A 115,343-nucleotide genomic window follows, 5' to 3' on the forward strand; every position below is an offset into this window, starting at 1 on the left:
CCGAGGGGCCAAATCCGATCAATGCTTCGGCGCGGTCGGTGGTGTAACCCTGAAAATTACGGTGCAAAAGGCCGCTTTTCTGTGCGATGGCCATGGCGTCGTCATCACGGGCGAAATGGTCAAGGCCGATGGCGCTGTAACCATGCGAGGTCAGCTGGGTCTGGATGGCTTCGTACTGGGCCCAGCGGGCTGCGGTGTCAGGCAGGGCTTCGGTCGGGATCAGGTTCTGATGCTTTTTCATCCATGGCACATGGGCATAACCGAATACCGACAGGCGGTCGGGATTGAGCTTGACCGTCTGATCAACGGTTTCGATGATGCTGTCGACCGTCTGGAACGGCAGGCCATACATCAGATCGACATTGATGCCCGAAATCCTGTGCGCGCGCAGGCGGGCAATGACATCTTCGACCAGCTCAAACGATTGCACGCGGTTGACCGCACGCTGGACAAACGGGTTGAAATCCTGAATGCCGATGCTGGCGCGGGTAAAACCGCAATCGGCCATGGCATCGATAAATTCCGGGGTTGCGGTGCGCGGATCCATTTCAAGGGCGACTTCGGCATCGTCAAGAATATCGATGCGGTCCGTCAGGTCGGCCATGATCGCGCGCAGGTCTTCGGGTTTCAGTGCCGTCGGGCTGCCGCCGCCAAAATGAATGTGCGACACCTTGAAACGATGGGCGGGGTCAAGTTTTGACAGCAGGCTTGCGATTTCAGCCCGAAGGGCGACAACAAAATTGCCGACCGGGTCATATTGCTTGGTGATTTTGGTATTGCAGCCGCAGAACCAGCACATTTCCCGGCACCACGGAATATGCAGATAAAGCGATAAGGGTTGTGCTGGATCGAGGTCACCCAGCCAGCTTTCGAAAACCCTGCCATTCACCGACGCGCTGAAATGCGGTGCGGTCGGATAGCTGGTATAGCGCGGCAGACGCAGGTCGTATTTTTCGTAAAGGGCGAGTTGCATGACGGACATCCCGAAAATTCGTTCTGTCCGTCTTTTGCATTATTCCAAATTCATCTTCCTTGATATGCGTCAAGGAGCGGCAAAGCGGGAAATTACAGATGCTTGAAAGCCGAAATCAGATCAGCCCGCAGGATCGCCAGACGTTCATTGCCGGTTTCCTCGTCATACGGTTCGGCCTTGCCGACACCCCAGATCGGGCCGGGCCATGCGGCATCATTTTTGAACCGGGCGACGACGTGGCAATGCAGTTGCGGAACCATGTTGCCCAGCATCGCCACATTGGTTTTATCGGCCTTGAAACGACGCTTGAGGGTTGCTGAAGCAATCGCGCATTCATCGCCCAGCAATTTGCGTTCATCCGCGCTCAGATCGTCATAATCGACCAGATTGGCGCGTTTCGGCACAAGGATCAGCCACGGATAGCGGGCGTCGTTCATCAGCAGCACGTGAGACAGTGGGCCATCGGTGACAAGATCGGTGTCGGCGGCAAGTTGCGGATGAAGGGCGAAGTCGTCGATCATGGTGGGCCTCTTTTGGGGCGTGGGTCGGATGGATGCAAAATCTTATAATCGGAACGCATCAGCTTGTCGCGCGTTCCAGCAAAGGGGGACAAAATTGTCCATCCAATTGTTCTTTTTGAATAACTTGCAATGATCGCCGTTCCTGCCTAGCTAGAGCCGGGGTCGGACAAATGCGATACAGGAGCATGACCGGCATGACGGACAGAAAGCGGGTGGTAATTGTTGGCGCGGGTTTCGGGGGCATGAGTGCCGCCAAGAAACTTGCGGGCAAGGATGATGTTGACGTCGTCCTGATCGACAAGCGCAATCATCATCTGTTCCAGCCACTGCTGTATCAGGTGGCGACCGCCGATCTGTCACCGGCCGAAATCGCCTGGCCGATCCGCAGTATTTTCAGCCGTTATCCCAATGTTTCCGTCTTCATGGGCGAGGTCACAGGCCTTGATTTGCCGGGGCGGCGGATCATCGCGGGGGATCGCGACCTTTCATACGATTATCTGGTGATCGCGACCGGGGCGGTGACATCCTATTTCGGGAATGATCACTGGGCTATGGTCGCACCGGGCCTTAAAAACATTACCGAGGCGACCGATATCCGCAAAAGCCTGCTTCTGGCGTTTGAGCGCGCGGAAAACAGCGAAGATGCCGAAGAACGGCGTCGGTTGCTGAACTTTATCGTGGTTGGCGGCGGGCCGACCGGGGTCGAGATGGCCGGCGCGATTGCCGAACTTGCCAAGCAGGCATTATCCCATGATTTTCGGCGGATCGATCCGCGTGATGCACGCATCATCCTTGCCGAAGGGGGCCCCAGATTGCTGGGCGCATTCCCGGAGGATTTATCGGAATATACCCGTAAATCGCTTGAAAAAATCGGGGTCGAGGTCCGCACCAATCAACAGGTTTCCGACATTACCGCGATGGGTGCGCAGATTGGCGATGAGTTTATTCCCAGTGCCAATGTGATCTGGGGGGCGGGTGTTCGGGTTGATCACCTGGCCGACTGGACCGGGCGGGAATGTGATCGGGGGGGCCGGGTGATGGTCAATACCGATCTGTCGGTGCCGGGCTATGAGGATGTTTTTGTCATCGGTGATGCGGCGCATGTGCCGTGGCGCGATGGCATGACGGTACCGGGGATTGCACCGGCAGCCAAGCAGCAGGGCAAATATGTTGGCGGGCGTATCCTTGATCATATGAGAAGCCGCGAAACGCCGCCATTTGCCTATCGTCATGCCGGAAATCTGGCGACGATTGGCCGTCATCGGGCGGTGATTGACCTGAACGGATTGAAGCTGCGCGGCTGGCTGGCGTGGTGGTTCTGGGGGCTTGCGCATATCTATTTCCTGATCGGTTTGCGTGCGCCCGCCCTTGTCATGGTGCAGTGGGTGTGGAGTTATCTGTTCCGCAAAAAGGGCGCGCGCCTGATCACCGGGCAGATGGCGGGCGAGGTATCGGAACAAATAAGTCCAGCGCAAAAACCGGCACAAAAACCGGCAAAAACACCACCGGGAGAATGAGGGGCGATCCATTCCCCGGTGATGGTACCGTCATGTTGTTCAGGCCGTCATGGCGATATCTGAATCCTGCGTGTGACGTGCCTGCAATTGCGTGACGATATCTTTGACCTTTGCCTCGGCATCGGCGATGGATTTTTTGGTGCGTTCGTCGCCGAATTCGTCATATTCGATGGCGGCACTATGTTGATCGGTGATGCCGATATATTCCAGCGGGGCAAAGACGCCGCCTTCGACATGGTTAAGATGGGCCACACGTCCACCCGGATCATATCCGAAATCGCCGCGCGAGGATAAAACCACCAGTGATTTTCCCCCGGTCAGCATTGGCCAGTAGGGGACGCCATCACGGGCGCGGTCAAAGCCGAAGGTGACGCCGACACGGACGATGTTTTCGATCCATGCCTTCATCTGGGCGGGCATGCCGAAATTATACATCGGCACCCCGGCAACAATCACATCGGCACGCAGCAATTCGGCAAGCAGTTCGTCGCTTTCAGCCAGAACCTGATGCATCCAGTCTTCGCGCTGTTCGGGTTTGGTGAAGGCGGCGTGAACCCAGTCGCCGGTTACCGGGCTGGGCGGATTGGCACCGACATCGCGATAGATGATTTCGTCATCCGGGCGGGTGGTGCGCCATTGTTCGATGAATTTGGCGGTAAGGCGGCGGGAGTGGGAGCCATGGGCGCGGGTGTCGGATCGGCCGGGGCGCGCACTGCTGTCGATATGAAGGATGGTTGTCATGGGGCACCTTTGATCGTTAATGATGATCTGTGATAATCTGTGTTCATCTGTTTTCGATTTGCGTTGCCCCATATTTGACTTGGATATAGGCTTTGATCAAAATCGAATATCTCAGCCAATAGATGAATTGAGTTCATCCATATGTCCTTGCCCCCGCTTGCGACCCTGCGTGCTTTTGAGGCCGCCGCCCGACACCTTAGTTTCAAGCGGGCGGCGTCCGAACTTGCCGTGACGCCAACCGCGATCAGCCATCAGGTGCGATTGCTTGAAGAAACCCTTGGTGTGCGGTTGTTTGATCGCAAGCCAAGGCAGGTGACACTGACCGCCGCCGGGCAGGAACTTTATCCGACGTTGCGCGACGGCTTTGCCGGTTTTGCCGTGGCGATTGACCGGGTCAAGGCGCGCAAACCCCAACGCGGGCTGACGGTATCGGTGCTGGCATCGTTTGCCGCCAAATGGCTGTTGCCGCGCCTTGGCGGTTTTCAGACAGCACATCCCGATATTCATTTGCGGCTGCATACATCGGCTGAGACGGTTGACCTTCATTCGGGGATGGCCGATGCGGCGGTGCGATATGGCAGGGGGCCATTTCCGGGGATGGTGGTGCAGACCCTGTTTGCCGACCGGTTCGCGCCGGTTTGCAGCCCGATGTTAAACATCCGACAGCCCAACGACCTGCGCGGGCAGACCTTTTTGCATCTGGAATGGTTGCGCCCGGACGAGGCAACGCCGACCTGGGCGCGGTGGTGCAAGCGGGCCGGGTTGGATGATGTCGATTTATCAAGCGGGCTTAGTTTCAGTGACGATACCCATGCCATTCAGGCCGCGATTGCGGGGCAGGGTGTTGTTCTGGCCAGTTCGGAAATGGTGCGCTCGGAAATCGCCGCAGGGCTTCTGGTGCAGCCATTCGGCCCGGTGATGGAAGGGCATCATTATCACCTGATCCATACCGGCAGGAGTGCGAACATCAAGGAAATCGAGGCATTCGGTGCGTGGCTGGCGGACGAAATTGCCAAAGATGGTGCCGTGTGATGAAGGTGTCCGGGGTGCCGTCCTGCTTTGGCATTGACGCGGCGGCGGCGATGCGAAACCATGACATTCCGAAATCATCCCCCAAGCAGGTGCCCGATGCCCCGTTTTAGTGCCAATCTTTCATTCCTGTTTGCCGATCTGCCGTTTGAAAAACGGTTTGCCGCGGCGGCGGCGGCCGGGTTTGGCGGGGTCGAATATGTCGGCGCCTATGACATGCCGATGGCCAGCGTCAAATCGCTGCTGAGCGATAATGGCCTTGAACAGGTTTTGTTCAACATGCCGACCGGCGATTGGGAAAAGGGCGAACGCGGGCTTGCCTGCCGGCCGGGGCGCGAGGATGCGTTTCGCGATTCCGTGGTCAAGGCGCTTGATTACGCAGCCGCGACCGGATGCAGGATGGTGCATTGCATGGCGGGTGTGATGGGCAAGGGCGAGGACGCGGGGGAACTGGCGCGGCTTTATTGCGACAATCTGCTTTATGCCGCCGATCTGGCCGAACAGGCCGGGGTCAAAATCCTGATCGAGCCGATCAATCCGCTTGATATGCCGGGTTATCTGCTTAATTCCGTCGAACAGGCCGCCGTGATCCTTGATCAGCTTGATCATCCAAATCTGGCGCTGCAATTCGATATTTATCATGCGCAAATTGTCGGCGGGAATATTGCCGCGCGTCTGGACAGGCATCTGGACAAAACCGCCCATATCCAGATTGCCGGTGTGCCGGGCCGCCGTGAACCCGATAGTGGCGAACTTAATTATCCGTTCCTGTTCTATATGCTGGATCGGGTCGGGTATGACGGCTGGATCGGCTGCGAATACAAGCCGCATGGCGATACTGTTGCGGGGCTTGAGTGGATCCGCCCGTGGATGCCTGCGGCTAAGTGAGGGGGATGGAATGTTCAGTTTTTGGATGGGAAGAAAATTTGCAAATAGCATTGCTTCATATTTGGATATAAACGCCTCGCTTCTGAGTTCTGCATTGTTAGAAGTAGGAATAACTTGGTATCAGCTGAAGTTAATGAAAAAGTCTGGAATGACTATCCGCGAGGCAGCGGAGAAGCTTCTTCCTGCTATTACTTCCGGAATTGACGTGATCGAAAGGAAGTTTGGACAGCAGGGGCTAATTGTTGATGCCAGAAAAAAGCTTAACGATTTTGAAGTTCTTATTTCTAAGGGAGAGATGCGAGAAAATACGCAAAATCGTTACGTTCTTAGATTTTATGTTGAAGATGATTTCCAGAGAATCAGAGGTAAACCAGTTTTGACCCAGTTGGGTGATGATATCTTTGGAGATGATTTGCAGGCATTAACTTTGTTTGCAACTCCCCCCTTTGATTTTAAGGGGAAGCGTATTTGTCAAATTCGAGAGATTGAGAGTAATCAAATAGTTTTCTCTACTCCGAATGAATAAAAATTTTATTCGATCAGGATGGCGCGGAAGTCGTTTACGTTGGTAAGCGTCGGGCCGGTGATCAGGAGATCGTCGATTTTGGCGAATGCGCTATAGGCGTCGTTATTGGCCAGATATTCCCGCAGATCGATCCCGGCCGAAATTGCCTTTTGCCAGCTTGTCGGGTCGATGATGGCACCGGCGTTATCTTCGCTGCCATCAATGCCGTCGGTATCGATGGCAAGCGCGCTGAACCCGGCGTGGTCGCGGAACTGTATCAGGAGGGAGAGCAGAAATTCGCTGTTGCGGCCACCACGCCCCCCCTTGGCGCGGACCGTGACGGTTGTTTCACCGCCTGATAGCAACACACAGGGCTTGGCGGCGGGTTGGCCGTGATTGGCGACCTGATGGGCGATCCCGGCATGGACGATGGCGACCTCGCGCGCTTCGCCTTCGATGGCGTCGCCCAGAATGACCGGATTGATGCCAAGGTCGCGGGCGACTTTGGCCGCGGCCTCCAGACTGTCCTGCGGGCGTGACAGCATGATCACTTCATGCCCGTCAAAGCATTTGTCGCCCGGTTTGACGGTTTCATGGATGTCGTTGTTTAAAAGTTCGGTCGCGGCAAGCGGGATTTCGATCCGGTAACGGCGGATGATATCAAGCGCGTCCTGCCCGGTTGTCGGATCGGCAACCGTGGGGCCCGATGCAATGATCGCCGGATCGTCGCCCGGCACATCGGACACCAGATAGGTGACCATGCGCGCGGGGGCACAGGCGGCGGCCAGCCTGCCGCCCTTGATCGCAGACAGATGTTTGCGCACACAGTTCATTTCGGAAATGGTTGCACCACTATGAAGCAGGGCCTTGCTGATCGACTGTTTGTCTTCGAGTGTCAGACCCGGACCGGGCAGGGCCAGCAGGGCCGATCCGCCGCCGGAAATCATGCAGACCACCAGATCATCGGGACCGGCCGATTTGACGATATCAAGAATACGCTGGGCAGCCTTTTGCCCGGCGGCATCGGGGACCGGGTGGGAGGCTTCGACAATTTCGATTTTCTCGCACGGGACGGCATGACCATAGCGGGTGACGACCAGACCGGTCATATCGCCATCCCATGCCTGCTCGAAAGCGCGCGCCATATTGGCCGATGCCTTGCCCGCACCGATGACGATGGTTTTGCCCTTGGGCTTTGTCGGCAGGTTGCGCGGAATCTGGACCGCAGGATCGGCGGCCTTAAGGGCGGCATCCATCAACTGCAAAAGCGTGTCGCGCGAGGGTGTCATGTCTGGTTTCCCTGATTGGTCGTATTTTTATCGTTCTTATGATTTTATTTGCGGCTCAGTTCGGTTTGTTCACCGCGGCCAGTTTGAAATATTCGATGACCGCCTGCAAATGTTCCGACATGGCTTTTTCCGAGGCGTCCGGGTCACGGGCGGCGATGGCTTCGACAATCGCATAATGATGTTCCTGCACCATCCGGTCAAAGGATGGGCCGGACAGATTGTTAAAGCGGATTTCGGTCAGGGCGGCCTGCAGGACATCGTGAAGCATTTTCATGACGTGATAATAGATGATCGATCCGCTGGCGCGGCCGATCATCATATGCAGGCGATGGTCGTCATCGGCACGGTATTTGGGCGCGCGACGCGGATCGTGGGCCTGCCGGTAGGCGATGCGCAGCAGTTCGATATCCTCGTCACTGGCATTGATGGCGGCCCGCCGTGCCGCCCACGTTTCCAGCGTGCAGCGGATTTCCTGAAGGTCGCGCAGATTGTTAAGCGAGTCCCGGACAAGATCGGTCATCGCTGTGTCCATTTCGACCCCGGTGGATGACAGGACTTCGGTGCCGCCGCCCTGAACCGCGCGCAGGTAACCACGGGTTTTAAGCTTTTGCAGGGCCGCACGGACCGAAACGCGGCTGACTTTCATGTCCTCGGCCAACTGTCGTTCACCCGGCAGGCGATCACCGGGCAGGAACATGCCCGCAGTGATCATGTCGAGAAGCTTGTCGGCAACCTGATCGGCAATCCTTTTGGGCCGGTTGGCATCAACCGTGTCGGAAGATTGTGCAGGTTTGACAGGCGGCATGTTTTGAACACTCCAGCAGCGACCGAGACCAGCCGACAATGCGTTTCGTTTTATTGGTCATACCACTTTACGGGATGTTTGGCGTTGCTGCAAAGTGTCCGTTGAACTGTTGTAAAGGGGGCGTGCGGGCGCGCTTGTCAGTCCTGCAATAAATTGATAGTTCAACAGGGTCCGATGTGCCGGTCCGTGCCGGTTTTGGACCCGAAAATTTTCAAGCTGCCCCAATTTCAGGAGAATTCGCGTGAGCCACCATACCGGGTCGCTGCTGGGTCATGATGATCCAGCACCGTTTGAGGTTTTGAACGAGAACGGCAAGGGGCATTCGCTTTTTGTCTGTGACCATGCTTCGCGCGAAATCCCCAAAAGCCTTGGTACGCTGGGCCTGCCGGAAGAAGAACGCAAACGCCATATCGGGTGGGATATCGGGGCACGCAAGGTGACCGAAATTCTGGTGGAGCGGTTTGATTGCCCGGCGGTTCTGGGCGGGTTTTCGCGGCTGGTGATCGATTGCAACCGGCAGCTTTGGGACCCGACCGGGATGCCCGAAATCGCCGATCAGACGGTGGTGCCGGGCAATAAAAACGTTTCCCCTTCTGATCATATGAAACGCATCCGCGAGATTTTCCTGCCCTATCACGGGGCGATTGAAGAACGGATTGCCAATTTCCATGCCCATAAAATCGTCCCGGCCCTGATCGCCATTCATAGCTTTACCCCCGTGTTCCAAGGGTTTGAACGCCCGTGGGAGATCGGCGTGCTTTGGGATCAGGATGGTCGTATTCCGGTGCCGTTGCTGGCAAAGCTTCGCGAACAGAATCCCGATCTGACGATTGGTGATAACGAACCCTATTCCGGGCAGCATATGGCCGATTACACCATTGATCATCACGGCGAGGCCGGTGGGTTGCCCTGTGTGTCGATTGAAATCCGCCAGGATCTGATTGATACTGATGCGGGATGTGAGAAGTGGGCCAAAATCCTTGGCGATGCCTTTGTCGACATCCTGGCCGACCCGAACCTTTATAAAATCAGGAGAGACTGATTTGACGGTGTCCCATTCGCGCGAACCGGGCTTTTCCATCGGGATCGAGGAAGAATTCTGGCTGGTGGACCGCGAAAGTCGCGATCTGGCGACGGACCCGGCAGCGGATTTTCTGAAAGACTGCAAGGCCGAACTGGGCGATCAGGTATCAAGCGAGTTCATGCGATGCCAGGTCGAAACCGGCACCAAGGTTTGCAACAGTGCGGCCGAGGCGCGTGACCAGTTAACGCATATGCGCAGCACGGTTGCCGATATTGCCGCACGTTATGACATGGCATTGCTGGCGGCATCGACCCATCCGTTTGCGCAATGGGACAGCCAGAAACACACCGAGGGCGAACGTTACAGCACGATTGCGCGCGACCTTCGCACGGTTGTCGACCGGCTTCTGATTTGCGGGATGCATGTGCATGTCGGGATCGAGGATGATGATCTGCGGATCGAACTGATGGCGCAGGCGAGCTATTTTCTGCCGCATCTTCTGGCACTCACGACCAGTTCGCCATTCTGGCGGGGGCGTGATACCGGGCTTCAGACCTTCCGTCTTTCGGTATTTGATAATTTGCCGCGTACCGGATTGCCCGAAGTGTTCGGATCGTGGGCGGAATATCGCCGCCATGTCGATATGCTGATCCAGGCCGGGGTGATCGAGGATGGCACCAAGCTTTGGTGGGATTTGCGCCCCAGTGATCGTTGGCCGACGCTTGAAATGCGGATTGCCGATGTCTGTACCGATCTGGAAGATGCGATCTGTGTGGCGTCGATCACGCGATGCCTTATGCGGATGCTGTATCGCCTGCGGCGCAATAACCAGCGGTGGCGGATTTATTCGAACATGCTGGTGCGTGAAAACCGTTGGCGGGCGTGCCGGTATGGCAGCGACGCCGGGGACAAGACCGGCCTGATTGATTTTGGCCGGGCGGAGATCGTGCCCTATGCCGATCTGCTTGAGGAAATCATCGAACTGATCCGCCCGGATGCCGAACATTTTGGCTGTGTCGCCGAGGTCGAGCATGCGCGCACCATTATTGCACGCGGCACAAGCGCACGCCGCCAGCGCGAGATTTATACCGATGCGGTGGAAAAGGGGGCAAGCCCGCGCGATGCGTTGCTTGCGGTGGCCGATCACCTGATTGCACATACGGTGCCCGGCGAAAAATCGGCGGTCTGACAGCCGTTTGGAAGCCGTTTGGAAGTTGCGGGGTTAACGGGTCTTGTCATGGCAAAGCGCATTGAGTATCGTCGCGCCGCATTAAAATTCAGCGCACCGGTTTCCGCTGCGCAATCATGATCGGAGAATATCAGGAATGACCGAAGTCGGTGGAATCGCAGCCGATCAGCTTGCGAGCTATGTCGAACGTATCGAACGCCTTGAAGAAGAAAAGGCCAACCTGATGGCCGATATCAAGGAAGTTTACGGTGAAGCCAAGGCGCTTGGTTATGACGTGAAAATCCTGCGCCAGATTATCCGTCTGCGCAAAATGGAAGACCACGAACGCACCGAACAGGAAGAAATCCTTGAGGTTTACAAACGTGCGCTTGGCATGAGCTGATCAGCTTTGTCAGGAGTGTCGCGCCAAGTTGCAAAGCCCGCTTTCGAGCGGGCTTTGGTTTTTGTATCCTGTGGCGATGAATGACCGGACCCGCCCCAAAATCACCAATGAAGTCACAGAAGGCGTTTGCCGTCTTTTGTATCATCATCGCATGGCCTGCCTGACCGAGATCAGGCTTGGTAACGGACGCAGGCTTGATGTGCTCGCCCTTGGGGAGAAGGGCGATCTTTGGGCGGTCGAGGTCAAATCGTCGGTCGAGGATTTTCGCGTTGATCAGAAGTGGGAAAGCTATCTTGATTATTGCGACCGGTTTTTCTTTGCCGTGCCGATGGAATTTTCGCGCGACCTGATCCCGGTTGATGTCGGATTGATCGTTGCCGACAGGTTTGAAGCAGCCATTGTGCGCGCGGCACCTGAGCCGGACCGGAAACTGTCAGCAGCGCGCAGAAAGAAATTACTGATTTCATTCGGAAGGACGGCAGCAGGCCGGATGACTCCGGAAGCGGATAGTGAAATCTTTGTTCTGTAAGTTATGGAAAACTAAATTAGAGAATAGTATAAATCTGTGAATGTATAAGTCTTTGCTATGTAATACTTATACGATACCCCGATAGGAAACGGATACCTTAGGGTAGTACTTCTTGTCTCATTTTTGAACTAATATCCTAACAAACATGTCACTTGGTTGCGCTAGTGGTCGCTGACTACACTCTGCCGCGCGGTCAGGTGATAGAAGAAAATATCCCTGGAAACGATCAAGATCGGTTCATGCCGCGGAAACCTGTATGACGGGGTGCATTTTTGCGCGCCTGTCGGATCGTGGGGGTACGATGGCGGGGATGGGACGTGCTGCGAGAGCGGTAGCAGGCCACAGGCTTGTATCGGGGGACGGCATCGGGACGCGGGGGCGTCATATCCGATATGCGGGTCCGAACTTTATCCGGTGCGGAACTGCGCACCTGCTTGTGGCCATCCACGCCCGGCATGTCTTCAGATTTTCAATAAAAACAAACGGTCGGCATTTGCCGCGCACGTATTTCGCAGCCTGCGAAATGGTGCGGGCGGATGATCGCTGTGTCGCCAATGACGTGGTTAAGGGACATCGCAAAAACAAGGGTGACGCCATAGTCACCACCTTCCGGGAAACTGTTGGGGCAGTTGCCTGATATCCTTGTAGTTACAATTGGTTAGAACGTTACAGAATGAAAACTTTCGTCAATCTGAATATCGGTACCAAGTTGGCGGTTCTGCCGCTGATCGGGGTTATCGCCATTGCCATTGTGGGCGTCATCGGGGGACGCGCGATTGTATCACTTAGCAACGGTCTGGAATTTGCCGTTTCGGAGGCCTATCCGGAGGTCCGCGACATCAGCAATATCGACCGCAATGTCACCAAGGTTCATCAGACGGTCTATCGTCTGCTGTCATGGTCGGCCGCAGGCGTTGACGAAGACCGCATGAGCAGCGTGAATGCGGAATTGCAGTCGCAGATTACGGCGGCCCGCGATGCGTTTACCCAGATGCTGGGTGATCGGAACATGCAGGGGCCGGAACGCGAAATCGCGGAAGGCGCGGCCAAGCTTTACGAGGATTACCTTGCCAAGATCGACCAGGTTCTGGGGATGCTTGATATCGAGTATACCGGGGCGCTGAGTTTTTCGTGGTCGGCACAGTCGGATTACGAAAGCCTGATGGCAACCTTGGCCGAGCTTCGTGAAACGGCGGAAAGCCGCATGGATGTTGCCAGTTCGGATGCGATGGCAGCCGGCATGGCAGCCCAGAATCAGACAATCATTGCATCGGTTGTCGCCGTCCTTGCGATGGTGCTGATCAGTTTTGCCATCACACGCGTGATTGGTGTGCCTGTCAAGCGGTTGACGGCGGTGATGCGCGAACTTGCCGATGGTCGGGCGGATATCGATGTGCCCTTTACCGGGCGGACCGATGAAATGGGCAGCATGGCAGGGGCGGTTGAAGTGTTCCGCCAGAATGCCGAAAGTTTGCAGGAAGCCGAGCGCAAACGCATAGAGGACGAAGCCAAGGCGGCCGAGGAAAAACGCCGGATCATGCAGGAACTTGCCGCCGAGATCGAAACATCGGTCAAGGGTACGGCAACCGCAGTCAGTGCTGCGATCGAGGAAATCGGTGCATCGGCCAGTGCGATGCTGACCAATGCCGAACGCACCGATCAGCAAAGCGAGAATGCCTATGATGCGTCGGGCAAATCCAGCCGCAATATGGGCGAGATTTCAGAGGCCGCCAACAGCCTTGCGGCCGCCATTTCCCAGATCAGCAACGAAATCCAGGAAAGCAGCCGACGCGCACAGGCCGCAAGCGAGCAGGCACTGGATGCGGATGCCAAAATCCGCAAGCTTGAAGAAGCCAGTGTCCGGATCGAGGATGTTGCGGCATTGATCGGCAATATTGCCGAACAGACCAACCTTTTAGCGCTTAACGCGACGATTGAATCGGCCCGTGCCGGGGATGCCGGAAAGGGCTTTGCGGTTGTCGCCAACGAGGTCAAGAACCTTGCCAGCCAGACGGCACGTTCGACCGAGGAGATTGCAACGGAAATCGCCAATGTCCGCACGGAAACCGTTCTTGCGGTCGAGGCGATCCAGACGATTGTTGCCAGTGTCAATGACGTCAACGCTATCCTCAAAGCCATCGCCGATGCGGTGCTGGAGCAGGGGACGGCCACCGGCCAGATCAGCAACAGCATTTCGGAAGCCGCCGGGTATGCCGAAACCGTATCAGGCGGGATTGGCGATGTGCGTGAAATTGCCCGTGCCACACGCGATTCAGCGGATTCCGTCGGGCAGGCAACCGGCGAGCTTGGCCGCCAGATGACCGGTTTGAGTTCATCTGTGGACGGGCTTGTCGCCCGTTTGCGGGCGGTCTGATCCATTTTCCATTTTACTTCCAACAGGTTCATCAAAGGGGATTACCTGATGACAACATTTATGCGTCTTTTTGTTTCTGCCATGACCGCACTTTGCCTGACCACCGGCCTTGCACAGGCCCAGGACAAGGCGGCAACCGCACAGGAACTGGTCGATAAGGCCATCGCACTTTACGATCAGGTCGGACAGGACAAGTCCTTTGCCACCTTCAACGACAAGGACGGTGAATATGTTTTTGACGAATTTTATGTGATTGTCGCCGATGGTGAAAAGGGCACGTTCCTGACGCATGCGATCAATCCGAAGCTGATCAACAATCCGAAAATCTGGGATCTTCAGGATGTGAACAGCAATTTCATCATTCGCGACATGGTGGAAACCGGCAAGACGAACCCGGATGGCGGCTGGTCCAACTATACCTGGACCCACCCGGAAACCAAGAAACTTGCCGAAAAGAAAACCTGGGTAAAACCCCATGACGGCAAAATCTTTATGGTCGGTTATTACGAATAACGGATTGCCGAATCGTGGAATTACAGAAGGTCGCCCAAGTGGCGGCCTTCTTTATTTATGAGATTGGCGATCATGGAAGTATATTTCTGCCTGTGACGACCATCACATCAATAGTGAAATAAAAGTTACGAAGCATTTTACTGGTATAGGCATTTGCGATTTCACACTATTCGATAGTCTATATTTGTTCCAAACTTTCATAAGATTGATGTCGAATGGTAAATTATCTTAAATATTGAATAGGTTATAATCGTTCTTAGCTTCATAGGCCCGCGCAAGACGGGCCGATATCTCCTGGGTGGAAGCGCTGGCAACTGCGGCGTTATTCCAACGCAGCGTTCGGGTGTTCAGCCGTTTAACGGCAAATGAGTGGGAGATAGCTGTGAGAAAAGTCAAACGGGCAATCTTTTTGTCCGGCGGTGGACCTGCCGTCGGGCTCAGTATCGGGGTTCTGAAACGACTTCAGCAGGAACCCGATATCACGTTCGATATCTGGTCTTCTGCCTGCATCGGTGCGTGGTTATCTGTGGCCTGGCATCAGGCGGACGAGGGACAGGAACTTGATCAGACCATCGGGTTTTTCCGCAAGATATTCCGCCCGGCAAGCGTTTATGACCGCTTTCCGATTGCATCGGCCTTTGCGCCGGATTTCTTTTCCGATTTCGCCAACCGGCTTTCCTATTTCTTTAACCCGGACAGTTATCAGGGGCTGATCGTGCCAGAAGCGATGGCCGAAGCCGCCGAGCATGTCCGCCATTTCATGGGCAATCCGAAATACTGGACGCCCCATAACCTTAACGATGTGCTGTTGAATGGTATTCTGGCGGTCAATCCGCTGTCGCGCTTTATGGTGGGCGCGATGTACCAGACCAAAACCAAGGGATTGGCGAAAATCTATTCGCCAGACAGCATGTTCCTGGATCGGCTTGATTTTGACCGGTTGTATCAGCCCGATAAACCAGCCCTTTTCCATAATGCCTATAACCTGACACAGCAGCGGCTGGAGCTGTTCACCAACAAGCCGGACCATTACAATCTGCCGCAAATGAATGCGCAGACGCTGTGTGCCTGTTCGGCCCTGCCGTTTATCGAGGAACCGGTTGAAATAAACGGCGATACCTATTGCGAGGGGGCGACGGTTGATACGGTCAATTTCTTTGATTTCCTGCATCATCATCCCGATGTCGAGGAAGTCTGGGTCAGCCGTATTCTGGACCTTAAGCAGGTGCGTCAGCCGGAAAACCTTTATGACGCGCTGAATAACCTGATCATGCTGTTTGCCGCATCGGCAAGCGAGGATGCCGTCAAGGCCTTCAAGCGTGAAGTCGCCGAAAGCGGGCGGAAGATCGACATCATCGAAATCCCGGTTTCACCCCATATCAATTACGACTGGACGTGGGAGAACCTTGATCGCGGGATTGACGATGGCTATCAGGCGACCGATGACATGATTGCAAGTTACCGCAGCCGGCAGCTTCGCGAACATCCGGTGCGTGATCTGCGCCGTCGCGCGGCACGGGTTCTGCCCGATCTGCATTTCCCGTTTGGCGGGCCACGGCCAAGACTGGCGTAAGTAACATCATCAAACAAAGGGGCCGCTGATCTGATCATGCGGCCCCTTTGATTTTGGAAGGCCGATTATTCGGCGGCTTTCAGATGTTCCGGCGGGTTGCGGAACTGTTCAAGCAGTTCGGCCTTGCGGGTTTTGACCTTGTCGATATTGCGATCCTTTATATGGCCGTAACCACGGATCTGTTCGGGCAGGGCCAGAAGGGCGTTGGCAATGCGGGCATTGTCATGGTTAAGACCGTTGATGACCTCGTCCACCAGTGCCTCGTAATCGGCAATCAATTGACGTTCCATTTTGCGTTCATGGGTACGACCGAACGGGTCGATTGCCGTGCCGCGCAGGAATTTGAATTTGGCAAGAATGCCAAAGGCGCTCATCATCCAGGGGCCAAAGGCCTGCTTTTTCAGATGGCCGGTTTCCGGGTCCTTGTCGGCGAATGCCGGTGGGGCGAGATGGAAACGTATTTTGTAATCGCCGGTGAAGTTTTTGGCGAGTTTGGCCCTGAAAGCCGGATCGGTATAAAGGCGGGCGACTTCATATTCGTCCTTATAGGCGAGCAGTTTGAAGTAATATTTCGCCACCGTCCGGGCCAGATCATCGCCATCATCAAGGCGTTTTTCAGCCGCCGCAACCCTGTCGACCAGTGCGACAAACCGGTTGGCATAGGTCGCGTTCTGATAATCGGTCAGGAAGGCCTTGCGTTTGGCAACCATGTCGGAAAGCGTGGTGGCAATCGGATGTGCCTCTGCCTCGTTCGGGCCGATGACATCAAGCACGCGTTTCGGATCATGGGCAAACAGGCGGCCCCAATAGAAGGACTGCTTGTTCATATCAATCGCGACACCGTTAAGGTCTATGGCCTGCATCAGGGCTTCTTCGGTGATCGGGATCAGGCCGCGCTGCCACGCGACACCGAGCATGAACAGGTTGGTGGCAATCGAATTGCCCATCAGGCGGGTAGCGATATCGCTGCCTTCGACGAAGTTCACCGCATCAGCACCGCACGCATCGGAAATGACCTTCATATGCTCGTTCGATTTCAACTGGAAATCGGGGTTGCGGGTGAAGGCACCGGTGACGGTTTCGTGGGTGTTGATCACTGCCTGGGTAAAGTTGCGACGCATCTTGGCAAGGCCTTCGAAGCTTGCCGCGACCAGAAGATCACACCCCAGCACCACATTGGCTTCGCCCGCCGGGATGCGTGCGGCATGGAGTTTTTCCTGCGTATCGGCAAAGCGGATATGGCTTACGACGGCACCGCCTTTTTGCGCCAACCCCGCCATATCAAGGCCGACAATACCCTTGCCCTCGATATGGGCGGCCATGCCAAGCAACGCACCGATGGTGACGACACCCGTGCCGCCAACACCCGTGATCAGAACCGACCATGGATCGGTGATATCGGGCAGGGTCGGGCGCGGCAGGCTGGCGAATACAGCATCGCCCGCATTACCGCTTTTGGCGGCGGCTTCGGGTTTGCGCAAAGCGCCACCTTCGATGGTGACAAAGCTTGGGCAGAAGCCGTTCAGGCAGGAGAAATCCTTGTTACAGGCGGATTGGTCAATGGCGCGTTTGCGGCCAAATTCGGTTTCGACCGGAACAACCGCAAGACAGTTGGATTTTTCACCGCAATCGCCGCAGCCCTCGCACACCAGATCGTTGATGAAGACCCGTTTGGGCGGATCGACCATCAGTTTGCGTTTGCGGCGGCGGCGTTTTTCGGCCGCACAGGTCTGATCAAAGATCAGGATGGTGACACCTTCGATTTCGCGCAGTTCTTTCTGGGTATTGTCCAGTTCGTCGCGGTGGCGGATATCAACACCATCGGCGAAATGCGACGGAACCGGGTATTTATCGGGCTCGTCGGAAAGAACGATGATGCGTTTCACGCCTTCATCGGCCATCTGGCGGGTGATTTGCGGCACGGTCAGCGGGCCGTCAACCGGCTGGCCGCCGGTCATGGCGACCGCATCGTTAAACAGGATTTTATAGGTGATGTTGACACCGGCCGCGACGGCGGCACGTACCGCAAGCGACCCGGAATGGTAATAGGTGCCATCGCCCAGATTCTGGAAGACGTGCTTGGTATTGGTAAAGGGGGCCTGCCCGATCCAGGTGACACCTTCGCCGCCCATATGGGTAAAGGTTTCGGTCGAACGGTCCATCCAGTTGACCATGTAATGGCACCCGATCCCGGCCATGGCACGGCTGCCTTCGGGGACCTTGGTCGAGCTGTTATGCGGGCAACCCGGGCAGAACCACGGAATGCGCGCGACATCCGGGCGCGGTTCGGCGATTTCGCGTTCTTTTTGTTCCAGCCAGTCGATGCGTTCGTGGATTTTCGGACTGTCATAGAAACGCTTGATGCGCTGTGCGAGGACAACCGCAATGCGCGCCGGGGTCAGTTCATCCATCGAGGGCAGAATCCATTCGCCCTTTTCATCGAATTTGCCGATCACGGTCGGGCGGACATCTTCGCGCCAGTTATAAAGCTGTTCCTTGACCTGATTTTCCATCACCGCGCGTTTTTCTTCGACGACGATGATTTCCTCAAGGCCCATGGCAAATTCGCGCACATCGTCGCGGTTGAGCGGCCAGCTCATGCCGACTTTCAGCACGCGAATGCCGATTTTTGCGGCATCGGCTTCGGATATGCCAAGGTCATCGAATGCCTGCATGACATCAAGATAGGCCTTGCCGGTCGTGATGATGCCAAGCCGTGCATTCGGGCTGTCGATGACGGTTTTGTTCAGCTTGTTGGCGCGCGCATAGGCAAGGGCGGCATAGAGTTTATATTTCATCAGGCGGTGTTCCTGATCCTTTGGCGTGTCGGGCCAACGGATATGAAGCCCGCCTTCGGGCATGTCGAAATTATCGGGGATGATCGGCGTGATGCGATCCGGCGCGACATCGACCGCGGCCGAACTTTCAACCGTTTCGGCGATGGTTTTCATCGCGACCCAGCAACCGGAATAGCGGCTCATGGCCCAGCCGTGAATACCGAAATCAAGGATATCCTGCACGCCAGACGGGTTCAGAACCGGGATTTGCGCATCGATAAAGGCGTATTCGGTCTGATGGGGCAGGGTGGATGATTTGCAGGAATGGTCATCACCGGCCAGAACCAGAACACCGCCATGTTTGGATGTACCGGCATAATTGGCATGTTTGAAAACATCGCCCGACCGGTCAACGCCCGGCCCCTTGCCGTACCACATGCCAAAGACGCCATCATATTTGGCGTCCTTGTACATATTGACCTGCTGGCTGCCCCAGACGACGGTGGCGGCGAGGTCTTCGTTTACGCCAGCCTGAAATTCGATCTGCTGTCTGGTCAGGAATTTTTTGGCGCGCCAAAGCTGCTGATCAAGGCCCCCCAGTGGTGACCCGCGATAACCGGAAATACATCCGGCAGTGTTCAGTCCTGCGCGCGCGTCAAGCTGGCGCTGCATCAGGGGCAATCGAACCAACGCCTGGATACCGGTCAAATAGACCCGGCCTTCTTCAAGCGTATATTTGTCATCAAGGCTAATTGCCGCCAATTGTGCCATGACCAGTCTCCCTCGGGATCTCTCTCTGATTGCGGGGTCGTGCGGGCCAGTTGCGCTGCTTTTATTGATATAAGTTTACGCGCAGCTTTTTGGTATGGCCCGTAAAATTCTCTTTTGCGTCATTGGCGTTCCGGCTTTGGCGTTTGGTCGGGACGGATCGCTGTCTGACGGAATAATGGTAATGAATGCTGACCTTTTTTCAAATCAACTCGCATTGCAATGTGCAAAACGCCTGATTGCACTGGTTGACGTTGGGTTAACTTGATATTTACTTATTCCGGTACCGATTTGCGCGCAATTTTATTGCGAACATGCTGCGACGCGAAATTTCGGCTGTGGCCGAGTCCGGGCTCGGCAATCTGAAAACAGGGTGTTAGTCTCGTGTCGGGTTTGGGTGCTTTAGGGGTTTGACCCTGAGAGCAGGAGCATGAAATGGATCAACGTGTATCGCTGATTACACTTGGCGTGGCCGACCTTGACCGGTCGCGGCGTTTTTACGAGGACGGACTTGGTTGGAAAGTCAGCGAGATGGTCGAGGGACAGGTGGTTTTCTATCAATTGTCCAACGGGCTGGCACTTGGCCTGTTTGGCCGTGAAGATTTGATCAAGGACGGGCAGTTTGAGGATGATACCGGTGCCCGTTTTGCCGGTCTGACGATTGCCTATAACACCCGTGACGAGGCCGAAGTTGATGCGGTGATGGCAGAGGCAAAGAAAGCCGGTGCGGTCATTCAGAAACCGGCGGAAAAGGTGTTCTGGGGCGGGTATTCGGGATATTTCCGCGATCCCGACGGCCATGCCTGGGAAGTGGCGTATAACCCGTTCTGGGAACTGGATGCCAAGGGTAATCTGACGATCCCGAAGCCGGATTGATTTTAACTGCGGCACTAAAAAAGGCCCTGCCGGTTATCCGCAGGGCCTCAGACCGCTGACAAACCCCGTCATATTTTGGCGGGGTTTTTCTTTTAGAGGTGTTTGAAAGCTGGCTTGAGTGTGCCGAGGGGATTATCCCTCAGCGATTGGCCCCTTGGGGCCCAAAGCCAGGGCTATTTTCTTGATGTTTTGGGCGGCGGCGGCCAGCAGACATTGGCATTTGACATTGATCAGTCCCCGGAACCTTGCATATCGATTACCGTGAAGCTGTTTGGCATCTGCAAAAGAGCGTTCGACCGTCTCTTTTCGGCGCTTGTAAACCCGCTTGCCCCACTCTGTCAGACGATAGGCGTCAGCCCGGTCTCTGGCGTCTTGCCAGACATGGCGCGTGACAGTTTTTCGGTGGTGGGCATTGGCGGTACAGGAAGCCAGCACAGGACAGGTGCGGCATTTTTCCGGGTCGCTGTGATAATGGCGGTATCCATTTCGGTCGGTTGTCGCATAAGACAGAAGCTGACCTTCGGGGCAGCGATAAGCATCACGTTCAGGGTCATAAACGTATTTGCGTTTGGGGATGTAGCCTTCCCGAAGGTTCGGGCGGCGATAACCCGTCACGCCAAGGATGTCGCGATCTTCAAGGCCTTTGGCAATCGCGGCGGTCGCATAGCCCGCATCCAGTCCGACGGCGATAACATCAAGGTCAAAACGCTGCCTTTGTCGGTCAAGACGGTCGAGATAGGGAATACTGTCATGCAGATTGGCCGGGGTGGCGTAACTGTCGGTAATGATCCCAAGCTTGCCATCGACCGTGCGGTGATCGAGATAGAAAAAGCCCTTGGGCTTGCCGTCGCGCACCATATATCCGCTGTCGGGATCGGTTCGGCTGATCTTGGTTTCTTTCTCAACCGGCTGGCGTTCCTTGGCTTTGAGCGGCTTTTTCGCATGAGCCGCCCGGTCTTCCTCAATCGCCAGATCCAGATCATCCCAATAGGCCGCGCGCGATTTGGCAACCACTTCGCGGTCCCATTTGTTCTTGTTGGCATCGGCCTTCAAATGCGTGCTGTCGGTATAGAGAACCTTACCATCCACCAGCCCGTGCCTGATCGCCTGCTCGACGATCTCGTCAAAAATATCCTGCGCAACACTGGCATCATGATATCGACGCCGCCGGTTCTGCGACAGGGTCGAGGCATCAAAGACCTTGTCGGTCAGCTTGAGTTGCAAAAACCAGCGATAGGCGACATTGACCTCAATCTCGCGCACAAGCTGGCGCTCCGAGCGCACGCCAAACAGATAGCCAATGAACAGCGCCTTAAACATCATCACCGGATCAAGGGCGGGACGGCCATTGTTCGCGCAGTACAAATCGGCCACGCGCGCATGGATAAAACTGAAATCGATCACGGCATCGATCTTACGAAGCAAATGATCGCTGGGGACCAAACTGTCGAGTGTCACCATCTCAAGTTCGGTTTGATGTGGGCTGGGTTTCTTAAGCATTCCCCATTGAATCAAAAATCCCCGCCAATGGCGAGGACTTTGTCAGCAGTCTGAGGCCCTGCCGGTTATCCGCAGGGCCTTTTGTATTTAACTGGCTTTATCTTTGCGCAGATGGGGCAGGAAATAGATCAGCCCACCGGCCAGCAATCCCCAGAACGCCCCGGCAACCCCGAAAAAGGATAGACCGGCGGCGGTGACAAGGAAGGTTACGGCGGCGGCTTCGCGGGCGTCATCATCCTTGAACGCGGCAACCACAGACCCGGAAAATGCCCCGATCAGGGCGAGGCCTGCGACCGCTTCGATCAGGATCGAGGGGGCGAGACTGACAAAGGCGGTGACAAGCCCGGCCAGCAATCCGAACAGGATGTAAAACACCCCGCCAAAGGCCGCCGCCCAATACCGTTTTTTCGGATCTGGATGGGCGTCTTCGCCCGCACACAGGGCGGCGATGATCGCGGCAAGGTTGACGGCGTGCCCGCCAAAGGGGGCGGCCAGCAACGAGAAAAAGCCGGTGGTGGCAAAAAGCGGACCGGGCGGGGTATCGTAGTTATTGGCGCGCAAAACTGCCGTGCCGGGAATGTTTTGTGATGCCATGGTGACGATAAACAAAGGCAGGGCAATGCCGACCAGACCGGCCAATGTGAATTCCGGTATGACGAATTCGACCGGCGGCACGATGGCACCGCCAAGACTGCCAAGCGTGTTTTCGGGGAAGTCCACGCCGACCACCATGACAATGATGAAGGCCAGCAAGGCGGCAGGCACGGCAAACAGGCGATTGATCCGCCCGACCACCAGCCAGGCAATGACAATCGGCAGGCCCAGAAGCGGATTGAACGCAACCGCCTTGATCGGTGCCAGACACAGGCCCAGCAAAACACCGGCCAGCATGGCATTGGCAAGCGGGGCGGGAATGGCGGCAACCGCACGGCCCAACGGCTTCCAGATGCCGCAGATGATGATCAGAACTGCGCAGATGATAAATGCCCCGACGGCCACGGCAAAACCACCGTCAATCGCGCCCGATGTTGCCAGCAATGCCGCACCGGGGGTGGACCATGCGATGCTGATCGGCATGCGGGTGCGCAGTGACAGATAGATCGAACACAGCCCCATCGCGACCGATAGCGCCATCAGGCCCGATGCTGCCTGATCGGGCGTTGCACCAACGGCACCAAGCCCCTGAAGGACGACAGCAAAGGAACTGGCCGAGCCGACAAAGGCGGCAAGAATGCCCATGAACAGATTTTGGGGCGAGATATCGCGCAGCATGGTGGCTCCGTCAAACAGGTAAAACGGATGGATGGGAAATGCGGTGGCAGAGCGGGTGAATTTAGTGGGATCGTGCGATACAGACCAGAAAAAAAGAAAGCCCCACAGGCCTTTGCCGGGGGCTTCTTTTGTCGACGGTTATTCGGGGCAGGTGGTCACAGCATATCGCGCTTGGTGTGCGGGTTTGCCACCTCGTGGGTGCCGATCAGTTTGGCCTGATGGCGGGCAAGGATATCTTTGGCGCGGTTTTCCGTTGTGTCGTCGGGTGTCTGAACCCATAGCAACAACCCGTTGTCATCAAGCTCGTCCTGCAATTCGCCGGAATATTTTTTGCCGATCATGGCGGCGACCACACCGCCCGCCGCAGCACCGATGCCACCGGCACCGACGATGGCGGCAATGGTTGGTGCAATCGGGCCACCCGCGGCGATCATGACGCCTGCGGCACCAAAGGCGGCGGCATACATGGGGGCACCGACCAAGACGCCCTCCGCATTGCCAATCGGGGTGGGGGCGGTATAGGCAAGCGGGGGCATGTCGGGATCGTTATCGATATCTTCGACCTTGCGATAGATATGGCCGAGTTTGTCTTCGATGGTGCGTTCGGTCGCAAGCAGGCTTAAAGCGTTTTGTGTTTAATCTGCTCCATTATGTTTGTTTTTGGCGTGCTGTTTGGCAAGGCACAGCGTGCAGAGCGATGCGGCGCATCGGTCAAACGGTGTAACGCCGCGAAACGCCGCCAAAAACAAACCCTTTGGGCCGGGATAACCTTCCGCCCCACAGCGTCAAGACCCTAGAACGTAGCCCCGGCTACGTCCTGCGGCTCTTTCCTCGTTGGACAGAAGGTTCTCTCCGGCAAAATGGTGCAGATTAAACACAAAACGCTTTAGGTCGGAATGTTTGAAACCGGCTTCTTCCAGATCCTCTGCGGTTTTTTGCAGGGCCGGAAGGTCATGAAAAACGCCAACGGTTTCGTTTCGGGTCCTGAGGATGGACATTGTGGCCTCCTTTTACTGAAAGGCTCCCTGTCTAAGCAACGTGCCGATGCGCCGATTGGTTCCGCAAATTTTTCAATATGTTGGAATGATGCCAAAACAAAAACGGCACCCGCATGGGGTGCCGTTGGTGATCTTTATGGTGCCGGTCTTACCGTTCGGTAATCTTGAATTCGATACGGCGGTTGCGGCGATAGGCGATTTCGTCGTCGCGGTTATCAAGCGGCTGATATTCGCCAAAGCCCGCAGCAACCAACCGGTTTGGCGGCACACCGCGTTCGATCAGGAATTTGACCACCGAAATGGCACGCGCCGCCGACAGTTCCCAGTTTGACGCGAATTTCAGGTTACGGATCGGAACTTTATCCGTGTGACCATCAACGCGCATGACCCAATCGATATCGTCGGGGATTTCGGCCGAAATGGTTTTCAGGGTATCGCCAAGTTTTGCCAGTTGTTCCTGACCGTCTTCGCCCAGATCGGCGGAGCCGGATGTGAACAGGACTTCGGACTGGAAGACAAAGCGGTCACCCACCACGCGGATATCCTGACGGTCGCCCAGAACTTCGCGCAGGCGGCCAAAGAATTCCGAACGATAACGCTGCAATTCGGCGACCTTGGTGGCAAGGGCGGCATTCAGGCGCTGCCCGAGATTGACGATCTGGGCCTGGGCTTCTTCGTTCTCGCGCTCGGACGCTTCGAGGGCGGCTTCGATGCGGGCAAGCTGCTGACGCAGGGCCAGCATTTGCTGGTTCAGGGCGGCGACCTGTGCCTGTGCCTCGGTGCTGAGCTTTTTCTCGTCTTCGAGTTCGGCCGCGCGCGAGGCCAGCAGGGCGGAAAGTTCGTCGATGCGGGTTTCCTGATCGGCAAGCTGTTCGTCGGCTTTTTCGCGTGCGGTGCTGAGCTCGGCCTCTTTTTCCTCAAGATTGGCAAGCGCTGCCAGAAGTTTCTTTTCCATCTCGTCAGCGGACAGTTCGGCGGCGGAAAGCTGGCTTGCGAGGGCGGCGGCACGGTCGCGCAAATCGTCGCGCTGGTCGCTGGTGTTGGAAAGCTCGGTCGTGAGCTGTGTCAGTTCGAGTTCCATGCGCTGATTGTTGGTGCGTTCGAGCGACAAAAGATTGGTTAGCTCGTTCACCTGTGCGGTCAGGTCATTCAATGCCTGATCACGTCCCGAAAGGGCAGCACCCAGATAGACCTGGGCGACGACGAAAATCATCAGCAGGAAAATGATCACCATCAACAGGGTGGCCAAGGCATCAACAAAGCCAGGCCAGGTGTTGACGTCGCGATTTCGGCGGCGTGACAACCCGGTCATGCGATCAGCCCTCCTCGGCGATCGCGGCGATGGTGCGGGCCAGAAGCTTGATCTCGCTTCTGATTTCCTGGGTCGATTGCTGACGGCCCATGGTCAGTTCCTCGCCAACGCGGGCAAGGGTGTTATCGAGGGAACGGATATGGGCGCGTGTGTTGTCATCGATGCCGAAGCTGCCGATTTTCATGGAATCGGAAAGCTGATCAAGCACGGGTTTCAGATGCATCTGGTTTTCCGCCAGCTTGACCATAAGCTGCTGTTCGGCCTTCATCTGATCGGTCAGGGTCGAAAGTTTGTCGGCCAGATCGATCAGGGTGTTATGTGACTTGATCTGTGAGCTTTCGGACCGCTGGATCGAGTTTTGCAACCCTTCCATATTATCGGCCATCTGTTCGATCAGGGCCGAAAGATAGGCCGGAACCGACTGTTCCCCGTCCGAAACCGGACCGCCCGAAGACAGGCGGGTAAAGCCCGAAAGCCATTCTTCAAGTTCGTTAAAGAAGCGGTTCTGGGCTTGGCCGGCCTGCATGTCGATCAGACCAAGGGCGAGCGAACCGGCCAGACCGAAGAGCGAGGACGAGAACGCCGTTCCCATGCCGCCAAGCGGCTCGGCAAGGCCCTGTTTCAGTTCGTTGAACCACAGATCGATATTCTGGCCCGAACCAACATTGACATCACCGATGACATTGGCAACCGAGTTGACGGTCTGAAGCAGGCCCCAGAAGGTGCCAAGCAGGCCAAGGAAGACCAGAAGGCCGACAACATAGCGCGACAGTTCGCGGCTTTCATCCAGACGCGAACGGATCGAGTCCAGAATGGTGCGGGTCGCCATGGTCGAAAGTTGCGGACGGTCGCGGCGCTGTTCGGCCATCATGCGTGCCATTGGCAACAGCAGTTTTGGCGGAACCTGCGATGTCAGGCCCGGACGGTTGCGACGGAAATCTTCGATCCAGGTGACTTCGGCCGACAGGCCAGCAACCATGCGGAAGGTATAGATCACACCGACAACAAACACGCCAAGGATCAGTCCGTTCAGAACGGCGTTGGCCATGAACGCATCGGAAAGTGCCGGAAACAGCAAGGCACCGACGGCGGCGATAATGGCGATGAAAATCCCCATCCGCGTCAGGTAGCTTCCCGGTTTGGTCACGACAGGAAGGGTTGCCATGCCGTTGGCCGAATTATTGCTCATGACGGATCAATCCTAGCGTTGAACGGTTTTGATATCGACACGATCAGCCGGACCGGACGGCACATTGGCGCCCAGCGCACGGACATCGATGCGCGTGGACCGCACACCTTTGTCGATCAGGTAGGAACGGACCTGCAGGGCACGCGAAAGCGACAGACGGCGTGCCTTGCTGGCGTTGTTGGAATCACCTTCGGCATAGGCCTGAAGCTGGATACGCATGTTTTCATCGCTGCCCATGTTCTTGACGATGCTGTCAAGCTGGGCGCGGGCGGCGTTGTTCAGCTCGAAACTGCCGGAACCGAAGGCAAGGCTGTATTCACCGGCACCAGATGGTGCGGATGCAACCGGGTCCTTGGCCGCAGGCGGAACAGCCGCAGTTTCCGCGGCCGGTTTCGGTGCGGGTGCAGGTTCAGGTGTGCTCGGCGCGGTTGCAACCGGTGCCGGTGCAGCGGGTGCCGACGGTTGGCTGTCGGAACGCTGTTCCAGCATTTCCTGCGGCGAGGTCGTGGTGTCAGGTGCCGGGCTTGGGGCGTCTGGCACGTTTGATTTGTTCGGTACAACCGGCTCAGGTGCGGGCGGCGGTGGTGCCTGTTTGGTGTCCTCGGCCGGAAGCGGCGGGGCTTTGGGTGGTTCGACCTCGGCCGGTTTTGTTTCGACTTTCGGGGCCGGTTCGGCCTTGGGGGCCTCGGCCATTTCCGCAGCTGGCGCGGGGGCCGGTTTTGGGGCCGGGGTCGGTTTGCTTAGCGGGACCGGTGCGCTGCCGCTGGCTGCCTGTGCGGCGGCCGGGCTGGCCGGTTTGGCGCGCGGTGCGGCGGTGGGTTCGGGCCGGTTAAGGGCGATCACCTGATTTGCGCCATCATCGTAGGACGGGCTGGTGGTGACACCGGGAACGCCGTAAAACTGCGATTGTGTCGGAACGTCGTTGCTGCCCGAACCGTCGATGACAACGGTTTCAAATCCGTCGCCATAGGTTGCTCCACCGGTATCCTGCGCAAAGCGGTCGGCGGCAAGGAATTCTGAATGCGGGCGGGTTTCAGGATAGATCAGGTCGCTGCCGGCAATCGAAATATGGTCACGCGGAACCGAGGGTGAAAGATAGTTCGGTACGGTCGGTTGTCCGCCAAACCCGTCGGCAACATCCCAGTTTACCTGTACGTTGCTGTCAACGGATACGGGGGTGTATTGCTGTGCGGATGCGCCGCCACTGACAACCACGTTACCGCCCAGTGCGGCCATGAATGCCAGCACCGAAATCTTGGAATACCCCATCATCAAATCGCAGGCCCCTTGTTACCCTGTGTTTGAACACGTTTTTTTATAACGCACAGTTTTGTGTCGATCTTTTGGCACATCGTTTTGTTTGGCGTGCCACCCCGGTCTGCTCACGCGGATAAATCCATGATCAGACGGCAAGTACCATAGCTTAGAGCTTGATGATGAACAACCGCTTTGACCGGCACATGCACGTGAATGCAAAAAGGGCATCCGTGCGAAAGCAGGGATGCCCTTTCAAAAAACGGTAATAAAAGCTGATACTTATTCGGTAACGGCTTTTTTAAGCGTCTTGGCCAGCACGGGCTGGATATAGTCGTTGGCGGCAACGACGCTGCCGGTGCCAAGCATGTTGGTGCCACCTTTGGCATCGCGGACATAGCCGCCTGCTTCGGTGATCATCAGAAGGCCTGCGGCGATATCCCACGCGTTAAGATGAGATTCCCAGTAACCGTCAAAGCGACCGGCGGCGACATAGGCCAGATCAAGCGATGCGGCACCCATGCGGCGCACACCGGCACAACGATCCATGACCGAATGCAGCTGCTTTTCAAACGCGGCGTGATCGCCATGCCCGATATGGGGAACGCCACATGCCAGAACGCATTCGTTCAGACGACGGCGGCCCGAAACACGCAGGCGACGGTTATCAAGATAGGCGCCAACGCCTTTTTCGGCCCAGAAGAATTCATCCTTGGCGACATCGTAGATGATGCCAGCGATGATTTCGTCACCCTTTTGCAGGGCCACGGAAATCGCAAAATGCGGAATGCCGTGCAGGAAGTTGGTGGTGCCATCAAGCGGATCGATGATCCAGCGGTGCTCCGGATCGGAGCCCTTGATTTCGCCGCCTTCTTCCATAAGGAAACCATAGCCCGGACGGGAACGTTCAAGTTCTTCGCGCAGACGTTTTTCGGCACGGTGATCGGCCGCAGAGACGAAATCTGCCGGGCCCTTCATCGATACCTGAAGGTTTTCGACTTCACCGAAGTCGCGTTTAAGTCCATAGGCCGCCTTTTCGACGGCCTTGAACATGACATTGATATTAGCTGAACGACGGGCGGCGCCACGCACGGCTCATCTCCCGGTGTTTGAAAGTAAAAAAGGAAGGCCCAAGGACGAATGTCCTTAGTCTTTTGCACGTTCGAGATAGGTGCATTCGGTCGTGTTCACGACAACGCGCGTACCCGATTCAATATGCGGCGGAACGAGAATGCGAACGCCATTATCAAGAACGGCCGGCTTGAAGGAAGAAGACTGGGTCTGCCCTTTGACAACCGCGTCGGCTTCGACGATCTGGCAGACAACATGTTCGGGCAGGGTCACGGCAAGCGGTTCGCCTTCAAAGGATTCGATGGTGACAACCATCCCGTCCTTAAGGAAAACAGCAGGCTCGCCGATCAGGTCGGAATTGACTGTGATCTGTTCGAAAGTTTCGCTGTCCATGAAGGTGATCATGTCACCATCGGCAAACAGATAGGTATATTCATTCTGTTCCAGACGAACACGTTCGACGGTTTCCGACGCACGGAAACGTTCGTTCAGCTTGGTGCCGGTACGAATGTCTTTGAGTTCAACCTGGTTAAACGCACCGCCTTTACCCGGCTTCACAGCCTGGCATTTTACCGCACGCCACAGGGCACCTTTATGTTCGATAAGGTTACCCGGACGGATTTCGTTGCCGTTGATTTTCATGGCACCAACCGTTCTTTCAGATCACAGATTCACGATGTAAGCGGGACACCCGTCCCATTAAAGTCGGGCTTAACTACCAGTTTGGCGAATTTGCTGCAAGCAGATTGATCAGGGTTTGCGTGCATGGCAAACCGTCATTCGCGCATGGCTGGCGCCAAATCCCTGCGGTAAAAAGGGGATAAACCGGGCTGGATTTCAGTCCGAAGCTGCGGCAATCGCGGCCTTTATTGCCTTCGCCCCGGCCTCGGCGCCGTCCGGATGGTTCCAGACTCCGCCCGTGACGGCAATGAAATCGGCACCGGCTTCGACAATCGGGCCAAGGTTATCGGCCGTGATGCCGCCAATCGCGACACAGGGCACCGTGGTAAAGGTCGTCCAGATTTCGATGATTTCGGGGGTGACGCTGGTTTTGGCTTCTTTGGTCTGGGTCGGATAGAACGCGCCAAACGCCACGTAATCAGCCCCTTTTTCGCCAAGCTCCATGGCGCGATGGCGGCTGTCATAGCAGGACACGCCGACAATGTGTTCTTCGCCCATGATGGCACGCGCTTCGTCGTAGCTGGCGTCTTCTTCGCCGACATGCACACCGTCAGCGCCCGATTTTTTGGCAATATCAGGGCGGTCATTGAGGATCAAGGGAATGTCGCGGTCCGCACACAGCGGCAGGATCGCATCAATTGCCTTGCGGATTTCATCATCGGAAACGTCTTTGAGACGCAGCTGCAAACAATCAATCGCACCGGTATCAAGCACGGATTTCAGGCGGTCCGGAAATACGGCCAGATCGATTTTGGGGGGTGTCAGAAGATAAAGGCCGGTTTGGTCGTCTGCGTTCACAATGGTCATTCCTGATCAAAAACTGCGTATCATGTAACGTTTCATCACCCTTTTGGCAATCACCCAGCCAAAAACGCCGCAAGCCGACGGTCAAGTTCCGCATCGGGCAGATGATCGTCACCGGTTTCGTAAATCCGGTCCGGGTCGGGCAGGGTGGTGCGTATCTGGCATCCTGATTTCGAGCCGAGATTTTCAAGCCGGGTTTTCAAGTCATCGGGCAGATCGTCATCAAGCAGGACCGCATCAATTCCGGCCTCCATCGCGGCCAAGGCCGATGCGCGACGTCCGCGACAATCAAGGATGCCGTGGATGAGGGCATCGGGAAAGTCGGTTCGTAATCTGGCGATCAGGGTGGCAAACCATTGTGCACCAAGCGACGCCCCTGCATTTTCCGGCGACAGCAGATTGATCCGCGCACGCCCTGCAACGCGGCAGGCCGATTGCCCGCCTGCCATGCCATGAATGCGAATGAAAAGGTTTGTGGTGTCTTTCATCGGGGCAAAATATCACCGGGTCGGGATTTGCCAAACAGAAAGGGCGACCCGAAGGCCGCCCTGATCCGGATAGATACCTTCAAGTTCCGATTAAAGGAACTTTGCCATTGCAACGGCGGTATCGGACATACGGTTCGAGAAGCCCCATTCGTTGTCGTACCAGGACAGGATACGGACGAAGTTGCCGCCGATAACCTGGGTCTGGGTGACGTCAAAGGTCGAGCTGTTCGGGTTGTGGTTGAAGTCAATCGAGACCAGCGGAGCTTCGCAAACGCCAAGAACGCCCTTGAGCGGGCCGTTTGCGGCGTCCTTGATCGCGGCATTGATTTCATCAGCCGTGGTGTCGCGACCGGCAACGAAGGTCAGGTCAACCATCGAAACGTTCGGGGTCGGGACACGGATGGCGGTGCCGTCAAGCTTGCCTTTGAGTTCCGGCAGAACCAGACCGACGGCCTTGGCCGCACCGGTCGAGGTCGGGATCATCGAAAGCGATGCGGCACGGGCGCGGCGCAGATCCTTGTGCAGGCTGTCGACGGTGTTCTGGTCGCCGGTGAAGGCGTGAACGGTGGTCATGAAGCCCTTGGTGATGCCAACGGTCTTGTTCAGAACGTCTGCAACCGGTGCCAGGCAGTTGGTGGTGCAGGACGCGTTCGAAACGATGATGTCGGATGCGGTCAGGCTGTCGCTGTTGACACCGTAAACGACGGTTTTGATGTCACCCTTTGCCGGGGCGGAAATCAGAACGCGTTTGGCACCGGCGGTCAGGTGTTTGCCTGCACCCGCTTCGTCAAGGAAGATGCCGGTGCATTCGAATGCGATATCGACATTCAGAGCGCCCCACGGCAGGTTCGCCGGGTCGCGTTCCGAGCAGACCTTGATCGCCTTGCCGTCGATGACAAGGTCGTTGCCTTCGGCTTTGACGTCATTGGCAAGAACGCCATGAACGGAATCGTATTTCAGAAGATGTGCGTTGGTGGCGACGTCACCCAGGTCGTTGATGGCCACGACTTCAACATCGGTACGGCCGCTTTCAACGATGGCACGCAGAACCAGACGGCCAATACGACCAAAACCATTAATCGCTACGCGAATAGCCATTCATCCCTCCAAAATTATGATGATTGGTACCTGGGGAGTATCAATCACGGCTTGGGGTTTAACCCCATAGAAAAAAGGCCGGATCGGCATATTACCGATCCGGCCCCTTGAATTAAACGAGTTCTTTGGCCGCCTTGACCAGCGCCTCGGCGGTGATGCCGAAATGCTCGTAAAGGACTTCGGCCGGTGCCGAGGCACCAAAGCCGTGCATGCCAATGACTTTGCCGTTGTCGCCAACGTATTTTTCCCAGCCGAAGACCGACAGGGCTTCGATGGCGATACGCGGTTTGTCGCCAAGGACTTCCTTGCGGTATTCTGGTGACTGCGCGTCGAACAGTTCCCAGCTTGGCAGGGAGACGACGGCGGCATTGATGCCGTCGGCCTTGAGTTTCGCCTGAGCGTTCACGGCAATTTCGACTTCGGAGCCGGTCGCGATCAGGGTGACCTGACGATCACCGTCGCAATCGGAAATCACGTAGCCGCCGCGCGCGACAAGGTTGTCTTCGCGGTATTCGGTGCGCAAGGTCGGCAGGTTCTGACGGGTCAGCGCCATGACGGTCGGACCGGTTTCGTTGGTGATCGCCATTGCCCATGCTTCGGCGGTTTCAACCGCATCGGCCGGACGGATGACGGTCACGTTCGGCATTGCACGCAGGGACGCGACATGTTCGACCGGCTGGTGGGTCGGGCCATCTTCGCCAAGACCGATGGAATCATGGGTCATGACATAGACAACGCGCTGGTTCATCAGGGCCGACAGACGGATTGCCGGGCGGCAATAGTCGGTGAAGACCAGGAAGGTACCGCCATAAGGCAGAACGCCACCATGGAGCGCGAGACCATTCATGGCCGCCGCCATGCCGTGTTCACGGATACCGTAATAGATATAGCCGCCATGATAGCCGCCATCTGCGGTGATCGGGGCCTGAACGCCGGTTTTGGTGTTGTTCGAACCGGTCAGGTCGGCAGAGCCGCCGATCATTTCCGGGATTGCCTTGGTCAGAACTTCAAGAACGTTCTGGGACGATTTGCGGGTTGCGACTTTCGGCAGTTCAGCGGTGATCTGCTTTTTGTAGTCGTTGAACGCATCAATCCAGTTTTCCGGAAGCTTGCCTTCGACGCGGCGTTCGAATTCGTCCTTGAGGGAGGCTTCGAGATTTTCGAAACGCGCACCCCATGCATCGAAGTCGGCCTTGCCACGCGCACCGGCATTGCGCCATGCGTCGAGAATGTCGGCGGGAATGTCGAACGGCTCAGACGTCCAGCCAAGTTTTTCACGCGCACCGGCAAGTTCGGTCGCGCCAAGCGGCGAACCATGCGTTGCCGAGGTGCCACCCTTGGTCGGGGCACCAAAACCGATAACGGTTTTGCAGGCGATCATCGACGGGGTATTGGTGGTTTTTGCCTTGGCAATCGCGGCTTCGATGGCGACCGGATCGTGGCCGTCAATCTGCTGCACGTCCCAGCCAGCGGCTTCGAAACGTTTTTTGTGATCTTCGGACGTCGAAAGCGAGGTCGGGCCATCAATCGAAATGCCGTTATCGTCAAACAGGACGATCAGCTTCGACAGTTTCATGTGACCGGCCATCGAAATGGCTTCCTGGGAAATGCCTTCCATCAGGCAACCGTCACCGGCAATCACATAGGTGAAGTGATCGACAACATCATCGCCAAAGCGCGCATTCATGATGCGTTCGCCAAGCGCGAAACCAACCGAGGTCGCAATGCCCTGACCCAGCGGGCCGGTGGTGGTTTCGATACCGGCACCATGGCCGAATTCCGGGTGACCGGCAGTACGCGAACCCATCTGACGGAAATTCTTGATCTGATCCAGATCGAAATCTTCGTAACCCGTAAGGTGCAGAAGCGAATAAAGCAGCATTGAGCCGTGACCAGCGGACAGGATGAAACGGTCGCGGTCGGGCCAGTGCGGGTGCTTTGGATCAAATTTCAGGAATTTGGTATAAAGAACAGTCGCGACGTCTGCCATGCCCATCGGCATGCCGGGATGTCCGGAATTGGCTTTTTCGACTGCGTCGGCCGAAAGAAAGCGGATGGCATTGGCCATGCGGTTGTGTTCTGTTTGCGTCGTCATTGGATGCGGTTCCTGGGGGTTTCGCGGTCGGGCGATGAAAACACTTTTGATACATGTATTCCATGTTAACGGAATTCGCGCGGAACATGCCCGTACGGGGGGCATCCGTCAACCGCTTCTGTCGAAAAACTGCGCCAATTGTCCTAATTGTGGTTAACGAAAATGACAAACATGCCGGGTTGCCAAGGTGCATGTTGACGCGTCCTGATCCTGCCCCCTATGTTGCCGTTTGGCCCGGCGTTCCCTGTATCCTTTCGGTTCGGTGAACGGGGCGGGTAACGTTGCGCATGTCATGACGGGCTTTTCCATACGGTTTCCGGGCATTATTCCGTGGGGCAGATATTTGATGCCACGGGTTTGTTCGGCAACAAATCAGCCTTTTTCATGACAAAGTCGGTTGGCAGGGTGGCCAATCTTGCGATTGGGTACGGGTTTTGCCTGTGCCGACCGGGTAGTTTAACAAAGCTGGATATTGAATATGTCGCGTTTGCTAGAAGCGAGTATCCGACTTAAAGCGGCCATCGACAGTCTTGATGCTGCCGTGGAGTCGCGTATGGCCAAGGATATCGGAAATCAATCCGATGCTGCCGGTGAAGTCGAAACCCTGAAAAGCCAGCTGGCAGCCGTGCGTCAGGATTATGACAAGCTCGCAACAGCAACCCAGACCGTCTCGGCCCGTCTTGACGGTGCCGTGGGGCAGTTGCGTCTGGTCCTTGATGATGATCGCGAACAAAGGCAGGCATAAAATTCATGGCACAGGTTTCAGTACGAATTAACGGGCGCAGCTATGATGTTGCCTGCGACGATGGTCAGGAAGAACGCCTGATGAGCCTTGCGCAATATGTCGATGAACGGGTTCGCGAGATTGCCGGAGCGGTTGGTCAGATTGGCGAACAGCGCCTTTTGGTGATGACCAGTCTTCTGATTGCCGACGAGCTGGGCGACATGCATGAAAAATTGCGCAAGGGTCAGACAAGTGTCGAACCGGAACCCGGCAGCGTAAGTGCGGCCGAAGGTGACGCGATTGCGGAAAACATGGAAAGCATGGCTGTTCGCATCGAAGCTATTGCGCAAAAGCTTTCGCAGGACTAAGTTCCGGACGCTGACTGTTTTCGATGCGCCGTTCGCGGTGATCGGGCGCAGCGGCAAATCGGGGGCTGCCCTGTTCGTCAGGTTCGCTAATTCCCGGGGCCGATGCTCATTTCTCTAGGGAGCTGTCCCTGTCGAGGCCGTGGTCTCGTTATACGGCGCCCACCTGCACACGCAGGTCACGAGGAATTACCACATGGCCAACGGCAGCGGTGGCTCCCACTTAATTCATATCCCCAATTTATCTATGTTGTGCATCAATCGGTGCGTCTGACAGGGGCATCGGTTACAGTCATGTCCGCATTTCGGGCGTGCGACGAAACGGGAAATACAATGCGTTTACTCCATCTTGGCGACGTTCTTGGCCAATCCGGTCGCACTGCAGCACTTGAAGCGTTACCGATGCTGCGGGACCGTCTTTCGGTCGATATCGCGGTGGTGAACGTGGAAAATTCGGCGCACGGTTTTGGTGTGACGGCGAAAATCTGCAAGGAATTTTATGATGCCGGTGCGGATGTCCTGACGACGGGCAACCATGTCTGGGATCAGCGCGAAATCATTGCCTATATCGATGAAGATGAAAAACTGCTGCGCCCGTGGAACTTCCCCGACGGGACACCGGGCAAGGGAGATTATGTTTTCAAAACCCGTTCGGGCAAAAAAGTTTGCGTTGTCAACATGATGGGGCGGCTGTTCATGGACCCGCTTTCGTGCCCGTTCCAGGGCGCGAACAAACTTTTTGCCAAACACAGGCTTGGCAAGAATGTTGATGCGATCATCATCGATTTCCATGCCGAAACCACGTCGGAAAAGATGGCGTTTGGCCATCATTGCGACGGGCGGGCATCGCTTGTTCTGGGGACGCACACCCATGTGCCGACGGCGGATGCCCAGATATTGCCGGGTGGAACGGCCTATCAGACCGATGTCGGCATGTGCGGCGATTTTGATTCCGTGATCGGGATGAAAAAGGAAAATTCGGTCCGCAAATTCATCACCAAAATGCCGACCGGCCGGTTCGAACCGGCAGACGGACCGGCAACGGTGTGTGGTGTTTATGTCGAAACCGACGATGCCACCGGCCTTGCCAAACGGATCGAGCCGGTCCGGATCGGCGGGCGGCTTAAGGGCAGCTGGCCCAGCGCGTAAAATCCAAACATTTTCAAATGTTGAATCCCTGCCTTTATGGGCGGGGACGATCATGCCAAAGCGACAAAAAAAATGAAAGGCCCGCCGGATGACGGGCCTTTCAGCACAAAAGACAGTGGTTTGTAATCAGGCTGCGCGACTGCGGGCCTGCTCGCGAAGGTCTTCGAGGATGCCGTTGATGCGCGCACGCAGGGCTTCGACCTTGTGTGAGGCATCCTGTGCTGTGGTCAGAACTTCGCCCGACAGTTGGCCGGTTTTGCCTGTTTCACTTGCCACATCATTGATCGAGGCGGAAACGGTGCGGGTGCGGTCGGCTGCACTACGCACGTTGCGCGTGATCTCGTCGGTTGCCGAACCCTGTTCTTCGACCGCGGCCGAAATGGTGGTGGCAATCTCGTTGATGTTTTCGATGATGCGACCGATATCCTCGATGGCGGTAACGGATTCCCCGGTCGCCTTCTGGATGCCGGAAATCTGACCGGCAATTTCTTCGGTCGCCTTTTCGGTCTGGTTGGCGAGGTTTTTGACCTCGGCGGCGACAACCGCAAAGCCCTTGCCCGCATCGCCGGCACGGGCCGCTTCGATGGTGGCGTTAAGGGCCAGAAGGTTGGTCTGTTCGGCGATGTCGGTGATCAGTGCGATGACCTCGCCGATGCGGTTTGCCGATTGCGACAGGCTGACCACCAGCTGGTTGGTTTCCTGTGCGCGGTCGGCGGCATTGTTGGAAATGCGGGTCGATTCCGCCATCTGACGGTTGATTTCCGCGTTTGATGCCGAAAGCTGTTCTGTGGCGGCGGCAACGGTTTCGACGTTGCCGGTGGCTTCCTGGGCCGAAGAAGCGACATCTTCGGTCTGGCCGGAAACCAGTTCGGCGCTCTGGCTCATTTGGCCCGACACACCCTGAAGCTGTTCGGCGAGGGCGGCAATTTCACCGACCGCACTTTCGACTTCGTTCTGCAGGGTATCGGCAAGGCCAAGCAGTTCATCGCGGAGTGCTTCGTTGCGTTCACGGTTCAGGCGTTCTTCTTCGGCCTGAAGTTCGCGCACCTTAAGGGCGTTGTCCTTGAACACCTCGACCGCGCGGCCCATGGCGGTGATTTCGTCATTGCCCTTGACCGGGACGTCGATATCAAGATTGCCATCGGCCAATGTCACCATGGTGGTTTGCAGACCGGCAAGACGACGCAGAAGGTTGCCACGCACATAGACCACATAAATGATCAGCGAGATCAGGATGGCCGCACCGGCAACGCCATACATGATCTGCGAGCTTTGCGCATTCAGGGTCTGGGCCGATCCGGCGGCCGCGTCGACATCCGATTGCAGGCTTTCGACCAGTGCCTTGACGCTGTTTTCCATGTCGGCGGCGTATTGGGTGCTTTGATCGACGATCTGCTGCTGGGTTGCGGCGGCTTCAAGATACTTGATCCGCAAGTCAGGAAGACTGCCATCGCCAATAGAGAGTTCAAGCATGTCACTGACGATGTTGGAGTAGAACTTTTTGAGTTTTTCGTTGTCGAGACCTTCGATCAATTTTTGCAGCGATGCGAAGCTGCCGCGGACCTGCACGCTGATGACCGAAAGCCGGGTCGGGTCGTCGAGCGAGCTTGATGTCAGGATCGTGTTGACGATGTCGCTGCCCATCCGGCTGAGTTCAAGAACCGGTCCGCGCGATGCAACGGCATCGTCGAGGTCGTAAAGCAGTTTGGTTGTGCGGACCTGATCTTCGTAGGGCAGGGGATCGCCTGATTTGCGCAGATCTTCGACTGAGGCATTGATCCCGGCAATGGTTGTCTGGGTGAAAGACAGGAGCGGGGTGATCATGCTGCTGTAACGCCCGCTTAGCTGCTGAAACTTGTTCAGTTTTCCGGCAATGTCATCGGCGATGGCAAACCGGTTCAGGGTCATTGCATGCAGATTTTCCAGCGCGTCGCGCAGATTGGCACTGTTGGTATCTATACCATCGAGGATTTCGGCTTGAAGATTTGTTTCGCGCAATTGCGCGACATTTTCGTCAAGCCCGGCCAGCAGCGTATCAAGTTCTGCTTTGACAGCCTGTTCTTCGTCGGGGGTTTTCGATGCGATGATCCGCGGCGCGATGGCCACGATCTTTGCGCTGTCGGTCGCGAGTTGTTGTGCCGAAAACATCGGCGGCAGTTTCGAATGCGTGATGTCCGCAAGTTCGGAGCCGAACTTGTCGAAGGATATCACGGCGACGGTGGCCGCCACGACGGCCATCAGGCCGACAAGTGCAAATGATGCCGCCAGTTTCCCCTGAACGCCGAAGCCTTTTGTGGTCTTGTTGACCGGCTTCTGGCGATCATCAGATTTGATAGTCTTTCCCATTACTCACCTAACCCCGATTACGCATAACCAGCGCACCGGCATCTGTCATGCCGGTAACACGCGTCTGTTTGATTTTCCTGGATGAAACCTTCCTGTGGTTTCCGCATTCGGGGAGTCCCGCGATATCGGTTAGGAACGATAAGGATGCGCGACAATTGAAGGCGGAAGTTCTTGTTTTTCTTATGTTGAAAATTTCTATAGCACAGGCGCCGGTGCAGAATAACCCAAATGTTTCTCTAATGTGGCAGCCCTGTCCATCTGGATAAGTCCTTTGTACAAAAGCTTGTAGCCATTCTGACCAATAGAAAAGGCCCGCCGGGTGGCGGGCCTTGCACAGAAGAAGGTTTGGCAGATTTCGGCAGATCAGGAGGCGCGATCACGTGCCTGCTGACGGAGATCCTCGAGGATGCCGTTGATCCGCGAACGCAGATTTTCGACCTTTTCGGATGCGGTCTGTGCCGTTGCCAGAACCTGACCGGAAAGTTCGCCGGTTTTGCCGGTTTCACTTGCCACATCATTGATCGAGGCGGAAACGGTGCGGGTGCGATCAGCCGCACTGCGCACATTACGCGTGATCTCGTCGGTTGCCGCACCCTGTTCCTCGACCGCGGCCGAAATGGTGGTGGCAATCTCGTTGATGTTTTCGATGATGCGACCGATATCCTCGATGGCGGTAACGGATTCCCCGGTCGCCTTCTGGATGCCGGAAATCTGACCGGCAATTTCTTCGGTCGCCTTTTCGGTCTGGTTGGCGAGGTTTTTGACCTCGGCGGCGACAACCGCAAAGCCCTTGCCCGCATCGCCGGCACGGGCCGCTTCGATGGTGGCGTTAAGGGCCAGCAGGTTGGTCTGTTCGGCGATGTCGGTGATCAGTGCGATGACTTCGCCGATGCGGTTTGCCGATTGCGACAGGCTGACCACCAGCTGGTTGGTTTCCTGTGCGCGGTCGGCGGCATTGTTGGAAATGCGGGTCGATTCCGCCATCTGACGGTTGATTTCCGCGTTTGAGGCCGAAAGCTGTTCGGTGGCTGCGGCAACGGTTTCGACGTTGCCGGTGGCTTCCTGGGCCGAGGATGCGACATCTTCGGTCTGGCCGGAAACCAGTTCGGCGCTCTGGCTCATCTGGCCCGACACACCCTGAAGCTGTTCGGCGAGGGCGGCGATTTCACCGACCGCACTTTCGACTTCGTTTTGCAGGGTATCGGCAAGGCCAAGCAGCTCGTCACGGAGTGCTTCGTTGCGTTCACGGTTCAGGCGTTCTTCTTCGGCCTGAAGTTCACGCACCTTAAGGGCGTTGTCCTTGAACACCTCGACCGCGCGGCCCATGGCGGTGATTTCGTCATTACCCTTGACGGGGACTTCGATATCGAGATTGCCATCGGCCAGTGTCACCATGGTGGTTTGCAGACCAGCCAGACGACGCAGAAGGTTGCCACGGACATAGACCACATAAATGATCAGCGAGATCAGGATGGCGGCGATGGCGACAACGGCCAGTGCCGTCAGGCTCTGTTTTTCGACGACTTTTGCCTGTGTGGCGGCGTCATCGACTTCGGAGTTCAGGGCGGCGACCAGTTCGGAAACGCCGCTGCGCATTGCGTTGGCGTATTCACCGCTCTGGATGACCAGACGCTGGCTTTCTTCGGCGGCGGCAAGTTCGCGTTTGCGAAGCTCCGGCAGGCTGTCATCCCCGACCGAGAGCTTCTGCATCTTGTCGATCAGTTCGACATAGAAGTTCTTCAGGCGCTCGTTCCCGATGGAATCAAGGGCGGCCAGTGCATCGGCATAGGTGCCGCGAATACGCACCGGAATGATCGACAGACGCACGGCCTGCGTTTCGGTGGTTGACGCGATGATCATGTTGGCAGCAGACGAACCAAGACGTTCGATTTCCAGAACCGGTGAACGTGCGCTGATGGCCTCGTTCATCTTGATGAAGTTTTCAACGACTTCTTCGGTGCTTGCCGTGTATTTGGCGGACGGGTCGTCCTTTAATGACTGCGCATAGGCGTTGCCCTGCGCGATGTCATTCTGAGTATAGGACAGAACCGGTTTCAGCGTATCGCCATAGCGTTTTGCAAGGTCCTGGAACTCGCTTAGTTTTTCGGCCTTTTCGGTCGAAATGGCAAAACGTTCCTGGGTGACGGTGTGCAATTGACCAAGGGTGTCCTGCAACTGAATGCGGTTGTCATTGATCGTGGTAATCACGTCGGGCATGAAGCCGGTTGATTCGATTTCGTTGATCTTGTTGACCAGTTCCAGCAGGCGGAAATCAAGTTCTTCCTTGATGGCCAGTTCTTCATCTGTGGAATTGGATGCGACGATGCGCGGCGCAATCGCGACGATTTCCGCGCTTTCGGTCGCCAGTTGCTGTGCCGCGGCGATCGGCGGCAGTTTTTCTTCTGTAATGGTGGTCAGAGCTTCGCCGAACTTGTTGAAAGACACGGCACCCACAACGGCAGAAACCACCGCCATCAATCCGACCAATGCAAACGATATCAGAAGTTTGCTTTGGACCCCGAACTTAATTCCCATTCTGTCCTACCTTCTTGTGCTGTTTTCCCCGAGCGGCTTCTGTGTCCGTCCGGGTTTCTTGGATCAGGCAACGGGTGTTTTGTTCTTTTCGTCGCCCAGTTCGTAACCCCCGAAGAGTTATACTTTAGAGTTATTTTTTCTTATTAAGGGACATTATTGAAATATTATTCACAGAACTGCAAGGCGTAAGCCGTTCTGCGACGAAAAATCACGGTTAAATCCATAAGTTGTATAAATCGGAGGTGATGCGCCCGCGGTTTCGGTGCGCGCCGGTTGATGAATGCGGGCTGATGACGGATAGCTGGACCTTGAAGCGCAAACAGGATATAGGAGCGGTCGAAATTTCTGCCTGTCAGTTTGTCCGGTCCGGTTCGGTCCGCCGGACTGGCGCGCAATCATCGCGAGACCGGTCTGCCCGGGAAGATCCCGCAGTTACCGGCCGGTGCCCGATTTGCACTGATCGACAACACGAAAAGAATACAGGTTTCAGGTTATGGCCGGCCATTCCCAATTTAAGAACATCATGCACCGCAAAGGCGCGCAGGATAAAAAGCGCGCCAAAATCTTCACCAAACTCGCCCGTGAAATCACGGTTTCGGCGAAAATCAGTGATGATATCAACAGCAACCCGCGTCTGCGTGCAGCGATTGCCGCCGCGCGTGTTCAGAACATGCCCAAAGACAACATTGATCGCGCGATTAAAAAGGCGACCGGTGCAGGCGAGGGCGACAATTATGAAGAGGTCCGTTACGAGGGCTACGGGACGGCCGGTGTTGCCGTGATCGTCGAGGCGCTTACGGATAACCGCAACCGTACCGCATCCGAAGTGCGTGCCGCATTCGCCAAAAGCGGTGGAAACCTTGGTGAAACCGGTTCGGTCGGCTTCATGTTCAACCGTCTTGGTGAAATCGTTTATCCGGCGGACAAGGCCGGTGCGGATGAAATGTTTGAGGCCGCCCTTGAAGCGGGGGCTGCAAACGTGGAATCGGATGATGAGAGCCACGTCATCGAAACCGAGATCGAAGAGCTTAACAATGTGCGTGAAGCGCTGACCGAGAAGTTCGGGGATCCGGAAAGTGCGAAGCTTGTCTTCCGCGCGGTGACCGAAGCCGACATCAGCATCGATCAGGCACAGAGCATCATGAAGCTTGTTGATGCGCTTGAAGATAACGATGATGTCCAGAATGTCTGGACCAACGTTAACTGGACCGACGAGATCGCTGCTGCGCTTGATAACTGATTACGCTTGCTTACGCCCGTCATTCCCTTTTGAATGACGGGCGTATTTTATTTTGCTTATGATAATAAGGTGAGGCGACGTGGTCAGGGTTCTCGGTATCGATCCCGGTCTTCAACGCACGGGCTGGGGGGTGATCGACCTTACAGACAACCGGATGCGTCATGTTGCCAATGGTGTCGTGACCTCGACACAGTCGCTATCGCTGGCGGAACGGCTTGATCAGCTTCATAGCGGGCTTATGGAGGTGATTGCGGCCTGGACGCCCGATGAGGCCGCGGTCGAGGAAACCTTCGTTAACAAAAACCCTGTTTCGACGCTTAAACTGGGGCAGGCGCGCGGTGTTGCGCTGCTTGCGCCGGCACGTTGTGGCATTCCGGTAACGGAATATACACCCAATGCCGTCAAAAAGACGGTGGTGGGTGCGGGGCATGCGGCCAAGCAGCAGGTTGAAATGATGGTATCCACCCTGCTGCCGGGATGTCAGATCCATGGCGCAGATGCGGCCGATGCACTGGCGGTTGCGATTTGTCATGCACAACATGCCGGAACCCGCGCGCTTGCGGGGATAACATCCGGACCGGGGAGAAAATACAGGTGATCGCAAAACTTCGCGGAATTGTCGATTTCATTGGCGAGGACAGTGTCATCATCGATGTGAACGGGGTCGGATACCTTGTTTTTGCATCGCGCAGAACATTGACCATGCTGCCGCCAAAAGGCGGCGAGGCGGGCTTGATGATCGAAACCCATGTCCGCGAAGATCACATTCATCTTTATGGTTTTGCCGATAACGCCGAAAAGCAGTGGTTTGCCCTTTTGACGACGGTTCAGGGGGTTGGGGCCAAGGTTGCGCTGGCCCTTTTGTCGGTTTTAAGCCCGACCGATCTTTTGCGTGCGATTGCCGCGCAGGATACCACGGCCCTTTGCCGGGCGCCGGGGATTGGCCCGAAGGTGGCGACCCGTGTTGTGGGTGAACTGAAAGACAAGGCGTCGCGCCTTAACCTTGGCCCGGTTGCGGCCCCGGCGGCACCCGTGGCACCGCCCGCCGCAACTTCGTCAAAAAAATCTGCAAAATCGGCCAAACCGGTTGCTGATGTGAGTATCGACACAGCCGATGCCGCGCCGGTTGTCGATGATGGCGCGGTTCTGGCCGATGCGGTTTCAGCGCTGGTTAATCTGGGCTATGGCCGGTCCGAGGCATTTGGCGCGGTTGGCAAGGCCGCCCAGCAGGCCGGTGAGGACAAGACACTTGATACCCTGATCCGTCTGGGATTGAAGGAGCTTAGCGCGTGAGCGAGGAAGAAGACCGTTTGCTTAGCGGGGAACGCCGCGAAGAGGATTATCAGGACGGCTCTTTGCGCCCGCGTCGGCTGGACGATTTTACCGGCCAGAAAGAAGTGCGCGAAAATCTTGATGTGTTCATTCAGGCTGCGCGAGGCCGCGAAGAGGCCATGGACCATGTACTGTTTTTCGGGCCTCCGGGCTTGGGGAAAACGACACTGTCGCAGATTGTTGCCAGCGAGCTTGGCGTCGGTTTCCGGGCGACGTCCGGCCCGGTGATTGCCAAGGCCGGTGATCTTGCTGCCCTTCTGACCAATCTTCAGCCGCGCGATGTTCTGTTTATTGATGAAATCCATCGCCTGAACCCGGCGGTCGAGGAAATCCTGTATCCGGCGATGGAAGATTTCCAGCTTGATCTGATCATCGGCGAGGGACCGGCTGCACGTTCGGTGCGGATTGATCTGCCGCCCTTTACGCTTGTCGGGGCAACGACACGGTCGGGGCTTCTGACCACGCCGCTTCGTGACCGGTTTGGCATTCCGTTGCGGTTGCGATTCTATGAGCCCGAAGAGCTGGTCGAGATCGTGGCGCGCGGTGCGCGGTTGCTGAGTTTCGATATGACGCGTGAAGGGGCGATGGAAATTGCCCGCCGGTCACGGGGAACACCACGTATTGCCGGGAGGTTGTTACGCCGGGTGCGTGATTTTGCGGTGGTTGCCGGAAAATCGCCCGTCGATAAATTCATCGCCGATGCGGCGCTAACACGGCTTGAGGTCGATAACCTTGGCCTTGATAGCCAGGACCGGCGTTATCTGAACTGTATTGCCGGGAATTACGGCGGCGGGCCAGTTGGAGTTGATACGCTGGCTGCCGCCCTGTCGGAAGAACGCGACACGATTGAAGACGTGATCGAACCGTATCTGTTGCAGCAAGGATTGATACAGCGCACCCCGCGGGGCCGGATGCTGGGCATCAAGGGATACAAGCATCTGGGGCTGGTGCCGCCGCGCGAAGGCAATGGTGTGCCGTTGGCGGACCTGTTTGACCAGCGCGCGACCAAGGCCGCAGACGGGACAGAGGAATGACGGATAAGCGTGAAAACAGCCTGCTCGGTCATATCGAGGGCAAGCGACATATTTTCCCGTTAATGGTGTTTTACGAGGATACCGATGCAGGTGGAATTGTATATCACGCCAACTATCTCGCCTTTGCCGAGCGGGCACGTTCAGCGATGCTTAACCTGTTGGGCTTTAGCAATAGTAGCGTTGCAGAGCGCCACAAAGTTGCCATAGCCGTTCGACACTGTACGCTCGATTTTCGCCGGGCGGCCCGGTTGGAAGACAGGCTGATTGTGGATACTCGCCTGATCAAACTGGGGGGCGCGTCGCTGGGATTCGAACAGAAGATCATGCGGGATGACGAGGTGCTCGTGGTTATCGAGATATATCTCGCCTGCATGTCGCTGCAAGAGTTACGGGCGCAACGGCTGCCCGATGAATTGAGAACGGCTTACGCAACCTATCTGGATGTGAACGAGGACTGAAGAGAATATGGAAAATCAGGTGGTCGACGCGGTAACGCTGGGGCAGTCGGTCATGGCCCATGACATGTCCATGTGGGGTCTGTTCATGCAGGCCGGGATTGTCGTCAAAACGGTGATGATCGGGCTGATGCTGGCATCGGTTTGGGTCTGGGCAATTGTCATTGAAAAGCTGATCCGGTTGCGCAAATTGCGCGCCCAGGCAAACACATTTGAAGAAGCCTTCTGGTCGGGCGGGTCGCTTGAAGACCTGTATGACCGAATTGCTGATCAGCCGCGCGATCCGATGTCGGCGATTTTCGTTTCGGCAATGCGCGAATGGCGTCGTTCGAACGCGCGCGGGGTCAAGGGCGAAACAATGCGCGCCCGCCTTCAGCAGCGCCTGGAACGGTCGATGGAAATCACGCTGGGCCGTGAAATGGACCGGGTTGAACGTTATATGACCTTCCTTGCGTCTGTTGGTTCGACCGCACCGTTTGTCGGCCTGTTCGGGACGGTCTGGGGGATCATGGTTTCCTTCCAGGCGATTGCGGCCTCGAAAAACACGTCGCTTGCGGTTGTCGCACCGGGGATTGCCGAGGCACTGCTTGCAACGGCGATGGGCCTTGTCGCGGCAATTCCGGCGGTGGTGGCCTATAACAAGATTTCCAGTGACCTGAACCGGTATGGCAATCGCCTTGAAGCGTTTGTTGACGAGTTCACGTCGATCCTGTCACGCCAGCTTGACGACGCGAGAGACTGATATGGGCGCTCAACTCGCATCCGGATCCGGCGGAGGACGCCGCCGCGGTCGCCGCAGCAACCGCCGCCGCGCCATGAGCGACATCAACGTCACCCCGATGGTTGACGTGATGCTTGTTCTGCTGGTGATTTTCATGGTGGCGGCACCTTTGATGACGGTCGGTGTCGAAGTGGACCTGCCGGAAACATCGGCCGCCCCGATGACCGGTCAGGACGAACCACTTGTCGTGTCGGTCACGGGGGATGGCACCCTTTATATCATGGACAGTGAAGTCGCCCAGGACACGCTGGTCGAAAAGCTTTCGGCCATTACCGAGAATAAACGCGATACCCGTATTTTCGTGCGCGGTGACCGGGCAATTGATTATGGCCGTGTAATGGAAGTCATGGGCCTGATCAACGAGGCCGGGTTTAGCAAAGTTGCGCTGATCGCGGAGCTGCCCGCAAAGGGCAAGTAAACCGACATGTTTCGCAGTGTTCTGATTTCTCTGGCAGCCCACTTGGTGATCTTTCTGATTGCCTGGTTAGGCTTGCCGGAACTGTTCGAGGAAACGCCGCTGGAACTGCAATCGATTTCGGTCGAGGTGGTGACAGTCGATGAATTCTCGGCTGCTCCGACCAAGGCGCTGCCAAAGCCGAAAGCCGAAGAAAAGCCGAAACCGAAACCGGTTGCAAAGCCAGAGCCAAAGCCGGTTCCGAAGCCGGAACCCAAACCGACCCCGAAACCGGAACCCAAGCCTGCGCCAAAGCCAGAGCCCAAACCGGAACCGAAGCCTGAGCCGAAACCGGAGCCGAAGGTCGAGCCCAAACCACAGCCGAAACCGGAACCCAAACCCGTTCCGAAACCGGAAGTGAAGAAGGAACCGACCCCGACCCCGGAAAAGCCGAAACCAAAGCCGGTTGAGGCAAAAAAGCCAGAGCCAAAGCCGGAACCGAAGAAACAGCCCGACCCGGAGCCGAAGCGGACACTTGCCGATATTCTGAAGGATGTGCGCAAAACCGAACCGAGCGCACAGCCGACACCACAGGATACACCGGAAGATACGCCCGAAGACAATGCAAGCGAGGTGGTTGCGACCCGTCTGGACGCGCGTTTGACTATGAGCGAGCTTGACGCCGTCAAAAGACAGATCGAACGCTGCTGGAGCCCACCGGCCGGAGCCAAGGAAGCCGGGAACTTTGCGGTCGAAATACATGTTGTTGCAAGGCCAGACGGAACAGTACAAAAGGCACAAATCAGCAACTCCGGGGAGATTGGAGGTGATCCTTCTCGCCGTACGATTGCAGAAAGTGCTCTTCGAGCTGTGCTAAATCCGCAATGCAGTCCTCTAAAACTGCCGCTGGATAAATACGAAATGTGGCGCACATTCACGTTCAATTTTGACATGCGTGAAATGCTGGGCCTGTAATGAATAAAATCATAAGTCCCTCAAAACGCGTGGAAAATAGCGAGGCAGGATGACCATCAAGACCAACGCATCAAAACGAGATTGGGTTACACGCAGTCTGGCCGGACTGTGTGCCCTTGCCGTTGTCGCTGGCCTGGCCGTTGTACCCTCGGCACCGGCGCATGCCGAACTCCGTATCGACATCACCCGGGGTGAAGTCAAACCGATGCCGATTGCCGTTACCCGTTTCCCGGGTGAAGGTGTTTCGGAAACCGAAGTCGGTCAGAACATCACGTCGGTGATCAGTGCCGATCTGGCGCGATCGGGTCTGTTTGCGCCAATTGACGAAAAAGCCTTTATCCAGAGTGCCAGTTCGCTGGCGGTCAATCCGAACTTTGCCGAGTGGCGCGCGATCAATGCGCAGGCACTTGTCAATGGCCGGGTTGTTACCGAACCGAACGGGCTTCTGCGTGTCGAATTCCGCCTTTGGGATGTTCTGGCTGAAAACCAGATGGCAGGGGTGGCCTATCGCACCCAGCCGAACAACTGGCGGCGTATCGCACACAAGATTGCCGACGAGATCTATAAACGCATTACCGGGGAATCGGGTTATTTCGATACCCGTATCGTTTATGTCTCCGAATCGGGCCCGGGCGATAAACGCGTCAAGCGGCTGGCCATCATGGATCAGGACGGTGCGAACCACCGTTTCCTGTCGGACGGCAAGTTTCTTGTTCTGAACCCGCGTTTTTCTCCGACGGCCCAGGAAGTGGTTTATATGTCGTACTTCAACGATAAACCACGTGTCTATGTTCTGGATATCGATACCGGCGAGCTTGAATTGCTTGGCGATTTCCCGGGCATGACCTTTGCCCCGCGTTTTGCCCCAGACGGCAATTCCGTGGTGATGTCCCAGGCTTTGGACGGCAATAGTGAAATCTACCAGCTGGATCTGCGTACGCGCGAAAAACGCCAGTTGACGCGGCATCCTGCAGTTGATACATCGCCGTCATATTCTCCTGATGGTTCGCGAATTACGTTCAACTCGGACCGTAGCGGATCACAGCAACTTTACGTGATGAATGCGGATGGAAGCGGTGTCCAGCGCATCAGTTTCGGTGGTGGTCTTTATGCCACACCGGTCTGGTCGCCACGCGGTGACCTGATCGCATTCACCAAGTCACAAGGAGGTCGGTTCTATATCGGTGTCATGCGTCCAGATGGCAGTGGAGAGCGGCTTTTGGCCGAGGGCTTCCTTGTCGAAGGCCCGACATGGGCACCGAACGGAAGAGTGTTGATGTATCACCGCCAGCACCCGTCCAGGGACGGGACCAAGGATCGCTATCGTCTGTATTCGATCGATTTGACCGGTTTTAACGAACGTGAGATCGTGACACCGGCGGATGGATCGGATCCGGCATGGTCACCCTTGATTCCCTGATATCTCAAGAGTATAGTCATCGCGAAGCACTGAATGCGATTCGCATTAATCGCGGGCATTTTCGGTGTCGCGAGACATGGAAAACACCACAATCGGGCGAATGCGTCCGGTGTTAAGGGGAAAACTTAAATGAAACTTCGGATTCTGAGTGTTTTTGCTGCTGCCGCACTTCTGGCTGCCTGTGAAACCGCACCTGACAGCTCGGCAACTTCTGCTGGCGAAGGTGTTTCGACCACCAATCAGCCGTCTTCCACTTCGAGCACGCTTTCGGAAAGCAGCCCGGAATGGTTCGCGGTTAATGTTGGCGATCGCGTATTCTTTGGCTTCGACAAATATGACCTGTCGGGCGAAGCACGCCGTACGCTGGAACTTCAGTCTGCCTGGCTGAAAAAATACCCGCAGTACAAAGTGGTTGTCGAAGGCCATGCCGACGAACGCGGTACCCGTGAATACAACCTTGCACTGGGTGAGCGTCGCGCGAACTCCGTGAAAGATTACCTCGTTGCGCTTGGCATCGATCCGTCACGTGTCGAAACCATTTCTTATGGTAAAGAACGTCCGGTCGCGCTTGGCCACGACGAAGAAAGCTGGGCTAAAAACCGCCGCTCTGTTTCGGTTATCCGTTAAGCGCGTGCAGGTGAAAGCCTGAATTTCAAGGCGCCTGTTCCGAAAGGGACAGGCGCCTTATTTTTGCCGCCTGAAAATGTTGCAACATAGGGTCAGAACCCCCTAATTTGATTGGAATGGCAGGTGTTATATTTGCGAACTCCGACGTCAAATCCCTCGTCCGGGATGCCAACCCGCACCGCTGGCTTTTCCTTGGATTTCGCAAATATAACACCTGTCCTTCGGATCAATCAGATTTGCAGGGGCTACTTTGTCGCAAAACCTTGAAAGATATATATCTTCCTGCGATTTTGCTTCGCGTATCCGCACAAATCTGATTGACCATCGCAACCAAATTAAGGGGTTCTGACCCTGGATGTTCCTTGATGATACTGGGAATGTGATGTTCGAAATTACGACGAAGGACCCGAAAATGATCCGAGTTGGCCCGAAAACCGGTTATCGCAATGACGCCCTGCCGCACCAGATTTCCGCGGCGGCGCATTCACCAACCGTTGGGGGAAAACAGGGGGCGCTGCGCCGTCGCCCGGTCGGCTATTTGTCGGTGTTTGCCGTCGCGGCGCTGCTGGGGATGACTGTTCCTGGCGGTGCACCGGTACGGGCGCAAGAATCCAACATGACCCGTCAGGTCGAACAACTGCGCAAGGATCTTGATCTGTTGCAGCGTTATGTTTACCGCGAGGGTGTTCCTTCGGGTGGTGTTGCCGATGGTGGTTCAAGTGATGGAAGTCCGGCCGCGGCGCGCCAGCAGGTTCAGATCAACGAGATCGAACGCGCGGTGACCCAGCTTACCGGCCAGATCGAAGAATTCGACTTCCGCATTCGCAAGATTGAAGATCGCCTTGATCGTCTGGTTTCCGATGTTGATTTCCGCCTTAGTCAACTTGAAGGCGGCGCCAATGCTGGTGGCACGCAGACCGGTGCTGTTGCCCCGTCGGCAGCGGCCGGGGCCGCGGCAAACGGTGCGAGCGCATCGAATGCCCAACCAAATACCGCCGGTACGGGGCAACGGGTTGATGACCGTGGCACCCAATTGTTCGGTGTGATCGAGAATGAAGGTTCGCCGCCCTCTGTTCCGTCCGGCCCATCCAATACAGGGGCAGGTAGGCAGGCACCTGCCGCGGCCGCATCTGGTGGCAGTGGTGCCCTTCCGGCCGGGACACCGGAAGAACAGTATCGTTATGCTTTTGATCTTTTGCGCAAACAGAACTTTGCGGCGGCGGAAACCGCCCTTGCCGCGTTTGTCAAAAGCCATCCGGACAATGCATTGGCCGGGAATGCGCAATACTGGCTTGGCGAAACGTTTTATGTTCGCGAACAGTATGATCAGGCGGCTGTCGCGTTTACCGAAGGTTTCCAGACCTATCCCGATAGCAGCAAGGCGGCCGATAACCTGCTTAAACTTGGCATGTCGCTTGGCAATCTGGGCAAGAAGGACGATGCCTGCACGACGTTTGGCCATCTGATTTCAAACTTCCCGAATGCGTCGGCGGTCGTGCTTGACCGTGCCCGTCAGGAACGCAAGAACCGCGGCTGTTCCTGATGGCAGTCTGATGGCAGACCAACCGGAAAATATGATCAATCCCGATCCGGCGTCCGATGGAACCCCATTGGACGCCGTTGTCTTTTCACGCCTGATGAATGTTTTTGGCCCGTTTGAAGATCGGCCGAAAATTGCCGTGGCGGTTTCGGGGGGCGCGGACAGCATGGCGTTGGCGTTACTGGCGCATGAATGGTGCGGGTCAAAGGGCGGCGAATTGACCGCCATCACGGTTGATCACGGCCTGCGTGCGGAGGCGGCAGAGGAAGCGATCCGGGTTGGGGAGCAGCTTCGAAAACATGGCATTGATCATCGTATTCTGTGCTGGGACGGGGCCAAACCGCAAAGTGGCATTCAGGAAGCGGCGCGCAAGGCCCGCTATGACCTGCTGGACCGCGCGTTGGGGGAAATGGACATCCTGCACCTTTTGGTCGCCCATCATCGCGATGATCAGCATGAAACGCTTGTGATGCGGCAACAGCGCGAGAGTGGCGTGATCGGCCGGGCCGGGATGGCGGCGCGGCGTTATCTGCGCAATGCCAGAGTGTTGCGGCCTTTGCTGCCCGTGGCCAAGGTTGATCTGATTGCAACGCTCCGGACCCGCCAGCAGGACTGGATCGAAGACCCGTCCAACCGCAATGTCCGTTTTGAGCGCGTGCGCATCAGACACAACCCGATGATGGACGGCCCGAAAAAAGAGACGGTTCAAAGCGCTGCCGATACACGCCAGACCGCGGAATACCGGATTGCCGATCTTCTGGCATCGGCAGTGCAGATTGCAAATTGCGGTATTGCGCGTATCGATTATTCGAACTGGCGGGATGTCGGCGGTGATGAAGTAACCGCACGCTATGCCCTTGGGCATATTGTCCGGGTGGTTGGCGGAGAAAATTATATGCCGGCACTGGGCGCGTTGACGGCGGCCCTGTTGCAAATCAACGAGAAGGAAGATGCGCGGGTCAGTCTGGGGGGATGCGTGTTGCATCGCCGGGGGGGCATTTTGCTGGTTTATCGAGAGATCGGGCGCGTGGATGCCCATCCGGTTCGCATTGATGCCGATTTGATGCGCGATGGTTTCGGACAGCGTTGGGACAATCGGTTCGAGCTGTTTTTCGCAGATCATGGCGCGGGGGCAACCGCGGATTACGGTGATTTGGGGCGGTTTGTGATTGCGCCGCTGTCGGCTTGTGATGCGTTTCACACGCGCGCCTTTCGGGCCGCCATTGGCAAAATCGCGCCATTTGTTGATCATTTGCCGCGCGCGGCCCTTGCATCCATACCCGCACTTTATGATAAAGAAGTTCTGCTTTCCGTTGGCGGGCTTGAGGTTTCAGGCATTTCCGACGTATTATCCGCCGCCGGTTGCCGCACGGCCCCGATGGGGGTAGAAAACGCAATCGGCATGCGATGGCGGTTTGCACCCCCGACACCTTTGTGGGAAAGTGGGTTTAAATCGTCGCCGAAACCCGACGTCCTACTTGCGTAAAGGTACCTTATCATTATCTGATGGTCAGGCCGTGCGCAGGGCGATTGCGCGTCATGGCGAACACAAATTGCGATCAGTAGCTTGGAATGAATATGGGAAAAAATCTCGCACTGTGGGTTATCATAGCCATCCTTTTGGTGGCTTTGTTTAACCTGTTTCAGTCGCCATCAGGACGGAGCGGCCAGTCAACGCTGGCGTTTTCGGACTTCCTGGCCGAAGTTGACAGCGGCCAGATTTCAGAAGTTACGATCCAGGGCAACACTCTTACAGCGCAAACCCGCGATAACCGGACCGTTAGTGTTTATACCCCTGATTATCCGAGCCTTGTCGAACGTCTGAACGACAAGGGCGTTCGTATTATTGCCCAGCCGGAAGAAAGCCTGTCGCCGCTTATGAGCGCGCTGATCAGCTGGTTCCCGATGCTGCTGATTATTGGTGTGTGGATTTTCTTCATGCGTCAGATGCAGGGCGGCGGCGGCAAGGCCATGGGCTTTGGCAAATCAAAGGCCAAGATGCTGACCGAGAAATCCGGTCGTGTGACCTTTGAAGACGTGGCCGGGATCGAGGAAGCCAAGGGCGAGCTTGAAGAAGTCGTCGACTTCCTGCGCGATCCGCAGAAATTCCAGCGCCTTGGCGGTAAAATTCCCAAAGGCATGCTTCTTGTAGGACCTCCGGGTACTGGTAAGACGCTTCTGGCACGTGCGATTGCCGGTGAAGCCAATGTGCCGTTCTTTACGATTTCGGGTTCCGATTTCGTGGAAATGTTTGTTGGTGTCGGTGCATCGCGTGTGCGTGACATGTTCGAACAGGGCAAAAAGAACGCGCCCTGCATCATCTTCATCGATGAAATCGACGCCGTTGGCCGCCATCGTGGTGCCGGTCTTGGCGGCGGAAACGATGAACGCGAACAGACCCTGAACCAGCTTCTGGTCGAGATGGACGGTTTTGAGGCCAACGAGGGTGTTATCCTTGTGGCAGCAACCAACCGTCCGGATGTTCTGGACCCGGCATTGCTGCGCCCCGGCCGTTTTGACCGTCAGGTTGTTGTGCCGAACCCCGATCTTGAAGGTCGTGAACGTATTCTTGGTGTTCACGCCCGCAAGGTTCCGCTGGGACCGGATGTTGACCTGCGCACTGTTGCGCGTGGCACGCCGGGCTTCTCGGGGGCGGATCTGGCAAACCTTGTCAACGAGGCAGCGCTTCTTGCCGCCCGTCTTGGCAAGCGTGTCGTCACCATGGCCGATTTTGAAAACGCCAAGGACAAGGTGATGATGGGGGCGGAACGCCGTTCCATGATCATGACCGACGACGAGAAGAAGCTGACGGCTTATCACGAAGGTGGTCATGCGCTTGTCGCGCTGCATACCCCGGCATCCGATCCGATCCACAAGGCAACCATCATTCCGCGCGGTCGTGCGCTGGGTATGGTGATGCGCCTGCCGGAACGCGATCAGGTTTCCAAATCCTACGAACAGCTGATTTCCGACCTGGCGGTTGCCATGGGTGGCCGCGTTGCCGAGGAAATCATCTTTGGCAAGGACAAGGTCACCACGGGTGCATCTTCGGACATCAACATGGTGACGCAGTATGCGCGCAAGATGGTGACCGAATGGGGCTTTTCGGACAAGCTTGGCAATGTCAAATATGTGGATAATCAGGAAGAAGTGTTCCTGGGTCACAGCGTTGCCCAGCATAAGAATGTTTCGGAAAAAACAGCCCAGCTGATCGATGAGGAAGTCCGTCGTTATTCTGACGAGGCCTATGTTTTCGCCAAGCGGGTTCTGACCGAGCATCTTGACGATCTGCATGTTCTTGCCAAGGGGCTTCTGGAATACGAAACCCTGTCGGGCAAGGAAATCGATGCGCTTCTGCGCGGTGAGGAAATCAACCGTGCGGGCCATTCCAATGGTGGTGGCAAGGACGCGGGCGGCGGACGCCGTTCGACGGTTCCGACCACCGGTGGTGCGCGCAAGGAAAACCCGGGTGAAGGTGGCGGGGATTTGTCCCCGGAGCCACAGCCGGGCAGCTAACTGAAAGAGACTGATGGACAAGATCGAAGGATCGGTCCTGCGAAGCCCCGCCGATGTGCGGGGCTTTGCTGATTTTGACGGACCGTTATATTACGCACCTACCGGTTTCATCGACCATGCCGATGATCCCAATACGTTACCACTTGCCGGATCGCGGCGCGGCTTTTCCGCGCTTGAAATCATTCGCCGTCGCGACGGCGGCGGTGCCGAAAGCATGATCCTGCCGTTGCTGGCCCTTGAAGGCTGGGTCCAGAATTCGGGGCGGGTGGATGAAATCAATGACGTTCTGAACCGTCTGACAACCAAACGCGCCGATTTTGCCGGGCTTGATATGGCGTCCTGTCATGTGATGGGTATTATCAATGTCACGCCGGACAGTTTTTCGGATGGCGGCGATTACAACAGCACCGATCAGGCGATTGCGCGCGCGCGCGCCCTGGCGGCACAGGGGGCATCCATCCTTGATATCGGCGGGGAGTCGACCCGGCCGGGGGCGGAAGCCGTGTCCGAAGCCGACGAGATCGCCCGCGTTGTTCCGGTGATCCGGGCCCTGGCCGAAGACGGTCATTGCGTTTCCATCGATACCCGCCATGCAAGCGTGATGGAGGCCGCGATTGAGGCTGGTGCGGCGATCATCAATGACGTGACCGGGCTTGAAGGCGATGAACGGTCGATGGAAGTCGCCGTGGCATCGGGCAGGCCCGTGATGCTGATGCATATGCAGGGCGAACCGGGCACGATGCAGGAAAACCCGCAATATGATTGTGCGGTTCTGGATGTGTATGACTATCTGCTGGACCGGATCGAAAGTTGCGAACGGGCTGGGATTGCGCGCGATCGTATCTGTGTCGATCCGGGCATTGGTTTTGGCAAGTCGCTGTCGCACAATCTGGAACTGCTATCACGTCTGGCGATTTTCCATGGGTTGGGCTGCCCGGTGTTGCTGGGCACGTCGCGCAAATCATTTATTGGCAAGATTGATCCGGCAGCATCCCCGAAAGAGCGGCTGGGCGGATCGATTGCATCGGCGGTCAATGGATGGCGGCACGGTGTTCAGATGATCCGGGTGCATGATGTTCATGACACGGTTCAGTCGATTTCGGTCGCGACTGCGACATCGATGGTATAGCCATTTTCGACTATCAATCTATGGATGTATAGGTTGACCGGTTTGAACAACGAATTATAAAAGGCCCGCCGTTCTGGTGCATTTTCGGGTGCCAGAATTGCGGGTCTTTTTTGGTCCGGTGAATCTGGCAATTTCTGACAGATCGTGCTTGGGGCTTGCGGATTTTACCCAATCGCCACATACCATTAAAGATAAAGAGAATTGCGATCAGGAAGATCGCGCAAATGGTTGGTTTCGTGCAAACAGCGAAGGCGAAGTTGAATGAATGGATACAGCGCGCACGCGCGCGTTGAACAGCCGGAAAAGGCTGCGGGTCAGGAAACGATGGCGACTTGTGTTTTCGTGGTCGAGGACAATGCCGATCTTAATCGGGATTTGTGCGAATACCTCGAGATGTGCGGTTTTGATGTTGTCGGTTGTGAAACCGGCGCAGCGTTTCATCGCGCGCTGAAATCCAAAACACCTGCGGCGGTCATTTTCGATATCATGCTGCCGGATGCCGATGGCTATGAATTGGCCAAATATGCGCGCGCCAACCTTGATTGCGGCATCATGATGCTGACATCCCTTGCGGGGATGGATCATCATCTTACGGGGTATAAATCCGGTGCGGATGTTTACCTGACGAAAGACAGTCCGCTTTCGGTGATCGAGGCGGCCCTGCGCCCGTTGTTGCGCCGGGTTGGCAAAAAAGATGACGATGCGGTTGAAGACCCGGAAAAAGACGGGACCTGGACCCTTGATATGCTGAACTGGACGCTGAGCAATTCGAGCGGCGGTTCTTCGACTTTGACCGCGACGGAACGCACCATCGTGCAATTGCTGGTCGAAGCAAACGGGGCGTGGCTGACACGCCCGGAAATCGTCATGGCGCTGGGCAAGGCCGATACGGCCGAAAATTGCCGTAACCTTGATACGGCGATCCGGCGCGTTCGTCAGAAAGTCCTGCGCGAAACGGGCGATGAATTGCCGGTTCGGACCGCATATGGGCGGGGCTATGCCTTTACTTCGCCCGGTATCATTGTGGGTGCTGGCGAAACCGCCTGATTGACTGTTATCCGTTCAGATGTCGAACGACCCGGTGCTGTCTTCGCATGGCAGCAACAGGCATAGCTCGATCCCGTCGGTGCCCTTGTCACGCAATTTGATCGATCCGCCATGTGCATCAACGATGCGCTGCGAGATATGAAGCCCCAGCGCATTCTGCATTGCGGTTGGCCCGATATCCTGGCGGAAGAGGGCGTCACTGATGCGCAGGATTTCCTGGTTGTTCAAATCTTTGCCGTGGCAGGGAATATCGATTTCCACCAGCCATTCGCCATTGCGACGAACAGTGATATGGATTGGAGATCCTTGAGCGTAGCGCCGTGCGGTTTCAATCAGGTTGGTGATCGCAAGCCCGACCAGTGTGGCATCGACATAGGTTTCAAGCTGTTCGGTCCCGACGCATTCCAGAGTGATTTCGGCATCGGCGCGCGATGTATCTGCGACAAAGTCCGTCAGCAGACGATTGACCGGCACCAGTTCGCGGGCCAGCGCAAAGTCACCGTCATCGATGCCATCCTTGTTGAGGAAAATATCCACCAGACGCGATAGTTTGCGTGCCTGATCCTGAATGCGTTGCAGGCGGTCGGTGACGTCGCTGCGGGCATCGCGCAGCCGAAGCAGCAGCATTTCGGAAGACCGTTGAATAACCGCAAGCGGTGTGCGGAATTCGTGCGAGAGCATGGAAATCAGTTTTCGCTGTTCCCCGACAAGCGATGTTGTTGCCGCGGTGACCCTGAGCATGTTCATGCGTTCCTTTTCGATCTGCGAAAGGCGGAAACCCATGAGGATGCCCATCGCGCACATATGGAAAAACAGTGTGAACTGATGCAGGCCAAGCCGGAACGGCGTGGCGGCAATCAACCCGGCATGGGTCAGTTGCAATAGCACGGCCCCGCCGATCGGGATCACAATGACAACCAGATAGACCCACAAAAGCCACTGCCTTGGTGCCCGGATGATCCGGTAGGCAACAATCAGGGACAGTGTCGTGAGTAACGCGGCATGCAGCGGCACGATATATGTGCCGTAAAGCGCATAAAAATCGGTGGTCACGGTTAGAGCGCAGGCAACCGAAAGCCCGCAATAGACTTTAGCGATCCGCGTGATCACAACATTCTGTTTGCCAAGATCAAGAATATAGAACCAGAGAAAAATGGAGGCAGCCGAGCCGACGACATTGGTCACCCCGACAATCAGGTCATTGGCATAGGGCCATTCGGGTTGAATGATCGCGAGCACAAGCCCGTTGACCGCGGATGCCAGTGTGCCAATCAAAATAACGCAGACACCATATGTCGCAATCGCACGATCCCGGACGAGAGAGCCCAGAACCGTGTAAACCACGCCGAGCATCAGGATGACACCGAAATAGATGCTCATTGCCCCGTCGCGGAGCGTCAGACTGGAAATAAGCTGATCGGTTGGCCAAAGTTTGGCGATCAATAACTGGGTGCTGTTCGATTTGGTGCGGATGAAAAGAGTATAATCACCTGGTTCGAGTGGCGGGAAGCGGTCGACATGCTGACTGCCGCGGGTGGGGCGCAGGCCTGCCGGGACATGATCGCCCATATGGCTTTGCCACAGATGGCGCGATGTTCCCTGCCTGATCAGATAGGCATCGATGAAATTCATGTAGTTTGGCTGAATTTCAAGTTGCAGGGATTGTGTCAGGCCCTGCGGAACAGACAGTTGCAGCCGGTACCAGACGCTATCGCCCGTATAGCCAAAACTTGGCACGCCGGTACTTGGGGTGAAATCATCGATTGGCAGGTTCAAAACGTCATTGAGTGTCAGATCGTTTGTCCGGTCTTCAAGCCACAGAACGTGATCATGCAAATTCACAGGGGCCGCGATGCCCGGCAGAAGGGTCAGTTTGCCGACCTCCGTTGCCGTTGCCGTTGCTGTGGCCGGGGACAGCGGGGCCGTGACCGACAGCATGGTCAGTAGCGCCAGCAGGAGCCGGAAACAGAAAAGCATCGGTCTGTTTTTCGGATGGCTCATGACGCATTTTCCGGGTCGGAGGCCGGTGCCGTCGGGGGATCAAGATTGGTCGTGCGTGCCGCTTCAATGTTGTTTTTGGTCAGTTCGCGGTCATAGGGCAGGCGGATCAGGATGGTGGTGCCACCGTTTTCGCCGACGCTGACTGTCATGCGGCCCATATGCCCGATGATGATCCGGTTGGTGATATGCAGACCCAGACCGACGCCATGGGTGCTGCCCGATCTGTTGCCACGGTAAAATGCGTCGGCAACAAGCGACAGATCATCGGGCGAAATTCCCGGCCCATTGTCGGTGACGCGGATATAGACATTTCCATCGCTGCGGTGGGTGAATCCGATGCGAACACTGGCATCCGGGGCATATTTAAGCGCGTTTTCAATCAGATTGCATATCGCGCGTTCGATCAGGGTTCTGTCGATGCTTGCGACGGTAAAATCCACCTCTTCCAGCTCAATGTCATGATCGGGCGTCTCGCGCTGACGTCGGAGGACAAGGTCGCGCAGGAACGGTGCCAGAACGGTTGGTCTGGGGGAAATACGGAAATTGGTGCTATCGAGTGTTTCCTTTGTCAGGAACACATTCACCAGTTCAGACAGTTGGGTCGCATTTCTGCGAATGGTTGCGATCCGGTTGGTTATGGCTTCCGGGGCGTCGCGAACATGAAGCGAAACCATTTCGGCGGCGCGCTGGATAATGGCCAGTGGTGTTCGGAATTCATGGGATAGCATGGTGATGAATTCGCGCTGCTCGTCGGCGAGCTGATTGGCGCGCGTACTGTTTTGAACGGCTGTGACGCGCTGGCTGGCAAGTGCGTATGTTCGGCCTGCCATGGCAATGCCGAGCAATAGCAGGTGCACAAGTGATGCCACCTGATAGCAGTTGCTGGTAAATCTGTTGGCCGGAACAAGGCCCATCAGCATCAGCAGATGCACGATTGCCGCAGCGGCGGGCAATCCCAATGCGACGAAATAGATCCGAAGCTTTCGCGCATCGGGCTTGGTCGCACCAAAATAGAACAGATAGCCATAGAGGATCATCAGCACACCGATATGGAACAGGAAAAAGCTGCGCGCAAAATGGATGTACAGGTCGCTGACCGATGTCAGGGAACACAGGCTTGCAAGTGCCGCGTAAACCGCAAGAGCGGTGAATACGGTGCGCTTGTATTTGTCCAGTTCAATGATGTAGGCCCACATCATCACACTGGTCGCAAGCGAGAAGGCCGTGCCGGCACCGGTGATGGCATCACTGGCAAATTGCCATGTGCCGGACAGAAGAAGCTGGGCATAGCCAGAAATGCCCGCCGTTCCGGCAAACAGGGCCAGAACATAAAGCCCGTACCAGACAATCGCCCGGTCGCGGATCAGCAGACCCAGCGTGAAATAGACCATGAAGCCGATTAAAAGGATGCCAAGATAAAGCCCGTACAGAAACGTATCCTGCACGTTTTCGGTGATCAGGGATGTATCGGATTTTATAGACGCATTCAAAAGCTGGGCGCTGTTGCTTGAAACGCCGATCACCAGCCAGTATTTTCCTGCCGGAAGGTTGGGCCATTCGCTTAGATGCTGGCGACCCCGGGCTTCGGATGGGTTCGGGGGGATATGATCCCCAACGACATCGTTCCAGACGGTTATCCGTGTATCGGCATCAAGGATCGCAAGCCTTATCCGGTTCAGATAAGGCGGTGAAATTTCAAGATAGCGTTTGAGTTCAAGCGGTTTTTCACCGTCCTTTGTGACAAGGATCTGCATCCGGTACCAGACGGCTTCAAGCGTGTAACCGGGGCCGGTTGATCCCATAAGCGGTGTGAAATTGTCTGCCGGGAGCATGGCGACATCGGCGGCTGTTCGAACCTGCCGTTTGGTTGACAGACGTTCGATCAGCGGTGCGAGGTCAATATCATCCTGATCGGCGGAATAGGACACGATGACAAGTTCATGAGGGCCCATATTGGCAAGGGCAGGGCGGGTCATGAAAATCATCGCGATGATGACCTGCACTATGATCCCTGTGATATAACCCTTGCGGCAACCGGTTTTCCGCAAAATGCCCCCGATTTCGGAATATTCAAACGCTTCGTATCCTAGATACCGGGTTTTAAAAGCAAGGTCATGGCTTTTATAAGCGAAGGGTAAAGGATGCGATTAACGGATCGGTTGCTTATGAAAGGTATAATCGGTCACTTGCCGGTAGCATTGCGCGGACACTTTGATATAACCGGCAGTCAGGAAAAATAACCCGCACGCCGATGTGCCGGGATGGAAGCAGAGAAGACGAGCATGAGCCGTAAATATTTCGGGACCGACGGTATTCGCGGAACCGCCAACACCGCCCCCATGACAGCCGAAGTTGCGCTTAAGGTCGGGATGGCCGCTGGCCATTATTTCACCCGTGGCGATCATCGTCATCGTGTGGTGATTGGCAAGGATACCCGTCTGTCGGGCTATATGCTTGAACCGGCCCTTGTTGCCGGTTTTACGTCGATGGGGATGGATGTGATGCTGGTCGGGCCGATGCCGACCCCGGCCGTTGCCATGCTGACCAAATCGATGCGGGCTGATATCGGCGTGATGATTTCCGCCTCGCACAATCCGTTTCAGGATAACGGCATCAAGCTTTTTGGCCCGGATGGCTTCAAACTGTCCGACGAGGTCGAACTTGAGATCGAAGCGATGATGGATAGCGACATGTCGGCGTTGCTGGTGGCTGCCGACAAGCTAGGCCGTGCGCAGCGCATTGATGATGCGCCGGGCCGCTATATTGAGGCGGTCAAATCATCGCTGCCGTCTTCGGTGACGCTTGAGGGGCTCAAGATCGTTCTGGATTGCGCCAATGGCGCGGCTTATTCCGTGGCGCCCAAGGTCCTGCGTGAACTTGGCGCGGATGTCATTGAAATCGGGACCAAACCGAACGGTCTTAACATTAATGCCGAATGCGGATCGACGCATACCCAAACCATGTGCGACCGGGTGTTGGCCGAAAAGGCCGATGTCGGGATTGCCCTGGATGGTGATGCCGACCGGGTTCAGATGTGTGATGAAAAAGGCCAGCTGATCGATGGGGATCAGTTGATGGGGCTTGTCACCACCCATTGGAAACGCACCGGGCAGTTGCGCGGCAATGCGCTGGTTGCGACGGTGATGTCAAACCTTGGTCTTGAACGTTACCTTGAAAGTAATGGGTTGCGCCTGATCCGTACCAAAGTCGGTGATCGTTACGTTGTGGAACAGATGCGCGCCCTTGATTGCAATGTCGGCGGGGAACAGTCCGGGCATATCGTGCTGTCGGATTTTGCATCGACCGGTGATGGCTTGCTGGCGTCCCTTCAGGTCCTGGCGGTTCTGGCGGATCGCGATGGTCCGGTTTCGGAAGTCAGCCGCGTTTTCGATCCGCTGCCGCAAATCCTTAAGAACGTGCGTTATGTGGCGGGTTCCGATCCGCTGTCACACAGCAGTGTGGTTGATGCGATTTCCAGTGCCGAACGGGCCTTTAACGGCGATGGTCGCGTTCTGATCCGCAAATCGGGAACCGAACCGCTGATCCGTGTGATGGCCGAAGGGGATGACGCGATCAAGGTTGAACAGATTGTTGATGGCATTGTTGCCGAAATCATGGCTGTTGCGGGTTAAGGCAGCAGGACTATCTTGAAGCGAATATCAGAAGTGCTTGGAGGTCGATCATGAAAGGTCGCGTATTGATCATTGCCGGTTCGGATTGTTCCGGTGGGGCCGGAATTCAGGCCGACATCAAAACCGTGACTGTTCTGGGTGGATATGCCGCAACCGCGATCACGGCGCTGACGGTGCAAAATACCACCGGTGTTTTTGATGTTCTGGGCATTGATCCGAAACTGATCGTCCATCAGGCCGAAGTCACGATTGATGATATCGGGGCCGATGCGATCAAGACCGGTATGCTGCATAGTGTGCCGGTGATCGAAGCGGTTGCAAAATTCATCCGGGACAAAGCCACCGATATTCCGATTGTTGTTGATCCGGTGATGATATCGCAAAGCGGATCGCGTCTTTTGAACGAAGACGCGGTTGATGCGCTGATCAAAAACATGGTGCCGCTGGCGACCGTCCTGACCCCGAATATTCCCGAGGCAGAAGTGCTTTCGGGAATGAAGATTTTGACCGAGGGTGACATGATCGAAGCCGCCCGCAAGATCGGTGAACTGGGGGCCAAGGCGGTGCTGGTCAAGGGCGGCCATGCCGACGGCGAGCGGATTGTTGATATCCTGTGGCGGCATGATGGTGATATCGAAGGGTTTGAGGCGGATCGTATTCCGTCGGAAAACAACCATGGGACGGGTTGTTCGCTTGCAAGTGCGATTGCCACCGGGCTTTCGCAGGGCATGGGGCTTAGCGATGCGGTGGCGCGCGCGCGTGCTTTCGTCCGCGAAGCGATCCGCACGGCCCCTGATTTTGGCAAGGGCAATGGCCCGTTGAACCACGCGCATCCTGTTACTGGTGAATAGTCAGAATACAACCTCCGTCGGGATTTCTAATGGCTTTTAACATTTCACACCGTACGAAGCGCCGGTTGTTCCTGATTGCGATCATCGCATTGGTTGCCGCAACCGTGGCAGAAGAATCACGGCGTTTCATTGCCGATCAGATCTGGACGGATGATGCCGCACCCTGGGAAAAGGTGACGGCGGTTTATTATCCCGATACGCAGAAACAAACCGATATCCGTATTTCGGATGCAAGGTTTGATGACGTTGCACAATGCCGAGAACATATTGCCAAGCTGGCAACTGAAAACGGGGATGCGGACCTGCAAAAGGGACGGTCAGAATGTGCCGTCGGGTTTTACCGCGATGGCACGGGCGAGGGTAGCTATCGCCTGATCATCGAATAGGACGCCGGACCTAAAGCACGTACCACAGCAGGCCGGGCAGGGCGATGGCGGCAAGGAAGCTTGAACTGATGACCACACCGGCGACTTCTTCGGGTTCGCGGTTGTAAAGCTGGGCAAACAGATAGCAGAACACCGCAACCGGCATCGAACATTGCAGGATGACGACCCCGCGTTCGATCCCGGTAAGCCCCATGGCTTCGGAAAGGCCGACGCCAACCGCAAAGCCCATCACAAGGCGCAGCATGCTAAGGGCGGTGCTGCGTGCGAGGCTGACCGGGCGGAGGCGGGCCAGTGACACACCCAATGTAAACAGCATTAACGGAATGGTCAGCTGTCCAATCAGGTTGGTCGTGTTGTAAAGCCATGCCGGGACTTCGGTATTGGTCGCAAGGAAGCCGGTTGCAATCAGGGTTGCCGGGATGATCGGCATTTTGATGATCGATTTAAGCGAGAAACTGCCCGAAACGAACGCCACCCCGATGGTCAGTTGCAAAACCACGTAAACCGCAAAGAACGCGACCGACAGCGCCAGACCATCCTGCCCGTATGCCAGCATGCAAAGCGGCAGACCGACATTGCCGACATTCGGCCAGGTCAGCGATTGCAGATAGGTCCGCGGGGCCAGTTTGAAAACTTTCAGGATTGGCCAGCCGATCAGGACGAAAATGATGTTCGCGGCAAGGGCGGCAGTCCCCATTGATACCAGCGCATCCGCACCAAGGTCGACCGTGGCAAGGGCTGCAAAGGTCAGGCAGGGGGTCGCAAAATAGGTGACGATGGATGTCACCAGGCCCGTATCGAAATGTCTGCCGGATCGTGCCCAGATATAACCAAGACCCGTGGTTATGAAAACCGGTGCAAGAATGGCAAAGATATCGGCAAACATGAAATTCAGTATCCCCAGATGGCTTGGCTCAAATGGCCCCGGGTGAAATTGTCATGACCGATAGTCGCGGGGCAAGCGAATAATGGTAATACCAGTTGGTTTTCCGCATCGCGATAAGTCGACGCAAACCTGCGTCGTGAAAACTTGTCATTCCGGATGCGGATGGTGCATGTTAGCGCGATATTGGCGCAGCTAGACAAGATACAGTGTTCGACATGAGCCATAGGAAATACGATTTCGTTCGCCGCCATTTCATTGATCCGGCTCCGCGCTGGCGCGATCAGCGCAATCCTGTGCCTGCGGTTTTTCTAGATCGCGATGGGGTGGTGAATGAAGAGGTTCACTACCTGTCAAAGATTGATGATCTAGCCCTGATCCCCGGAACCGCCAGCGCGATCAAGCAGCTTAACGATGCCGGTATTCCGGTTGTGATCGTGACCAACCAGTCGGCGGTGGCGCGTGGCTATCTGACCGAGGCGGGCCTTCGTGACCTGCATGAGGCGATGCTTGCGATGCTGGCGCGTGCGGGGGCATCGGTGCAGGGGATTTATTATTCGCCCTATCATCCCGACGGGGTTGAGGGATATCGCCGCGAAAGCGAATGCCGCAAACCGGGCCCGGCCATGATCCTTGCCGCGGCCGAGGATTTTGCGATTTCGCTGCCTGACAGTGTTCTGATCGGGGATCGCATCAATGATATCCGTGCCGGACGTGCGGCCGGAACCCACGCGGTGATCGTGCGGACCGGGCACGGAGCGAAGGAAACCACCTGGCCCGAGGCGGCAGAGGCCGACTTTATCGCCGATGACTTGCAGGCGGCTGTATCGGAATTATTCGCGCGCGGTGTTCTGGCGCGTTAGGCGCATCATAACGCGCACCAGGTTTTCCACATATCCCGGCAGGCTTCTTCAAGCTCGCGGGCGGCGGCTTGGCTGCTCATGGCCTTGCTGTTTTTCATCCGGTCGCGCATGCCGGCCCGAATGGTGGTAAGGGCGTTGATATCCTGTGTCAGAAGGAGGGCCTTTTCGACGTAGCCTTTCTGCGTTTCTGCCGCCAGTGCATCGAGCCCGATATCGGACAGCAGGCAAAGCCCCCCGCGGGATGCCGGTGTTTCCCCGACCATCGTGACAAACGGAATACCGTGCCAGAGCATATCAAAATAGCGCGCGATATCGATCATCGGGAACGGGGCCAAGCCGATATCGATTCGGGCGTAAAGATCGGGTTTGTCTTCGGGACTGACCGTACCAATCAGATTGACGCGATCCGAGTGCAGCCCGGCCTGACGCAGCCGATCCAGCATCGTCTTTTTGGCAAAGGCATCACCCAGAACATCATTCTGAATGACAAGGCGGCTGCCCTTGATCTTGTTTAAAACACGCGCAAAGCAGTTCAGGCTGGCGTCGCTGATGTTTGATAACCGGTCAAAGCAGCCAAAGGTCACGACCTCGTCAATTGCCGCCGGAAGAAGGCTTAGCGGGGCGGCATCATCGGCACCGGCATAGGCGAAAGGTCCTGATCCCAGATGCTGCACATTTTCGCAAAACAGCTTGTTTTCGGCAGGTTTGGCCGGGATCGCACGATGATGGACAAGGATATAATCCATCTGGCTGATGCCGGTTGTCATCGGAGCGATACTGGCCTGAACCGGGGCAGCGCGATGGGCAAATACCGTGATCGGCTGATTGGCGACCGGACCGGTCAGGTCAAACAGGATGTCGATCCTGTCCTTGCGGATGCGCTCAACGATCTGAAGCGGACTTTGGCCGTAAACCTCGCGCCAGCCATCGGCCATGACCTGCCATGAACGGGTGGTTTGGTCCGGGCGCGGGGTGGCCGAATACAGAAACAGTTCGACCTCGTTGCGGTTAAGGTGCCGGGCGACACCTGATAGAAGGGCGAAGGAAGCATGTTCGCAAAAATGCGGTGACAGCCATCCGATGCGAAGCCGTTTATCAATCTGTTTGCTGTTGATGAATTTCGGTTCGGGCATTGTCGGCATGTGGCTTCGTGCCCATTGGCGGGCCTGTTTAAGATATTCGACCCCGCCGATATCGGGCAGCCTGGCAACCGCTGCCAGAAGGGCTGTGTGGGCATCCGCATTTGCCGGGTGTTTTTCCACAAGCACGGTCAGTTCGGCAATCGCGCTTGCAATATCGCCGCACCGCAATTCGATATCGGCAATTTCAAGATCGATTTCGATCCTGCCCTTGGCAAGGCGCTTGGCGGTTTTAAGGATCGCGATGGCCTTGGCATAATCGCCCTGTGCCGAGAGCGCGCGGCCCAAACCGTGCAGGGCCGGGACATGACGGGGATCAATGCTGAGCGCGCGTTGATACAGGTTTTGCGCCATGCCGGGATAGCCAAGCCGCAGCGAAACATCCCCGACACGGCAAATCATATTCGGGGTGATGCCGGCGGCCTCGGCGGCGCGGTCAAGCGATGTCAGGGCGGCCTCTTCCTGTCCCAGTGCGTGCAATGCCTCGCCAAATAACAAAAGGCCTTCGTAATGATCGGGTTTAAGGCCCAGCAACCGCCCCAGAAGATCAACCGTCTGTCCGATATGGCCGCGTGGCATTTCAAGGCGGGCGAGATGATAAAGGGCAGTGGGGAAATCGCCGTGATAGCTGATGGCCTGGCGGAATTCGTCGATGGCCTTTTCGATCTGTCCGGCGCGTTCCAGTGCAATCGCGAAATTGCACCGAACGGCAGGATTGGCACCAAGCCGGGGCAGGCAGCTATCAAACAGTTCAAGCGCCTCGCGGTGGCGATCAATGCCGGTCAGAAGAGTCGCCAGCAGATGTTCGACTTCGGGATTTCCGGGCGAAAGCGACAGGGCACGACGGTAAATCTTCTCGGCCTCATCAGGACGGTTGCCTTCATGCGCGCTTAGTCCACGCCTGAGCAGGGTCTTGAGATCGGCCGACATCGATATGCTTTACCTCGTAAGATGGACAGTCCTGATCGCTGTCATATGGGGCAGCATGCAGAAAAAGGAACGTTCTGTCATTGCTTTAAAGCATTTCATCGTTTCAGGAAAAAGAATGATGGCGCCGTAAAAAGCATAAAAAAAAACCCCGAGCCTGCAAGCAGGCCGGGGTGAGAATGGGAGTGGGAGAATCGCCTGGCGGCGATAATCACCTATTAAGATATGGATTGTGGTCGAGGCCGTCGCCTATCTAATGGGATAGCATTTTGGGTCTTTCGGGTAGGTTGGCTAGGGGAAGGTGGTGGAATTCCCGAAACTTAACCCGGTGATTGAAAGTGCTGCCTTGTAAAGGGCTGCTATCTTTCAGGTAGCATTCGTTCCATATGGCGCAAAAACACGAAATTTTCGGGCAAAAAACTGTCATTGGGCGCGAAGACTGTGCTAGAAGCCCTAAATATGTGACAATGATAAATACCCCGCGAAGATAGAGAGGTTCGACCATGCCGGAATATCGGTCCCGTACAACCACCCATGGCCGCAATATGGCCGGTGCGCGCGGCCTTTGGCGCGCCACGGGCATGAAGGATGAAGACTTTGACAAGCCGATCATTGCGGTCGTCAACAGCTTTACCCAGTTCGTCCCCGGCCACGTTCACCTGAAAGACCTTGGTCAGATGGTGGCACGCGAAATCGAAGCCGCTGGTGGTGTTGCCAAGGAATTCAATACCATTGCCGTTGATGACGGTATTGCGATGGGCCATGATGGTATGCTTTACAGCCTGCCGTCACGTGAAATCATCGCGGATTCCGTCGAATATATGGTCAATGCCCATTGCGCGGATGCGATGGTCTGCATTTCCAACTGTGACAAGATCACGCCGGGCATGCTGATGGCCGCAATGCGCCTTAACGTTCCGGCGGTGTTCGTTTCCGGTGGCCCGATGGAGGCCGGGAAGGTCACCATCAATGGTCAGGAACGTCATCTTGACCTTGTTGATGCTATGGTCGAAGCCGCCGATCCGAAAATCTCGGACGAACAGGTTGCTGTTGTCGAACGGTCGGCATGCCCGACCTGTGGTTCGTGTTCCGGGATGTTTACCGCCAACTCGATGAACTGTCTGGCCGAGGCTCTTGGTCTTGCGCTTCCGGGTAACGGTTCGGTGCTGGCAACGCATGCCGCGCGTCAGGAACTGTTCCTTGAGGCAGCGCGCACATCCGTCAAGCTGGCACGCCGTTATTACGAGGAAGAAGACGTTACCGCGACCCCGCGCGGCATCGCAACGTTCAAGGCCTTTGAAAATGCCATGGCGCTTGATATTGCGATGGGCGGTTCGACCAATACGGTTCTTCATCTTCTGGCTATCGCCAAGGAAGCGGAGGTCGATTTTACCATGGCGGATATGGATCGTCTGTCGCGCCAGATTCCGCATCTGTCGAAGGTTGCGCCCTCGCATCCGCTATATCACATGGAAGACGTTCATCGTGCCGGCGGCATCATGCGTATTCTGGGCGAGCTGGAACGCGGTGGGTTGCTGCATACCGATGTGCCGACGGTTCATAGCAAAACCATGGCCGATGCCCTTGAAAAATGGGACATCCGGCGCACCAAGAACGAAGCGGTGCATAAATTCTTCCGCGCCATGCCGGGGGGCATCCCGACCCAGACCGCGTTCAGTCAGGAACGGTATTGGGATGATCTTGACCTTGACGAAAAAGAAGGCTGTATCCGCGATATCGAACATGCCTACAGCAAGGATGGCGGTCTGGCGGTTCTGTTTGGCAATATGGCGGTCAATGGCTGTATCGTTAAAACCGCCGGTGTCGATGCCAGCATCCTGAAATTTACTGGTCCGGCCGTGATCTGCGAAAGCCAGGACGAGGCGGTTGCCAAGGTTCTGGGGGGCGAGGTCAAGGAAGGCGATGTTGTCGTCATCCGTTATGAAGGCCCCAAAGGGGGCCCGGGCATGCAGGAAATGCTGTATCCGACCAGCTATCTGAAATCGATGGGGCTGGGCAAGGCCTGCGCGCTTGTCACCGATGGCCGTTTCTCGGGCGGGACGTCGGGGCTTTCGATTGGCCATGTATCGCCCGAAGCCGCGGCAGGCGGGGATATCGCATTGATCGAGCCGGGCGATATCATCGAAATCGATATTCCGAACCGTTCGATTAAAATTGCGGTCGATGACGCGGTTCTGGCTGCACGCCGTCAGGAAATGGAAGCCAAGGGCAAGGATGCTTGGAAACCGGCCAAACCGCGCAAACGCAAGGTGACAACGGCCCTTCGTGCCTATGCCGCGCTTGCAACCAGTGCCGATCAGGGTGCGGTTCGCGATGTAACGCAGGTCGAATTTTAAGTCGTCCAGACCATAACATCAAAAACGCCGCCCGGTTCGCCGGGCGGCTTTTTGTTTGGGGTATCAAGAATGATCAGGGTTTGCGAAGCGTGCTGAACCCGTGTGCAAAGCTGTGGCCGAGGTTGGGCAGGGCATTGGCAATCGCCTGAACGGCAAAACCGATAAATAAAACCCCGGTGGCGCGAACAATCCAGATTTCGTGGCGCTGATACATCCGGCGCAACACGCCAAGTCCGACAATCCAGATCAGGATCAGATCGGCGACCAGAAACCCGACGGCAGACGCCAGCAACAGCCCCGTCATGCTGTCCCAGCCAAGCGACGCGGCATCCTGTGCCAGGAGGGCTGTGAACATCGCGACCGCGACTGGGTATCCCTTTGGGTTGGTGATACCGAAAATGATGCCGCGCCGCCACGGGTGGAGGACGGTCATGCTCACCGCACCATCGACCTTGCGCTTTGCCGTCACGGCGCGAATACCAAGCCAGAACAGGTAGACCCCGCAAATCATCGCCAGAATATCAAACACCATCGGATCAAGGACACGGGACCCGATGATCGCCACCAGCGCCAGACTGGCCCACATGATGTCCCCGGCAAAATGCCCGAACAGGAAACCGGCACTTGCCTTTCGCCCCTGTGCGGCACCAATGCCCAGCATCGCCAAAAAGGCCGGGCCGGGTGTCAAGGTATAGATGGCGGCCGCGACCATCGCCCCGATCAGCATCGATATTTCCATGATCTTCTCCCCAATGCTCGGGACAAGATTAGCGTAGATGAATTTGTTTCGGCAAAGTGATTTCCATTATACCGCCTGAAAAAAGGCCGGGTCATGAGACCCGGCCAAGTGAAAGACAGCAATATGCTCTGGAGGCTGTCTTTTTTGTCTGGCTTAAGGGAGATTTGCCAGACAGGTGGAGTTTGGTTCAATCCGATGATGAAAGACGCAGGGCGGCGTTGGCGATCACGCGAACGGCGGTTGCGATGCAGGTTTCATCAAGATCGAAATTGCTGCGATGAAGCATGGTGGCGCGATCCGTTGCTTTGGAGCCGATGCGCAGATGTGCGCTTGGAATATGCGATGAAAATTCGGCAAAATCCTCGCTACCCATAGAGCCCTGCGGCAGGCAGATGACCTGTTCATCGCCAAGGATGTCGCGTGCGGTTGCGACAACCTGTTCAAGGATCGCCGGATCGCTTTTGACCACACCAACACCTTGCAGGAATCCGACATTGATCTTTGTCCGGGTGGCGGTGCCGACACCTTCGGCGATGCGTGTGATGGCATCCTTGGATGCGGTGCGGACGTCTTCGGAATGGGTGCGGATCGCGCCCTGAAGGGTCACCGCATCGGGGATCTGGTTGCGTGCTGTGCCGCCTTCGATTTTTCCGATCGTGACCACCGCCGCGTTAAGGGGGGCGATTTCCCGGGAAACGATATTCTGGACCTGGGAAATGAACTGGGCGGCGGCAACAATAGGGTCAACGGAAAGATGCGGATGTGCCCCGTGACCGGAAAGACCGGAAACCGTTACATCAAATGGATCGGAGGACGCAAAGGAGACTTCGGGGTGCCAGCCGACCGAACCGCCGGGAAGCAGCGGCCAGTTGTGATAGCCCAGCATGATATCTGGCTTGTGTTTGTCAAAGACACCATCGGCAAGCATCGCCTGTGCACCTCCAAGGCCTTCTTCTGCTGGCTGGAACAGGACCATGGCGCGGCCTTTGAAATTGTCGCCAAGTCTTGCCAGAACTGTTGCAACACCAAGGGCGATTGCAGTGTGGGCATCATGTCCGCAAGCGTGCATGACCCCCTTGTTTTCCGAGGCAAAGGGAAGCCCGGATTCTTCGGTGATGGGGAGCGCGTCGATATCGCCGCGAATACCGATAAGGCGGCCCGCCGCCGCAGGATTGATGATGGCAGCGACACCGGTTTTTCCAAAGCCGCTGCTATAGCTGATGCCAAGATCGTCAAGGTGGCTCTGAATTTTTGCAGAAGTTCTCTGTTCCTGAAAACCCAGTTCCGGATGGCGATGCAAATCCCGACGGATATCGATCAACTGATCTTTGATATCATCGACAATGGCATCGATCTTTCTTGCGATTTCGCTGGTGGCGCGTGGGGACATTCTTCAATCAATCCTTTTGGTGGCGGGCCGTGGTTTTAAGGGATCTCGGGGTTAGTCGAGGTCCTTCTGACCGATTTCGGCAACTTTCTTGTAGACTTCCTCGCCCCACATTTTGGTGCCGAGTTCGTCACGAACCGACTGGGTCGCTTCGATGAAAGGTGAGACATCCGGATGGGTGAAAACGATGCCGGCTGCTTCCATATCGGCGATCATTTTTTTAGTCTGCTCGGGCAGCATTTTTTCAATGACGGCATTGGATGCATCATTAGCCCGTTTCAGCAGTGCCTGATCTTCTGCATTCAGACCTTCCCAGAAGCCGTTTCCGATCATCACGTAAGCCGGTTTTTTGATGTAATCGACCATCGCGATGGATTTCTGGACTTCATAGAATTTCGCGGCATAGATGGTTTCGATCGGATTTTCCTGACCATCGACAACGCCAGCCTGCAGGCCGGTATAAACCTCGGCAAAGGCCATCGGGGTCGGGTTGGCGCCAAGTGCGCTTAGGGATTCGACATAGTAATCACGCTCTGGTGCACGCAGTTTCAGACCTTTGAGGTCGTCAATGCTATTGATTTCGACATTCGCGCTAATCTGGCGCGGGTTGCGCGGCATGAAACCAAGAAGGCGGATTTCGCGTTCATCGATCAGCTTCTTGTTCCATTCCGCGCCGAAGTCGGTTTCAAGAACGGCGTTGTAGTTTTTCAGGTCCTTCATCAGGAAGGGGATCGCCAGATATTCAATGTCCTTGATCCCGGGATCGCCGCTGGCTGAAATCTGGGTGATACCGAGCGCAAGCTGGGTGAAAAGTTCACGCGGGGTGCCAAGTTGTTCACCGCCGTAAATCGTGACGTTGTAGCGACCGTTGGATTCTTCTTCTACGACACGTTTGAATTCAAGCGCGCCTTCATACTGGGCTTCGCCGGGATTGGCCCAGATGGAATAACGGATTTCTTCGGCCGCATTTGCATGGCCAAGGCCAAGAGTTGCCAGACCTGCTGCAAACAGCGTTGTTGTGAGTGTTTTACGCATATTCAAAACTCCCTGATGAAGGTTAAGCGCTGACTTTTGGGTTCTGATCGGAGAAGTGACGGATAAAGTCCGCGCAATATTCGACGAGGTAACTGACGATTTTTTCGCCTTTCCCGGCGCTCGATTGCGCCGGATCGCCCCCGGCAATGCCATTGCCGCAGCGATCGGTAACATCCACGGCAAGAGCGATTTCAACATCGCGGAAACGGACACCCGCCAGGCCGGCGGTTGGCAAACCAAGCATTTCGCCCTTGCTGTCCTCTTTGGACAAAAGGTCCATGCGCATCAGTTCCGGGAACAGATGCAGATAAACAGAGGTCAGCGGATCACCACCATGACCGAGTGCCTTAGCCCCCATTTCCGGATGCAGTTCTTTCCACATTTCGGCCGGGATCAGACGCCACATATTGAGGCAGGGGATCAGTAGGCCTTTTTCGCGTTTAATTTTGCGAATGACCTGATCGATCAGCGGATAGTTGCCGCTGTGACCGTTCAGGATCACGATTTTATTGATGCCGTGATCGGTGAAGTTTTCGATCATGTCGGTCAGAATGGCGCTGAAGGTTTCCGGGCGCAGCTGGATGCCACCGGGCACCGTACGGAAATAGTCGGCATAGCCAAACGGCATGATCGGGGCGGCAATCGCACCTGATTTTTCGGCAATTTTACCGGCCAGAACATCGGTGAGCATGTAGTCACCCATCGGGGCGACCGGCCCCTGTTCTTCCTGGGATCCCAGTGAAATCAGAATTACGGGATCTTCGCTGAGGCGTTCGCGAAATTCGATGAACGTCATGTCTTTGAGCAAGTGCTTGCGCACAGCTTTAATGGCCGTCATTTGGGGCTCCGGTATCGATTGATGGCTATCAGGAACCGAACACGATGTTCGGCAGGAACAGGGTGATCTGCGGGAATGCCGCAAGCAAAATCACCGCGAAAAAGAGAGGGATGTAAAACGGGATCATCGCGCGCACCATTTGCGCATGCGAGATTTTGGCAATGTCCTGAGCGATGAACATCAGGATGCCAACCGGTGGCGTGGCCCCCCCGATGATGAGGGTGAAGACCATCAGAACACCGAAATGAACCGGATCGATTCCAAATTGCATGACAACGGGAACAAGGATCGGGGTCAGCACGATTTCGGCCGAAGAGGCCACCATGAACAGCCCGACAAGCACCAGAACCAGCAGAATGATCGCAAGAACAATGATCGGTTCGCTGGAAATGGTCGAAATGCCGATGCCGATGCTTTGGGGAACGTTTTCGCGTACCATGACCCAGCTGAAAGCCGCCGATGCAGCAACAATCAGCAAGATGCGACAACTGCCCAGACCGACATCTACAAGAACCTTGCCAAGCTGGCGCAAATTCATGTGACGATACAGAAGGCCAAGTACCAGACCGTAAAGCACGGCAACTGCCGCGGCCTCGGTCGGAGAGAACATACCCAGCAGGATGCCGCCGACAATAATGACTGGAAACAGCAGGGCAGGGCCGCCCTCGACAATCGAGTTTCCAATTTCACGTATGCTGGCGCGTTCATAACGGGGATAGCCGCGTTTGCGGGCAATGAAATAGGTGAATACCATCTGGCTAAGGATGATTACCACACCGGGAATGATACCGGCGACCAGCAGGCGCCCGATGGAAACATTTGCAAGGGTGCCGTAAATCACCAGTGCGACGCTTGGGGGAATCATTGGGCCGACAAGCGCCGATGCAACGGTTACAGCGGCCGAAAAAGGTGCGGGATAGCCTTCCTTTTTCATCGCCGGGATAAGAACCGAACCAAGGGCGGTGGTGTCAGCGGTTGCCGAGCCGGACATGCCCGAGAAAATCATGCTGGCAAAAATATTGACCTGTGCCAGGCCACCGTGAATGTGACCCACCAGCGCACGCGACATATTGATGATCCTGTCGGTCAGGCGGCAGGCATTCATCAACTCGCCCGCAAGATAGAAAAACGGGATCGCCAGAATAAGGAAGCTGTCGATTGACGCCGTCATGCGCTGTGTCAGCATCCCGGCATCGATGCCGGTCAAGTAAAGATAGGCAGTGGTGGTGACGCCCATTGCAAAAGCCAGTGGCATACCGGCCAACAGCAAAACAACGAGAAGGGCGAGAATAATTGCGATTGTCATTTCTGGCCCTTACAGCATCGAGTTTTCGTCATTTTCGGTTCGCACATTGCGAAGCCGATCTGACAGGAAAAGACGGGCAAGGATGACAACAAGCATCAGTATTCCGCCAACGGTCGCGGCAAGGCGCACCGTACCGGCAGGCAAGGGAAGGATGCTCATTTCCTGAAAGTTTTCGAGTTTTACAATACGAAAGCTTTTCCAGGTCATCACGCCAAGGAAGGCCAGTGCCAGAATCTGATTGGAAATGCGGATTATCTTTCTGACTTTTTCCGGCATCAGATTTACGAAAACATCGACGGAAAGATGACGTCCCTGCCAGCACACAACGGCAGCACCGATAAATGTCATCCAAACCACGAGTAATCGGCTGAGTTCGTCGCTCCATAAAAGCGGACTGTCAAAAAAGTATCGAAAGACAACCTGTGCAAGGGTCAGTGTCACAATGATTGCCAGCGTGGCGCCGGTCAGGATTTTTAGCGGAAGCGCAAGGTCGAGCCTTCGCTTCGGCAATGCCGGTTCAGTTGATTGCATCTCTAGCCTCTCCATCATGGCCCTGCGAGCTTCTTGTTCGGCTTTTTGGCAGGGCGCCTCCTGAGACTATAAAATCAGCCGGACATTAATCTTGTCAAATATATAAATGGCGTATATTTATATCTAATGAGTATCAATAATCGCGTTGAATTACGCCATCTGCGTTATTTTATTTGTGTGGCTGACGAAATGCATTTCGGGCGGGCCGCCGAGCGTCTTGGCATCGCGCAGGCCCCGCTTAGCCAGCAAATCAAGCAGCTTGAAGAACGGGTTGGCGGGCAACTTTTTGACCGCACGACCCGAAGTGTTCGCCTGACGCCAGCGGGAGAAGTTTTCCGTGAAAAGGCGTTGCTGGCGTTATCAAGTGTCGAGGAGGGAGTCGAGGCCGCCCGTTTCGTGATGGGGCAGGCAAATCGCAAGCTGACGATTGGTTGTGTTTCACCGGCGATTTTTACATGTCTGCCGGAAATCCTGCGGATGTTTCATGCCAAATGCCCGGATACGCGGATTGATATCAAAATACTGACGACCAACGAGCTGCTTGATGCGATGATAGAGGGGCAGGTGGATGTTGCCTTTATTCGCCCGCCAAGGGCCAAGGCCAACCTCAATATCATGAATTTGTTCAGCGAGGCCTTTGTTGGGCTTGTTCCGGTGGATCATGTGCTTTCCGGAAATAAAACGCTGTCGCTAAGCGATTTTACGGGGCTGCCATACATTGCCTATGCGCCGATTTTGGGGGTCAGTTACCAGAACGTGGTCATCCAGCATGCACGTGATGTCGGGGTATCTTTGGACATCGTTGAAGAAGTTGGTCACACATTGGGAATCGTGGCACTTGTTGCCGCGGGAATGGGGGTTGGCGTGGCCCCCAGCTGGGTTACCCATACACCCCATGTCGGCGTTGCCTATATTCCAATGCCGGAATTACCAGCCGATGCGGTCAATCTTGCATTGGCATGGCCCGAAGACACAATGTCGCGGGTCATTGATGAATTTGTGCAATGCGCACGTGCCTTTGTTCGCGATCTGAACGGCTTGTAAAATGGCCGCCCCGGCAAACGAGGCGGCCATTTTAGTATGATGCAACGCCGCTTGGTCAGGTGAGGACTTTTTGCAGCGGAATGTAATCGTACCCAAGATCACGTGCGACGGCCTCATAGGTGATGCGACCTTCGTGAACGTTTAGTCCTGCGGCCAGATGGGGATCTTCCTGGCAGGCTTTTTTCCAGCCCTTGTCGGCAAGGGCAAGGGTGAAGGGCAGGGTTGCGTTGTTGAGCGCAAAGGTCGATGTGCGGGCGACCGCACCGGGCATGTTGGCAACACAGTAATGCACCACGTCATCGACGATATAGGTCGGATCGGCATGGGTGGTGGCTTTGGATGTTTCAAAGCAGCCGCCCTGATCAATCGCGACATCGACAATCACCGAACCCGGCTTCATTGTTGAAAGCTGGTTCTTATGGATCAGTTTCGGTGCCGCGGCACCGGGGATCAGGACGGCACCGACAACCATGTCGGCATCATAGACCAGTGCCTCGGTATCATCGATGGTGGCATATTGCGTTTTGATGCGCGGGCCAAACACATCGTCAATATAGGTCAGGCGTTTGACATTCTTGTCGAGAATGATGACATCCGCGCCCATGCCCGCGGCAATGCGGGCGGCATTGGTGCCGACAACGCCGCCGCCGATCACAACGACCTTGGCGGGGGCAACACCGGGCACACCGCCTAGCAACATGCCACGCCCGCCATTGGCCTTTTGCAGGGCCGCTGCACCGACCTGCGGTGCCATGCGCCCGGCAACTTCGGACATCGGGGCCAGTAATGGCAGGCCACCATTTTTATCGGTAACGGTTTCATAGGCAATCGCCGTCACCCCGGATTTGATCAGACCCTCGGTCTGTTCCGGATCGGGCGCCAGATGAAGGTAGGTAAACAGAAGCTGCCCTTCGCGGAGCTGCTCGTATTCGACTTTCTGCGGTTCCTTGACCTTTACGATCATTTCGGATTTGGCAAAGATTTCGGCCGCGGTATCGACGATTTTTGCGCCGGCGGCGACGTAATCATCGTTGCTGCAACCGATACCGGCACCAGCATTGGTTTCGATGATGACGTCATGCCCGTGGGCCGTGGCTTCACGCACGGAACTCGGGGTCAGGCCGACGCGATATTCATGGTTTTTGATTTCTTTCGGAATGCCAATCAGCATTGTTTCTCTCCCGGACAAACGTGGCGATGATAACGGTTTTCCCGTTTTTAGTTATCTATGCAGGATACCCGAAAATTGTGGCAATTTCCCTTCAATCATCGGTGAGTTTGATGGTATTAATGCTATATAATTTTAAAAAATCCGCTTCAGGCAGGGAGAATATTCGAAATGCAGATGGACGAACGTGACCGGATGATCCTGCGGCTGCTTCAGCGCGACGGTCGTATCAGCAACGCCGAACTGGCCGAAAAGGTCAATTTATCGGCGTCGGCCTGCTTGCGCCGTGTCAGGCTTCTGGAAGAAGCCGGTCTGATTGACCGTTACACGATGCTGCTTAATCCGGCCCGCATCGGCAAACCGGGCAATGCATTCGTCAATATCTCGATCGCGCGCCAGACCCGCGAGGCGCTTGAAACCTTTGAAAAGGAAATCCAGTCGGTCCCGGAAGTCGTGGAATGTTACCTTCTTGCGGGGCAGAGCGACTATCTGGTGCATGTGGTTTACAGCAATACTGCCGACTATGAACGCATCCACAGCGAAGTCCTGACCCAGCTTCCGGGGGTGGAGCGGGTCCAGACCATCATCACCCTGCGCGAAGTCAAACGCACGACCGAATTGCCGGTCTGATCCACTCAAGCGAGGCGGGCAGGTTTATGGCCTGTCCGGTTCCAACGTGATTAGTCGCAGACCGTTTGCAAGGCTTTCCAGTCCTGCGGATTGATATCAAGCGTACCTGTGATGTCGCTTTGTTCAAACAGGTCGATCCGACCGGTCATTTCCGGGTGCGAGCTTAGGATTTCCGGCAGGAAACTGGCAATTTCGGCATATCTGCTTTCGGTGGAGATTGTGCGAAACAGCTTTGCCGTGCTTTGGGTTTCGATGCTGGCGTCACCCATCAGTTCAAGGGCAAAGTGATCGGCATCGGTTTCCATGTCCCGGGAATAGCTTTGTTCCATGACAAAGCCGACCGGAAGGTCGGCCCCGCCGGTCATCAATCGGACAAGCTGGCCAAGCGCGATACCTGAAAACAGCTTTTTAAGGCCGTGCTGCATTTCGGTATGGCCGATTTCATGAGCCAGAACGCCAGCCAGAGCTTCGGGATTTTCCGCCTTTTTTATCAGTTCGGAAAATACAATGATCTGTCCGCCGGGCAGGGCAAGGGCGTTTTCGATATCGCTGCGCAGTACGGTGGTTTGGTAGTCATATGTCAGTGCGCCGGTTTGTTCAAAGCGGCCCAGAATGGTGGTGATGACCTTTTGTGCGGGATCGTTGATCGCACACGCACTTGTCCCGTCGCGGTCTTCGCCCATGATCGCCACGATCTGTTCGCGCGCGTTGCGTCCCATATCCGTTTCCATAGAACGTGGATACACCGCGATGACCAGATCGATCATCAATGGCATGCCCTGCCAGATCAGCAGGGCAATTGCCGCGGAGAAACCGATGATACCAGACGCAAGCCGGACTTTTGCCCTTGTGGCCCCTTCGTCCACGGCAAGTCCGGGCAGGGTTTCAAGAATGAAGGCCTTGGAGTGCGGATCGTCAAAAATCAGGCGAAATCCATCATCCTTGCGCTTTCGCAAACGAAGCGGTTTTCCCTTTTCGATCTTTTCACACAGATAAACACTGTCTTTTGACAGCACCTGTTCCCCGCCGTCTGGCAGATACAGGGTAATGTAACGGTCGGATATGCCGACCGTTACATTCGTTGCCAACGATGTTTTACCGTCAAAAAGACGGGCATTGGGCAAGCTGTTCATCAAAATGCCTTGTTAAATCCCGCCCAGATCAAAGGCTTCTGCAAGACCTTCGCCGGTGCGCGGGACGTTCTGTGCATCCGTGTTCTGATGCAGTTCTGCGATGTCACCGTCATATACCAGCGATGAAACATGCAGTGCCAGCATCGGATGGGTCAGCCCGACAAATGTCAGGATGCCGAAGACAGGTGTTGCAAGCAGCATCAGGATAAAGAACGGTGCCAGGATCGCCAGAACCTGTTCCGGTGGCATATAGGATGCCGCGTTATTTGCAAGGATCGAGAATGCGGCAAAACCACCGGTGACCGACAGCAGGGCAACAAAGACAATCCCCGCCAAAACCATCAACAGCAGGAAGCGTAGCAACAGTTTGATATATTGCCCGGTCGCGAGCGTGCTGCCAAATTGCAGGCCTGCAAGGGTGGTGTTTTCGCTTTGATACCGGAAGCACCATACATGGTACCAGGCCATCCCGAAGACGATCACGAGATACGGAATAAAGGCCAGCGGCACGATATAAAACGGGGAGTGCGTAAGGTTAACCGCCGCCGCAATAATGCCGCCCGATATGGCAATCGCGACCAGACACAGGAGCCAAGTCAGGATCCACTTTTTGAAGGCAGGGCCGAATGTACCGGTAAAGCGTGCCTGATGGTCGCCGATCCAGGTGTTGTTGGTTTCATAGCGGGTCAGCGTGATAAAGCTGAGCGGCATCAGAATGCCCAGCGACAGGATGGCTGCCAAAAAACTGCCAAAGCCGATCAGGGCATATTTGAAGGACGAACCGCCCAGTTTTCCGCGAATGCCGCGCCAGAAGGTGCGGCTCATGCGATAGCGCGTGGCGCGATAGATCGCGACAAAAATCAGAAACAGAATGACGGCATACATAACGATAATCTGCAATCCCTGCATGGCCGGGGGCAGTTGGGCCGAGATAAAGCCCAGCAGCAGGGACGCGGGGATAAAGATGACCGAGACAATCAGGAAGCCAAGGAAAAGTTCCAATCCGCGGCCGGTATATTCCAACGCATCACCATCAATGACGATGTTGCTCCAGATATAGCGGCGCATCCGGGTTTTGGCCCAGAAACGGAATATGCCCAATGTCAGGATGGTCCAAAGCGTGTTCCAGCAGCAAAGTTTCAGAACGTCCTGCCAGCGACCGTAATATTGAATCTGGCCGTTATGGTATTCGGCATTTTCGCTGTTTTCAGCAATATCTGCCGCCGCTTGAGAGCCATTATTGGCTTCAGGAAGTTCATTTTCGTCGTGTGTGCTCATAGTCCCCTCGGTTCTAAGACCAGTTTCAGGATCAGTGGTGAAAAATGACACCGCTTGTTTTCGCGGATTTTAATCTTCCCCACGTTTGATTTAACGTGGTTTATCAACAAGATCACCCACTCAAAAGGTTAGGGACGCCCAATCAGGGCCATTTTGTTGCCAGAAGTAGCTGGCGGTTGAATGGTTTTGGTATGAAGGCTACCCGTCAGGTATTTCGCGCGTGCCGCAATCGGGACTTCGCAGCCGCAGCGAATCAAATCTGTACAGATTCGCGATTTTTGTTCGCAAATACGTTTCGTGATTGCTGTGTGGTGACTATTGTTCATCTAACGCGCGCTCAAAAAATGCAGGCGAACTGTTTGTTACATCGACGTTTCTTTGATTTTATCTATCGAAAGTCACCGCGCGATTTGACTTTTGAATGAATTAATAGGCATTAATATAAGTTCAGGGAGAATGTTGGGGGAATAATTCTCTATGGAAAACGAATGTCTTGTTCGTGCGCGTAGCCACGAGCAAAAACTGAAACGTAGAAACGATATACTTGTCGCAGCCGAGGCGCTTTATCTTGAGGGGGACGGACAACTGCCATCGGCAGCCGAAGTCGCCAAAAAGGCCAGTCTCGCCAAAGGCACGCTGTATCTTTATTTTTCAAGCAAGGAAGCCCTTTTTCTGGAAGTCCTGCGCGGGTTCCTGAAGGGGTGGTTTGAAAACAACCTTGAAGTGATTGAACAGGAAGCGTTGCGCCGTCCCGAAGAACGGGATTCAGCACGCGTTGCACAACAATTCGTGCAGTATCTTGTCAAACGGAAGCAATTCCTGCATCTGGCGTCCCTGTCACAGGGGGTTCTTGAGCAGGGGACGGACGATGAAGCGGTTCTAAGCCATCGAAGATTTATTTCTTCCATGGTGAAGCGGACGGCAGATGCCCTGTCCGAGCTGTATGCCATCACGCCAGAGAATGCCAACAAGCTGATGCGGACATCCTATGCATTGGTGATTGGCATGTGGCAGATGTCACAGATTCCGGAACGTGTTGCCGAACTGATGCGCCAGAACGCGCTTGATAATCTGATTATCGATTTCAGTGTGGCAACCGAAGAAGCGGTGGTGTCGTACTGGCGTGTTCTTGCGCCGGGTATGAAATGTCGTGAATTCCTGCGTCAGATGGAAGAACAGAACCGGGCCTGATTTCGGTTTTGCTATCGGCTTTTCAATCAGCATCATAAAAAAAAGCAGCACCCGCGAAGGTGCTGCTTTCAGACTGCTGACAAAGTCCTCGCCATTGGCGGGGATTTTTGATTCAATGGGGAATGCTTAAGAAACCCAGCCCACATCAAACCGAACTTGAGATGGTGACACTCGACAGTTTGGTCCCCAGCGATCATTTGCTTCGTAAGATCGATGCCGTGATCGATTTCAGTTTTATCCATGCGCGCGTGGCCGATTTGTACTGCGCGAACAATGGCCGTCCCGCCCTTGATCCGGTGATGATGTTTAAGGCGCTGTTCATTGGCTATCTGTTTGGCGTGCGCTCGGAGCGCCAGCTTGTGCGCGAGATTGAGGTCAATGTCGCCTATCGCTGGTTTTTGCAACTCAAGCTGACCGACAAGGTCTTTGATGCCTCGACCCTGTCGCAGAACCGGCGGCGTCGATATCATGATGCCAGTGTTGCGCAGGATATTTTTGACGAGATCGTCGAGCAGGCGATCAGGCACGGGCTGGTGGATGGTAAGGTTCTCTATACCGACAGCACGCATTTGAAGGCCGATGCCAACAAGAACAAATGGGACCGCGAAGTGGTTGCCAAATCGCGCGCGGCCTATTGGGATGATCTGGATCTGGCGATTGAGGAAGACCGGGCGGCTCATGCGAAAAAGCCGCTCAAAGCCAAGGAACGCCAGCCGGTTGAGAAAGAAACCAAGATCAGCCGAACCGATCCCGACAGCGGATATATGGTGCGCGACGGCAAGCCCAAGGGCTTTTTCTATCTCGATCACCGCACGGTCGATGGCAAGCTTGGGATCATTACCGACAGTTACGCCACCCCGGCCAATCTGCATGACAGCATTCCCTATCTCGACCGTCTTGACCGACAAAGGCAGCGTTTTGACCTTGATGTTATCGCCGTCGGACTGGATGCGGGCTATGCGACCGCCGCGATTGCCAAAGGCCTTGAAGATCGTGACATCCTTGGCGTGACGGGCTATCGCCGCCCGAACCTTCGGGAAGGCTACATCCCCAAACGCAAATACGTTTATGACCCTGAACGTGATGCTTATCGCTGCCCCGAAGGTCAGCTTCTGTCTTATGCGACAACCGACCGAAATGGATACCGCCATTATCACAGCGACCCGGAAAAATGCCGCACCTGTCCTGTGCTGGCTTCCTGTACCGCCAATGCCCACCACCGAAAAACTGTCACGCGCCATGTCTGGCAAGACGCCAGAGACCGGGCTGACGCCTATCGTCTGACAGAGTGGGGCAAGCGGGTTTACAAGCGCCGAAAAGAGACGGTCGAACGCTCTTTTGCAGATGCCAAACAGCTTCACGGTCATCGATATGCAAGGTTCCGGGGACTGATCAATGTCAAATGCCAATGTCTGCTGGCCGCCGTCGCCCAAAACATCAAGAAAATAGCCCTGGCTTTGGGCCCCAAGGGGCAAATCGCCGAGGGATAATCCCCTCGGCACACTCAAGCCGGCTTTCAAAAACCTCTAAAAGCAAAACCCCGCCAAAATATGACGGGGTTTGTCAGCGGTCTGAAAGCAGCACCCGCGAAGGTGCTGCTTTTTTGCATTGGGCGACATGACATCAGGTATCGATTGTCGTCTGGTTCATGGATCGGGTCCGCGCCCGTTCTGACCGCAGGATCAGCAGGCTGGAAATCACGATCATCACCGATACGGCAAGGATGATCAGTGTCGCGAGCGCGTTGATTTCCGGCGAAACACCCAGTCGCACGGATGAGAAAACCTTCATCGGCAGGGTGGTGGAGCCCGGACCGGCGACGAAGCTTGCAATCACCAGATCGTCAAGTGACAGGGTGAAAGACAAAAGCCACCCGGCCAGAAGTGCGGGCAGGATCATGGGCAGGGTAATGACAAAGAAAATCTTTGCCGGTTTGGCGCCAAGGTCCATCGCGGCTTCTTCGACCGAGGTATCCATGCCCGCCAGTCGCGATTGCACAACAACCGCGACATAGGCCGCACAGAAGGTCGTATGTGCGATCACAATCGTGGTTACACCACGCCCGGCTGGCCAGCCGATCAACTGTTCAAGGGTGACAAACAGCAATAGCAGGGACAGGCCGGTGATGACTTCGGGCATCACAAGCGGGGCGGCAACCATGCCCGAAAACAGGGTGCGGCTTTTGAACCGTCCGAAACGGGACATGACAAGCCCGGCCGGTGTGCCAACCGCAAGGGCCAGCGTTGCCGACATCACCCCGATCCGAAGGCTGTTCCAGGCGGCATCGATCATGCCGTCATTGGAAAACAGCGATACATACCATTTGAACGAGAAACCGGTCCAGACGGTGACCAGCTTGCCCTCGTTAAACGAATAAATGATCACAAGCAGGATCGGGACATACAGAAATGCAAAGCCGAACACCAAGGCACTGAGAAGGAAAGTCGAACGTTTGCCGGTCATTGTCCGTTTTCCTCCTGCTTGGTCTGGATATGCTGGAACCACATGATCGGTACGACAAGGAACAGCAGCATCGCAATCGCGACCGAGGATGCAATCGGCCAGTCACGGTTGGCAAAGAATTCGTTCCAAAGCGTGCGACCGATCATCAGGGTATTCGGCCCGCCCAGAAGTTCCGGGATGACAAACTCGCCAACGGACGGAATGAACACCAGAAGCGATCCGGCTAGAATGCCGGGCATCGATAGGGGCAGGGTCACCTTCATGAAGGCTTTCCAAGGTCTGCAGCCAAGATCAAGGGCGGCCTCGATCAGGCTGACATCCATTTTTTCCAGCGTGGAATAAAGTGGCAGGATCATGAAGGGCAGGTAAGTATAGACAATGCCGATATAGACCGCGAATTCGGTCTGACGCATGATCAATGGCTCGGAAATAATGCCAAGGTTCAGCAACAGCGCATTGATCAGCCCCTCGCGGTCCAGAATGCCGATCCAGGCATAAACGCGGATCAGGAAGCTGGTCCAGAACGGCAGGATCACCATCATCAGCAGCACACTGCGAAGCGATCCTTGCGCGCGTGCAATGCCATAGGCCATCGGATAACCGATCAGAAGCGTGATCACGGTTGAAATCGCAGCAATCCGGATCGAATTCAGATAGGCCGATATATAAAGACTGTCGCTAAGCAGAAACAGGTAATTGCCGAAATTGATCGTGATATTGACCCCTTCGTCAATCCACGTGAACAGCGCGCTATAGGGCGGCTGGGCATATTCGGCGGTGGCGAAGCTGATTTTCAGAACGATCAGGAACGGGATCAGGAAGAACAGCATCAGCCAGAGATAGGGCAGGCCGATCACAAGGACCCGGCCATGCTTGAGCATCAGGCGATCATAACGTTGTTTCAGGGTTGGCTTGTCACTGCTCATTGATTCAGAACCGAAGCAGCCCCGGCCTCCCACGTTACCCAGACGCGATCTTCCCACGTGTAACGTGGTTCGATATGGCGGCTGGAATTGGGCTCGGTGACCTTGATGCGGAAACCGCTATCAAGGCGTACGTGATAGGTCGAAAGCCCGCCAAGATAACCGATTTCCTCGACCTTGCCAGAAAGGCAATTATATTTCGTATCGGTCGGTTTTTCGGTCAGCAGGCGCAAACGTTCCGGGCGAAGCGCGATCCAAAGTGTCGCCCCTTCGTGGCCCTGAACGGCGTGGTCGATATAAATTTCACCACCGGCATCGTCGGAATGAATGACGGCGTATTTTTCGTCATCATCGACAAGCGTTCCTTCGATCAGGTTGACCTGACCGAGGAAGTTCGCGGTAAAGCGGCTGTTGGGATATTCGTAAAGTTCGAACGGGGTGCCAAGCTGACGGATCACACCTTCATTCATCACCGCAATGCGCGATGCCATTGTCATGGCTTCTTCCTGATCATGGGTGACCATGACAAAGGTGGTGCCGACCTTTTCCTGAATGTTGACCAGTTCGAACTGTGTCTGTTCGCGCAGCTTTTTATCAAGTGCGCCAAGCGGTTCGTCGAGCAGAAGAACCTTTGGCTTTTTGACAAGGGATCGCGCCAGGGCAACACGCTGGCGCTGCCCGCCGGAAAGCTGATGGGGTTTGCGTTTGGCAAACTTGGTCATTTGCACAAGGGCCAGCATATCGGAAACCAGCGTGCGGATTTCCGATTTCGGCAATCCGTCCTGATGCAGGCCAAAGGCCACATTCTGTTCAACTGTCATGTGCGGGAACAGGGCATAGGACTGGAACATCATGTTGGTCGGGCGTTCATAGGCCGGGACGCCTGCCATATCGACACCATCGATGAAGATTTTGCCCGCTGTAGGTTCCTCGAACCCGGCCAGCATCCGCAAAAGGGTTGTTTTGCCGCAGCCCGATCCGCCCAGAAGGGCAAATAATTCATGCCGGTAAATATCAAGCGACACATCATCGACGGCATAAAAGTCGCCGAACTTCTTGGTCACATTCTCGAAACGGATAAACGGGACCGCTTCGGGATTGTTCCAAGGCTGAGTCTTGTGCACATCCTCGTGTGCTTTCTGCAAAGCCCCCTGCGACACCAAGCTTCTCCCCTTGTTTGTTGTCGAGATATACCCAAAACATCGGGCGACATGCCCGGCTATGCATTCGAGCGCGGTTGGCCGAAGCTTGCCGTCCGATGTTTTGGTTCTGCCTGATTAACAGGATGAAGCAATTCCACAATCTGTAAAGAGGGGTGTGCGATATTTCGAACGTTTCGTGGTTGAAATTGCGATAAATGGCGGAAAAGTCAGCAGAGGTGTTCAGAAAATGTGCATTATTGACGGTTTCATCTTCGTTTAGCGCGTCTTTGGCACCCTGCGCAATTTCACGCACGTCATCACGAGTCACAGTTCGCAATGTCAAAAAAGGGGCGCTGCGAACTGTGCAGCGCCCCTTTGGGCATGTCTGGTATTAACCGGACCGATTACTTGATCGATCAATGGATCGATTACTGACCGGTTTTAAGCTTGGTCCACAGACGGGTACGGGTCCGAAGTTCTTTCGAGCCCGGCTCGATCTTGGAACGCAGGCGTTCCTTGACTTCCTGCGACGGGTAAACACCCGGATCGGCTTTCAGATCTTCGTCGATGAATTCCATGGCAGCCTCGTTCGGGCTGGCATATTCGACATAGTTGGCAAGATCGGCACCGACATCGGCGCGCAGGATGTAATCAATGAATTTGTGGGCCAGATCCGGGTTCGGCGCGTCGGCCGGGATCATCATCACGTCAAACCAGATCAGGGTGCCTTCTTTCGGGATCACGTATTTGATCTCGTTGCCATTGCCGGCTTCTTCGGCGCGAAGGGCAGCCTGGCCAACGTCACCCGACCAGCCGATCGATACGCAGACGTTACCATTGGCAAGGTCGTTGATATATTGCGAGCTGTGGAAATAGGTGATGTAGGGACGGATTTTTTCGAGTTCGGCCATTGCGGCTTCGATATCCGCGGTCGACTGTTTGGAATCCGGCTTATCAAGATAGAAGTTGACGAGCGGCACGATTTCGCCCGGATCGTCAAGCATGGTCAGACCGCATTTTGACAGTTTTTCGGCATATTGCGGATCAAAAACCAGCGCCCAGCTATCGAGCGGGGCATCGTCACCCAGAGCTTCCTGAACCTTGGCAACGTTATAGCCAATGCCGTTGGTGCCCCAAAGGTACGGAACAGCGTAATCGTTGTTCGGGTCGTATTTGGCGGTCTGGTTCAGGATCACCTTGTCCAGATTGCCAAAGTTTTCCAGTTTGGATTTGTCGACTTTCTGGAAGATGCCTGCCTGGATCAGGCGCTGTGCATCGGCCAGAGTCGGAACGACAAGGTCATAACCCGAATTGCCAGCCAGCAATTTGGCTTCGACAACCTGGTTGCTGTCATAGACGTCGTAATTGACCTTTACGCCATATTCCTTTTCGAAATTGGCGACGGTTTCTTCGCCGATATAGTCAGACCAGTTATAAACGTTAAGGACTTCCTGTGCCGATGCGCTTGCGGCAAAGCCCGAAAGGGCTGCGGCAAGGACAACCAGGCTGGAAGATTTAAGAAGTGATTTCATTTCGCTGAGCCTCCCATGTGGCAGCGTTTGAAAATTTGAAGGTCCTGTTATTGCTTTCTCCAAGACCCTCATATCCTTCGAATGCCTCAGGTTTTTGTCAAATACAAGATGGATTTTTGGGCATTTTTCGCATCAAGTGAAAAATTAGGCATTCATCATGCAACATTCTTGCGCCAGAGATGATGCCCTGGCGCAAGAATTCAATCAAACGTTCAGCAGAAGGTGTTCACGCTCCCACGCGCTGATCACCGTCTGATAGGCATCCCATTCGGCTTCCTTGACGGCGAGAACGGCGGCCGAAAATTCTTCGCCCAACAGGTCTTTTAGCGGTTTGCACCGATGGAATTTGGCCAGTGCTTCGTGGATGTGACGGGGCAGGGAATGCGCCCGGTCATAACCCGACCCTTCGATCTGGGCGGTCGGATCGACTTCCTCGATAATACCCAGCAGGCCACAGGCAAGCGATGCCGCAATCGCCAGATACGGGTTGGCATCGGCCCCCGGAATGCGGTTTTCGATACGGCGTGCATTGGCCGGGCCGTTCGGCTGACGCAGGCCGACAGTCCGGTTATCAAGTGACCAGTGCATGTTGATCGGGGCATCCGACCAGGGCTGCAAACGGCGATAGCTGTTCATGTTCGGAGCCAGAAGCGGCATGGCAGCAGGCAGATACCGCTGCAAGCCGCCGACATAGTTCAGGAACATCTGCGAGTTATCGCCATTGTCATCGGCAAACAGGTTTTTGCCTGTCTTGATGTCGACGACGCTTTGATGGATATGCATGGCACTGCCCGGATGGTTGCCCATCGGTTTGGCCATGAATGTGCCATAGACCCCGTGCTTGAGGGCGGTTTCACGCAGCGTGCGTTTAAACAGGAAGGCTTGGTCGGCCAGTTCAAGTGGCGCGCCGTGATTGAAGTTCATTTCAAGCTGGGCGGGGCCCGACTCGTGGCTCATGGTATCGGCGTCGATATTCATGGCCTCGCAATAGTCGTAAAGGTCTTCGATTAGTGGATCGAATTCGTTGATCGCATCGATGCCAAAGGCGTTCGATGCCCGTTCCGGGCGGCCCGAACGTCCGATTGGCGGTTCAAGCGGGTTGTCCGGGTCGGTGTTTTTTGCCACCAGATAAAATTCAAGTTCCGGGGCAATGATCGGTTTCATGCCGCGTTCTTCAAAGGCCGCCAGGACACGTTTCAGAACGTGGCGCGGTGAGATCGACACCTCGTCGCCATAAAAATGATAACAGTCGCAAATAATCTGCGCTGTCGGTTCTTCGTACCACGGCACGACGCGAATGGTTTCCGGATCGGGGACCATGACAACGTCTTTTTCCGCCGGGTCGAGAAACGCGTCGGTTTCTTCCGGGTAGCCCCCGGTGACCGTCATGGAAAAAATTGCCTCGGGGATGGCAAGGCTTTTGGCTTCAAGCCCGCGCAAAAACTTTTGCGTTGGCAGAACCTTGCCGCGTGCCACCCCGGACATATCTGGGACAATACATTCGACTTCTTCAATTTTGCGGTCAGAAAGCCACTTTTTGAGATCGGTACTCATGTGTAGTCGGACGCTTTCGCGCCAGTCCTTCAAAATTGCATTTTCTTGCTTTTTCCGGGCGTTTCCCGGTCAAATTCACAAGAAAGGAGGTTTGTCTTCGATGAATTCAGAATGTTTTTTTGTTATTTGCTTCGATATTCGAATTTTGTGCGAGTATTTTGGTGGATAGTCGAAGATATCAATTCATATATCTGGATGGCTCCCACCAAGTTGCGTTATAGTCGCCTCAGATTATAAGGGCAGCGGTTGGACGCTGGTCAAGGAGGTAAAATGAAAATCGAACATCCGTATCTTATGTTTCTTGGTGATGCACCCGACGAACTGGCGGCAAAAACCGCGATTGGCATCAAGCAGTGGCGCCCCGAATGGTGCGTCGCACAGCTAAGCCTTCCGGGCTGTCAGGCCGATCTTGGCCTGCCGGAAATGTCGATTGCCGAAGCTAAAGCCGCCGGTGTCAAAACCATCGTTCTGGGCGTTGCCAACCGTGGCGGTATTATCGGACCGGCATGGATGGAAACCCTTCTGGCAGCGATTGATGCCGGGATGGATATCGCCAACGGTCTGCATACGCGCCTGTCGACGATTCCCGAACTGGTCCAAGCCGCCAACGCCAAAGGCGTAAAACTTTTCGACGTCCGTCACTTTGATGGCAAGCTGCCGGTCGGTAACGGTGAAAAACGTCCGGGCAAACGTGTTCTGGCGGTTGGGACTGATTGCTCGGTCGGGAAAATGTACACCGCCCTTGCGCTTGATGCGGAAATGAAAAAGCGCGGCATGAAGTCGACTTTCCGTGCCACCGGCCAGACCGGTATTTTCATCGCGGGCGAAGGCATTTCGGTTGATGCCGTGATTTCGGACTTTATTTCCGGCGCGGTTGAAACCATTGCGCCGGCCAACGAGCCGGATCACTGGGACGTTGTCGAAGGGCAGGGCAGCCTGTTCCATGCCTCGTTCGCCGGTGTATCCATGGGGCTGATCCATGGTTCGCAGCCCGATGCCATCATCGTTTGCCACGAACCGACCCGTACCCACATGCGTGGTCTGCCGGGCTATAAGTTGCCGGACCTGAAAACCACGATGGACGTCAACCTGATGCATGCGCGCCTGACCAACCCTGATTGTGTGGTTGCCGGTTTCGCCATCAACACCAAGTCGCTTGACGATGCGGCGGCCAAAAAGCTTCTGGCCGAGGTCGAAGCCGAATTTGGCCTGCCATGTGTGGACCCGGTTCGGACCGGTGTTGCATCAATCGTCGACAAATTGCAGGAGATCTGATGTGCCGCGCATAAGTGTCACATCTGAAGTCTGGCCGCTGCGCGGGGCGTTCAAAATCTCGCGCGGGGCCAAGACCGAGGCCCATGTCGTCAAGGTCGCCCTGACCGACGGTGAATATACCGGATATGGGGAATGCGTTCCCTATGCCCGTTATAACGAAACCGTCGAAGGCGTCATAGCCGATATCGAGGCCCAGGCTGATGCCCTTTCGCGTGGGATGACGCGAAAGGAATTGCAGGACGCGATGAAGGCCGGTGCGGCGCGCAACGCGGTTGACTGTGCCTATTGGGACCTTGAGGCAAAGCGATTTGGGCGTCGTGCCTGGGAACTTGCCGAACGCAAGGCACCCGAAGGCCTGATTACGGCTGAAACGCTTAGCCTTGATACGCCTGATGCGATGCGTGAAGCCGCGCGCAAGGCGGCGTCTGCACCGTTGCTCAAGCTTAAGCTTAACGGCGAAAACGTTCTCGAATCCGTTCGTGCGGTTCGTGAAGGTGCGCCGACATCGCGTTTGATTGTTGATGCCAACGAGGCATGGTCGATTGCGCTGCTTGAGGATATCGGTGCGGAGCTTGACGCGCTTGGTGTGGAAATGATCGAGCAACCGCTGCCCGCCGGGCAGGATGACGGTCTGATTGATCTTGATTGTCCGGTGCTGCTTTGTGCCGATGAATCGATCCATACCGTTGCCGACATCCCGCGTTTGTCGCAGCTTTACGACATGATCAATATCAAGCTTGATAAAACCGGCGGTCTGACCGGCGCGCTTGAGCTTGCCGATGCTGCCGCCAAGGTTGGCATGCAGATCATGGTTGGCTGCATGGTCGGGACATCGCTTGCGATGGCACCGGCGATGATCGTTGCCGCCGATGCCCGCATTGTTGATCTTGACGGTCCGCTATGGATGGCAAAAGACCGTGAAAACGGTCTGGCGTTTGACAGGGGCGTCATGGGGCTTCCTGATCGCGCCCTTTGGGGCTGATTTCCCGGGGCTAAGCCTGAAATTCTGTTGATTTTTGCCGCCATACCGGTTTTTCGGTGTGGCGGTTTCTTTTTGGTGCGGCTTATGATTTCGGGATGATGCGAGTCGCGACCATTTTGCAATTCGCGTTACGGTTTTAAGGGTGCTGTTGTTGTGAAAAACAACTTAGGGGCGCGAAAATACGTTAATTATTGTGTTGAAACAGGTGGTTGTTTTTATTTTTTCTTTCTTAATTAGCTAAAAATTAATTCAAAAACAGCGTGCCACCTCTTCTGGATAGTTGAATTGCCGGTTAAATCAGGGAACGATCATGCAGTTTTTCGGGGCTGCAGTGGCTCCTTCGCATTGATGAGTTGGAGCTGACCCGCGTGCTATCCGGTCCCCGAAGAGATAGTCGACGCTTCGCAGGGCCCTTGCGATGTCGATATCGTGATTTTCTTTATACGCCCCGGCATGCAGAACTTCTGCATCTGCGGCGTAAGGAATCGGTACAGCTAACCGCGCGTTTCGCGGCCTTTTTCACCCTCGTTCTGCTGGCGCTTGTGCCGATCTGGGACGGGGCCTATGGCAATGGCTTCTGGCAATCGCAAGCCGTGATCATGCGCCTCCTTGTCATGGGGATTGCGGTTGTGGTGCTGCTTAATCGGGCGGTCAGTTCGAAATGGCGTCGCCGTGCGCCTTATCTGCCGATGCTGTTTCTTGTGATTGCCGCCGCCCTGCTGTGCGGTTTTTCGGGGCTTGATCTTGCGGCGTCGCCAAAGATGCTGACCGCGCACAGTTTCCTGCTTCTTGGCATTGTTGTCCTGATTGCCATCATGCCGCTGACACTGGCCGAGGCGGGAATAATGGTTTCTCCGATCATTGTGTTGCTGTTCTTTGGTGCTCAGGGGCCCGTTGCAGGCGGTTATGTGCCGGTTGAAATGATTTTGCCCGTCTTGCTGCCGCTTGCGGTGATGGCGGCCATGGTTCAGCTTTATCGAACGATTGTTGCCGCGCAGGAAATCGCGATTGATCCGCTGACGGGGGTCTATACCCGCGCCTTTGGCATGGAAATGCTGCGTCTGAATTTTGAAGCCGCCTATCGTAAGCGAAGCCCGCTTACCTTGGCCTTTGTCGATCTTGATGACTTCAAGAAAATCAATGATCAGTTCGGCCATGATTACGGTGACCGCATTCTTGAAGAAGCCGGGCGCAATCTGGCGCATCGGTTCCGGAGCACGGATCTGGTGATCCGCTGGGGCGGGGAGGAATTCCTTGTTATTCTGCCTGACCTGACATTGGCACGTGCCAATGAAGTCATGCATCGCGTCATGGCGCTGGGTCTTGCCGATCTTGCCAATGGTTTGACCCAGCAGGCAAGTTACGGACTGGCCGAGCGGATCGAAGATGTCATTTCCCAGCCGCATAACCTGATCGACCTTGCCGATCAGCGCATGTATGACGCCAAAAAACGCCATGACCGCGAACAGATCGTTGCTGATGGCCTGTCGGGTCGCAAGATTTCCGGGGCTGCTGCCACCACGTCATCGGCGCGTGCGGCCGATGCCAGCAAGGTCGTCAATCAGACCGTGAATTAACCCCGCGACCTTTGCGGCCTTTTCGTAGGTCCGGCATAAGGTTCGTTTTCTTGTTCTGCTTATTCCTGGATTTTGACAGTCGCCGCTTTTTGGGGCGTCTTTTTTGCGAATCTGCCCCAATTGGTCATGTTGCGGGGGTAATTTTACCCGATTGTATTTTTCGGGATTCCGCGATGCTGATGGGTGCGAGACCGCGTAAATGAGAGTTTCTGCGGGTTTGGAGCAGATTCTCATGATGGGAATCGAAAGCCGAATTTTCGACTCTGCTGATGGAATCGCAGTGTTTCCGCCGTTCCTGATTGCAACTTTTGATCAGATTTGCCGATTTTTCGGAAATGAACCGTGGTGCGAAAAAATGAGGATGCTGAAAAAATGACCGCATCTGGCCGGGATTCAGTTCGAAAAAGTGTCAGTTTGGTGAAATTTTGATCAAAAAAAGTGCATTAATTTTTTTGATAAAAAAATAGTCAAAAACGTGTTGCGTTCGCCCGATCTAATGGGTAATGTCTATTTGTGCGCTGCGGTAGGACGCAGTGCATTCCGGCGAGCGACTTGTCGCTCGTTTCTTGGACGTTTCCTCCCTAGACTTGGGCCGCTGTCACAGGCGGCCTTCTTTTTTTGCCTGAATTCCAGGGTTTTACAGGTTTTCCCGGGGTGCGAGAATTCGCGCCGGAAATATCATTATGTCGCCTGCGCGGGATTGTGCGGTGCAACTCGCGCCATGGTGAAGGGTGAATGCCATTCCTCATCGACATCAAAAAGAAAAGGCACCGTCTGTCTGACTGGTGCCTTTGTTTGCGTGTCGCAAGGTTATGGCGATAGGGGTTATTTCTCCCGCCCTGGATCGCGTTCCGGGAAGTTGCCATCCCCGTCACCAAGGCCGCGCTGCATGATCACGCTATCGACCCAGCGGCCAAGTTTGAATCCTGCCGACTGCAATGTGCCCGCCACCCGGAAGCCCAGGCGCGCGTGCAATCCGATAGAGGCGACATTGGCGCTATCGCCGATCACGGCGACCATCTGGCGATAGCCAAGGGCTGTGCAGCGTTTGATCAGTTCGGACAGAAGCGCGCGACCGGCCCCCTTGCCGACCACATCGGGCGCGATATAGATCGTGTCCTCGACCGTAAAGCGGTACGCCGGGCGCGGGCGATAGGCCCCGGCATAGGCAAAGCCTTCGACGCGGCCATCAATTTCCGCCACCAGATAGGGCAGGCCGCGTTCGCGGACATGCTGCCAGCGGGTTGTCAGTTCGGCGATTTCAGGCGCACGTTCCTCGAACGAGGCCAGGCCATGCAGGACATGGTGGCCGTAAATTTCGGTAATGCGGCCAAAATCCTCTGGCTCGGCATCGCGGATCACAAGATCCTCCAAGGGCGCGGCGCCATTTGGCATCGGTTTTCCTGATGGTGTGGAAGAAACGGGGCTGGATGTCATCAGAAGGGATTCCCGTCAAGATCGTGGAAGCACGATATCAGATGCGTCATCTGTTCGCGCAGGGTGTCAAATCCGCGATGGGGCGTGATCGTGTCTTCGTCCATGTAAAGCGAGCGTGAAAGCTCGATCTGCAGGCTGTGCACGTTGTTTTCCGGTTGCCCGTAATGGCGCGTGCAAAAACCGCCTGCATATGGATCATTGTGCGACGGGGTAAAGCCCAGATCGCGGACACGATCTTCGACAAAGCGCGTCAAAGACGGATGGCAGGAACTTCCATAGCAATCGCCCAGAACCAGATCAACGCGGTTTTTGCTGCTGTCGACAGAATCGCCGGGCATGGAATGGCAGTCAATCAGGATGCAATAGCCAAACTGATCACGCGTTGCATCGATCAGCTTGCGAAGCGCATTGTGATAGGGGTGATAAAAGGTATCGATCCGGTGCATTGCCTCGGTGACCGGCAGGCGGGTTTTGTAAATCTCGATCCCGCCGCTGACGACGCGCGGGATGGATCCCAGTCCCGAGAGGGCGCGCATCGAATGAATGTCGGCGTCCGAGGGCAGGGGGCCGTCAAACATGCGCGGGTCAAGTTCCAGCGCCCCGCGATTGACATCGACAAAGGCACGCGGAAATGTCGCGCACAGCAGGGGGGCGCCCAGTTTGGGCGCACTGGCAAACAATTGATCGACAAAGGCATCCTCAGACGCGCGCAGCGCAAACGAATCAATGCGCGCAATCTCGATCAATTCCTGCGGATAATGGCGCCCGGAATGGGGCGATGCAAACACCACCGGCAGGGTTTGCCGGGATGGCAGGATGACGGTTGCCGGTCCATTGCCGGTAAGATCCGATGGCAACTGGTTCATTGTCGTTTGTTATGTCTTCCCTAAACTGGATGATGATCATAGCAACAGCGATCCATCCCGTCCCCCATAGATGAAGATTTTTTGTCAAAAATCCAATTGAGGGGTTGCACCTTTCACGGCCTTGGGCTAAATACCGCCTCGCCGTCACAAACGGTGCTGGCCAAGCCTTCTGCCTTGAAGGCCGGTCAGATGAAAGATGGGTAAGAGGGCCTATAGCTCAGTTGGTTAGAGCGTTCGCTTGACATGCGAGAGGTCACAAGTTCGAGTCTTGTTAGGCCCACCATCTTTCCCCACATACAGGGGCCTATAGCTCAGTTGGTTAGAGCGTTCGCTTGACATGCGAGAGGTCACAAGTTCGAGTCTTGTTAGGCCCACCATTTCCTCCCCGCCGGTTTCCGAGCGGGGTTTTGTGTTTCTGGCCCCAGAAACCGTTCATTTCCCAAGGTTATCAAGGCTTCCGGCGCATCATGATCGACCCGGATATTTCCCGCTTGAAGTCGTGTGTAATATGTGTTGAATGCATTCAAACGAGCGTTCTGTTTCGGCCTGATGCCTTGTCATTCGGCCCGATGATCTGACGGAGGCCTGCAATGATCATGTCTTTCGAAACCGCCCTTGGCCTTCTTGCCGGATCACTGACCACGATTGCCTTCCTGCCGCAGGTCATCCGCACCTGGCGCACCCGCTCGACGGCTGATATCTCGCTTGTGATGTTTCTGATCCTGTGCACCGGGATTGCGCTTTGGCTGGTTTATGGCCTGGTCCGTGGCGACTGGCCCGTGATCATTGCCAACGGCTTTACCCTTGTCCTGGCCTCGACCATCCTATTCTTCAAGCTGCGCCACGGGTAATCGGAGCTTCCGGTTCTATCGCATTGCCGCGATGCTTTTGCGGAACCTGATTGCGCTAAAGGCGAAGAACAGGGCGGCGATCACGAAGACGATCAGGAATTCCTGCCAGACGACATCTATCCCGGCATCGCGATACAGGATCGCCTGTGCAAAGCTGACAAAGTGGCTGGACGGGACGAATTGCATGATGTTCTGAAGCGTTTCAGGCATGCTTTCAAGCGGCGTATTTCCGCCCGACAACATCCGCATCGGTAATACGACAAGGATGAAGAGGAGCCCGAATTGCGGCATCGATTTCGTCATGGTCGCAAGGAAAATGCCAAGGGCGGTTGCAAAAAACAGATACAGCATGGTTCCGGCAAAGAACAGCAGCTTGGAGCCGATAATCGGCACGCCAAGCATAAGCTCGACGACAAAGAACAGCGATACCGCACTGGCGATCAGGATCACAAGCCCGTTGGCCCAGACCTTTGCCAGCATGATTTCAAACGGATCAAGCGGCATCACCAGCAGATGTTCAATCGTGCCATGTTCGCGTTCACGAATAAGGGCGGCACCTGACAGGATGATCGACAGCATGGTGATGTTGTTGATGATCTCCATCGCGCTGGTGAACCATGAACTGGTGGCGTTTTCGTTATAGGCATAACGTGTCACAAGTGTCGCCGGTGGTTCGTGATTTGCCGCGACATAGGCCGAAACCCCGCCCATGAAGGTCCGGACTTCCTGGGCGATGATATTGCTGACATAGCCTTGGCCGATCCCGGCCTGCATCATTGCGGTGGCGTCGATGTTAAGCTGTATTTCCGGCTGATGACCGGCAATAAGGTCTTTTTCAAAATCGGGCGGGATCACCAGAACAAAGGTGTATTCGCCGCCATCCATGGCGGCGTCAATGTCACCTTCGCTGATTTCCCCGGGTATCTTGAAAAATGGTTGCAGAAACGCATCGCCGATCTGGCGCGACAATTTGGATTTATCCAGATCGGCAATCGCGATTGATGCGTTTTTAAGGTCATGGGAAAAGCCGGTGGCGGCATTGTAAATCGCAAATGAAAACGCCCAGCAGATCAGGATCAGCAACACGACATCGCGACGGAGGCTGAAAAGCTCCTTGATGCCAAGGCGATAGATATTTTCAATCCGTTTGCCAAACATCAAATTTACGCCTCCTGCTTTTTAAGCAGCAGCATCGAAAGGGTGGTTAATACCGGGAAGAAAATCACAAGCGTTATGATTTCCGGATAAAGTTCGGCAAAGCCAAGCGCCTTGGTAAAGACCCCGACACTGATCGACATGAAATGCGATGTCGGCATAATGGTCGACAGCACGGCGGGTGCGCCTTCAAGCGAGGATATCGGCTGCATCATTCCGGAAAACATGACCGAGGGCACCATCGTCGCAATCGCGGTTCCGAACAGGGCGGCGATCTGGGTCTTGGTAAAGGACGAAATCAAAAGCCCCAAACCGGTTGTGGCAAAAACAAACAGGAAGGCCCCGACAATAAGGGTAAGCGGGTTGCCCCGCATCGGGACTTCGAACCAGAACAGCGCCATCGCGACCATCAGAACGAAATTGATCAGGCCCAGCCCGACATAGGGCAATTGTTTGCCAATCAGGAATTCGATCCGCGTGACCGGCGTGACGTAAAGGTTGGTGATCGATCCCAGTTCCTTCTCGCGTACCACGCCGACCGCCATCAGAACGGCGGGAATAAACATCAGCAGCAGCGCAATCACCGATGGCACCATGGCATAGATGCTTTTGAAATCCTGATTATAGCGATAGCGTGTCTCAATGCTTACCGGCAGAGTTTGCGCAGGCAAACCGGTCCGGCGTATGCTGCGTTCGTTCAGATATTTGCTGTGAATGCCTTCGACATAGCCATGGATGGTTTCGGCGCGAAACGGCATGGTGCCATCGATGGTTGCGGCGACTTCGGGGCTGCGTCCGGCTTCAAGGTCGCGGCCAAATCCCGGCGGAATTTCAATCGCCAGCGTGATATCGCCCGACAGCAACCTTTGTTCAAGCTCGTCATTGCTGTTTAACGGCGGCTGTTCGCTGAAATATCGCGACCCTGCAAGGTTTTCAAGATAGGTGCGACTGGTTTCCGTCCTGTCGCGGTCGAGTGCAGCATATGTCAGATTTTCAACGTCAAAGGTAATGCCAAGCCCGAAAACCGGCATCAGAATCGCCGTACCCAGCAAGGCAAACATCAACCGGATCGGATCGCGGATCAGTTCCATGGTTTCGCGCAGTGAATAGGCCCACAAACGGCGCAAACTGAAAATTGATGCCTTGGCCGGTTTCAATTTCATCGCACCGGTTTCATCGTCCCCGTTCATGGCCGATGCATCCGGGGCAGGGGCGTTGTCATCAATGCCGCTGGCTTCTTCCAGATGGCTGATGAAGGCTTCTTCAAGCGTTTCGCAACCGCGTTTCTGCGTAATTTCATGCGGGGTGTCGCTAATCAGCACCTTGCCCGCATGCATCAGCGATATGCGATCACAGCGTTCCGCCTCGTTCATGAAATGGGTAGAGATAAAAATCGTCACCCCCTGATCGCGCGAAAGCTCGATCAGTAATTGCCAGAACGCGTCACGTGCCACCGGATCGACGCCCGATGTCGGTTCGTCCAGTATCAGGATTTCCGGGCTGTGAATGATGGCAACCGCCAATGATAAACGCTGCCGCACACCAAGCGGCAGGCTTTCAGCCATGTCATCGTGATATTCGGTCAGGCCGAACCGCTCCGAAAGCTCGTCAATCCGCGGCTTTATCCGATCTGACGGCAGATGAAACAGCCGCGCATGAAGTTCCAGGTTCTGATAGACGCTCAGCTCGGCATAAAGCGAAAAGGCCTGGCTCATATAGCCGACCCGTTTGCGAAGTTCGGTATCCTGCCCGTCGACCGGTTTGCCGAAAAGCTCTGCCGTGCCTTCGGTCGCGGGCAAAAGCCCGGTCAGCATCTTCATGGTTGTCGTCTTGCCGCACCCGTTCGAGCCGAGAAACCCGAAAATCTCGCCCTTTTCGATGCGGAAACTGACATTATCGACGGCTGTAAAATCGCCAAACCGCATGGTCAGGCCGTCCGCGACGATGGCTGGAACATCGCCATGTGTGGTGCGCGGCGGAATGACAAGGTCCTTATGGCCCTTGCGTTCTTCTTCGGGCAGCAGCCTTACAAACGCGGTCTCCAGATTATCGGCCCCGGTGCTCTCCAAAATCTCGTCCGCTGTGCCGCTTGCCAGCACCTTGCCGTCATTCATCGCAATCAGTTGGTCGAAACGGGCGGCTTCATCCATATAGGCGGTTGCGACCAGCACGGTCATGTTGCTTTGGGTTTTGCGGATCTGGTCGATCAGTTCCCAGAACTGTCGACGTGACAGGGGATCGACACCGGTTGTCGGCTCGTCCAGTATCAATATTTCCGGATCATGGATCAGGGCACAACACAGGCCAAGCTTCTGCTTCATCCCGCCGGAAAGCTTGCCGGCTGCGCGTTCGGTAAAGGATTCAAGCCCGGTCGCCTTTACCAGCTTTTCAATCCGGTCATTGCGTTCGCGCGCCGACTGGCCAAACAAACGGCCAAAGAATTCAAGGTTCTCGCGGATCGTCAGGTCCATATAAAGGTTTTTGCCCAGTCCCTGGGGCATATAGGCGATTTTGGGCAGAACGCTGTTTCGGTGGCGCGTATCGTCCATCGGTCCGCCCAGCGTTTCGACCACGCCATCCTGCAATTTGCGCGCACCCGATATCAGGGCCAAGGCGGTGGATTTACCAACACCATCGGGCCCGATAAAGCCGATGGTCCGACCTGTGGGGATATCAAGGCTGATATCGTCAAGCGCATGAACATGGCCGTATCTGTGGCGGACATGGTCCAGCCGCGCGGCAAGATTTGCGCCATTTGCAGGAGCATTACTCATTCCTGAAGGCTCTGGTTCAGTGTCGCGTCATCGGGAACATTGGGTGTAAAGCGTTCCGGCCAGTTTTTATGATCGGCCAGCATGACATAGGCCTCGCCGGGCAGGCCGGTTTTGACCTGTTTGCTATGTTCTTCAAGCAATTCGCGCGCGATGCGGATTTTTATCCGGAACATCAGCTTGTCGCGTTCGCTTCTGGTTTCGACCTCGCGCGGGGTAAATTGCGCATCATCGGCAACGAATGATACATAGGCCGGGATCACAAAATTCGGTGCGGCATCCAGAACAATGCGCGCCTCGTTGCCGACAAAGGCCAAACCGGCCTGCCGGGTCGGCAGGAAGATCGTCATGTAAACATCGGTGAGGTCCAGAACCGTTACCACCGGGTCGCCACCCGCAAGAACTTCGCCGGGTTCGGCAAGGCGATATTGCACCCGCCCGCCGCGCGGTGCCTTAAGGACGGAATCATTGATCTGCACCTGAATGCGGTCAAGCTCGGCCTGGGCGGCTTCGACATTACGTTCGCTGCTTGTCTGGCGCGATTTTGCTGCCGCAAGGGCGGCCTCGGCCACGTCGCGTTCCGATTTGCGCTGATCGACCTGTTCACGCGCGATATTGTTGTTTTTGACAAGCTCGTTGGCGCGTTCAAGCTGCCGCTGCGCGAGGGAAAGCTGGCTTTCTTTCTGAGCGATATCGGCCTTGGCTTCGAAAATGCCTTGTTGCGCACTGGCAACTTCGGCGCGGGCCTTGGCAAGGCTGGCCTGAAGTTCGGCCGTATCCATCCGCGCCAGAACCTGACCGGCTTGCACCACGTCGCCCTCATCGACCAGAACCTCGTCGACCCGGCCGGCATATTTGGTTGCCACCCGGACTTCCTCGGCCTCGATCCGGCCATTGCCGCTGGCGATGAATTCGGGAAGGGTTTCCTGATTTTGCTGCCAGTAATAGTAACCGCCCCCGGCAATCGCAATGATCACGACAAGGATCGCCAAAGGCACGCGCAGTTTGCTCATTCCGCCCTCCAAGACAGGATTGCCGGGTTTGTGGCCACGGATGTGCCATCGGCATATAGGGGTTATCGCAAGCAGGTTATAGCTTTAACGCGATAAAGTCTGGAATGATCCTGACCTGAACGGCAAGGTAAATCTTTGATCTTACGCAATTTAGAAAAGTATCAGGAAGGTCGCGAAAGGTATTGTGATCCAACGCGCTTAGATATCGATGTCAGCCCAGATCAGGTGATGATCCGATGCTGCCTGATGTTTCCTGATCAGGTCGGGATAGGTTTCCCAACGCGGCGGGCGTGATCCTGGCCAGATGCCCTTGCGGTAAATGCCGCCCTTGGTGACGCGGTCAAACAGGGCAGGCGATAACAAAAGATAATCGATTTTATCATCATCATTGCCAAGGCCATGCGTGCCGGTCCCACGGTCGCCATTACCGGCATTGAATTCAAACTCGGTAAAACTCGGGTGGGCCGACACATCCCGAAGGGCCGTACCATGCAGCAACGGATCAAGTTCGGGACTGTCGGGGGTATCGTTAAGATCGCCCAGAACCACGATATTTTCGAACCCCTCGGCGATCAGACGATTGTAATAGGCGGCAACCGCCAATGATTGCGCCAGTCGCTTGGCGCGGCTTGCCGGGTCATTGCCGCCATATTTGCTTTTGAAATGGTTGGGCAGAACCATGATCTGCGCGCCCGATGGTGTGATGATTTCATATTCCGGGCAATCGCGGCTGAAAATCGGGGCTCCGTCGGGTTTCAGGTCATCGACGTGGCTGCGCATTTCGCCAATCGGGTAACCTTCGTGGGTAGCAAGGCCGACATCAATGCCGCGCCCGTCATTGCCATCAATGATCATCATATGGCGATAGGGCACCGGCAAAACGCCCTTTTCGCGCATGAAATCCTGAAACGCCAACAATACCGGGCGGCTTTCGATCTCGACCAGTGCCAGAACATCTGCCCCGATATCACCGATCATGCGCGCGGTGTTAAGCATCGCGGCCTCGTCCACCGGCCCCATGCGAAGTTCACACCAGCCAACCCAGTCATCGCGGCCATCGGCCTTGATATAGGGTTGTTTTGGCGGGCGCGGGCGTGAAATAAGCTGGCCACGGATTTTGCGAATGCGGGTAAAGGGGCCTTCGTCGCCGCGCAACATGCCCATTTTTGTTATCAGCGTTAACATCTGTGCCTTGTCGGCATCGCTGTAAACCGGCTTTTCAAACAGCTTGTTCAGTTCTGCATGGGCATCCAGCACATCGCGATGGGCTTCGGGGTTTTCATCGTTAAAGACTTTTGCCCGGTCAAACAGGTTTTCGACGTTAAACGCAGCAATCCGCATGACGTGCCCCGATGCTCATGTCGCCGTGGCGTGGTGAAGGATGAAATTCTACCACAGGTATTATGCGGGCATGGCGTCAAATATGAAGTGTCATGTTTGTGACGATATCGGGAAGGACGGACGATTTAGTCCCCATATGGGGATGTTTTGAAATCCCGACCCGCCATAGGGTCCTGCATGTAACGGGCGATCGGTTGTGTGAAGCACTGCGGGATCGCGTTCTGCTTCATCGGGAAGGCTTTGCAAATATGAACAACGTTAACCCCTTCAAACCGACCGTCGTTTTTGTCGACGATGACGAAAATCTGCTGCGTGGCGTTGCGCGGGCCCTGGGGCAGCGTTACAACGTGGTTTCCTTCTCCGATCCGGTCGAGGCTCTTTCATGGCTTCGCGATAATCATCGAAAAGTTGACGTGATTGTTTCGGATCTGGCCATGCCGGGCTTTTCCGGCATGCGGTTGTTACGCGAAATGGTCGGTATTGCGCCGAATATCCCGCGTGTTCTGCTATCGGGGCATCTTGATAATTCTGCAATGAACAAGGCCATCAACACGGCTTTTGTATCGTGCATATTATCCAAGCCCGCATCGATTGAACTGATCCGCAAATCCATCGAACAGGCGCTGAGTTCGCGGGCGATTGATCTGGCCGGGACCCTGATTACACCGGGGCTGGTCATGCGGGCGATCAAAAATAACGGTTATTCGATTGTCTTTCAGCCACGCATCGAGACAAAGACCGGCCTGGCCTGCGGGCTTGAAGTCCTGATCCGTTTTCCGAACCTTCAGAAACGTTTCCTTCTTGAGGAAATCATTCTGGCCTGCGAAGGGCATCCGGCCATCAACCTGCTGACCACAGCGGTGATGAATGAAGTGCGCAGGCAGGCCAAGGATATCCGGTCCCGGTTCGATTTTTCGCCGACCGTCTCGATCAACTGTTCGCCCTATTCCATTCGCAATAATTGCTTTCTCGAAGAAATCCTTCATTTCAGAAGCGACATGCTGCTTCGCGATATCAGGATCGAAGTCGAAATCACCGAACATAGCGACATCGTCAAAGACCCGGCATTTCTTGCCAATGCCAAAATGCTTAAAAACCGGGGTGTTGCGATTTACATTGATGACTTCGGCTCGGGCAGCAATTCGGTGGAGCTTCTGGGAACCGGTGTTTTCGCCGGGGTCAAGATTGATCGCGAATTCATCGCAACAGCAAACGGGGATTGTCTCAAATCATCATTTGCCGCGTGGGTTGTGAAAGCTTCGCATGATCTGGGCCTGCGCGTTGTTGCCGAAGGTGTCGAAGACGCCAATGTTGCGCAAAGGATGCAGGCGCTTGGGGTTGAAGAAATGCAGGGCTTCTTTTTCGCAAGGCCGGCAGCGCTTGATAAAATACCGACCGGTGCTTTTGCCCTTTGCTGAAAGCTGCTTTACCTTTGAACGGCTAAGCCTGATTTCTTACATCTCCAGATCAAATACAATCAGCCCGGAAATCTCGCCATCGGCGGCTTTGACCAGTTCGGCACCCAGCGCCTGATGTGTCGGATGCGCAAGATAGGCATCGCGCGCCCTGGCATCGTCAAAATCGATGCAGAAACCGTGCGTGAAACCCTGTTCGAGTTTTTCCGGGCTGACCGATACGCCGCCATCAAATCCGCGCATCCCTGCGATCTGGTTGCCAAGTTCTGCCAGTGCATCAAACAGGCTGTCAATCACGGCCTCCTCAATACCGGGTTTGAATTTGATCAGGACGATATGACGGATCATGGCGGGGCCTTTCATTTGGCGACGGAAACGCTTGATTGAACCGGTATATCGCGTTGGGTGTCAATAGAGGGGATCAGACTATTATGCGTAATGGCATAATGGCTTATCCAAAAGTTTTGGTTGAAATAATGTGACATACCGCACTTCCGTAAATTTTTCCTCTTGAAATATAGTATCAAATACATACTTTAGGATAGGTTTGGTTGCGTGGTATAGGTGTTTTTCCCTTGCGCAGTCGTAATCGGGTGAAAAGGGGATAGGTGCAATGGCTTTCAATATTTTCGGGAACAATGGATCTTCACAAGGACAGCAGATCTATGAAGCCCTTGGCAGATCGATGGCGGTGATCGAATTTTCGCTGGATGGCAAAATCCTGACGGCCAATGCCAATTTCCTTTCGACGATGGGCTATGAGCTTGGCGATATCGTCGGCAAGCAGCATGCGATTTTCGTCACAGCCGACTACGCAAAAAGCGCAGAATATAAAGAATTCTGGAGCAAGCTTTCACAAGGAAAATTCGAAGCGGGAATTTTCCAGCGCATACGCAAGGATGGCGAAACTGTCTGGCTTGAAGCGACCTATAATCCGGTCCTGAATGCGGCGGGCAAGCCGGTAAAAGTCATCAAATTTGCGACCGATATCACTGCACGACGCAAAGAACGCGCGCTTAACGAGGGCGTTCTGACCGCGATTGACCGATCCCAGGCGATGATCGAATTTGATCTGACGGGCAAAATCCTTAAGGCCAACGCGAACTTCCTGAAAACCATGGGCTATTCCGAAGGGGAGGTTGTCGGCAAACATCACAGCATGTTTGTCGCCCCGGGCTATGCCCAATCAACCGAGTACAAGGATTTCTGGGCCAGCTTGCGCCGGGGTGATGTGCAGGCCGCACAGTTCAAGCGACTTGCAAAAGGCGGCAGGGAAGTCTGGCTTGAGGCGACCTATAATCCGATTTTTGATCAGAATGGCAAACCTGAACGGGTGATCAAGCTCGCTACCGATATTACCGAGCAGGTGCAGCTTCTGATCGATCTGAAAGCGATGATTGACAACAATTTCACCGAAATTGACAGCAATATCGCAAGTCTTGACGAGGCCGCCCTGAGCGGCACATCCGCCGCGGCGCAAAGCTCCAACTCGGTCCAGACCGTTGCCGCCAGTGCGGAGGAACTTTCCGCCTCGATCGCCGAAATCTCGCGCAGCATGGCGCAAAGCCGCGATGAAACCGAACGTGCGTTCTCGCAAACCGTCAACGCCAACCAGTCGACCCAGAAAATGGCCGATGTGGTTGCTGCGATGACCGGTATTGTTGAAGTCATTCAGGGCATCGCCGGGCAGATCAACCTGCTGGCGCTTAACGCAACCATTGAATCGGCGCGCGCGGGCGAGGCTGGCAAAGGCTTTGCCGTGGTTGCCAACGAGGTCAAAAACCTTGCCAATCAGGCGGCCAAGGCCACAGATCAGATTTCGGCCGAAATCAGCGGTGTGCAGGAAATTTCAAACGAGGTTGTCAATTCGCTTGAAACCATTCGTGGTTCCATCGAAACCGCGCGCGATAGCGTGACCAATATTTCGTCCTCGGTCGAAGAACAAAGTGCAGTGACCGAAAGCGTGTCGCAAAACATGCAGACAATGGCCGTATCGGTCGATGAGCTTGTCCGGCGGCTTGACGAAATCCGCACGATTTCAAGCGGTGTTGGCGGGTCGGTCAAACGTACCCGCGAAGCTGCCGAAGTCCTGACGCGCTAGGTCCGGCGATATCCGATACGATAAAAGCCAGGCTGGTTACGCGATCAGCCGGGCTTTTGTCTTTTTTGGCAGGGCGAGGAGGGGCGATTAGTGGCCCGACAATGCCCCCTCAATCGATTTGGCGATGATCGACAGGCCAAGGTCGAGCTCCGCGTCGCTGATCGTCAGTGGCGGGGCGATGCGGAACACACCGCCCATGCCGGGCAGCTTGACGATATTCATGCTAAGCCCGTTTCTGAATGCCTCGGTCGCAATCGCGGCCCCCAGTTCATGATCGGGTTCCCGGAACTGTCCATCCGCGCCACGTTTGACGATCTCCACACCCAGCATAAGCCCCCGCCCGCGCACATCGCCGACGCAATCATACCGGTCTTTGAGCCTTGATAAGCCATCAAACAGCTTCTGACCTGATGTCCGGGCACGGTCGACCAGCTTCTCGTCGCGCACTACGTCAAGCACCGTCACACCGACGGCGGCGGGCAGGGGATCGGACACATGGGTGGTGTAAAACAGGAAGCCCTTTTCATGGGCGGCATCCTCGATTTCAGCCGTGGTCATGACAGCGGCAAGCGGCAGGCCAGCACCGATGGTTTTGGACAGCGTCATGATATCGGGTGTCACGCCATCGCGTTCAAAGGCGAACATATCGCCGGTACGGCCCACGCCCGTTTGGGCCTCGTCCAGAATAAGCAACATGCCGCGTTCAACGCATTTCTGCTTAAGGGCGGCCAGATATCCCTTGGGCAGGGGCAACATGCCGCCCGATGACAGGATCGGTTCGGCAATGAAGGCTGCAAGATTGCCGGTCGACTGGCTATCGACCAGATTAAACGCATCATCAAGCTCCGTCTGCCAATCAAGCGTCCCGTCGGCATGTTTGAAACGCGGGCGAAAGGCATTGGGCGCGGGAATGGCGAACGATCCGACTGCCGCCGGGCCATATCCCTTGCGCCCCGCACTATAGGTTGCCGATGCGGCAACGCCGGTCATACCGTGCCAGCTTTTGGAAAAGGCGACGATTTCATGCTTGCCGGTGACAAGCTTTGCCATGCGGATCGCGGCCTCGTTGGACTCTGCCCCGGTTGACAGCAACAAAACCCGATCCAGCCCCGGTGCCAGTTCCGCCAGACGTTCGGCCAATGTCACCACCGGGCGGGACAGCATGCCGCTAAACAGATGGGCGACTTTTTCGACCTGGCTTTGCACGGTTTCGACGATTTTCGGATGGCCGTGGCCCAAAAGCGCACTCATTTGACCGGATGTGAAATCCAGAATGGGACGGTCATCGGCGTCATAAACGAACGATCCCTTGGCGCGTTCGATGATGGCGGGTTCAAACGTGCCGCCATAGCGGATCAGGTGTTTTTTGGCGGCGTCCCAGAATTTCGGATCGGTATTATGCGACATGATGGGCTCCCTGCAAGCGTGTGTCTTTGATTGGTCCTGATGGTATCTGCTGGCGGGTGTCCCGTAAAATTGATAGTTATGGCATTCTGGTATTGGAAAAATTGATATGATGCTGGTGCGGCGATGCAGACCCTGCTTGATCTCAAATTGCTTGCGACCTTTGTGCGGGCCGCGCATTCCGGCACGCTCAGTGCCACGGCCATTCAGGTGGGCCGCACCCAGTCAACCGTGACCATGCAGATCCAGCGGCTTGAAGAAACACTCGGCCAAAGCCTGTTTCACCGAAGCGGCAGCGGGGTCAGCCTGACCGGGGCGGGGGAGCGGTTTCTGGGCTATGCCGAGCGGATTTTACGCCTGCATGACGAGGCCGTTTCGGCCTTTTCCGACAAGGGGCTGCATGGCTCGATGGTGTTTGGCTGCCCGGAGGATTACCTGATCACGTTTTTTCCGGCTTTGCTTAAAAGCTTTGGCACCATCCACCCGGATGTCGAGATCAAGGTGGTATCGGCCCCAAGCCCGGAATTGAACCGCCTGCTGCATGCCAGCCAGATCGACATGGCCATCACCTCGACCCCGGAAATCCATGATAGGCAAAAGATCGTGCGCACCGAACAGCTCGCCTGGGTCGGAAGCAAACCGGCGCTGGAACTCCACGATTTCCCCGATGGTGCCATTCCGCTTGCGATGCCCGCCTCAAACGCCATGGATCACAAGGCGGCCTGCGATGCGATGGATGAGGCGGGGATGCGCTATAAAATATCCTATGCTAGCAACAGCCTGACCGGCCTGATCGCGGTGGCGCGGTCCGGCCTTGCGATCAGCGTGATGATGCAAAAAGCCGTCCCGGCGGACCTTTACATCCTCAAATCCCCGATGCCCGCCTTGCCACGGCTTGGTTTGCAGGTCGTGACATCAAGCACCGCGCGTAGCCCGGCGATTAGTGCGTTTGGCGATCACATCCGGAATTTGCTGCCGTTTTTGTGAGAGACCCTGTTGGCAGGCTTATCGGTATCGTCCTTGTCTTAAGATAATCAAATGATATATAGATGGTGTCTCATTTGATTTTTATGGAGGGTCCGATGTCTTCTGCTGTTGCGGATATCAAGGCTACCAAGGATGCTGGCGCGACCTTCTGGAAGGCGGTCGGTATTCCCGCACGTGGGCCGGAGCTGCATGAAGCGTTGCAGCAGGGTATTCCTTACGCGACCTATGGCAAGCTGGCGTCTGCTGCCGGGTTGGATCGCAAAGAACTGGCGAAATATGTTGTTATTCCGATGGCGACCCTGCAACGCCGGGCGAAACTTGGCCGGTTCAAGGTTGATGAAAGCGACAAGCTGTATCGCTTTGCCGAAGTGTTGAGTGCGGCCACCGATTTGTTTGAAGGTGACCGGGATCAGGCGCGCGACTGGCTTTTGAGCCCTGTGCAGGGGCTTGGCGGGGCGCGTCCGGCGGAAATGATTGCGACATCGGCGGGGACCGATGCGGTGCTTGATCTGATCGGGCGGCTGGAACATGGCGTCTTTGCATGAGCGGCATTGCGGCTTATCGCCTGGTCAAGCAGAAATGGAAATCATCTGCCTTTGACGGCGAAGGGGCGCGGCTTTATGGCGGGCGCTGGAACAGCCGGGGGAAACCGGCGATTTATCTGGCCGGATCGCAGTCGCTTGCGATGCTTGAAATCATGGTCCATCTGAACGATTACCGGCTGCTTTCAAGCTATGTGATGTTTGAATTGCGCATTCCCGCCGCCGAAATTGCCGACTTGCCGCAAAATCGCATCCCGCCCGACTGGCGCGCCGAACCGGCCCCGCCATCGACCGCCGAAATCGGCGATGCGTGGCTTGATGAGGGGGCTGGTCTGGCACTTGCCGTGCCCAGTGTTGTGATTCCGGGGGAGCGGAATTATCTGCTGAACCCGAAACACCCGTTATTTTCCAGCACGGTCAAAAACGCGACCGAACTTGATTTCACGCCAGATCCGCGACTATAGCAAATGGGGCGAGTACGGTTTTTCAGACCAACTCCGCCAGATACTCCACCGGATGTTTCGGCTTCGCACCCTCAAATCGCGCAACCTGACAACGACACGAATAGCCGGTGACGAGCATGTTACCCAAGCCCGTCTGATCGACTTTCTTTTTCCAGCTTTGGTCATAAAGCGCGCGGGATGTTTCCTGATGGCGGGTTTCGTGGCCGTAAACGCCGGCCATGCCGCAGCAGCCGGTTTTCTCGGTCGCGAGTTTGATGCCGAAGGCCTCGAAAATCTTTTGCCATTTGATGCTGACGTCGGGGATTGATGTTTTTTCCGTGCAATGGGGGAAGAGGGTTGCCGGGGCCGCAACCTCTGCATTCCCGCTGCTTGCGGGCAGGGTAAGGCGGCCTTCCATGATCTCGGCGGCCAGCCATTCATGGAACAGATGCACGCGGTAATCCGGGCGTTCCGTGCCAAGGCGCTGGGCGTATTCCTGCCGATAGGTCAGGGTTACGCTGGCCTCTATCCCGATCAGGGGTACGCCGGTTTTAGCCAGTCGGCCATAGACGATATCGTTTTGCCGCGCCTGATAATCAAAGCGTTTGAGGAAACCCTTCACATGCAAGGCCTTGCCATTCGGGCGATAGGGCGGCACGAAAACGCGGTAGCCGAGCTTCTGCAGAAGATCGATATGGGCGATGAAGACATCGATGTCATAGTGGCTGGTGAAGCAATCCTGCAAAAGCACCACGGATTTGGCGCGATCGGCAGAAGAAAGGGCTTCAAGATCGGCCAGTCTGAATTTGCCAATGCCGCGTTTGCGCAGGGCCGAACGCACGCTTTGGCGGCTGAGTTTCGGCAAATCGGTCAGGCCGATCAGGCTTTTGAAAATCCACGGCAGCGGCGGGATGGATTGCAGGGCATTGAAAAGCAAAGGTGCCTTTGCCATCAGGGGGGCGATGGTTTCAAGCTGTGCGATCACGTAATCCTTCACCGGGCGTTTGTAACGGGTGTGATAGGCCTCGAGGAACCGTGATTTCATTTCCGGGATATCGACCTTGACCGGGCATTGCCCCGCACAGGCCTTGCAGGACAGGCAACCGGCCATCGCATCATAGACATCGTGCGAGAAATCGCGCGCATTGATCACGGCGAGGTCCTGATTGCGCGGATCGGTGCCGACCGAAAGCTGCCTTATCCATTCACGGACCAGGCCCGCCCGGCCCTTGGGCGAATGAACGCGGTCGCGCGTGACCTTGTAGGACGGGCACATCGCATCCATCAGGTCCCAGTTAAAGCAGGCCCCGTTGCCGTTACACCGCGTCGCGTTAAGGTATTCATCACGCAGCCTGTCTTCGATCTGGCGGTCAAGCTGGCCACGCATCGGGGCTTCGTCAATCGCGGTGATCGGGGTGTTTTTAGAATAGGGGGAGGCGATCTTGCCGGGGTTTAATTGTCCTTCCGGATCAAAGGCTTCCTTGATGCGCTTGAGCACATCATAAAGCTCCGGCCCGAAATAGGTTGGGGAATATTCGCCGCGGAAACCCTTGCCATGTTCGCCCCAGATCAGGCCGTTATATTTTTTGGTCAGGTCAACGACCTTGTCCGACACACGGCGCAGGCGGGCTTCGTCCTGCTCGTCACACATATCAAGCAACGGGCGGACATGCAGACAGCCGACATCGACATGGCCAAACATGCCGTAATCAAGCCCCTCGGCATCCAGCAAAGCCCGGAATTCCGCGATAAAATCGGCAAGGTTTTCCGGTGGAACAGCGGTATCCTCGACAAAGGGGGTCGCGCGGCGCTTGCCTTCAAGATTGCCAAGCAGGCCCACCGATTTCGCCCGGATCGACCAGATGGCGGCGATTTGGGTGGGGTCGGTTGCCTGCACAAAGCCGATGGGGGCATAATCGGCATCCGGGTTGGCCTCAAGATAGGCGCGCAGTTCGGCCTGTTTGGCCGCGACGTCTTCGGGGGTTTCGCCAATGAATTCAACGACATTGAAGCCGCGTGTGGGAACAGTACTATCCTCGGTCCCGAGCAGTTTGCCCAGCAGATGCCAGCTTTCATCCTGCTTTGCCAGTTCCATGACCTTGTCATCGATGCTTTCAATCGCGACCGGGTCAAACTGCACAAGGGTGCCGACATGGCGAAGCGCACTGTCGAAGCTGTCATAACGCACCACCGTGACCGCCTTGTGCTTTGGCAGCGGAATGACGCGGAGCGTGATTTCCTTGACCATGCCAAGGCTGCCCTCCGCCCCGGCGATCAGGAAGCTTAAATTCATATCCCCTTGATCCGAAACGGCTTCCTTGAGGTTATAGCCCGTAAGCCCGCGGTTCATTTCCGGGAAAATCGCGTTGATCTGATCGCGACGCGGCATGATTTCGTCGTGGATTTTGCGGTAAAGCTGACCGCTGCGGTCATCACGGCCCATGATCTCGGCGGCATCAGAAGCACTCATTGCGTGGGTGCGGAAATCGGTGCCGTCGATCAGGACCGTGGTCATGTCATTGATATAATGGCTTGTTTTGCCATAAATCCGCGATCCCTTGCCGGAGCTATCGGACCCGATCATGCCGCCGATGGTCGCCCGGCTGGCGGTGGAAACGGCGGGTGGGAAGAAGAAACCATGCGGTTTCAGCCAAGCATTCAGCTGATCAAGCACCACGCCCGGCTCGACATGAACCAGACCCTTTTCGGCATCAAAACCCAGTATGTTATTGAGATGCTTGGATGTATCGAGCGTGATGGTGGTGTTGAGAGACTGGCCATTGGTGCCGGTGCCACCACCGCGCGGGGTGATTTTGACCTCGCTAAATTCCTCGCGCCCGGCAAGTTCCATCACAACGTTGATATCATTGCGGTTTTTTGGCTGCAGGACGGCGGTTGGCATCACCTGATAGACGCTGTTATCGGTGGCATTGATCAGGCGGGACGGGAAATCGGCATGGATTTCACCGGCAAATTTGCCTTCTTTTTCAAGGGTTTTGAGGAAACCGAGCGTCAGACTGTCAAGCGACCGATCCGGGGTCAGAACCGGCAGGCGGTTGAAGCGCGAAAAGCTGCGGGGGGCGGGTTTTGGCGCGGGTGTCGGCTTGGCGGTCGGGGCGGGCACGGTCATGATGTCTCTCTGGGCTTTTTTGCGGCGCGGGCGGCGTTATTTTCCCCATTTGACAGGAGGCCGATTAAATAGACAAATTTAAAATTCCGAACGATTATTCATTTTTAGTGAATAATCCGATTTTTCAACCCGGTCGGTGGCCCTATGCCGAACGTGCCGAGGGGGCAAAAAAGGGCTCCGGCGTCGGTTTTGTTAAGGTCGTATTATATGATTATAATGAATTTAGTATAAATTATACCATCGTTTTGGCGCGCAAATGGTCCCGATCCATCAGGAAAACGGCGGTGTTCATGGCTTTGAGGCACCACCGGTGCGGGAAATTATAAAAGTCTTATCATATGATTTTTGTTGATGCTGTCTGAGCCACATTTCCGCCCCGGTATTCGCCTGGGTCACGCCATCGCCGGTTCCGGCGTATCGGCCCGCACCGATTCATCGTGCATCAGCGACAGGATGGTTTTTTTGTAATGCATGAATTCTGGCGAGGTCAGGGCATCGATGCTGCGCGGGCGGGGAATGTCGATGGCAAGCGACTTTTTGATCTTGCCGGGACGTGCGGTCATGACATGGACCTCGTCGCCCAGGAATATCGCCTCGTCAATGTCATGGGTGATGAACAGCACGGTTTTGCGGCGGCTTTGCCAGACGTCAAGCAGCAGTTCCTGCATCAGCTGGCGGGTCTGGCTATCGAGCGCGCCAAACGGTTCATCCATCAGAAGAATGCGCGGATCATTGGCAAGCGCACGGGCCAGTGCCACACGCTGGCGCATCCCGCCCGAAAGTTCCTTGGGATATGATCCCTCGAACCCGGTCAGGTGAACCGCGCGGATCAGATCATCGGCAATGTCTTCGCATTCGGATTTCGGCAGTTTTTTAAGCTGCGGCCCGAACATGATGTTTTCGCGCACGGTCAGCCACGGAAACAGGGTGTAGCTTTGAAACACCATACCCCGGTCGGCCGACGGCCCGGCAATCGGCTGGCCATCAAGCGCCATCGTGCCCGACGTCGGGACCTCCAGCCCCGCCACCAGTCGCAACAGCGTTGATTTGCCACAGCCCGACGGGCCGACAATCACCGAAAACGTATCATGGGCAACCGAAAGTGACACATCATCAAGGGCCAGAACCGGCGGCTTTCCCTTGGGCTCGAAACGGACGGTGATGTCAGAAAGGGTGAGCATGCTCATGATGTTATCCTTGATATGTTCGGGAAGCGGGCACCCGGTTGCACGGGGCAGCGTAAAGGAGGGCCGGGTTTGTCGTTCGGGGCTTGCAAGAGGCAGCGTAGAACGAGCGCTTGAGGTTTGGGCGTTGCGGGTTCGGTCGCCGGGTGGGGAGTGCTGCCTTCGCCCTGCAATCGGCAGCATAGATCGGGGCCGGGTTTGTTGCGCGGGCTTTGCGGGAGGCAGCGTATAGCTCTTGGTCAAGGCTTGGGCGTTGCCGTGCTGCGGGTGGGTGCTGATGCCGTTTTGGGGGCATCTGCTGTGCGCGTTGCTGCTTGTGCTTCTGATGGGGCGTGTCACGGTGCATGTGCGGGTTTCCATTCTGCATGGCCTTAGAAATCCGCAGACCAGGGCAGGAGCTTTTTGCGCAGGACCTTGAAGATGAGATCGGTGATCAGGCCCAAGATGCCGATGGTAAACACACCCAGCAGGATGACGTCGGTAAACAGGCCGCGCATGGCATTGAGGATCATATAGCCAAGGCCGGTATCGGCGGCGACGAGTTCTGCCACCACCAGATAGGTCCAGGCCCAGCCCATGGTGACGCGCAGGTTATCCATGACACCGGGCATACAGGCCGGAACCAGAATGCGGAGCGCCACCTGTTTGCGGTTGGCACCGAGCGTATAGGCGCAGTCAATCAGGTCCTTGGACACACGCGCCGAGACATCGGAAATCAGGATGAGCTGCTGAAAGAAGGTGCCGAGGAAAATCACCATGATTTTCTGTTCGATGCCGATCCCGACCCAGAGGATCAGAAGCGGTATCAGGGCCGATACCGGGATATAGCGCATGAAACCGGTCAGCGGTTCGACCAAGGCCTGCACGGCGCGGAAGCTTCCCATCAGGATGCCGATCGGAACGGCGAAGATGGAAGCAAGGATAAAGCCCGACAGAATGACCGAGAGGCTGGCCCCGATATGATGAAACAGCGACAGATTGCCGATGCGCTTGATCGCGGCCTCAATCACCTCGTGCGGGGCGGCAAGGAAGTCCTTTGGCGTGATGCCGCCATAGGTGAGCAGGCACCAGAGACCAAGGACAAGAGAAACCGAACAGAGCGACAATCCGATAAAGGCGGATTTCGGTATTTCGGTCTTGGGCGAAAACAGCGATCTGGTCCACATGGTGCTTGCTCTTTTATGGTCGTCGTTAGGTGGCGATGTGACGGAAAGTACTGCTTACTTCACGATGTCAGCGGCAATCAGGCTTGCCGGGTCGGCATCAATGGTAAACAGGCCGCCTTCTTCGCC

The 115,343-nt window shown here is 55.7% G+C and carries 99 protein-coding genes, 2 tRNA genes and 1 other RNA gene (2 of these 102 cut by a window edge); 52 read left to right on the forward strand and 50 right to left on the reverse strand.

From position 1 onward, the window contains the following. On the reverse strand, positions 1–973 hold the 5' portion of the coding sequence (hemN, locus tag TH3_RS06985) for an oxygen-independent coproporphyrinogen III oxidase (RefSeq protein ID WP_007090939.1). 383 nt of this gene lie to the left of the window's left edge; only the first 973 of its 1,356 coding nucleotides appear in the window; the start codon lies at positions 971–973; its stop codon lies beyond the left edge, outside the window. A 92-nt stretch (positions 974–1,065) separates the two neighbouring features. Continuing rightward, positions 1,066–1,494 (reverse strand): HIT domain-containing protein, encoded by a 429-nt coding sequence (locus TH3_RS06990; protein ID WP_007090940.1) that lies wholly within the window; start codon positions 1,492–1,494, stop codon positions 1,066–1,068. A 194-nt stretch (positions 1,495–1,688) separates the two neighbouring features. On the opposite strand from TH3_RS06990, the gene TH3_RS06995 reads away from it, so the two are divergent. Continuing rightward, the gene (locus TH3_RS06995; protein WP_139328282.1) at positions 1,689–3,011 is read left to right on the forward strand and encodes an NAD(P)/FAD-dependent oxidoreductase; all 1,323 of its coding nucleotides are present in this window, start codon (positions 1,689–1,691) and stop codon (positions 3,009–3,011) included. A 39-nt stretch (positions 3,012–3,050) separates the two neighbouring features. Here TH3_RS06995 and TH3_RS07000 read toward each other — a convergent pair whose 3' ends face one another. Further along, a complete protein-coding gene (locus TH3_RS07000) occupies positions 3,051–3,752 on the reverse strand; it encodes an FMN-dependent NADH-azoreductase (protein WP_007090942.1) in 702 nt (233 codons plus the stop codon). Positions 3,753–3,893: 141 nt separating this feature from the next. Here TH3_RS07000 and gcvA point away from each other — a divergent pair, with 141 nt between their 5' ends. The 3 genes from gcvA to TH3_RS07015 all read left to right on the forward strand — a co-directional run bounded on the left by gcvA (position 3,894) and on the right by TH3_RS07015 (position 6,195). After that, positions 3,894–4,784 carry a transcriptional regulator GcvA gene (gene gcvA, locus TH3_RS07005; RefSeq protein WP_007090943.1) on the forward strand — a complete coding sequence of 297 codons (891 nt, stop codon included), beginning with the start codon at positions 3,894–3,896 and terminating at the stop codon, positions 4,782–4,784. Between the two features lie 96 nt (positions 4,785–4,880). After that, complete coding sequence (otnI, locus tag TH3_RS07010; RefSeq protein ID WP_007090944.1) at positions 4,881–5,669, forward strand: 2-oxo-tetronate isomerase; 789 nt, start codon at positions 4,881–4,883, stop codon at positions 5,667–5,669. Positions 5,670–5,679: 10 nt separating this feature from the next. Further along, the gene (locus tag TH3_RS07015) at positions 5,680–6,195 is read left to right on the forward strand and encodes a hypothetical protein (protein ID WP_007090945.1); all 516 of its coding nucleotides are present in this window, start codon (positions 5,680–5,682) and stop codon (positions 6,193–6,195) included. 5 nt (positions 6,196–6,200) lie between these two features. Here TH3_RS07015 and TH3_RS07020 read toward each other — a convergent pair whose 3' ends face one another. Next, positions 6,201–7,463 (reverse strand): glycerate kinase type-2 family protein, encoded by a 1,263-nt coding sequence (locus TH3_RS07020; protein ID WP_007090946.1) that lies wholly within the window; start codon positions 7,461–7,463, stop codon positions 6,201–6,203. 55 nt (positions 7,464–7,518) lie between these two features. Beyond that, positions 7,519–8,268 (reverse strand): FadR/GntR family transcriptional regulator, encoded by a 750-nt coding sequence (locus TH3_RS07025; protein ID WP_007090947.1) that lies wholly within the window; start codon positions 8,266–8,268, stop codon positions 7,519–7,521. Positions 8,269–8,509: 241 nt separating this feature from the next. Here TH3_RS07025 and TH3_RS07030 point away from each other — a divergent pair, with 241 nt between their 5' ends. The 7 genes from TH3_RS07030 to TH3_RS07065 all read left to right on the forward strand — a co-directional run bounded on the left by TH3_RS07030 (position 8,510) and on the right by TH3_RS07065 (position 15,852). Beyond that, entirely contained in the window at positions 8,510–9,310 is an 801-nt protein-coding gene (locus TH3_RS07030) for an N-formylglutamate amidohydrolase (RefSeq protein WP_007090948.1), read from the forward strand. Between the two features lies 1 nt (position 9,311). Beyond that, entirely contained in the window at positions 9,312–10,481 is a 1,170-nt protein-coding gene (locus TH3_RS07035) for a carboxylate-amine ligase (protein WP_007090949.1), read from the forward strand. A 136-nt stretch (positions 10,482–10,617) separates the two neighbouring features. Then, a complete protein-coding gene (locus TH3_RS07040) occupies positions 10,618–10,863 on the forward strand; it encodes a DUF2312 domain-containing protein (RefSeq protein ID WP_007090950.1) in 246 nt (81 codons plus the stop codon). Positions 10,864–10,891: 28 nt separating this feature from the next. Further along, positions 10,892–11,392, forward strand: coding sequence for an MmcB family DNA repair protein (locus TH3_RS07045; RefSeq protein ID WP_007090951.1), 501 nt, complete (start codon positions 10,892–10,894; stop codon positions 11,390–11,392). A 673-nt stretch (positions 11,393–12,065) separates the two neighbouring features. Continuing rightward, positions 12,066–13,766, forward strand: a complete 1,701-nt coding sequence (locus tag TH3_RS07055; protein ID WP_007090953.1) for a methyl-accepting chemotaxis protein — start codon at positions 12,066–12,068, stop codon at positions 13,764–13,766. 48 nt (positions 13,767–13,814) lie between these two features. Further along, on the forward strand, positions 13,815–14,279 hold the full coding sequence (locus tag TH3_RS07060; RefSeq protein WP_007090954.1) for a cache domain-containing protein: 465 nt from the start codon (positions 13,815–13,817) through the stop codon (positions 14,277–14,279). 382 nt (positions 14,280–14,661) lie between these two features. Continuing rightward, entirely contained in the window at positions 14,662–15,852 is a 1,191-nt protein-coding gene (locus tag TH3_RS07065; RefSeq protein ID WP_007090955.1) for a patatin-like phospholipase family protein, read from the forward strand. A gap of 65 nt (positions 15,853–15,917) precedes the next feature. Here the strand turns inward: TH3_RS07065 and TH3_RS07070 are convergent, their stop codons facing one another. After that, entirely contained in the window at positions 15,918–19,400 is a 3,483-nt protein-coding gene (locus TH3_RS07070; protein WP_007090956.1) for an indolepyruvate ferredoxin oxidoreductase family protein, read from the reverse strand. Between the two features lie 432 nt (positions 19,401–19,832). Here TH3_RS07070 and TH3_RS07075 point away from each other — a divergent pair, with 432 nt between their 5' ends. Continuing rightward, entirely contained in the window at positions 19,833–20,273 is a 441-nt protein-coding gene (locus TH3_RS07075) for a VOC family protein (protein WP_007090957.1), read from the forward strand. A gap of 132 nt (positions 20,274–20,405) precedes the next feature. Here the strand turns inward: TH3_RS07075 and TH3_RS07080 are convergent, their stop codons facing one another. The 3 genes from TH3_RS07080 to TH3_RS07090 form a co-directional block, all read right to left on the reverse strand. Beyond that, the gene (locus tag TH3_RS07080) at positions 20,406–21,773 is read right to left on the reverse strand and encodes an IS1182 family transposase (protein ID WP_040059708.1); all 1,368 of its coding nucleotides are present in this window, start codon (positions 21,771–21,773) and stop codon (positions 20,406–20,408) included. 87 nt (positions 21,774–21,860) lie between these two features. Next, positions 21,861–23,045 (reverse strand): benzoate/H(+) symporter BenE family transporter, encoded by a 1,185-nt coding sequence (locus TH3_RS07085; protein WP_007092451.1) that lies wholly within the window; start codon positions 23,043–23,045, stop codon positions 21,861–21,863. 155 nt (positions 23,046–23,200) lie between these two features. Next, positions 23,201–23,581 carry a hypothetical protein gene (locus tag TH3_RS07090; RefSeq protein ID WP_007092450.1) on the reverse strand — a complete coding sequence of 127 codons (381 nt, stop codon included), beginning with the start codon at positions 23,579–23,581 and terminating at the stop codon, positions 23,201–23,203. A gap of 360 nt (positions 23,582–23,941) precedes the next feature. Here TH3_RS07090 and TH3_RS23195 point away from each other — a divergent pair, with 360 nt between their 5' ends. Continuing rightward, positions 23,942–24,205 (forward strand): hypothetical protein, encoded by a 264-nt coding sequence (locus TH3_RS23195; protein WP_007092449.1) that lies wholly within the window; start codon positions 23,942–23,944, stop codon positions 24,203–24,205. On the opposite strand, the gene TH3_RS07100 is transcribed toward TH3_RS23195, so the two are convergent. From TH3_RS07100 to tkt, 9 genes are all read right to left on the reverse strand, one after another. Then, the gene (locus TH3_RS07100; protein ID WP_007092448.1) at positions 24,192–25,355 is read right to left on the reverse strand and encodes a peptidoglycan -binding protein; all 1,164 of its coding nucleotides are present in this window, start codon (positions 25,353–25,355) and stop codon (positions 24,192–24,194) included. The genes TH3_RS23195 and TH3_RS07100 overlap by 14 nt on opposite strands. 4 nt (positions 25,356–25,359) lie before the next feature. Continuing rightward, a complete protein-coding gene (locus TH3_RS07105; protein WP_007092447.1) occupies positions 25,360–26,544 on the reverse strand; it encodes a hypothetical protein in 1,185 nt (394 codons plus the stop codon). 12 nt (positions 26,545–26,556) lie between these two features. Further along, positions 26,557–27,816, reverse strand: a complete 1,260-nt coding sequence (locus tag TH3_RS07110; RefSeq protein WP_007092446.1) for an OmpA family protein — start codon at positions 27,814–27,816, stop codon at positions 26,557–26,559. 264 nt (positions 27,817–28,080) lie between these two features. Further along, positions 28,081–28,890 carry an inositol monophosphatase family protein gene (locus TH3_RS07115; RefSeq protein WP_007092445.1) on the reverse strand — a complete coding sequence of 270 codons (810 nt, stop codon included), beginning with the start codon at positions 28,888–28,890 and terminating at the stop codon, positions 28,081–28,083. A 54-nt stretch (positions 28,891–28,944) separates the two neighbouring features. Further along, complete coding sequence (gene efp / locus TH3_RS07120; RefSeq protein WP_007092444.1) at positions 28,945–29,511, reverse strand: elongation factor P; 567 nt, start codon at positions 29,509–29,511, stop codon at positions 28,945–28,947. Positions 29,512–29,706: 195 nt separating this feature from the next. Next, positions 29,707–30,357 carry a thiamine phosphate synthase gene (gene thiE, locus TH3_RS07125; RefSeq protein WP_007092443.1) on the reverse strand — a complete coding sequence of 217 codons (651 nt, stop codon included), beginning with the start codon at positions 30,355–30,357 and terminating at the stop codon, positions 29,707–29,709. Between the two features lie 50 nt (positions 30,358–30,407). Further along, positions 30,408–30,842 carry a hypothetical protein gene (locus tag TH3_RS07130; RefSeq protein WP_007092442.1) on the reverse strand — a complete coding sequence of 145 codons (435 nt, stop codon included), beginning with the start codon at positions 30,840–30,842 and terminating at the stop codon, positions 30,408–30,410. Positions 30,843–30,932: 90 nt separating this feature from the next. Further along, positions 30,933–31,940 (reverse strand): type I glyceraldehyde-3-phosphate dehydrogenase, encoded by a 1,008-nt coding sequence (gap, locus tag TH3_RS07135; RefSeq protein WP_007092441.1) that lies wholly within the window; start codon positions 31,938–31,940, stop codon positions 30,933–30,935. A 112-nt stretch (positions 31,941–32,052) separates the two neighbouring features. After that, positions 32,053–34,035 carry a transketolase gene (gene tkt / locus TH3_RS07140; protein ID WP_007092440.1) on the reverse strand — a complete coding sequence of 661 codons (1,983 nt, stop codon included), beginning with the start codon at positions 34,033–34,035 and terminating at the stop codon, positions 32,053–32,055. Positions 34,036–34,513: 478 nt separating this feature from the next. On the opposite strand from tkt, the gene TH3_RS07145 reads away from it, so the two are divergent. The 4 genes from TH3_RS07145 to TH3_RS07155 all read left to right on the forward strand — a co-directional run bounded on the left by TH3_RS07145 (position 34,514) and on the right by TH3_RS07155 (position 36,273). Then, complete coding sequence (locus TH3_RS07145) at positions 34,514–34,780, forward strand: DUF4164 family protein (protein ID WP_007092439.1); 267 nt, start codon at positions 34,514–34,516, stop codon at positions 34,778–34,780. Between the two features lie 5 nt (positions 34,781–34,785). After that, a complete protein-coding gene (locus tag TH3_RS07150) occupies positions 34,786–35,127 on the forward strand; it encodes a cell division protein ZapA (protein ID WP_007092438.1) in 342 nt (113 codons plus the stop codon). Between the two features lie 59 nt (positions 35,128–35,186). Beyond that, a non-coding RNA gene (gene ssrS, locus TH3_RS22630) (6S RNA) lies at positions 35,187–35,347 on the forward strand. A 110-nt stretch (positions 35,348–35,457) separates the two neighbouring features. Further along, on the forward strand, positions 35,458–36,273 hold the full coding sequence (locus tag TH3_RS07155) for a TIGR00282 family metallophosphoesterase (protein WP_007092437.1): 816 nt from the start codon (positions 35,458–35,460) through the stop codon (positions 36,271–36,273). 126 nt (positions 36,274–36,399) lie between these two features. On the opposite strand, the gene TH3_RS22315 is transcribed toward TH3_RS07155, so the two are convergent. Further along, positions 36,400–38,619 carry a methyl-accepting chemotaxis protein gene (locus tag TH3_RS22315; RefSeq protein WP_052268356.1) on the reverse strand — a complete coding sequence of 740 codons (2,220 nt, stop codon included), beginning with the start codon at positions 38,617–38,619 and terminating at the stop codon, positions 36,400–36,402. A gap of 363 nt (positions 38,620–38,982) precedes the next feature. After that, positions 38,983–41,154 (reverse strand): methyl-accepting chemotaxis protein, encoded by a 2,172-nt coding sequence (locus TH3_RS22320; protein ID WP_052268357.1) that lies wholly within the window; start codon positions 41,152–41,154, stop codon positions 38,983–38,985. A 493-nt stretch (positions 41,155–41,647) separates the two neighbouring features. On the opposite strand from TH3_RS22320, the gene TH3_RS07170 reads away from it, so the two are divergent. From TH3_RS07170 to TH3_RS07245, 15 genes are all read left to right on the forward strand, one after another. Then, positions 41,648–42,394, forward strand: a complete 747-nt coding sequence (locus TH3_RS07170) for a YebC/PmpR family DNA-binding transcriptional regulator (protein ID WP_007092141.1) — start codon at positions 41,648–41,650, stop codon at positions 42,392–42,394. Positions 42,395–42,473: 79 nt separating this feature from the next. After that, positions 42,474–42,992, forward strand: a complete 519-nt coding sequence (ruvC, locus tag TH3_RS07175) for a crossover junction endodeoxyribonuclease RuvC (RefSeq protein WP_007092140.1) — start codon at positions 42,474–42,476, stop codon at positions 42,990–42,992. Beyond that, complete coding sequence (ruvA, locus tag TH3_RS07180) at positions 42,989–43,687, forward strand: Holliday junction branch migration protein RuvA (RefSeq protein WP_007092139.1); 699 nt, start codon at positions 42,989–42,991, stop codon at positions 43,685–43,687. The genes ruvC and ruvA overlap by 4 nt, the downstream gene beginning before the upstream one ends. Then, the gene (gene ruvB / locus TH3_RS07185) at positions 43,684–44,760 is read left to right on the forward strand and encodes a Holliday junction branch migration DNA helicase RuvB (RefSeq protein WP_007092138.1); all 1,077 of its coding nucleotides are present in this window, start codon (positions 43,684–43,686) and stop codon (positions 44,758–44,760) included. The genes ruvA and ruvB overlap by 4 nt, the downstream gene beginning before the upstream one ends. Next, on the forward strand, positions 44,757–45,218 hold the full coding sequence (locus TH3_RS07190) for a YbgC/FadM family acyl-CoA thioesterase (RefSeq protein ID WP_007092137.1): 462 nt from the start codon (positions 44,757–44,759) through the stop codon (positions 45,216–45,218). The genes ruvB and TH3_RS07190 overlap by 4 nt, the downstream gene beginning before the upstream one ends. Before the next feature lie 7 nt (positions 45,219–45,225). After that, positions 45,226–45,957 (forward strand): protein TolQ, encoded by a 732-nt coding sequence (tolQ, locus tag TH3_RS07195; protein WP_007092136.1) that lies wholly within the window; start codon positions 45,226–45,228, stop codon positions 45,955–45,957. A 1-nt stretch (position 45,958) separates the two neighbouring features. Continuing rightward, positions 45,959–46,414 (forward strand): protein TolR, encoded by a 456-nt coding sequence (gene tolR / locus TH3_RS07200; protein ID WP_007092135.1) that lies wholly within the window; start codon positions 45,959–45,961, stop codon positions 46,412–46,414. A 6-nt stretch (positions 46,415–46,420) separates the two neighbouring features. Further along, complete coding sequence (locus tag TH3_RS07205; protein ID WP_007092134.1) at positions 46,421–47,365, forward strand: energy transducer TonB; 945 nt, start codon at positions 46,421–46,423, stop codon at positions 47,363–47,365. 49 nt (positions 47,366–47,414) lie between these two features. After that, positions 47,415–48,785, forward strand: coding sequence for a Tol-Pal system beta propeller repeat protein TolB (tolB, locus tag TH3_RS07210; RefSeq protein WP_007092133.1), 1,371 nt, complete (start codon positions 47,415–47,417; stop codon positions 48,783–48,785). 129 nt (positions 48,786–48,914) lie between these two features. Continuing rightward, positions 48,915–49,412: a peptidoglycan-associated lipoprotein Pal gene (pal, locus tag TH3_RS07215; RefSeq protein ID WP_007092132.1), complete on the forward strand. Its 498-nt coding sequence runs from the start codon at positions 48,915–48,917 to the stop codon at positions 49,410–49,412. 382 nt (positions 49,413–49,794) lie between these two features. Next, on the forward strand, positions 49,795–50,955 hold the full coding sequence (gene ybgF, locus TH3_RS07225) for a tol-pal system protein YbgF (protein ID WP_233421851.1): 1,161 nt from the start codon (positions 49,795–49,797) through the stop codon (positions 50,953–50,955). A 10-nt stretch (positions 50,956–50,965) separates the two neighbouring features. Continuing rightward, positions 50,966–52,438, forward strand: coding sequence for a tRNA lysidine(34) synthetase TilS (tilS, locus tag TH3_RS22325; protein WP_007092130.1), 1,473 nt, complete (start codon positions 50,966–50,968; stop codon positions 52,436–52,438). Between the two features lie 86 nt (positions 52,439–52,524). Continuing rightward, positions 52,525–54,468 carry an ATP-dependent zinc metalloprotease FtsH gene (gene ftsH / locus TH3_RS07235; RefSeq protein ID WP_007092129.1) on the forward strand — a complete coding sequence of 648 codons (1,944 nt, stop codon included), beginning with the start codon at positions 52,525–52,527 and terminating at the stop codon, positions 54,466–54,468. Positions 54,469–54,481: 13 nt separating this feature from the next. Beyond that, positions 54,482–55,597, forward strand: coding sequence for a dihydropteroate synthase (folP, locus tag TH3_RS07240; RefSeq protein ID WP_007092128.1), 1,116 nt, complete (start codon positions 54,482–54,484; stop codon positions 55,595–55,597). A 261-nt stretch (positions 55,598–55,858) separates the two neighbouring features. Next, the gene (locus tag TH3_RS07245) at positions 55,859–56,644 is read left to right on the forward strand and encodes a response regulator transcription factor (RefSeq protein WP_007092127.1); all 786 of its coding nucleotides are present in this window, start codon (positions 55,859–55,861) and stop codon (positions 56,642–56,644) included. 15 nt (positions 56,645–56,659) lie between these two features. On the opposite strand, the gene TH3_RS07250 is transcribed toward TH3_RS07245, so the two are convergent. Beyond that, on the reverse strand, positions 56,660–58,645 hold the full coding sequence (locus tag TH3_RS07250; protein WP_007092126.1) for a sensor histidine kinase: 1,986 nt from the start codon (positions 58,643–58,645) through the stop codon (positions 56,660–56,662). Next, positions 58,642–60,648, reverse strand: coding sequence for a sensor histidine kinase (locus TH3_RS22330; protein ID WP_007092125.1), 2,007 nt, complete (start codon positions 60,646–60,648; stop codon positions 58,642–58,644). Before TH3_RS22330 ends, TH3_RS07250 begins: the two co-directional genes overlap by 4 nt. 279 nt (positions 60,649–60,927) lie before the next feature. Between TH3_RS22330 and glmM the strand changes: the two genes are divergently transcribed. The 3 genes from glmM to TH3_RS07270 are packed head-to-tail and all read left to right on the forward strand — an operon-like array spanning position 60,928 to position 63,514. After that, positions 60,928–62,277, forward strand: coding sequence for a phosphoglucosamine mutase (gene glmM / locus TH3_RS07260; RefSeq protein ID WP_007092124.1), 1,350 nt, complete (start codon positions 60,928–60,930; stop codon positions 62,275–62,277). A 50-nt stretch (positions 62,278–62,327) separates the two neighbouring features. Further along, positions 62,328–63,128: a bifunctional hydroxymethylpyrimidine kinase/phosphomethylpyrimidine kinase gene (gene thiD, locus TH3_RS07265; RefSeq protein ID WP_007092123.1), complete on the forward strand. Its 801-nt coding sequence runs from the start codon at positions 62,328–62,330 to the stop codon at positions 63,126–63,128. Between the two features lie 29 nt (positions 63,129–63,157). Continuing rightward, positions 63,158–63,514 (forward strand): hypothetical protein, encoded by a 357-nt coding sequence (locus tag TH3_RS07270; RefSeq protein ID WP_007092122.1) that lies wholly within the window; start codon positions 63,158–63,160, stop codon positions 63,512–63,514. A 10-nt stretch (positions 63,515–63,524) separates the two neighbouring features. Here TH3_RS07270 and TH3_RS07275 read toward each other — a convergent pair whose 3' ends face one another. Further along, positions 63,525–64,400, reverse strand: a complete 876-nt coding sequence (locus TH3_RS07275) for an AEC family transporter (protein ID WP_007092121.1) — start codon at positions 64,398–64,400, stop codon at positions 63,525–63,527. 215 nt (positions 64,401–64,615) lie between these two features. Here TH3_RS07275 and TH3_RS07280 point away from each other — a divergent pair, with 215 nt between their 5' ends. After that, entirely contained in the window at positions 64,616–65,260 is a 645-nt protein-coding gene (locus TH3_RS07280; RefSeq protein WP_007092120.1) for a D-glycero-alpha-D-manno-heptose-1,7-bisphosphate 7-phosphatase, read from the forward strand. Positions 65,261–65,265: 5 nt separating this feature from the next. Here the strand turns inward: TH3_RS07280 and TH3_RS07285 are convergent, their stop codons facing one another. After that, the gene (locus TH3_RS07285) at positions 65,266–67,329 is read right to left on the reverse strand and encodes a tetratricopeptide repeat protein (RefSeq protein WP_007092119.1); all 2,064 of its coding nucleotides are present in this window, start codon (positions 67,327–67,329) and stop codon (positions 65,266–65,268) included. 500 nt (positions 67,330–67,829) lie between these two features. Between TH3_RS07285 and ilvD the strand changes: the two genes are divergently transcribed. Then, a complete protein-coding gene (ilvD, locus tag TH3_RS07290; protein WP_007092118.1) occupies positions 67,830–69,683 on the forward strand; it encodes a dihydroxy-acid dehydratase in 1,854 nt (617 codons plus the stop codon). A gap of 73 nt (positions 69,684–69,756) precedes the next feature. On the opposite strand, the gene TH3_RS07295 is transcribed toward ilvD, so the two are convergent. From TH3_RS07295 to TH3_RS07320, 6 genes are all read right to left on the reverse strand, one after another. Next, the gene (locus tag TH3_RS07295; RefSeq protein WP_007092117.1) at positions 69,757–70,422 is read right to left on the reverse strand and encodes a LysE family translocator; all 666 of its coding nucleotides are present in this window, start codon (positions 70,420–70,422) and stop codon (positions 69,757–69,759) included. A gap of 187 nt (positions 70,423–70,609) precedes the next feature. Then, positions 70,610–71,812: a M20 metallopeptidase family protein gene (locus TH3_RS07300; protein WP_007092116.1), complete on the reverse strand. Its 1,203-nt coding sequence runs from the start codon at positions 71,810–71,812 to the stop codon at positions 70,610–70,612. Positions 71,813–71,863: 51 nt separating this feature from the next. Beyond that, the gene (locus TH3_RS07305) at positions 71,864–72,844 is read right to left on the reverse strand and encodes a TRAP transporter substrate-binding protein (RefSeq protein WP_007092115.1); all 981 of its coding nucleotides are present in this window, start codon (positions 72,842–72,844) and stop codon (positions 71,864–71,866) included. Between the two features lie 22 nt (positions 72,845–72,866). Next, positions 72,867–73,682, reverse strand: a complete 816-nt coding sequence (locus tag TH3_RS07310; RefSeq protein WP_007092114.1) for a creatininase family protein — start codon at positions 73,680–73,682, stop codon at positions 72,867–72,869. Between the two features lie 28 nt (positions 73,683–73,710). Beyond that, entirely contained in the window at positions 73,711–74,988 is a 1,278-nt protein-coding gene (locus TH3_RS07315; RefSeq protein ID WP_007092113.1) for a TRAP transporter large permease, read from the reverse strand. 9 nt (positions 74,989–74,997) lie between these two features. Continuing rightward, positions 74,998–75,519, reverse strand: coding sequence for a TRAP transporter small permease (locus TH3_RS07320; protein ID WP_007092112.1), 522 nt, complete (start codon positions 75,517–75,519; stop codon positions 74,998–75,000). Between the two features lie 126 nt (positions 75,520–75,645). Between TH3_RS07320 and TH3_RS07325 the strand changes: the two genes are divergently transcribed. Beyond that, positions 75,646–76,563, forward strand: a complete 918-nt coding sequence (locus TH3_RS07325; protein WP_007092111.1) for a LysR family transcriptional regulator — start codon at positions 75,646–75,648, stop codon at positions 76,561–76,563. Between the two features lie 55 nt (positions 76,564–76,618). Here the strand turns inward: TH3_RS07325 and ald are convergent, their stop codons facing one another. Further along, complete coding sequence (gene ald, locus TH3_RS07330) at positions 76,619–77,734, reverse strand: alanine dehydrogenase (RefSeq protein WP_007092110.1); 1,116 nt, start codon at positions 77,732–77,734, stop codon at positions 76,619–76,621. Between the two features lie 168 nt (positions 77,735–77,902). On the opposite strand from ald, the gene TH3_RS07335 reads away from it, so the two are divergent. Then, the gene (locus TH3_RS07335) at positions 77,903–78,361 is read left to right on the forward strand and encodes an Lrp/AsnC family transcriptional regulator (RefSeq protein WP_007092109.1); all 459 of its coding nucleotides are present in this window, start codon (positions 77,903–77,905) and stop codon (positions 78,359–78,361) included. A gap of 50 nt (positions 78,362–78,411) precedes the next feature. On the opposite strand, the gene TH3_RS07340 is transcribed toward TH3_RS07335, so the two are convergent. Continuing rightward, positions 78,412–79,494 carry a M48 family metallopeptidase gene (locus TH3_RS07340; protein ID WP_007092108.1) on the reverse strand — a complete coding sequence of 361 codons (1,083 nt, stop codon included), beginning with the start codon at positions 79,492–79,494 and terminating at the stop codon, positions 78,412–78,414. 12 nt (positions 79,495–79,506) lie between these two features. After that, positions 79,507–80,772: a YjgN family protein gene (locus TH3_RS22335; protein WP_007092107.1), complete on the reverse strand. Its 1,266-nt coding sequence runs from the start codon at positions 80,770–80,772 to the stop codon at positions 79,507–79,509. 477 nt (positions 80,773–81,249) lie between these two features. Here TH3_RS22335 and TH3_RS07350 point away from each other — a divergent pair, with 477 nt between their 5' ends. Continuing rightward, the gene (locus TH3_RS07350) at positions 81,250–81,963 is read left to right on the forward strand and encodes a TetR/AcrR family transcriptional regulator (RefSeq protein WP_007092106.1); all 714 of its coding nucleotides are present in this window, start codon (positions 81,250–81,252) and stop codon (positions 81,961–81,963) included. A gap of 122 nt (positions 81,964–82,085) precedes the next feature. Beyond that, positions 82,086–83,453, forward strand: a complete 1,368-nt coding sequence (locus TH3_RS07355) for an IS1182 family transposase (RefSeq protein WP_040059725.1) — start codon at positions 82,086–82,088, stop codon at positions 83,451–83,453. A 133-nt stretch (positions 83,454–83,586) separates the two neighbouring features. Here the strand turns inward: TH3_RS07355 and TH3_RS07360 are convergent, their stop codons facing one another. The 5 genes from TH3_RS07360 to TH3_RS07380 form a co-directional block, all read right to left on the reverse strand. After that, on the reverse strand, positions 83,587–84,426 hold the full coding sequence (locus TH3_RS07360) for an ABC transporter permease subunit (RefSeq protein WP_007091765.1): 840 nt from the start codon (positions 84,424–84,426) through the stop codon (positions 83,587–83,589). Continuing rightward, positions 84,423–85,352 (reverse strand): ABC transporter permease subunit, encoded by a 930-nt coding sequence (locus tag TH3_RS07365; RefSeq protein WP_007091766.1) that lies wholly within the window; start codon positions 85,350–85,352, stop codon positions 84,423–84,425. Before TH3_RS07365 ends, TH3_RS07360 begins: the two co-directional genes overlap by 4 nt. Beyond that, a complete protein-coding gene (locus TH3_RS07370) occupies positions 85,349–86,509 on the reverse strand; it encodes an ABC transporter ATP-binding protein (protein WP_007091767.1) in 1,161 nt (386 codons plus the stop codon). The genes TH3_RS07365 and TH3_RS07370 overlap by 4 nt, the downstream gene beginning before the upstream one ends. A gap of 410 nt (positions 86,510–86,919) precedes the next feature. Next, positions 86,920–88,023 (reverse strand): polyamine ABC transporter substrate-binding protein, encoded by a 1,104-nt coding sequence (locus TH3_RS07375; protein WP_007091768.1) that lies wholly within the window; start codon positions 88,021–88,023, stop codon positions 86,920–86,922. A gap of 204 nt (positions 88,024–88,227) precedes the next feature. Then, positions 88,228–89,577, reverse strand: a complete 1,350-nt coding sequence (locus TH3_RS07380) for a glutamine synthetase family protein (protein ID WP_007091769.1) — start codon at positions 89,575–89,577, stop codon at positions 88,228–88,230. 270 nt (positions 89,578–89,847) lie between these two features. Here TH3_RS07380 and dgcN point away from each other — a divergent pair, with 270 nt between their 5' ends. The 3 genes from dgcN (at position 89,848) to TH3_RS07395 (ending at position 93,411) form a co-directional block, all read left to right on the forward strand. Continuing rightward, entirely contained in the window at positions 89,848–90,852 is a 1,005-nt protein-coding gene (gene dgcN / locus TH3_RS07385; protein ID WP_007091770.1) for an N-acetyltransferase DgcN, read from the forward strand. Between the two features lies 1 nt (position 90,853). Continuing rightward, positions 90,854–91,834, forward strand: coding sequence for an N-acetyl-D-Glu racemase DgcA (gene dgcA / locus TH3_RS07390; protein WP_007091771.1), 981 nt, complete (start codon positions 90,854–90,856; stop codon positions 91,832–91,834). A 413-nt stretch (positions 91,835–92,247) separates the two neighbouring features. Continuing rightward, complete coding sequence (locus TH3_RS07395) at positions 92,248–93,411, forward strand: GGDEF domain-containing protein (RefSeq protein WP_007091772.1); 1,164 nt, start codon at positions 92,248–92,250, stop codon at positions 93,409–93,411. Positions 93,412–94,236: 825 nt separating this feature from the next. Here TH3_RS07395 and TH3_RS07400 read toward each other — a convergent pair. Together TH3_RS07400 and TH3_RS07405 are read right to left on the reverse strand one after the other, a co-directional pair. Continuing rightward, positions 94,237–94,806, reverse strand: coding sequence for a GNAT family N-acetyltransferase (locus tag TH3_RS07400; RefSeq protein WP_007091774.1), 570 nt, complete (start codon positions 94,804–94,806; stop codon positions 94,237–94,239). Positions 94,807–94,847: 41 nt separating this feature from the next. Next, positions 94,848–95,714, reverse strand: coding sequence for an N-formylglutamate amidohydrolase (locus tag TH3_RS07405; protein WP_007091775.1), 867 nt, complete (start codon positions 95,712–95,714; stop codon positions 94,848–94,850). 206 nt (positions 95,715–95,920) lie between these two features. Between TH3_RS07405 and TH3_RS07410 the strand changes: the two genes are divergently transcribed. The 3 genes from TH3_RS07410 (at position 95,921) to TH3_RS07420 (ending at position 96,565) form a co-directional block, all read left to right on the forward strand. Continuing rightward, positions 95,921–95,997: transfer RNA gene (locus tag TH3_RS07410), tRNA-Val, on the forward strand. A 17-nt stretch (positions 95,998–96,014) separates the two neighbouring features. Continuing rightward, a tRNA-Val gene (locus tag TH3_RS07415) sits at positions 96,015–96,091 on the forward strand. A 213-nt stretch (positions 96,092–96,304) separates the two neighbouring features. Continuing rightward, entirely contained in the window at positions 96,305–96,565 is a 261-nt protein-coding gene (locus tag TH3_RS07420; RefSeq protein WP_007091776.1) for a SemiSWEET transporter, read from the forward strand. Positions 96,566–96,580: 15 nt separating this feature from the next. Here TH3_RS07420 and TH3_RS07425 read toward each other — a convergent pair whose 3' ends face one another. The 4 genes from TH3_RS07425 to TH3_RS07440 all read right to left on the reverse strand — a co-directional run bounded on the left by TH3_RS07425 (position 96,581) and on the right by TH3_RS07440 (position 102,845). Then, positions 96,581–97,723, reverse strand: a complete 1,143-nt coding sequence (locus TH3_RS07425) for an ABC transporter permease (protein WP_007091777.1) — start codon at positions 97,721–97,723, stop codon at positions 96,581–96,583. Between the two features lie 5 nt (positions 97,724–97,728). Next, a complete protein-coding gene (gene rbbA / locus TH3_RS07430) occupies positions 97,729–100,494 on the reverse strand; it encodes a ribosome-associated ATPase/putative transporter RbbA (protein ID WP_007091778.1) in 2,766 nt (921 codons plus the stop codon). After that, positions 100,491–101,504, reverse strand: a complete 1,014-nt coding sequence (locus tag TH3_RS07435; protein WP_007091779.1) for an HlyD family secretion protein — start codon at positions 101,502–101,504, stop codon at positions 100,491–100,493. Before TH3_RS07435 ends, rbbA begins: the two co-directional genes overlap by 4 nt. A 198-nt stretch (positions 101,505–101,702) precedes the next feature. Then, positions 101,703–102,845, reverse strand: coding sequence for an endonuclease/exonuclease/phosphatase family protein (locus TH3_RS07440; RefSeq protein WP_007091780.1), 1,143 nt, complete (start codon positions 102,843–102,845; stop codon positions 101,703–101,705). A gap of 248 nt (positions 102,846–103,093) precedes the next feature. Between TH3_RS07440 and TH3_RS07445 the strand changes: the two genes are divergently transcribed. Next, positions 103,094–104,263, forward strand: coding sequence for an EAL domain-containing response regulator (locus TH3_RS07445; RefSeq protein WP_167710556.1), 1,170 nt, complete (start codon positions 103,094–103,096; stop codon positions 104,261–104,263). Positions 104,264–104,299: 36 nt separating this feature from the next. Here the strand turns inward: TH3_RS07445 and TH3_RS07450 are convergent, their stop codons facing one another. Beyond that, positions 104,300–104,608 (reverse strand): Dabb family protein, encoded by a 309-nt coding sequence (locus TH3_RS07450; RefSeq protein WP_007091782.1) that lies wholly within the window; start codon positions 104,606–104,608, stop codon positions 104,300–104,302. A gap of 265 nt (positions 104,609–104,873) precedes the next feature. Here TH3_RS07450 and TH3_RS07455 point away from each other — a divergent pair, with 265 nt between their 5' ends. After that, positions 104,874–106,361, forward strand: a complete 1,488-nt coding sequence (locus TH3_RS07455) for a methyl-accepting chemotaxis protein (protein WP_007091783.1) — start codon at positions 104,874–104,876, stop codon at positions 106,359–106,361. A gap of 87 nt (positions 106,362–106,448) precedes the next feature. Here the strand turns inward: TH3_RS07455 and TH3_RS07460 are convergent, their stop codons facing one another. Further along, a complete protein-coding gene (locus TH3_RS07460) occupies positions 106,449–107,768 on the reverse strand; it encodes an aspartate aminotransferase family protein (protein ID WP_007091784.1) in 1,320 nt (439 codons plus the stop codon). 123 nt (positions 107,769–107,891) lie between these two features. On the opposite strand from TH3_RS07460, the gene TH3_RS07465 reads away from it, so the two are divergent. The 3 genes from TH3_RS07465 (at position 107,892) to TH3_RS07475 (ending at position 109,758) form a co-directional block, all read left to right on the forward strand. Further along, positions 107,892–108,752, forward strand: coding sequence for a LysR family transcriptional regulator (locus TH3_RS07465; protein ID WP_007091785.1), 861 nt, complete (start codon positions 107,892–107,894; stop codon positions 108,750–108,752). A gap of 95 nt (positions 108,753–108,847) precedes the next feature. Continuing rightward, the gene (parS, locus tag TH3_RS07470; RefSeq protein WP_007091786.1) at positions 108,848–109,297 is read left to right on the forward strand and encodes a type II RES/Xre toxin-antitoxin system antitoxin; all 450 of its coding nucleotides are present in this window, start codon (positions 108,848–108,850) and stop codon (positions 109,295–109,297) included. Further along, complete coding sequence (locus TH3_RS07475) at positions 109,294–109,758, forward strand: RES family NAD+ phosphorylase (RefSeq protein WP_007091787.1); 465 nt, start codon at positions 109,294–109,296, stop codon at positions 109,756–109,758. The genes parS and TH3_RS07475 overlap by 4 nt, the downstream gene beginning before the upstream one ends. 22 nt (positions 109,759–109,780) lie before the next feature. Here TH3_RS07475 and TH3_RS07480 read toward each other — a convergent pair whose 3' ends face one another. The 4 genes from TH3_RS07480 to TH3_RS07495 form a co-directional block, all read right to left on the reverse strand. Next, the gene (locus TH3_RS07480) at positions 109,781–112,867 is read right to left on the reverse strand and encodes an FAD-binding and (Fe-S)-binding domain-containing protein (RefSeq protein ID WP_007091788.1); all 3,087 of its coding nucleotides are present in this window, start codon (positions 112,865–112,867) and stop codon (positions 109,781–109,783) included. A 392-nt stretch (positions 112,868–113,259) separates the two neighbouring features. Beyond that, on the reverse strand, positions 113,260–114,054 hold the full coding sequence (locus tag TH3_RS07485; protein ID WP_007091789.1) for an ABC transporter ATP-binding protein: 795 nt from the start codon (positions 114,052–114,054) through the stop codon (positions 113,260–113,262). A gap of 368 nt (positions 114,055–114,422) precedes the next feature. Next, positions 114,423–115,217 carry an ABC transporter permease gene (locus tag TH3_RS07490; RefSeq protein ID WP_007091790.1) on the reverse strand — a complete coding sequence of 265 codons (795 nt, stop codon included), beginning with the start codon at positions 115,215–115,217 and terminating at the stop codon, positions 114,423–114,425. Positions 115,218–115,271: 54 nt separating this feature from the next. Next, positions 115,272–115,343: the end of an ABC transporter substrate-binding protein gene (locus tag TH3_RS07495; protein WP_007091791.1), read on the reverse strand. Its footprint extends 909 nt past the window's final position; only the last 72 of its 981 coding nucleotides appear in the window; its start codon lies beyond the right edge, outside the window; it ends in the stop codon at positions 115,272–115,274.

The organism is Thalassospira xiamenensis M-5 = DSM 17429 (assembly GCF_000300235.2).
In the GTDB taxonomy this organism is placed as follows: domain Bacteria; phylum Pseudomonadota; class Alphaproteobacteria; order Rhodospirillales; family Thalassospiraceae; genus Thalassospira; species Thalassospira xiamenensis.

Bases quoted from the DNA above. Each gene is read 5' to 3' on its own strand.
- TH3_RS06990 (WP_007090940.1), bottom strand. From the start codon at position 1,494: ATGATCGACGACTTCGCCCTTCATCCGCAACTTGCCGCCGACACCGAT.
- TH3_RS06995 (WP_139328282.1), top strand. From the start codon at position 1,689: ATGACGGACAGAAAGCGGGTGGTAATTGTTGGCGCGGGTTTCGGGGGC.
- TH3_RS07000 (WP_007090942.1), bottom strand. From the start codon at position 3,752: ATGACAACCATCCTTCATATCGACAGCAGTGCGCGCCCCGGCCGATCC.
- gcvA (WP_007090943.1), top strand. From the start codon at position 3,894: ATGTCCTTGCCCCCGCTTGCGACCCTGCGTGCTTTTGAGGCCGCCGCC.
- otnI (WP_007090944.1), top strand. From the start codon at position 4,881: ATGCCCCGTTTTAGTGCCAATCTTTCATTCCTGTTTGCCGATCTGCCG.
- TH3_RS07015 (WP_007090945.1), top strand. From the start codon at position 5,680: ATGTTCAGTTTTTGGATGGGAAGAAAATTTGCAAATAGCATTGCTTCA.
- TH3_RS07020 (WP_007090946.1), bottom strand. From the start codon at position 7,463: ATGACACCCTCGCGCGACACGCTTTTGCAGTTGATGGATGCCGCCCTT.
- TH3_RS07025 (WP_007090947.1), bottom strand. From the start codon at position 8,268: ATGCCGCCTGTCAAACCTGCACAATCTTCCGACACGGTTGATGCCAAC.
- TH3_RS07040 (WP_007090950.1), top strand. From the start codon at position 10,618: ATGACCGAAGTCGGTGGAATCGCAGCCGATCAGCTTGCGAGCTATGTC.
- TH3_RS07055 (WP_007090953.1), top strand. From the start codon at position 12,066: ATGAAAACTTTCGTCAATCTGAATATCGGTACCAAGTTGGCGGTTCTG.
- TH3_RS07060 (WP_007090954.1), top strand. From the start codon at position 13,815: ATGACAACATTTATGCGTCTTTTTGTTTCTGCCATGACCGCACTTTGC.
- TH3_RS07070 (WP_007090956.1), bottom strand. From the start codon at position 19,400: ATGGCACAATTGGCGGCAATTAGCCTTGATGACAAATATACGCTTGAA.
- TH3_RS07075 (WP_007090957.1), top strand. From the start codon at position 19,833: ATGGATCAACGTGTATCGCTGATTACACTTGGCGTGGCCGACCTTGAC.
- TH3_RS07080 (WP_040059708.1), bottom strand. From the start codon at position 21,773: ATGCTTAAGAAACCCAGCCCACATCAAACCGAACTTGAGATGGTGACA.
- TH3_RS07085 (WP_007092451.1), bottom strand. From the start codon at position 23,045: ATGCTGCGCGATATCTCGCCCCAAAATCTGTTCATGGGCATTCTTGCC.
- TH3_RS07090 (WP_007092450.1), bottom strand. From the start codon at position 23,581: ATGCCCCCGCTTGCCTATACCGCCCCCACCCCGATTGGCAATGCGGAG.
- TH3_RS23195 (WP_007092449.1), top strand. From the start codon at position 23,942: ATGTTTGAAACCGGCTTCTTCCAGATCCTCTGCGGTTTTTTGCAGGGC.
- TH3_RS07100 (WP_007092448.1), bottom strand. From the start codon at position 25,355: ATGACCGGGTTGTCACGCCGCCGAAATCGCGACGTCAACACCTGGCCT.
- TH3_RS07105 (WP_007092447.1), bottom strand. From the start codon at position 26,544: ATGAGCAATAATTCGGCCAACGGCATGGCAACCCTTCCTGTCGTGACC.
- TH3_RS07110 (WP_007092446.1), bottom strand. From the start codon at position 27,816: ATGATGGGGTATTCCAAGATTTCGGTGCTGGCATTCATGGCCGCACTG.
- efp (WP_007092444.1), bottom strand. From the start codon at position 29,511: ATGAAAATCAACGGCAACGAAATCCGTCCGGGTAACCTTATCGAACAT.
- thiE (WP_007092443.1), bottom strand. From the start codon at position 30,357: ATGACCATTGTGAACGCAGACGACCAAACCGGCCTTTATCTTCTGACA.
- TH3_RS07130 (WP_007092442.1), bottom strand. From the start codon at position 30,842: ATGAAAGACACCACAAACCTTTTCATTCGCATTCATGGCATGGCAGGC.
- gap (WP_007092441.1), bottom strand. From the start codon at position 31,940: ATGGCTATTCGCGTAGCGATTAATGGTTTTGGTCGTATTGGCCGTCTG.
- tkt (WP_007092440.1), bottom strand. From the start codon at position 34,035: ATGACGACGCAAACAGAACACAACCGCATGGCCAATGCCATCCGCTTT.
- TH3_RS07145 (WP_007092439.1), top strand. From the start codon at position 34,514: ATGTCGCGTTTGCTAGAAGCGAGTATCCGACTTAAAGCGGCCATCGAC.
- TH3_RS07150 (WP_007092438.1), top strand. From the start codon at position 34,786: ATGGCACAGGTTTCAGTACGAATTAACGGGCGCAGCTATGATGTTGCC.
- TH3_RS07155 (WP_007092437.1), top strand. From the start codon at position 35,458: ATGCGTTTACTCCATCTTGGCGACGTTCTTGGCCAATCCGGTCGCACT.
- TH3_RS22315 (WP_052268356.1), bottom strand. From the start codon at position 38,619: ATGGGAAAGACTATCAAATCTGATGATCGCCAGAAGCCGGTCAACAAG.
- TH3_RS22320 (WP_052268357.1), bottom strand. From the start codon at position 41,154: ATGGGAATTAAGTTCGGGGTCCAAAGCAAACTTCTGATATCGTTTGCA.
- TH3_RS07170 (WP_007092141.1), top strand. From the start codon at position 41,648: ATGGCCGGCCATTCCCAATTTAAGAACATCATGCACCGCAAAGGCGCG.
- TH3_RS07190 (WP_007092137.1), top strand. From the start codon at position 44,757: ATGACGGATAAGCGTGAAAACAGCCTGCTCGGTCATATCGAGGGCAAG.
- tolQ (WP_007092136.1), top strand. From the start codon at position 45,226: ATGGAAAATCAGGTGGTCGACGCGGTAACGCTGGGGCAGTCGGTCATG.
- tolR (WP_007092135.1), top strand. From the start codon at position 45,959: ATGGGCGCTCAACTCGCATCCGGATCCGGCGGAGGACGCCGCCGCGGT.
- TH3_RS07205 (WP_007092134.1), top strand. From the start codon at position 46,421: ATGTTTCGCAGTGTTCTGATTTCTCTGGCAGCCCACTTGGTGATCTTT.
- tolB (WP_007092133.1), top strand. From the start codon at position 47,415: ATGACCATCAAGACCAACGCATCAAAACGAGATTGGGTTACACGCAGT.
- pal (WP_007092132.1), top strand. From the start codon at position 48,915: ATGAAACTTCGGATTCTGAGTGTTTTTGCTGCTGCCGCACTTCTGGCT.
- ybgF (WP_233421851.1), top strand. From the start codon at position 49,795: ATGTTCGAAATTACGACGAAGGACCCGAAAATGATCCGAGTTGGCCCG.
- tilS (WP_007092130.1), top strand. From the start codon at position 50,966: ATGGCAGACCAACCGGAAAATATGATCAATCCCGATCCGGCGTCCGAT.
- ftsH (WP_007092129.1), top strand. From the start codon at position 52,525: ATGAATATGGGAAAAAATCTCGCACTGTGGGTTATCATAGCCATCCTT.
- folP (WP_007092128.1), top strand. From the start codon at position 54,482: ATGGACAAGATCGAAGGATCGGTCCTGCGAAGCCCCGCCGATGTGCGG.
- TH3_RS07245 (WP_007092127.1), top strand. From the start codon at position 55,859: ATGAATGGATACAGCGCGCACGCGCGCGTTGAACAGCCGGAAAAGGCT.
- TH3_RS07250 (WP_007092126.1), bottom strand. From the start codon at position 58,645: ATGAGCCATCCGAAAAACAGACCGATGCTTTTCTGTTTCCGGCTCCTG.
- glmM (WP_007092124.1), top strand. From the start codon at position 60,928: ATGAGCCGTAAATATTTCGGGACCGACGGTATTCGCGGAACCGCCAAC.
- thiD (WP_007092123.1), top strand. From the start codon at position 62,328: ATGAAAGGTCGCGTATTGATCATTGCCGGTTCGGATTGTTCCGGTGGG.
- TH3_RS07270 (WP_007092122.1), top strand. From the start codon at position 63,158: ATGGCTTTTAACATTTCACACCGTACGAAGCGCCGGTTGTTCCTGATT.
- TH3_RS07275 (WP_007092121.1), bottom strand. From the start codon at position 64,400: ATGTTTGCCGATATCTTTGCCATTCTTGCACCGGTTTTCATAACCACG.
- TH3_RS07280 (WP_007092120.1), top strand. From the start codon at position 64,616: ATGAGCCATAGGAAATACGATTTCGTTCGCCGCCATTTCATTGATCCG.
- TH3_RS07285 (WP_007092119.1), bottom strand. From the start codon at position 67,329: ATGTCGGCCGATCTCAAGACCCTGCTCAGGCGTGGACTAAGCGCGCAT.
- ilvD (WP_007092118.1), top strand. From the start codon at position 67,830: ATGCCGGAATATCGGTCCCGTACAACCACCCATGGCCGCAATATGGCC.
- TH3_RS07295 (WP_007092117.1), bottom strand. From the start codon at position 70,422: ATGGAAATATCGATGCTGATCGGGGCGATGGTCGCGGCCGCCATCTAT.
- TH3_RS07300 (WP_007092116.1), bottom strand. From the start codon at position 71,812: ATGTCCCCACGCGCCACCAGCGAAATCGCAAGAAAGATCGATGCCATT.
- TH3_RS07305 (WP_007092115.1), bottom strand. From the start codon at position 72,844: ATGCGTAAAACACTCACAACAACGCTGTTTGCAGCAGGTCTGGCAACT.
- TH3_RS07310 (WP_007092114.1), bottom strand. From the start codon at position 73,682: ATGACGGCCATTAAAGCTGTGCGCAAGCACTTGCTCAAAGACATGACG.
- TH3_RS07315 (WP_007092113.1), bottom strand. From the start codon at position 74,988: ATGACAATCGCAATTATTCTCGCCCTTCTCGTTGTTTTGCTGTTGGCC.
- TH3_RS07320 (WP_007092112.1), bottom strand. From the start codon at position 75,519: ATGCAATCAACTGAACCGGCATTGCCGAAGCGAAGGCTCGACCTTGCG.
- TH3_RS07325 (WP_007092111.1), top strand. From the start codon at position 75,646: ATGAGTATCAATAATCGCGTTGAATTACGCCATCTGCGTTATTTTATT.
- ald (WP_007092110.1), bottom strand. From the start codon at position 77,734: ATGCTGATTGGCATTCCGAAAGAAATCAAAAACCATGAATATCGCGTC.
- TH3_RS07335 (WP_007092109.1), top strand. From the start codon at position 77,903: ATGCAGATGGACGAACGTGACCGGATGATCCTGCGGCTGCTTCAGCGC.
- TH3_RS07340 (WP_007092108.1), bottom strand. From the start codon at position 79,494: ATGAACAGCTTGCCCAATGCCCGTCTTTTTGACGGTAAAACATCGTTG.
- TH3_RS22335 (WP_007092107.1), bottom strand. From the start codon at position 80,772: ATGAGCACACACGACGAAAATGAACTTCCTGAAGCCAATAATGGCTCT.
- TH3_RS07350 (WP_007092106.1), top strand. From the start codon at position 81,250: ATGGAAAACGAATGTCTTGTTCGTGCGCGTAGCCACGAGCAAAAACTG.
- TH3_RS07355 (WP_040059725.1), top strand. From the start codon at position 82,086: ATGCTTAAGAAACCCAGCCCACATCAAACCGAACTTGAGATGGTGACA.
- TH3_RS07360 (WP_007091765.1), bottom strand. From the start codon at position 84,426: ATGACCGGCAAACGTTCGACTTTCCTTCTCAGTGCCTTGGTGTTCGGC.
- TH3_RS07365 (WP_007091766.1), bottom strand. From the start codon at position 85,352: ATGAGCAGTGACAAGCCAACCCTGAAACAACGTTATGATCGCCTGATG.
- TH3_RS07375 (WP_007091768.1), bottom strand. From the start codon at position 88,023: ATGAAATCACTTCTTAAATCTTCCAGCCTGGTTGTCCTTGCCGCAGCC.
- TH3_RS07380 (WP_007091769.1), bottom strand. From the start codon at position 89,577: ATGAGTACCGATCTCAAAAAGTGGCTTTCTGACCGCAAAATTGAAGAA.
- dgcN (WP_007091770.1), top strand. From the start codon at position 89,848: ATGAAAATCGAACATCCGTATCTTATGTTTCTTGGTGATGCACCCGAC.
- TH3_RS07400 (WP_007091774.1), bottom strand. From the start codon at position 94,806: ATGCCAAATGGCGCCGCGCCCTTGGAGGATCTTGTGATCCGCGATGCC.
- TH3_RS07405 (WP_007091775.1), bottom strand. From the start codon at position 95,714: ATGAACCAGTTGCCATCGGATCTTACCGGCAATGGACCGGCAACCGTC.
- TH3_RS07420 (WP_007091776.1), top strand. From the start codon at position 96,305: ATGATCATGTCTTTCGAAACCGCCCTTGGCCTTCTTGCCGGATCACTG.
- TH3_RS07425 (WP_007091777.1), bottom strand. From the start codon at position 97,723: ATGTTTGGCAAACGGATTGAAAATATCTATCGCCTTGGCATCAAGGAG.
- rbbA (WP_007091778.1), bottom strand. From the start codon at position 100,494: ATGAGTAATGCTCCTGCAAATGGCGCAAATCTTGCCGCGCGGCTGGAC.
- TH3_RS07435 (WP_007091779.1), bottom strand. From the start codon at position 101,504: ATGAGCAAACTGCGCGTGCCTTTGGCGATCCTTGTCGTGATCATTGCG.
- TH3_RS07440 (WP_007091780.1), bottom strand. From the start codon at position 102,845: ATGCGGATTGCTGCGTTTAACGTCGAAAACCTGTTTGACCGGGCAAAA.
- TH3_RS07445 (WP_167710556.1), top strand. From the start codon at position 103,094: ATGAACAACGTTAACCCCTTCAAACCGACCGTCGTTTTTGTCGACGAT.
- TH3_RS07450 (WP_007091782.1), bottom strand. From the start codon at position 104,608: ATGATCCGTCATATCGTCCTGATCAAATTCAAACCCGGTATTGAGGAG.
- TH3_RS07455 (WP_007091783.1), top strand. From the start codon at position 104,874: ATGGCTTTCAATATTTTCGGGAACAATGGATCTTCACAAGGACAGCAG.
- TH3_RS07460 (WP_007091784.1), bottom strand. From the start codon at position 107,768: ATGTCGCATAATACCGATCCGAAATTCTGGGACGCCGCCAAAAAACAC.
- TH3_RS07465 (WP_007091785.1), top strand. From the start codon at position 107,892: ATGCAGACCCTGCTTGATCTCAAATTGCTTGCGACCTTTGTGCGGGCC.
- parS (WP_007091786.1), top strand. From the start codon at position 108,848: ATGTCTTCTGCTGTTGCGGATATCAAGGCTACCAAGGATGCTGGCGCG.
- TH3_RS07475 (WP_007091787.1), top strand. From the start codon at position 109,294: ATGAGCGGCATTGCGGCTTATCGCCTGGTCAAGCAGAAATGGAAATCA.
- TH3_RS07480 (WP_007091788.1), bottom strand. From the start codon at position 112,867: ATGACCGTGCCCGCCCCGACCGCCAAGCCGACACCCGCGCCAAAACCC.
- TH3_RS07485 (WP_007091789.1), bottom strand. From the start codon at position 114,054: ATGAGCATGCTCACCCTTTCTGACATCACCGTCCGTTTCGAGCCCAAG.
- TH3_RS07490 (WP_007091790.1), bottom strand. From the start codon at position 115,217: ATGTGGACCAGATCGCTGTTTTCGCCCAAGACCGAAATACCGAAATCC.